Consider the following 111653-nt stretch of genomic DNA (forward strand, 5'->3'; position numbering starts at 1 on the left):
GGGCCGCCGGATCGCGGGCGATCATCGGCGCCAGATCGGCCAGCTCGATGAAGCTGTCGGCCTGACGGCGCAGTTCGTCGGCGACCATGGCCGGCTGGGTCTGCAGCGTGCTGACGACGGACACGCGCTTGCCGCGGCGCTGCACGGCTTCGATGAGACGGCGGAAATCGCCATCACCCGAGAAGAGAACCACATGGTCGAGGTGATCGGACAGGCTCATGATGTCCACCGCGATCTCGATGTCCATGTTGCCCTTGATCTTACGGCGGCCGGTGGAATCGATGTATTCCTTGGCCGGCTTGGTGACCACGGTGAAACCGTTGTAGTCGAGCCAGTCGACCAGCGGGCGGAGCGGCGAGAAATCCTGGTCTTCCAGAATCGCCGTGTAGTAGAGAGCGCGGACGAGGTGTCCCTTGCTCGAGAACGTGTTCAGCAATGCCCGGTAATCGATGTCGAAGCCGAGCGTGCGTGCGGCTGCGAACAGATTGGAACCGTCGATGAAAAGGGCAATGCGTTCACTTGGGTAGAAGATCATGTTAAATGGCACTCCTAGAAAAAACGTCTTGGCTGATGCGTCTTCGTGGGCTGATGCGTCTTAGTGGCGGTCTGAAAGCCATATTCAGGCTTTCGGTCGAAAAATAGGCGGCGGCACGGCCGTTTGGAAGAGCAATTTTGACATCGGGATCAAAGGATCGCGTGATTGTGACACCGGGAGACAAGTCTATCTACATTGCCTTGGGCGCCAACCTTCCCACGCCGCGGTATGGATCGCCAAGATCTAGTCTGGAAGCGGCTTTGATAATGCTGGAGAATTCCGGCATTCTTGTGGCGGAATCCTCATCCTGGTACGCGACAGCTCCCGTTCCAAAGTCCGAACAGCCGGATTTTGTTAATGGTGTTGTCCGCGTGGTAACAACACTCGACCCCACGTCGCTGCTTCTTCTATTGCACCGGATCGAAGACGACTTTGGCCGCGTCCGGATGAACCGGAACGAGGCGCGGGTGCTCGACCTCGATCTCATCGATTACGACGGACGGGTTGAATCCGCCGAGGGCGGCCCGATTCTGCCGCACCCGCGCGTCCATGAACGGGCCTTCGTGCTGGTGCCGCTGCACGAGATCGCGCCGGGGTGGCGGCATCCGGTGACAGGGGTCGGGATCGATGCTCTCATACGAGACCTGCCCGATGCGAATGACGTAAAACGGCTGTAAATGTTGCTTTCGGGACAGTATGTCCCTATGTAACGTTCCTTCGTCCGAGACCCGCGTTGCAGGAGTGGCTGAATGGCCCGCGTTACCGTTGAAGATTGCGTCCAGAAAGTCCCCAGCCGTTTCGAGCTCGTGTTGCTCGCGGCCCAGCGCGCCCGTGAGATTTCCTCCGGCGCGCCGTTGACCATCGACCGCGACAACGACAAGGATCCGGTCGTCGCCCTGCGCGAAATCGCGGACGGTACGATCACGCCCGATGAACTGCGCGAGGCGCGCATCCGTACGATGCAGCGTTATGTCGAACGGGACGAGCCGGAAGAAGACGAACTGAGCCTGGAATTCGCCGGCCGCCAGATGTCCGCCGTCCACGAGGAATTGTCCGACAAAATGTTTGCCGACATTGGCGGCGACGAGGTCGAGCAGGAAATGAACATCGATGGCGCTGACGACCTGGATGTCGACGGAGAAGAAGACCTCTGACACCCGGCATAGCCATGGCCGGATATCGCGGGAGGTCGCGGCGTGATCCGGCAGTATGAGCTTGTCGAGCGCGTCCGCGCCTACGATCCTAATGTAGACGAGTCCCTGCTGGACCGCGCCTATGTGTTTTCCATGAAAGCACACGGGTCGCAAAAGCGTGCCTCGGGCGACCCGTATTTCCTGCATCCCCTTGAAGTCGCCGCGATCCTCACGGACATGCGTCTGGACGACGCGACCATCGTCACCGGCCTGCTGCACGACACGCTCGAGGACACGGTCGCGACCTATGAAGAGGTCGAGGCACTGTTCGGCAACGAGGTGGCCCAGCTCGTCGATGGCGTCACCAAGCTGTCGCAGCTGGAGCTGTCCTCCGAAGACGCCAAGCAGGCCGAGAACTTCCGCAAGTTCGTGCTGGCCATGTCCAACGATATCCGCGTGCTTCTGGTCAAGCTGGCGGACCGGCTGCACAACATGCGGACGCTGCACTTCATCAAAAATCCCGACAAGCGCCGGCGCATCGCCCTGGAGACCGTCGAGATCTACGCGCCGCTGGCCGAGCGGATCGGCATGCAGGCGATGAAGACCGAACTGGAGGACCTCTCGTTCCTCTATCTCAATCCCGACGCCCGCGAATCCATCGTGACCCGGCTGAACTTTCTCACCGAAAAGGCGGGCAATGTTCAGGAACGGGTCACGCGCGAGCTGGAGGAGACGCTGAAGCGCGCCGGGATCATCGCCGAGGTGTTCGGCCGGCAGAAGCAGCCCTATTCCATCTGGCGCAAGATGCAGCGGGACAATGTCAGCTTCGAGCAGCTCAGCGACGTGATGGCGTTCCGGGTCATCGTCGATGACGAAGATGCCTGCTACCGCGCCATCGGGGTCGTGCATGGCGCCTGGCGCGCGGTGCCTGGCCGGTTCAAGGACTACATCTCGAACCCGAAGCCGAACAATTACAGCTCGCTGCACACGACCGTGCTGGGACCGGAGCGGCAGCGCATCGAGATCCAGATCCGTACCCGCGACATGCATGCCATCGCTACCTTCGGCGTCGCGGCGCACTGGCGCTACAAGCAGGACGCGCACAAGATCGACGGCCTGCAATATGGCTGGCTGCGGCACATGGTCGAGATGCTGGAGAACGCGGAAAGCCCCGAGGAATTTCTCGAGCACACCAAGATCGACCTCTACAGCGACCAGGTTTTCTGCTTCACGCCCAAGGGCGACCTGATCACGCTGCCGCGCGGCGCGACGCCCATCGATTTCGCCTACATGGTGCATACCGACGTTGGCCATACCTGCGTCGGCGCCAAGGTCAACGGCACCATGGTGCCGCTGTCGACGCCGCTGAACAATGGCGATCAGGTCGAGATCGTCCGTTCGCGGGCGCAGACGCCGTCGCCCATGTGGGAGAACATCGTGGTGTCGGGCAGGGCCCGTGCCGCGATCCGCCGGTTCCTGCGCATGCAGGGCAGGGGCGAGTACCACGAACTGGGTCTGAAGCTGGTCGAGCGCGCCTTCATCCGCGCCGGCTACAATCTCAGCGACCAGACGCTGGAGCCTGCCTGCAAGGTGCTCTCCATGAAGACGGTCGACGACCTGCTGGTCGAGGTCGGGCGCGGCAACATCACCGTGCGCCAGGTGCTCGAGGCCGAGTTCCCTGGCGAAAAGAACCGCAAGGACCGGCGGTCCAACATCATGCCGGTTGATGGCACCTATGCCATTCCGGTCAGCGGCGCCAATCCGGGCGTGGCCATGACCCTGGGATCATGCTGCCATCCGGTGCCAGGCGACAGGATCGTCGGCGTGGTGACACCCGGCAAGGGCGTGATTGTCCACACCATCGATTGCGAAGCCCTCGGCACCGTGACCGAGGATCCGGATGCCTGGTTGAACCTGTCCTGGGAGGCGGACGCGGCCCAGCACGGTTTCCACCTCGCCTCCATCGAGATCCGTTCCCACAACGAGCCGGGCGCGCTCGGCAAGATCTCGACGCTGATCGGCAAGAACCATGGCAACATCACCAATCTGAAGCTGACCGAACGCAGCCTCCGGCTTTTCACCATATTGATCGAACTGGAAGTTCAGGACGTGAAGCATCTGACGGAGATCATCGCCGCGCTCAGGACGCTTACGGTGGTCGAGTCCGTCGACCGCGTGCGGAGCTGACCGTGCCCCACCATCTGCGTCTTGGCGTCAATGTCGATCACGTCGCCACCCTGCGCAACGCGCGCGGCGGTCTCCATCCCGATCCGGTGAAGGCGGCCGAACTCGCGGCCGCGGCGGGCGCCGACGGCATCACGGCGCATTTGCGCGAGGACCGGCGCCATATTCGCGACGCCGACATGTATGCCCTCAAGGATGTCGGGCTGCCGCTCAATTTCGAGATGGCGGCCACGACCGAAATGCTGGCCATCGCCTCGGATGTGCTGCCGCACGCCTGCTGTCTCGTGCCCGAAAAGCGCCAGGAACTGACCACGGAAGGTGGCCTCGCGGTCCATGCCGGTCAGAACCATCTGAAACCGTTCATCGCCCGGCTTCAGGATCAGGGTATTCGCGTCTCGCTGTTCATCGATCCGGAGACGGTCGAACTGGAAGCGGCCCGCCATCTGGGCGCTGATATCGTCGAACTCCATACCGGTCCCTATACCAAGGCGACCGGCGCCGAGAGAGCGACCGAGTTGCGCCGGCTCCGCGATGCCGCCGCGCTGGCGCAGCGCCTGGGGCTGGAGTGCCATGCCGGCCATGGACTGACCTTCGACACGGTCGAGGCCGTGGCGGCCATTCCCAACATGGTCGAGCTGAACATCGGCCATTTCATCGTCGGCGAAGCCGTCTTCATCGGGCTGGACGCGGTCATTCGGCGGATGCGGGCGCTGATGGATGCCGGCCGGCGGAGCATTCCATGATCGTTTTGGGCCTCGGTAACGACCTCATCGACATCCGCCGCGTGGAAAAGTCGCTGGAACGCTTCGGCCAGCGTTTCGTCGACCGCGTCTTCACCGAGGTCGAACAGCGCAAGTCCGATGGCCGCATGAACCGCGCCGCCAGCTACGCCAAGCGCTTCGCCGCCAAGGAGGCGTGCTCCAAGGCGCTCGGTACCGGCATCAGGCGGGGCGTTCACTGGCGCACCATGGGTGTGGTAAACCTGCCCTCGGGCCGTCCGACCATGGAATTGATCGACGGCGCCCGGATTAGGCTGGAACAGATGACGCCGCCGGGTATGGTGGCGCAGGTTCATTTGACCATTACCGACGATTTTCCGCTGGCCCAGGCCATCGTCCTGATCACCGCGGTGCCGGCCGAGATGGCCGCGCTGCTGAAATAATCGTCCCGCAGACGACACGAGAGTAAAAGCCACATGTCCGAACCGTTGAGCCCGAGCGCGGCGACGCCCAAGCCGGCCAAGGAAGAAAAGAAGCAGGGGGCGTTCTCCGAGTTCATCTCGACGATCGTCGTCGCGGTGCTGATCGCGCTGACCTTCCGGACCGTGGCTTATGAGCCGTTCAACATCCCGTCCGGGTCCATGTATCCGACTCTCTGGGTGGGCGACTACTTGCTGGTTTCGAAGTTTTCCTATGGCTACAGCCAGCATTCTTTGCCCATGAGCATCATCCCGTTCAAGGGTCGCGTGCTTGAGCAGCCCGTGGAGCGGGGCGATGTGGCCGTGTTCAAATGGCCTGCCGACAACAAGACCGATTACATCAAGCGCATCATCGGCCTGCCGGGCGATACGCTGCAGACCATCGACGGCGCGCTGTACATCAACGGCAAGGCCGTCGAGCGCCGCCAGATCGAGGATTTCGTCATGGAAGGCACCGGCCAGCGCTTCCGTCAGATGCGCGAGACCCTGCCGAACGGCGTCAGCTACAACACCCTGGACTGCGAATATTATGAGGGCAGCAGCGACTGCATTCCCTCGCAGGGCGACAATCGCGGTCCGTTCACCGTTCCGGCCGAACACTATTTCGCCATGGGCGACAATCGCGACAACTCCACGGACAGCCGCTTTCCCGTGACCTCCGGCTTCGGCGGCATGCAGACCGGCGTCGGCTTCGTGCCCGCCGAAAACCTGGTGGGCCGCGCGGATATCCTGTTCTTCTCGACCTGTGGCAGCATGTGCGACGCGCCATTGTTCAAGCCGTGGAACTGGTTCAGCGCGATGCGCTACAGCCGCTTCTTCAATATCATCGAGTAAGGCCCGGTGCCGGCCGATTCCGACATCCTGCGCGACCTTCTGGGCTACTCGTTCGCCGATCCGGACCTGCTGCAGCAGGCGCTGACCCATCCCTCCTGTACGGGCCAGCCCAACTATCAGCGACTGGAGTTCGTGGGCGACCGGGTCCTGGGCGCGATCATTTCGCAGCGTCTTTACCGCGATTATCCAACCTTCAAGGAAGGTGAGCTCGCCATCCGTTTCAACGAGCTGGTGCGCAAGGAAACGCTGGCGCGCATCGTGCTTCAGACCGGTCTCGACAGGTTCATCCGACTGTCGCCGGGCGAGGAGGATAATGGTGGCCGCCAGAAGCCGGCGATCCTGGCCGATTGCTGCGAGGCGGTGATCGGCGCCATGTTCATGGACAGCGGCTTCGACGCGGCGCACGCTTTCGTCGAGAAGCACTGGCACGATCTGGTCGCGAGCGTTGCCCGCAAGGAGAAGGACGCCAAGACCTTGCTGCAGGAATGGGCGCAGGGCAGGGGCCTTGCCGCGCCAACATATCGGGAGACGGGCCGCGAAGGCCCGCCCCATGAACCGGAATTCACCGTGAGCGTCGCCATCGGCAAGCACGAGGCGGCGGGCAAGGGAAACTCGAAACGGATTGCCGAGCAGGCGGCGGCACGCGTCCTGCTGAACAAATTGACTGGAGCGGAATGACCGAAACAACCACACGTTGCGGCTTCGTCGCGTTGCTGGGGGCGCCCAACGCGGGCAAGTCCACCTTGCTCAACGCCTTGGTCGGACAGAAGATTTCCATCGTCACCCAGAAAGTGCAGACGACCCGTACGCGAATTCGCGGCATCGCGATCGAGGGCGATGCCCAGCTGGTCTACGTCGATACGCCCGGCATCTTCACGCCGAAGCGGCGCCTCGACCGGGCCATGGTCGCGGCCGCCTGGGGCGGCGCGTCCGATGCCGATGTGGTCTGCCTGCTGATCGACGCCAAGAAGCGGGTCGACGCGGAAGCCCAGCATGTCATCGACGGACTGAAGGAAGGCGGCCGCAAGGCGGTGCTGATCCTGACCAAGGTCGATCTGGTGCGCCGCGAGTCGCTGCTGTCGCTGGCGGACGAGCTGAACCAGACGGGCCTCTTCAGCGACATCTTCATGATCTCGGCGGTCAATGGCGACGGCATCGAACAGCTGAAGACCCACTTCGCGCAGAAGGCGCCGCTCGGCCCGTGGCTCTATCCGGAAGACCAGCTCTCGGATATTCCCATGCGGCTGATGGGCGCCGAGATCACCCGCGAGAAGCTATTCCTGCGCGTGCACCAGGAACTGCCCTACGCGGCGACGGTCGAAACCGAGCAATGGGACGAACGCAAGGATGGCTCGGTGGCGATTCACCAGGTGATCTTCGTCGAGCGGGACAGCCAGAAGCCCATTGTCATCGGCAAGGGCGGCCGCACCATCAAGGAGATCGGCGAGGCGGCGCGGCGGGAACTGGAAGAGATCATGAGCCGCAAGGTTCACCTCTTCCTCAACGTCAAGGTCCGCAAGGGCTGGGGCGACGAGCGCGAGCGGTACCGCGAAATGGGGCTCGACTTCAGCGATTGAGGCCCCATGGAATGGACGGATGAAGCCTTGGTGCTCGGCGCCGCCAAACACGGCGAATCCTCCGTCATCGTCGATCTTCTGACCCGCGATCGCGGCCGCCATCGCGGCCTTGTCCGGGGCGGCGCCTCTTCGCGCATGCGCGGCGTCATGCAGGCCGGGAACCGGGTCGCCGTCGTCTGGCGCGGCCGGCTGGCGGAGCATCTCGGCACGGTGACCGTCGAGTTGCTGGATGCCAACGCGGCGTCGGCCATGGCCGATCCCGAAAGGCTGCTGGCGCTTGCCGCGCTGTGTGCCGTCGCCGCTGGCGCCTTGCCCGAGCGCGAGGCGCATCCGGAAGTCTTCCTCGCGTCCCTGCCGGTGATCGCGCTGCTGCGCGACGACAGCGCCAGCCTCGCCGATGTCGCCGCCGCGCTGGTTCACTGGGAACTGGGCGTGCTGGGGGCGCTGGGCTATGGCCTCGACCTTTCCGCCTGCGCCGTCACCGGACAGACCGATGCGCTGGCGTTCGTCTCGCCGCGCACCGGCCGCGCCGTGAGCCGCGAGGGCGCGGGCGCCTATGCCGAGCGTCTCCTGGTCCTGCCCGGCTTCGTGACGGGGCGCGGCCCGATCGACCGGGACGACGTGATCGCGGGCTTCGATCTCAGCGGGTATTTCCTCGAACGCAGTGTGTTCGTCCCAAACCGCCAGCGCCTGCCGCCGGCGCGGATGCGCTTCGTCGATATGCTCGCCCGCATGGCACCCGTTCACCGGCCAGGGTGAAAATTACACATCATCTGGTGGCGGCCCGGCGCCCGCCTGCTATATTCGCCCCATGAACGAAATTACCCCGCCCAGCGGCGACAACGTCCGCGACATCCCCTTTGGCGACGCCCTCAGCGAGCGCTACCTGTCCTACGCCCTGTCCACCATCATGGCGCGCTCGCTGCCGGATGTGCGCGACGGCATGAAGCCGGTGCACCGGCGGCTGCTATATGCCATGCAGCAGCTCCGGCTCGACCCCAATGGCGGCTACAAGAAATGCGCCCGCGTCGTCGGCGACGTCATGGGCAAGTTTCACCCGCATGGCGACCAGTCCATCTACGACGCGCTGGTGCGCCTGGCGCAGGACTTCGCCGTCCGCTATCCGCTGATCGACGGGCAGGGCAATTTCGGCAATATCGACGGTGATAACGCCGCCGCCATGCGATACACCGAATCGCGGCTGACCCATGTGGGCGAGGCGCTGCTCGAGGGCCTCGATCAGGACGCCATCGATTTCCGGCCGACCTATGACGGCCTCGACGAGGAGCCGCTCGTCCTGCCCGCCGGATTCCCGAATCTGCTGGCCAATGGTTCGCAGGGAATCGCCGTCGGCATGGCGACCAGCATCCCGCCGCACAATGTGGACGAACTCAGCCTCGCCATGCAGCACCTGCTGGCCCATCCGGACGCGAGCGTCACCGAACTGCTGGTCCATGTGAAGGGACCGGATTTCCCGACCGGCGGCATCTGCGTCGAGCCCGCCGACAGCATCGCCCGCGCCTATGAGACCGGCCGCGGCGGCTTCCGCCTGCGCGCCCGGTGGGAGATCGAGGATCAGGGACGCGGCACCTACGTGCTGGTGGTCACCGAGATTCCCTATCAGGTGCAGAAGTCCAAGCTGATCGAGAAGATCGCGGACCTGATCAATAACCGGAAGCTGGCCGCGCTGCTGGCCGATGTGCGGGACGAGTCGACGGACAAGGTGCGCATCGTGCTGGAGCCGCGCTCGCGCACCGTCGATCCCGACGTGCTGATGGAGAGCCTGTTCAAGCTGACCGACCTGGAAACCCGCGTCTCGCTCAACCTCAATGTGCTCGACAAGGACCAGACGCCAAGGGTGATGTCCCTCAAGGAAGCGCTGCAGGCCTATATCGACCACCGGATCGAGGTTCTGGTCCGCCGGTCGCGGTTCCGCTTGGGGAACATCGAACGGCGCATGGAAATCCTGCGCGGCTATCTGATCGTCTTCCTGAACCTCGACGAGGTGATCGCCATTATCCGGCGCGAGGACGAGCCGAAGCCGGTGCTGATGAGCCAGTTCGAGCTGTCCGACCTGCAGGCCGAGGCGATCCTCAACATGCGGCTGCGTTCGCTGCGCCGGCTCGAGGAAGAGGGGATCATCAAGGAGTATTCCGGTCTCGAGGGCGAGCAGGCCGATCTGACCGCGCTGATCGACAGCCCGGTCCTGCAGCGCAAGGCGATCGGCAAGGAACTGGACAGCCTGCGCCAGCGCTTCGGCAAGACGACCGAACTGGGCGCGCGGCGCACCACCTTCGCCGAAGCCGGCGAGGCGGTCGTGGTATCGGCCGAGGCGCTGATCGAGAAGGAGCCGGTCACCGTGATCCTGTCCCGCATGGGCTGGATTCGCGCCATGAAGGGCCACATCGACCGCGGCGCCGAGATCAAGTTCAAGGATGGCGACGGCCCGGCCTTCGCGGTCCACGCGCAGACCACCGACAAGCTGCTGCTGTTCGCCAGCAATGGGCGCTTCTACACGCTGGGCTGCGACAAGCTGCCGGGCGGGCGCGGCATGGGCGAGCCCGTACGCCTGATGATCGACCTGCCGGCGACCGATGACATCGTCGTGGCCATGACCTATGTACCGGACATGAAGCTGCTGGTGGCGAGCTCCGACGGACGCGGCTTCATCGTCGATGCCGCCAGCGTCCTGGCCCAGACCAAGAACGGCAAGCAGGTGCTGAACGTCGATGCGCCGACGCGGGCCAGGATCTGCATCCCGGCCGCCGGCGACTCCGTGGCCGTGGTCGGCGAGAACCGGAAAATCCTGATCTTCGCCCGCGACGAGTTGCCGGAAATGACCCGCGGCAAAGGCGTCGCCCTGCAGAAATATCGCGGCGGCGGGTTGAGCGACGTGAAGGTGTTTAACCTCTCGGAAGGTCTCACCTGGGCCTCAGGCGAGCGGACCCGCACGGAAACCGACGTCACCGAATGGATCGGCCGGCGCGGCCAGAGCGGCCGGATGGCGCCGCGCGGTTTCGCGGCGAACAACCGGTTCTCCTGACCGACTAAGGCGTCGGGGCTTTCGGAACGGCCTTCAGGCTGGTGGCGCTCTCGAGGCAGACCGTCGTCAGCCGGTTTGGCCGGGCTGCATCGAGCGGGCAGACCTCGAACTTGCCGTTGATCTCGGCCGGATCAGTTGCCAGTAGCGCCTGAAGATCCTCGGGCACGGCGACCGTCTCCGGCGAGTTGTCCGTGTCGGCGACGCCGAGCAGGCGCTTCGTGCCGGTCGGCCAGATTCGCAGCGCCGGCGCGCCGCTGTGGACGGTCATGCGGCCATAGAAGGTGAAGCACTCTCCGACCACTTTGGGGCTACCCTTGCACAGGGGCGCCGATGATTGGGCAGCGGCCGGAAGCGCGACGAGCGACATCAGGGCCGCGCACACCATGGGTCTGATCATGAAACAGGCCTTCCGTTAGATCTTCATCTTGCGCCAGGCGTCGTCCGCGTACATCTCGAGCGGCTGGAACTTGGCCTTGTAGGCCATCTTCTCCGACCCGGCGATCCAGTATCCCAGATAGACATAGGGCAGCCCGAGCTTCCTTGCCCAATCGATATGGGACAGGATCATGTGCGTGCCCAGGCTGCGATCGGTCTGGGACGGATCGTAAAAGCTGTAGATCATCGAGACGCCGTCATCGAGCACGTCGCTCAGGCACGTCGCGATCAGCGGATCGCCGGCATTGAGCGGCTCCAGATCCCGGCGGCGATACTCGACCAGATAGGTGGTGACCGGCGTTTCCTCGACCATGGTGGCATAGTCGATGGCGGTCATGCCGGCCATGCCGCCATTGGAGTGGCGCGAGTTCAGGTACCGTGTCAGCAGCTCGTATTGCTCCAGTGTCGCATGCGGCGGCACCGCCGTCCGGATCAGGTCGCCATTGCGCCGCGCCACCCGGCGCATGGTCCGGTTCGGTTCGAAATCCTTCACCGGGATGCGCACCGAGATGCAGGCGTGGCAGCCATCGCAGGCCGGTTTGTAGGCGACCTTCTGCGACCGGCGGAAGCCGACCTTGGACAGGCTGTCGTTCAGGTCCTGCGCGTGCGGTTCCTTCAGTTCGGTGAAGATTTTCTGTTCCAGCCGCCCCGGCAGGTACGGGCACGCGGAGGGCACCGTCAGGTAGAAGCGGGGAAAGCGGATGAACTGGTCGGTCACGAGCACGCAACGTTACAAGGAGAAGTCACCAAGCATGGCACGAACAGGGGGAACGTCAATACGGGTTGTGTGACGCTGGCCTCGCTTCAACTTCTTGTAGTCTGGGTCCCGGCGCTCAGACCAGTTTCTCGGCCACTTCCTCGGCGAAGTAGGTCAGGATGCCATCCGCGCCGGCGCGCTTGAACGCCAGCAGGCTCTCCAGGATGACCCGGTCGCGGTCCAGCCAGCCGTTCTGGATGGCGCCGGCGATCATCGCGTATTCGCCCGATACCTGATAGGCGAAGGTCGGCACGCCGAACTCCCGCTTCACCCGGTGCACGATGTCCAGATAGGGCATGCCCGGCTTCACCATCACCATGTCGGCGCCTTCCGCGATATCGAGCGCGACCTCGCGCAGCGCTTCATCGCCATTGGCCGGGTCCATCTGATAGGTCTTCTTCGACGCCTTGCCGAGCGACGACGAGGAGCCGATGGCGTCGCGGAACGGACCGTAAAAGGCCGAGGCGTATTTCGCCGCATAGGCCATGATCTGCACGTGCTGGAAGCCGGCGGCATCGAGCGCCTGACGGATAGCGCCGATGCGGCCGTCCATCATGTCGCTGGGCGCGATGATGTCGCAGCCGGCGCGCGCCTGCACCAGGGCCTGCTGCACCAGCACCTCCACCGAGGCGTCGTTGGCGATCTCGTCATTGATCAGCAGGCCGTCATGGCCGTGGTCGGTGTAGGGGTCGAGCGCCACGTCGCACAGGATGCCGATGTCGGGCACTTCGGCCCTGATCGCCCGGACCGCGCGGCACACCAGATTGTCAGGGTTGATTCCTTCGCGTCCGTCGGCGGTTTTCAGGGCGATGGAAGTCTGCGGGAACAGCGCGATCACCGGGATGCCCAGATTGGCGGCCCGCGCCGCCGCGTCGACGGCCATGTCGATGCTCAGCCGGTTCACGCCCGGCATGGACGCCACCGGATCGCGCAGGCCTTCGCCTTCCTGCACGAACAGCGGCCAGATCAGATCGTCGACCGTCAGCACGTTCTCGGCCACCAGCCGCCGGGACCACTCGGTCCTGCGGTTGCGGCGCATGCGGGTCGTGGGAAAGCTTGGCGAGGCAGTTCGGCCGGTCATTGATGTCCGTCAGGTGCGGCCCATCAGCAGGGCCTGGTTCTGGTGCAGCAGTTGGGTGAGAAAGTCGCATACCGCTTCCACGCGTGCAACATGGCGCAGGTCCTCATGCACCACCAGCCAAAATTCACGTCTGACTTCAACTTCTTCCGGTAGAATTCGGACAAAATTGGGATCGGGTTCCGCCGCGAAGCAGTGCAGGAACGCCATGCCGAGCCCGGACAGGGCCGCGTTGAAATGCGCGACGACGCTGGTGGATTCGAAGACGATGTTCGGGTCCTTGATGAAGTCGTCGAGGAAGCGAAGCTGGGGCAGGGTGACGAGGTCATCCACGTACCAGATCAGGTCGTGCCTGTTGAGGTCCCGCTTGTTCCTGATCGGCGGCATCCGATCCAGATAGGCGCGCGTCGCATAAAGCCCGAGCGCGTAGTTCGCCACCTTCCAGGCGATCAGCCGGCCGGACTGGGGGCGTGACAGGGTCAGCGCCAGGTCCGCCTCGCGCCGGGACAGGTCGAGCAGAGGCGTGCTGGCCACCAGTTCGATGACGATGCCCGGGTGCCGTTCGCGAAATTTCACCATCTCCTTGGCCAGGAATTCGATGGCGAGCCCCTCCGTGGCGGCCATGCGCACGGTGCCATGCAGCGTTGCGTCCTGCCCGGAGACTTCTTCGTAGAGTTTGATCGACTGAGCCTCGATCCGCTCCGCATGGGACAGCAGAGCCTGGCCGGCCTTGGTGACCACATAGCCGCGCGGCGTACGGTCGAACAGGCGGGTATTCAGGGATTCTTCGAGCGCGGCGACGCGCCGGGCCACCGTGGTGTGATCTACCTGCAAGGCCCGTGCCGCCGCGGCAAGCCGGCCTCGCCGAGACAATTCGAGGACGTAACGAAGATCATCCCAATTATACATTTTCTCGCCATATCTGTGGATTTTCGCAGAGTAACGGCGAGTAATTTCGCATGGCAACGCAAATATGTCTTGTGTAGAGTCCACTGCGTAATTTCGGGTGAGGTTCACCCATGGTCCCGCGTCCGGTCTGGAGAGAGTCGGGCGCTCAAACGGGGAGAAGACAGTTGCAGAAGCAGATGACGCAGTTGGTGTCGGACGAAGAACTGACGCCCGCCCTCGAGATCAAGGCCCTTGTCGAACGCTCGCGCGCCGCGCAGGCCCAGATCGAAAACTATACCCAGGAACAGGTCGATGCCCTGATCCGCGCCATGGTCTGGGCCGTTGCCAAGCCGGGCGTCGCCGAGAAGATCGCCCAGTTCACCGTCGACGAGACCCAGTTGGGCAATTATGACGGCAAGTTCCTGAAGATTTCGCGCAAGACCCGCGCCACCCTCATGGACATCATCGACGACAAGTCGGTCGGTATCCTGGAAGAGGACAAGGAACGGAACATCATCAAGATCGCCAAGCCGGTCGGTGTCATCGGCGCGCTCGCGCCGTCGACCAACCCGGAAGCGACGCCGGTCATCAAGGCGATCCACGCCGTGAAGGGCCGCAACTCCATCATCGTGGCGCCGCACCCGCGCGCCAAGCTGACCAACAAGATGATCTGCGACCTGATGCGCGAGGCCATCGTCGCCATGGGCGCGCCGGCCGATCTGGTGATCGGTATCGATACGCCGTCGCTGGAAAAGACCAACGAGCTGATGAAGCAGTGCGACCGCATTCTGGCCACCGGCGGCGGCGCCATGGTCACCGCGGCCTATTCCTCGGGCACGCCGGCTCTGGGCGTGGGCGTGGGCAACGCGGTCATCACCGTCGACGAAACCGCCGACCTGGATGACGCGGCCGAGAAGATCCGCATTTCCAAGACCCTCGATCTGGCCGCCTCGTGCTCGTCCGACAACTCGGTCGTGCTGGTCGACAAGATCTACGACCAGATGGTTTCCAAGCTCGAAGGCAAGGGCGGCTACGTCGTCAATGCCGCCGAGAAGGACAAGCTGCAGCACACCATCTGGCATGACGGCCACCTCAACACGGCCATCGTCGCCCAGCCCGCCACCAAGATCGCCGAAATGGCCGGTATCGACCTGCCGGAAGGCAAGACCTTCTTCATCGTGCCGGAAACCGGCTATGGCCCCGATCACCCGTTCTCGGGCGAGAAGCTGTCGGTCGTCATGGCGCTGTACCGCGTGAAGGACATCGACGAGGCGATCCTGAAGACCAACCAGATCCAGTCCTACCAGGGTCAGGGCCACTCGTGCGGCATCTACTCGAACAGCGACGAGAACATCCTGAAGCTGGCCAACGCGACCAAGACCTCGCGCGTCATGGTCAACCAGCCGCAGGCCGCGTCGAACTCGGGCAATCTGTGGAACGGCATGCGTCAGACCTTCTCGCTGGGCTGCGGCTCGTGGGGCGGCAACGGCACGAACAACAACATCTCGTGGCGTGACCTGATCAACGAAACCTGGGTTTCCAAGCCGCTGGCCGTGACCAAGGTGATCCCGTCGGACGAAGATCTGTTCGGCAAGGACATCATCGAGAAGTTCGCCAAGGCTGGCTGATCCGTTCTCCGGACGCCCTCGCGGCGTCCGGCACGTCGGAATACGTTCACGCCCCGGATTTCAGGCCCAAGGTCCGAAGTCCGGGGCGTTTTCGTTTTCCGTCAGCGGCACTCGCGCGGGACCAGCCACTCGGCCTGGAAGGCGAGGGTCGCCCGGAATACCGGTTTTCCGCAGTGGTCCTTGACCGTGATCACGAAGTCGCGCCGATCCCCGTCGGGCAAAATATCGCGCGCGATGTTGGGTAACACGTCGATTGCCCGATCGCGCGCTTCCTGCAGGTCGCTGAATTCCACGCCTTCATCGTCTTCGGTCGAGGTGTCGCCATCGTCGATGTCGAAGAAATATCGAGGCATTCGTCTCTCCAGATCCGATATGCATAAATGAATAGGGATCATCCTTGTTCCGCCTGGCGTTGTTAAAACACCAAGGCGTTGATCGGTGCCGAAACGGAAAGGCGATCCTCATGGCCATTAAGTCGGCCGCACTCGTTGCGAAGCTCGACCATCTCTATCCATTACCACAGACGGAGCTCGAGACTCTCCTCGGCGCCTTCAGCGCGACCATCGATTTCGGGGAAGACCGGGATATCGTCACCGAGGGGGACAGGCCAACCCAATGCAGCCTGCTGCTTGAAGGCTTCGTGCACCGGTACAAGATCCTCGCCGATGGCAGGCGGCAGATTCTGTCCTTCCATCTTCCGGGCGATATTTTCGATACGCAAAGCTTCCTGCTCGATGTCATGGACCACAGCGTGGCGGCGCTGACCCCGGCGCGGATCGCGATCATCACCCACGCGACCATGCGCGAGATTACCGAGAGCCATCCCCGTATCGCCCGCGCGCTCTGGAAGGAAACCCTGGCGGATGCCGCGATCTTCCGGCAATGGCTGACCAGTGCGGGACGGCGGACCGCCTATCAGCGGATTTCGCACCTCATCTGCGAAGTCTATGTGCGCCAGCTCGCCATCAACATGGCCGGTGGCCTCTCCATGCAGTGGCCGATCACCCAGGTCGAGATCGCGGATGCGCTGGGTCTGTCCCATGTGCACATCAACCGTACGCTGCAGGAGATGCGCCGGGATGGGCTGATCCGTCTGCACGGCGCGAGCCTGGACATCCTGGACTGGAGCGCGCTGCGGGATGCGGGCGAATTCGATCCGACTTATCTGCAACTCGGACAGCTCGCCGTGCCGTGAGCGCGGCGGCTTTTGTCGCCCAAGGCTTTTTCAGACTTTTGCCGGCCCGACCGCATAGGGTATGAATTGCGGCGCAATCCGGCCGGTGTACGCCGCGTACAACCGGTAGCGGCCCAGAAACATCTCGCGGAGACCATGATGGACTTTCAGCTCAACGAAGATCAGCGCCTGTTCCAGGATACGGCGCGCGCGTTCGCCAAGGACGTCATGGAGCCGAAAGCCGCCCACTGGGACGAAGAGTCCATTTTCCCCATCGACGAATTGCGCCAGGCGGCCGAACTGGGTTTCGCCGGGATTTATGTGCGCGACGATGTCGGCGGCGTCGGTCTGGGCCGACTGGAATCCACCATCATTTTCGAGGAATTGTCCTCGGCATGCCCGTCTACCGCGGCGTTCATCTCGATCCACAACATGGCCTCGTGGATGATCGACAATTGGGGCGGCGAGGAACAGCGCCAGAAATGGCTGCCCCGCCTGACCACCATGGAATTGATCGCATCCTATTGCCTGACCGAGCCGGGTGCTGGCTCGGACGCGTCCAGCCTGCGCACGCGCGCGGTGCGCGATGGCGATCACTACGTGCTGAACGGATCGAAGGCGTTCATTTCCGGCGGCGGTCATTCGGACATCTACGTGGTGATGGTACGGACGGGCGAAGACGGACCGAAAGGCATCTCCTGCGTCGTCGTCGAAAAGGGGACGCCCGGCCTGTCGTTCGGCGCCCAGGAAAAGAAGATGGGCTGGAAGTCGCAGCCGACCTCGGCGGTCATCTTCGACAATTGCCGCATTCCTGTCTCCAATCTGCTCGGCAAGGAAGGCGAGGGTTTCAAGATCGCCATGATGGGCCTTGATGGCGGCCGCCTGAACATCGCCGCCTGCTCGCTGGGCGGCGCGCGTGCGTGCCTGGAGCGCGCCATCGCCTACACCAAGGAGCGCAAGCAGTTCGGTCAGGCCATCGCCGATTTCCAGGCGACCCAGTTCAAGCTGGCCGACATGGCGACCGACCTCGAAGCTGCTCGCCTGATGGTGCATTCCGCCGCGGTCGCGGTGAACGAGAAGCTGCCGGGCGCGACCACCAAGGCCGCCATGGCCAAGCGCTTCGCGACCGACGTATGCTTTGACATCGTCAATCACGCCCTGCAGCTGCATGGCGGGTACGGCTACATCAAGGAATACCCGATCGAGCGTTTCCTGCGCGATCTGCGCGTTCACCAGATCCTCGAGGGCACCAACGAGATCATGCGGGTGATCATTTCGCGCCAGATTCTCAAGGATGCCTGATCCATTCCAGCAAAGGGGGAACCATGACCGACGAAGCTGAAGTCCTTTTCGAAAAGCGGGGAGGGCTCGGAGTCATCACCCTCAATCGTCCCAAGGCGCTCAACGCGCTCAACCAGCCCATGGTGCTGGCGATCCACCCGAAGATGATCGAGTGGGCCAGCGACGACGAGGTGCAGGCGGTGCTGATCGTCGGCGCGGGCGAGAAGGCGTTCTGCGCCGGCGGCGACATCCTGTGGCTGCGCAACAACGGGCTGGAGAACCGGCCGAAGGCGCTCAGCTTCTACTGGGACGAGTATCGGCTGAACCAGTACATCAAACACTATCCCAAGCCCTACATCGCCTTCATCGACGGCATTACCATGGGCGGCGGCTGCGGCCTGTCGGTGCATGGCGACTTCCGCGTCGCCACCGAGCGCACCATGTACGCCATGCCCGAAACCGGCATCGGCCTGTTCCCCGACGTGGGCGGCAGCTATTTCATGCCGCGGTGCCCGGGCGAGACCGGCATGTATTCGGCGCTGACCGGCGACCGGCTCAAATCCGCCGACAGCCTGCATCTTGGCATCGCCACCAGCTACACGCCGGCGGCGCGTCTTCCTGACCTTCAGAGGGTGCTGGAAGAGGCGGATCTGAAGGACAAGGACACCATCGCCGGAATCCTCCAGAGCTTCCATGAAGACCCGGGCACCTCGGACATCAAGCTGCTCGAAGGGCAGATCGACGTGGTGTTCCGCGAGGACTCCGTCGAGGCCATCCTGGAGACGCTGAAGCTCAACGGCTCCAACTGGGCGCTGAAGACACTCGATACGCTGGGCAAGAAGTCGCCGACCAGCCTCAAGCTGACATTCCAGCAAATGCGCCGGGGCGCCCAGCTGAATTTCGATGACTGCATGCGGATGGAATACCGTATGGTCACCCGCACCATGGACGGGCACGACTTCTATGAGGGCGTGCGTGCCGTGATCGTCGACAAGGACAATGCGCCGAAATGGGTGCCGGACTCGCTGTCCGCCGTTTCCGACGCGGAAATCGACGCCTATTTCGAGACGCTCGGGAACAGCGACCTCCATTTCGAAGGCGCGCCCGGCGACCGCGCGAACTAGGATTTCATTCAGGGCGGATCTCTCCCGGCAGAGGAGGGGCCGCCGCGCTGGCATAGCGAGGGACGCGGTCCCTCAAACGGGAGAGATACATGGCTAAGATTGGATTCATCGGCCTCGGCAACATGGGCGGCCACATGGCCAACAACCTGTTGAAGGCCGGACACAGCCTCAAGGCGTTCGACCTGTCGAAGGAAGCGCTCGACCGTGCGGTGGCCAATGGCGCCGTCGCCGTCGGCACCGCCCAGGAAGCCGGGACCGACGTGGACGTGATCGTCAGCATGCTGCCCGCGGGCAAGCACGTGCGCAGCGTTTACGCGGACGCCGGCGGTGTCATCGACGTGGCGGCGCCCGGCACCCTGATCATCGACAGCTCGACCATCGACGTCCAGTCGGCCCGCGACGTGATCGCCGTGGCCGCAAAAAAGGGCATCGAGATGGTCGACGCGCCAGTCTCCGGCGGCGTTGGCGGCGCCCAGGCCGGCACGCTGACCTTCATGGTGGGCGGCTCGCAGGAAGGCTTCAACCGGGCCAAGCCGATCCTCGACCTGATGGGCAAGAAAATCTTCTACGCCGGCGGTCCCGGCAATGGCCAGGCCGCCAAGATCGCCAACAACATGCTGCTCGGCATCGGCATGATCGGCACCTCCGAAGCCTTCAATCTCGCCGAGAAGCTGGGCCTCGATGCAAAGACTTTCTATGACATCTCGTCGGTGTCGTCGGGTCAGTGCTGGGCCATGACCTCCTATTGCCCGGCGCCGGGCCCGCTGCCCACGTCGCCGGCCAACAACGACTACAAGCCGGGCTTCGCCGTCGACATGATGCTGAAGGATCTGCGCCTCGCCAAGGAAGCCGCCGAAAGCGTCGGCGCCGAAACACCGCTCGGCCACCAGTCGGAAGAGCTGTATTCCAAGCTCTCGGCCGATGGTCATGGCGGCCTCGACTTCTCCGGCATCATCAAGATGCTGGCCGGCCGCCTGTAAGCCTTTCTCGAAGCCGCCATTCCGCGAGGCCGGAATGGCGGCTTTGTCATGTCTGGAGCACGCGTCTTTCCATTGATCGCCGACATGGTAAGAATGTGGGCATGAGGTGCGGCCAATGACCTTGTCCTACGATCAGGCGATCGAAGAACTGCTCCATGCGGGCGTCCGTCTTCACGCGCGCGGCTGGGTGGCGGCGACAGGCGGCAACCTGTCGCATCGCCTCGATGATGGCAGTGTCGCCATCACGGTCTCCGGCCGTCACAAGGGCGAACTGGTCGCTGACGACATCATGCGGGTCGGCATGGATGGCGCGCCGCTGGACGGCAAGAAGCCGTCGGCGGAGACGCCGCTGCACACCGGGCTCTATCGATTGAGGCCCGAGGTCAACGCGGTACTGCACACTCATCCCCGCGCCAGCGTGGTCTTGAGCTTCGTGCGGGCCGATGCGGCGTCGGTGACGCTGACCGGATATGAATTTCTCAAGGTATTTCCGGGCATCGAAAGCCATGACGCGCGGGTCACTTTCGCTATTTTTCCGAACACCCAGGACATGGCGGCGCTGCAGCGGCAGGTGAATTCCTGGTACGCGGCCAATCCCGCGTCGCCGCCCGTCTATCTGGTGCGCGGGCACGGCCTGACCGTGGGTGCCGCGACGGTTGACGCCGCGCGTTACACCACGGAAGCTGTCGAGGAATTGCTGGCCTACGAATTGGAACGCGGGAGGTTTTAGGTGGGCATCCTGACTGTCTACAACGATAGCGATCCGGCGACGCCGCTTTTCCATTCGGCGGACGCGGCCGTGATCGCGGCGAGGCTGGGCGAGGCGGGCATCCGCTTCGAACGCTGGCAGGCCCTGCGCGACATTCCCTCAGGCGCGGATGATGCCGCGGTGTTCGACGTCTACAAGGCGGATATCGACCGCCTTGTCGCCGAGGAGGGCTACCGATCCTTCGACATCGTCCGCATGCTTCCCGACAACGAGCGGCGCGCGGAGATGCGCGGCAAGTTTCTCGACGAACACACCCATGCCGAGGATGAAGTCAGGTTCTTCGTCGAAGGCTCCGGCATGTTCTACCTGCACCTTGGCGACCAAGTCTGCATGGTCCGCTGCGAGGCCGGCGACTTCATCGGTGTCCCGGCCGGCACCCCGCACTGGTTCGACATGGGACCGGCGCCCCGGTTCACCGCGATCCGTCTGTTCATGTCGCCGGATGGCTGGGCGGCCAGGTTCACCGGGCGTCCCTACAGCGAGCGGTTTCCCCGATACGAGACGGCCGCCGGGTGAACGGCGACATTCGCGTCATCCTGACCGATATCGAGGGCACCACGACGCCGGTGTCCTTCGTCTACGATGTCCTGTTTCCCTATGCGCGCGCCCGGATCTCGGCCTATGTCCGCGATCACCGGAAGGATCTAACGGTCCTGCTCGCCGAGGTCCGCCAGGCAGGGCAGGGCGCCGATCTCACGGTCGATGAGTGTATCGACTTGCTGCTCCGCTGGATGGACGAGGACCGCAAGATCGCGCCGCTCAAGACCGTTCAAGGCATGATCTGGCGCGAAGGCTACGAGACCGGCCGCTACGCGGGACAGATGTTTCCGGATGTCGCGCCCGCGCTGCGGTCGTGGACGCAGCGCGGCTGCCGCGTCTGCATCTATTCTTCCGGCTCGGTCGACGCGCAGGAGTTGCTGTTCCGGCATTCGGACGCCGGAGATCTGACGCCGTTCATCTCGGGCTACTTCGATACCCGGATCGGCGACAAGAAGGAGGCCGTCTCATATAGCCGCATCGCCCGGGAAATCGGTGTCGCCCCATCGTCGGTGTTGTTTCTGTCGGATCATCCGGACGAACTGGACGCGGCGGCGCGCGCGGGCATGACGGCATTGGGGCTGTGCCGGCCCGGGAATCTCTTTCCGCTGGAGGACCGCGCCGCCGTCAACGGATTTGACGAGATCGATCTTACGGTCCTCCCCAGCGCCATTCGTTAGACCCGGACCATAAGGTTCCTATATCCTTAGGCATGTGAAGTCCGGGGGCGGTTTCGTGCGTGTGTTGTTCGTGACATTCCTGCTGATGCTGGTGGCCGTGCCTTCGGTGCGCGCCGACGAGACCGATTGCTTCGGTCCCGAGCAGCTCTGGTGCGCATGGACGATCGAGCAGACCGGCCCGGACGCCGGCTGGCGGGTCGTCCACACCTCGCGTCTCGAGACTACGACGATCGAGACCGTCATCGACTCTCCGGGCAATCGTCCGCGCCTCGGCATCCGGGTGCTTCCGGCGACCGAGAGCCATACCGGGCAGGCCATCATCTCGCTGCGCCCGGATGATCGGCCCCAAGGCTGGTCGCAATATGTCGGGCGCAATCGCGAGTTCGCCGACGGCGCCATGCGTTTTTCGCTGGGCCGCCGGGCGCTGGAAGCCGTCCTGCAGGCGCCGGCATCGGCGATGCTGTTCATCTTCGTCGAGGTGCGTACTCCCGGATCTTCCGAGAAAATCAGCCACAAGATCCCGCTCCGCGGCCTCAGCGACGCATTGCGCTACGCCCGATTGGGGCGCTAACGGGACCGACTGGCGGCGGTCCGAGGGCGGCGCGCGTAGCCCGGGGGTTCCCCCGGCCCCGGTTTCGTCCTAGATTGATCTTGATCAGGGACTTGGCGGGGAGCCTTCCATAGAGTAAGCATCCCGCAGGTCGAGGAAGGCTCAGGAGCGTCATCGTGGACTATGAGGCCAGATTCCGTCAGGCCATCGATTCATTGAGAACCGAAGGCCGCTACCGTGTGTTCATGGATATTGCACGCTCGCGTGGCAATTTCCCGCGCGCGCGTCACTATGGAGAGACTGGCGAGCGCGATATCACGGTCTGGTGCTCCAACGATTATCTCGGCATGGGACAGCACCCGGACGTCATCGCGACGATGGAGAAGGCGCTGCATGAGTGCGGCGCCGGCGCCGGCGGCACCCGGAACATCAGCGGCACGAACCATTACCATGTGCTGCTGGAGGAAGAACTGGCCGACCTGCACGGCAAGGAAGCCGCGCTGCTGTTCACCTCGGGCTACATCTCCAACGAGGCGACGCTCAGCACCATCGGCCGCATTCTACCGGGCTGCATCCTGTTCTCCGACGAACTCAATCACGCCTCGATGATCGAGGGCGTGCGCCATTCGGGCCAGACGAAACGCGTGTTCCGCCACAATGACGTCGCGCATCTGGAAAGTCTGCTGAAGCAGTCGGATCCCGACGCGCCCAAGGTCATCGCTTTTGAATCCGTCTATTCCATGGATGGCGACATCTCGCCCATCCATGCGATCTGCGATCTCGCCGACAGGTACAACGCCATCACCTATCTGGACGAGGTTCACGCGGTCGGCCTCTATGGCGAGCGGGGTGGCGGCGTCGCCGAACGTGATGGCGCCATGGACCGTCTGACCATTATCGAAGGCACCCTTGCCAAGGCATTCGGCGTGATGGGTGGCTATATCGCCGGCTCGGCGACCATGGTCGATGTGGTGCGCTCCTATGCGGCCGGTTTCATTTTCACCACGTCGCTCGCGCCCGTGCTCGCGGCGGGTGCCTGGGCCAGCATCCGGTATCTGAAGCAGGCGAACGATTTGCGCGTCCGCCATCAGGAGCGTGCGGCGCGCCTGAAGCAGTTGTTCCGCGACGCCGGGCTGCCGGTCATGGAGTCCGCCAGCCATATCGTCCCGCTCTGGGTCGGCGAGGCATCGCTGTGCAAGCAGGTGTCGGACGAGCTGATGGAAGAGTTCGGCATTTACGTCCAGCCGATCAACTATCCGACGGTGCCGCGCGGCACCGAGCGTCTTCGCTTCACGCCCAGCCCGTTCCACACGGACGAGATGATGGACGATCTGGTCAAGGCGCTGAACATCGTGTGGGAACGACGCAAGATCAGCCGCGCTGCCTGAAGACCGTCGAGGTCGTCAGTTAATTTTACGCGCTGACTTAGTACCCGTTTTGTGCAATCGGCCCGACATGCCTTGTGGCGCCGGTTGTCGCGCGGGTGTAACTTCATGTCTTGAGACGTTGGGTCAGGCGTGATGAGGGGCTCTGGGGGGCTTATTCTCGCCGCGGCGCAGTCGTTCGCTTAAGAGAAAAACGGATTTACTGTACTGAAGCCACGTCTATTTGCCTTTGCAAGGATGTGGTGATTGAGGGCCACCAAATGTCTCCGAAACTATTTGGCCCCGGGGCGCCTGGTTGGCTGCTGGCCGGTCTCGTCACGGTGTGCTTGGTAGGAACCCTTGACTTTCTTACGCCTATAGACACTGGCGGGACGCTTTACTTATTGGCGGTCTTGATTGCGGCGGTGGGCCGTCGTCCTCGGCATGTCGCACTGGTCGCAAGCCTCGGACTAGTCCTGTTGTGGCTTGGCTTTTGGGGCATCGGCCCGCCTGACGCCAACGTACTGATCCCGGCCGGAGTGACGGCAGCTACCTTGGCGTTGGTAGTGCTCCAGTTCATGACCCGCAACGAGCGAACCAGCCTCGAGTTCGGTTCCCCGACGAGGGTCTTCGACGCGATGGGCGAAGTCATCGTCGCGGTCGACCGCGACTGGCGCGTTCGTTACGTCAACCCGGCGGTCGAGACCATTTCGGGCCTTCGTATCGCCGATGTCCAGAACCAGTCGTTGTGGCAAGCCTTTCCCGCTCTCCTTGGCGGAGAGTTTCACCGCCGCTACGTCGAGTCCATGGATAGCGGCCGGGAACTGGATTTCGAAGCATACTATGACCGGGCTGATCGCTGGCTGCGCGTTCGCACATTCCCAAGCGCCGATGGATTGACCGTCATGCTGGCTGATCACACCAGCGAGCATGAGAGAGTGACAAGGATTGCCGTCGGAGAGGCGGCTCTGCGCCGCCAGACGGATCTCTTGGGTCGCGTCATAGAAGGCATGCGGGACGGGCTGGTGGTCCGGGATGCCACCGGCCATGTCATGTTCGCGAACTCCATCACGCGCCAGTTTCTGGGGCAGGCTGTTGCCGGCGACGGCAGCGACTTTTCGGCCGAAGGCGTCGTCTTCCATGATCCCCTGACGGGCGAGGTGGTGCCTGCCGATGCGCTTCCCTCATCGAAGGCCTTGCGCGGGCAGAGCGTGGATGACGCGGAAATGCTCCTGACCTCGCCCGGGCGGCCGAAGCCGCTTCTGGTTCAGGTGAGCGCTCAGCCATTGCTCAATGAAACCGGCGAAGTCGATGGATGCATGACGTGGTTTCGGGACATCACGGACATACGCGAAGCCGAACTTGCGCGCAGCGAGACCGAGGCCCGGCTGCGCCAGGCGCAGAAAATGGAGGCCGTAGGCCAACTGGCTGGCGGAATTGCGCACGATTTCAATAATTTGCTCACGGTGATCGTGGGCAGCGGCGAGATGTTGTTGGAAGAGCTCGCCACAGCGGAGGCGGACGTCAAGCGGCTCGCCGAACAGATATCGGCCGCGGCGAACCGGGGCGCGGAATTGACCCAGCGCCTTCTGGCCTTTTCACGCCGACAGCCTCTCAAGCCAACCGTCGTGAACGTCAATGCATTGGCCTCGGGAATGTTACCCCTGATCCGGCGGGCGTTGGGCGAAGCCATCGCCATCGTCGAGCTTTTCGATGCTCAGGAGTGCACGACGCTGGCCGATGCGAGCAACCTGGAAAATGCGCTGCTGAACCTGGCGGTGAATGCACGAGATGCCATGCCGGCTGGCGGCACGCTCACCATCGAAACGCGCAACATCCTGCTGGCCGATGGCCGTCATGACGTACCGGCCGGCGAGTACGTGATCCTCAGCGTAACCGACACGGGGAGCGGAATGAGCCCCGAAGTCCAGGCCAAGGCATTCGAGCCGTTCTTCACGACCAAGGACGCGGGCAGGGGCAGCGGACTTGGTCTCGCGACAATCTATGGATTTGTGCGACAGTCGGGTGGTTTCGTCGATATTGAAAGTAAGCTTGGCGTAGGCACGACGGTGGTGATCGGCCTGCCCCGGGTATTCGTGAGCGGGGTTTCGGAAGCCGAGGTCGTCCAGCCACCAGCTAAGCGTGGGCACGGAGAACTCATTCTGGTCGTCGAAGACGATGAATTCGTGCGGGCCACCGTCGTTCGTCTTCTGGGCGACATGGGATATCGGGCGCTCGCGGCTTCCGATGCCAGAGAGGGGCTCTCCGTGTTGATCGATCATGAAGACATCGCCTTGGTGTTCACCGATGTGGTGATGCCGGGGATGAGCGGATGGGATCTGGCCGCGGCGGTCAATGAGGTGCGTCCGCAGACACCCATACTGTTTGCCACCGGATATACGGATAACGTGCTTTTGCAGCGCCCTGGCCTCGACAGCCGGATTCTTGTTCTGTCGAAACCGTTCAAGGCCAATGATCTAGCCGATGCTCTGGAAACCTTGTTACATTCGCATCCGGAAGAGTCGCGGCGGAAGACCCTCGACGTAATGCCTTAACTTCAGGAATACCTGTGACCGAGACCGGCGCTATCCCGACAATTCCCAAGGTCCTGACGCGGATCGAAGGCTTCGACAACATGCTGCGAGGGGGGCTCCCGCAGGGCCGCGCGACAGTGGTTGTGGGCGCGACGGGCAGCGGCAAGACCATGCTGGGATTGCAGTTTCTGGCCGATGGCGTGCACTCGGATGGCGAGACGGGCATTTTTGTCAGCTTCGAGGAATCCCGGGCCGATGTCCTGGCGTGTCTCGGAGCGCTCGGCTGGCCGGCACAGGCACCCGATGCCGAACTGCACATCATGGACGCCGACTTTCTGCCGAACGTGGTGCAGAGCGGTGCGTTCGATCTGAATGGGCTGCTTGCGGCTCTTTCCGCGCTGATCCGGGAGTCTGGCGCGAAACGCATCGTGTTCGACGCCGTCGACGTCCTTCTCGACCTTCTGGATGATCCCGCCGGTCAACGACGCGAGTTGCACCGGCTGTTCCACTGGGTCAGCACCGAGGGCATTACCGCGATACTGACCGCCAAGGCGGATGGCTTCGACCTCGGCAATCCCATGCCGCGCCAGCCGCTGCTGGTGTATCTCAGCCACTGCGTGGTCATTCTTCGGTACAATCTCCAGGACGGCATCTGTGGCAGGAGCGTACGGCTTCTCAAATATCGCGGCACCAACCATTCCCTCAACGAATACCCCATGATGATCGGCGCGCGCGGTATCGCGGTCTACGGGATCCGGTCGTCGGATATGTCCTATCCGGTCTCCACGCGCCGCGTGTCGTCCGGTGTGGAACGGCTGGATACCATGCTGGGCGGCGGCTATTACGAGGGCTCCAGCATTCTGATCTCCGGCTCGCCGGGTACCGCCAAGACCACCTTCGGCGGCGCGTTCATCGAGGCTGCCTGCGCGCGCGGCGACAACGCCCTGCTGATTTCGTTCGACGAAGCGCCGGAGCAGATCATTCGCAATCTGGCATCCGTGGGGATCGATCTCGCCAGCCATGCCGCCGCAGGTCGCCTGCGCATCCATGGCTACCGAGCCGCCGCCATCGAGACCGAGGCATTTCTCATGAAGGTCCTGGCCGAGCTGGATGAACACAACATCAGGGCGTTGGTGCTTGATCCCGTGTCGGCGCTGGCCAACCGGACCCAGTTCCGTGGCAAGAACGAGGCTGCGGCGCGCCTGCTCGACGAGGCGAAAGCACGAGGCATCACCGTTGTGGTTACGTCGCTCCTCGACAAGGCCACCCACGAGGCCGAAACGACGCAGGCGGCCGTGTCGACCATCGCGGATACCTGGATGGAACTGACGTTCCGGGCCGCGGGCGGAGAACGCAATCGGGCGATCACGATCATCAAGTCTCGCGGCATGAGTCACTCAAATCAGGTGCGTGAAGTCAGCCTGAGCCATGAAGGGGTGACGCTGTCGGATGTCTATTTCTCCGGTGGCGACGTGTTGATGGGCACGGCGAGGATCGAGCGTGAACTTGCGGAACAGGCTTCCGAGAGCGCGCGCCGCGAGGAATTCGAGCGACGTCGGGTCGAACTCGAGCTGACTGAACAGCGTTTGTCCATGCAGCGGATGGAGCTTGAAGCCGAGATTGCAGCGAGAAGAAGCGAGCTGAAGAGCCTTCAGGACTCCGAAGATCGGCGCTTGGGGCGCAAGCAGAAGAGTCTGGATGCGGTGCTGAACAACAGGCGTGCGGATGATGGTGTCCGCGACGGGGATTAGGACGGGCAGGGTGGTGACGGAACAGGACAAGCAGGGCACGAGCACCGGATTGCCGGTAGCGCTCTCGCTTTATATCGCGGGAGGCGCGAACCCGTCCGAGGCGGCACGGGAGAACCTCGCGGCTGCGCTCCGAGAGTTGATGATCGATGATTCCTCGCTGGAGATCGTCGATGTGCTGCTCCGTCCCGATCGTGCGCTGAGCGACCACATCTATGTGACGCCCACCCTGATCCGCGTCGAGGCCGGTGCGCGCAAGATTCTCATCGGCGATCTTCGTGATGTCGCGGTGCTCAAGCGTTTCATCAGCGGCCCCTGATCACCGTTTTCCCAACCGATTCCGCATGGCAGGGTCCAGTTCCACGACACCTAGGGCGTGCTTGGCGGGGATATTCGATATATGGTAGGAACGCCGCGCGCGGAGCCCCGCTTCGGGTGACGCTCCGGCTCTAACCAACGGCGGTGCGGATGACGGATTCCTCGTCGAACCGGCTGGTCGCGCTAGGCGCGGATCATGCGGGATTCGAGTTAAAAAATGTCTTGAAGGCCGACCTGATCGATCAGGGCTACGAGGTCCTCGACCTTGGTACATCTGGTCCTGCGTCAGTCGATTACCCCGACTTCGGCGCGGCCGTCGCCGAGGCGGTCGCCTCCGGACGGGCAGGTCTGGGTGTGGTGGTGTGCGGCACCGGGATCGGTATATCGATCGCGGCCAACCGCAATCCCGGCGCCCGCGCCGCATTGGTTCACTCAGGTCTCGAAGCCCGTCTGGCCCGCGAGCACAACGATGCGAACATCCTGGCGCTCGGTGCCCGGGTGATCGGCGTCGAGGTCGCGCGCGACGCCCTCAAGGCCTTTCTGACCACGGATTTCGCCGGCGGCCGCCATGCGGGCCGTGTCGCCAAGCTTTCGCAGTTATAAGGGGTTCGGCCATGTCGACCGATACGCTAACCAAATCAGTACGTTCCAGTGGATTCTTCAGCGCCGGCCTGGCCGAGAGCGATCCCGAGGTTCTTTCGTCCATCCGCGGTGAACTGAAGCGCGAACAGGACCAGATCGAACTGATCGCCAGCGAGAATATCGTCTCGCGCGCCGTACTCGAGGCCCAGGGGTCGGTCCTGACCAACAAGTACGCCGAGGGCTATCCGGGCAAGCGCTACTATGGCGGCTGCGAATATGTGGATATCGCGGAACAGCTGGCCATCGACCGCGCCAAGCGCCTGTTCGACTGCAAGTACGTCAACGTCCAGCCCCATTCCGGCGCCCAGGCCAATGGCGCGGTCATGATGGCGCTCGTCAAGCCGGGCGAGACGATCATGGGCATGTCGCTGGCCGCGGGCGGTCATCTGACCCACGGTGCGCCGCCGGCCCAGTCGGGCAAGTGGTTCAACGCGGTCCAGTACGGCGTGCGCCAGCAGGATCATCTGATCGACATGGATGAGGTCGAGGCGCTGGCCAAGGCGAACAAGCCGAAGCTGATCATCGCGGGCGGTTCGGCCTATCCGCGTATCATCGATTTTGCCCGTTTCCGCGCCATTGCCGACAGCGTCGGCGCCTATTTCATGGTGGATATGGCGCATTTCGCCGGTCTGGTCGCCGGCGGTGTCCATCCGAGCCCGCTGCCTCATGCGCACATCGTCACGACGACGACTCACAAGACCCTGCGCGGTCCGCGCGGCGGCATGGTGCTGTCCAATGACGAGGACCTGGGCAAGAAGATCAATTCGGCGGTGTTCCCCGGTCTCCAGGGCGGCCCGCTGATGCATGTCATCGCGGCCAAGGCGGTGGCCTTCGGCGAGGATTTGCGTCCGGAGTTCAAGCTCTACGCGCAGCAGGTGGTGACCAACGCCAAGGCGCTGGCCGACAAGCTGTTGTCGCGCGGCTTCGACATCGTCTCCGGCGGCACGGATACCCATCTGATGCTGGTCGACCTGCGCCCGAAAGGCGTGAAGGGCAACACGGCCGAGCATGCGCTGGAGCGGGCCAACATCACCTGCAACAAGAACGGCATTCCTTTCGATCCGGAAAAGCCCACCGTCACCTCGGGCATCCGCCTCGGGACGCCGGCCGGTACCACGCGCGGCTTCGGCGTCGCCGAGTTCCAGAAGATCGGCGACCTGATCGGCGACGTGCTGGAAGGGCTCGCCGCCAATCCGGATGATAACAGCGCGGCGGAAGCCGAAGCCCGCGCGCAGGTCGCCAAGCTGTGCGAGGCGTTCCCGATCTACAATTCCTGAGCGGCTCTCGAAGGGAGGGGGACCCATGCGCTGTCCGTTCTGCGGAAATGAAGAAACCCAGGTGAAGGACTCGCGGCCGAGCGAAGATGGCTCGGCCATTCGCCGCCGGCGGCATTGCCCGGCCTGCGGCGCCCGCTTCACCACGTTCGAGCGGGTACAGCTGCGCGAGTTGACGGTGGTGAAGAAGACCGGACGGCGGGTGCCCTTCGATCGTGACAAGCTGGCACGGTCGATCAATATCGCGCTGCGCAAGCGGCCGGTGGAACCGGAGCGGGTCGAGCGTCTGATCAACGGTCTGGTGCGCCGCCTCGAGAGCATGGGCGAGAGCGACGTTTCGTCCGATCTGGTCGGCGAACTGGTGATGGAAGGTCTCGCCGGCCTGGATCAGGTCGCCTATGTGCGCTTCGCCTCGGTCTACAAGAACTTCCGCGAAGCCAAGGATTTCGAGGAGTTCATCGGTAATCTGGATGGCGATCCCGAAGACTGACGCGTCCACCGACATGCGGCACATGCGGGCCGCGCTGGGCCTGGCCTCGCGCGTGCTCGGACAGGTGGCACCCAATCCGGCCGTGGGCTGCGTCATCGTCGGCGAGGGTCGGGTCGTCGGACGCGGCCATACCATGCCGGGTGGCCGCCCCCATGCGGAAACCGAAGCGTTGCGGCAGGCGGGCGAGGCGGCCCGCGGCGCGACGGCCTATGTGACGCTCGAGCCCTGTTCCCATCATGGACGGACCGCGCCTTGCGCCGATGCACTGATCGAAGCGGGTATCAGCCGGGTGGTCGTGGCGCTGACCGACCCTGACCCGCGCGTGTCGGGCCGCGGCATCGCGCGGTTGCGGAACGCCGGCGTTTCCGTCACCGAAAACGTGCTCGAAGCCGCCGCCCGCGAGATCAACGAAGGCTTCCTGCGCCGCGTCACCGAGGGTCGGCCCATGGTGACCCTCAAACTGGCGACCACGCTCGACGGCATGATCGCCGCGTTCGGCGGCGACAGCCAATGGATCACCGGCGAGGAGGCCCGGCGTTATGGCCATCTTCTGAGGGCGCGGCATGACGCCGTCCTGACCGGCATCGGCACCGTGCTGGCGGATGACCCGGTGCTGAACTGCCGGATCGACGGACTGGATCATGCCAGCCCGGTACGGATCGTGCTGGACAGCAACCTTCGCACGCCGCTGGACAGCAAGCTGGTACGAGGCGCCGCGCAGCTTCCCCTTTGGCTCGTCACCACGGAGGCGGCGGCACGCGCCCATGGTCGGCGCTTCGAAGCGGCGGGTGTCGATGTTCTGGCCTTGGAGGCGAACGAGGGCGGCGGCATCGACGTCCAGGCTGTCCTTGCGGCGCTCGCCTCGCGCGGGATCACCCGCGTCCTCGCGGAATCGGGGCGCGCCGTCGCCGGCAGCCTGTTGCGGGCCGATCTCGTGGACCGCGTCGCCTGGTTCAGGGCGCCGGCCGTCATGGGCGGCGACGGGCTGACGGCCCTCGAATCCCTCGGCGTGGTGAAGGTCAGCGCGCTCCGGCGCTTTCACTGTGTCGAGACAGTGCGGCTGGGCCAAGATGTGCTGGAAACCTACCGTCGCACGACCTATTAATGGCGCCATGTTTACTGGCATCATCACCGACATCGGCCATGTCCGTCTCATCAAGCCGCGCGGCGACACGCGGTTCGAGATCGGCACCTCCTATGACACCGCGACCATCGAGATGGGCGCTTCCATCGCCTGTTCCGGCGCCTGTCTGACCGTCGTCGACAAGGGCGAGGGATGGTTTGCCGTGGATGTCTCCGCGGAAACCCTGGCCAAGACCAATCTGGGTGACTGGCGTGAAGGCACGTCGATCAATCTCGAGCGCTCGCTTCGCCTTGGCGACGAATTGGGCGGTCACATCGTGCTGGGGCATGTCGACGGTGTCGGCACCATTCGCAGCATTACGCCGGAGGGCGATTCCCTGCGTTTCCTGTTCGAGGTGCCGCAGTCACTGAAGTCCTTCATCGCGCCGAAAGGCTCGGTCTCGGTCAATGGCGTGTCCCTGACCGTCAACGAGGTCGAAGGAAATGTTTTTGGCGTGAATATCATTCCGCATACGCAACAGATGACGACTTTCGGCAAAAACAGCGCCGGCGACCGGATCAATCTGGAAGTCGATGTGCTGGCGCGCTATGTAGCGCGCCTCAATGATCGGGAGTAGGCGATTGGACCGTCATCCGGGGCTATCGGGTATCGAAGAGGTCATCGACGACGCGCGCAACGGCAGGATGTTCATCCTGGTGGATGACGAGGATCGTGAGAACGAAGGCGATCTCGTGATCCCGGCGCAGATGGCCACGCCGGATGCCGTGAATTTCATGGCCACCCACGGACGAGGCCTGATCTGCCTGTCGCTGACCCGCGAGCGTATCGAAACGCTCGGCCTGCCCATGATGACGACCGAGAATCTGTCGCGCCATGAAACCGCGTTCACGGTTTCCATCGAGGCGCGCCAGGGCGTGACCACCGGCATCTCGGCGCGGGACCGGGCGCGGACCATTTCCGTCGCCATCGATCCGACCAAGGGACAGGCCGATATCGCCGTTCCGGGTCACGTCTTTCCCCTGATGGCCCGCGACGGTGGCGTGCTCGTGCGCGCCGGTCATACGGAAGCCGCGGTGGACGTGGCCCGTCTCGCCGGACTGATTCCGGCCGGCGTCATCTGCGAGATCATGAACGACGATGGCAGCATGGCCCGCCTGCCGGATCTGATCGCCTTCGCCCAGCGGCACAATCTCAAGGTCGGCACCATCGCCGACCTGATCGCCTACCGCCGCAAGCATGACAGTCTGGTCAAGTGCATCTCCGAGACGCATATCGACAGCGTGCACGGCGGCGACTGGCAGATGAAGATCTACGCCAATACGGCGGAATATGCCGAGCATGTGGTGCTGATCAAGGGTGACATTCGCGGCGATGAACCGGTCCCGGTCCGCATGCACCTGCTGGACATGTTCTCCGACATCGTCGGCGACGTATCGGCTCGCCCTGGTCAGTTGCATGACGCCATGCGCAAGATCGGCCAGATCGGCCGGGGTGTCGTGGTGATCCTGACCAATATCCAGCCGACCGTCCTTTCCCGGGCGGTCGCCGCGCGGTCCATGCGGCAGGGCTCGCAATCAGGCCGGCTGCTGGATTACGGGATCGGCGCCCAGATCCTGCTCGACGTGGGCGTCAAGGACATGATCCTGCTCTCGAATACCCATCATACGATCGTTGGCCTGGAAGGCTATGGCTTGACCGTCGTCGACCAGCTGCCTCTGGAGATCGAAACCGCTCATGTCTGACAAGCCGCATCTGCTCGTGATCCGGGCGCCGTTTTACGAGGACATCATCGCCGAACTGACGCGCGGCGCGACCTTGGCGCTCGACGAGGCGGGCGCGACCTATGATGTACTGGATGTGCCGGGCGCCTTCGAAATTCCCGCGGCGGTCGCCATGGCGGCGGCATCCCGCAAGCGCTATGACGGCTACGTCGCGCTCGGTTGTGTCATCCGCGGTGAAACCACCCATTATGATTACGTGTGCGCCGAAAGCGCCCGCGGCCTGCAGGAACTGGCGTATCGTGACCGCCTCGCCATCGGCTTTGGCGTGCTGACGGTCGAGAACGACGAGCAGGCCTGGGCCCGGGCGTCCGTCGACCGGAAGAACAAGGGTGGCGAGGTGGCGCACGCGGCGCTGCGCATGATCGCCGTGAAACGGGAGTTCGGTCTCGCATGATGACCGAAAGCAAGGCTCAACCGAAGGACAAGGCTGGCTCGCGCAGCGCCTCCCGTCTCGCGGCCGTTCAGGCTCTCTATCAGCTGGCCTCCAGCGAGGAAGCGGTGCCCGCCCTGGTCATCTCGGAGTTTCGCGCCTGGCGTCTCGGCAAGGAAGTGGACGGCGATGTCTACACCCCGGCCGATGAGGAACTGTTTTCGGACATCGTCATGGGAGCCTGGGACCGTCGCGGCGAGATCGACGCCCATATCGGCGCGGCGCTGACCGGCAGCCGCACGATCGACCGCCTGGAGCGTCTCGTTCTCGCCGTTCTCAGGGCGGGGGCCTACGAAGCCATGGCGCGCCCCGATGTTCCCACGCCAGTCATCATCAACGAGTATATGGACGTAGCGCACGCCTTCTTCACCGGGAAGGAGCCTGCCTTCGTCAACGGTGTTCTCGACAATGTCTCGCGCCAGGTCCGTTCCGGATCGGGTCGCTGACGGGCCGGCGTCATGCCGGGCCAGACGGGGCTGGGCGAATTCGAGCTCATCGCTGAGCTGTTCGCGCCCCTGAGCGCCGAAGCGCCTGGCGCGTTCGGTCTGACCGACGACGCCGCCACGATCCCGGTACCGCCGGGCCATCAGCTGGTGATGACCAAGGACATGATGGTCGCCGGGGTACATTTCCGTCCCCAGGATCCACCCGCGCTCGTCGCCCGCAAGCTTCTGCGCGTCAACCTGTCCGATCTCGCGGGAATGGGCGCGTCGCCCTACGGCTATGCGCTCGGTCTGAGCCTGTCTCCGGATCAGGACGATGACTGGCTACGCGCGTTCGCGGCCGGTCTTGCCGAGGATCAGCGAACATATGGCGTGGTCCTCCTGGGCGGCGACACCACGTCGACGCCGGGGCCGCTGACCCTGTCGCTGACGGCGTTCGGTCTTACGCCCACCGGCCGGATTCTGCGCCGGAATGGCGCCCGCCCGGGCGAGGCGGTATGCGTCTCCGGGACCATCGGCGACGCGGCGCTGGGGCTGCTGGCCCTGAACGGCGAACTCGATGATCCCACCGGGTTTCTCGCTGACCGCTATCTGCTGCCCCGGCCGCGCGTTGCGCTCGGCCCCCTGTTGCCCGGATGCGCCAGCGCGGGCCTCGACATCTCCGATGGACTTGCCGCCGATATCGGTCACCTGTCGCGGGCCTCGGCGGTCGGCGTGGTGCTGGAGATGGACGCGATCCCGCTGTCGGACGCGGCGCGCGCCCAGCTCGAGCGACGCCCCGATCTGGGCGAGCTGGTTCTGTCCGGGGGCGACGACTACGAAATTGCCTTCACCATCCCGCCAGAGAGGCTTGCGCCCTTGCTCGAACAGGCGGCGCAACTCGGTATTCCCGTGACCCGGATCGGCACTGTGACGGAGGGGCAGGGGGTGCGGGTGCTCGACGCCGCCGGCACGCCGGTGGTCCTGCACCAGACCGGTTATCGTCACCGGTAGAATATTTCAAATTTCTATTATCGAGTCGAGATGATCGCCGGATTTTTGAAGTTTCCAGGTGGTATTTCCGGCCTGAATAGGGGCGCTTCGCTCGGCGAAAACCGGAAACCCGTTCCGTTGACCGGATTTGTGCCGGAATTTGCTGTCCCGGTGCATTCATTTCGGTCATGAGACATTGTGCGGCTGCGAATTCATCCCTATTATCCACCGCGTGTGGGACCGGGTTCATAAAGAACAGGTAATGACAGAGTACGAGCAGGTAGGCGAACTGGAAGGGATCAAGCGCAAGTTCGGGGCGTTCGTGCGTACCCGTGGCTTCGCGCATTTTGGCTTCCACCTCTACACCGTCTGGAATGACGGTGAGTGCCCTGATATCACCCTCACGAGCATGTCCATCGTGGATCAGCCGGGTTATCTGGCCCGCATGGCGACCGTCCTGGCGCCCCTGTCCATCGGCGAGTCGATGGGACGGGGTGCGTTCTGGTGGTCGGACCCCGCCGGAAGCCAGTCGCCGGTCCTCGTGCTGCCCTATCGCGGCGCCGATGATGAGAAGGCGCTGCTGACCTTGATGCCGCACGCCTTGGGCGAGGTCGCCACCGGCGATCTGCTGGATCGTGGCCGCGAATTCTATTCTCAGGCCTCCCAGGCGCTGAAGGCCTACGGATTTATTCCGCCGGTGCCGCAGCTCTCCGAGGAAGAGAAGTGCTGCCTCCGGCTTCAGGCGGAAGGGGCCGTTACCCAGGCGCGTCTGAGCGCCTACGGCATGTCGCCGGATGATTTCCGCCGGCACATGCGCACCTCGACCAAGAGTCTTCGCGCGCAGAACGAAGTCCACGCGGTCGTGATCGCGCTTCGTCTGCACCTGATTTCTCCAGAGATCGGGTAGGCCCATGGAAATTCTCGATTACATCGAACGGTCGAATGCCGCCGGATCGCGTGACGAGGCGCTGGTTCTGTTCCGTCAGGCCGTGGGCCAGTACGGCTTCGACCGGGTGATGTACCACAGCACCCGCGCCGTCGGCGAGGGCGAGGAAGAGGGCTCCTCGGTGGTCCTGACCAATTATCCCAATGAGTGGCTGGGCCAGTACGCGGCCAAGCGCTGGGACAAGTTCGATCCGGTCGTGCGGTATGGCATCGTGGCGCCGCGCCCCTTCTGCTGGGACGCGCTGCCCAAGCACATGCACCTGACCAAGCAGCAGCAGAACCTCATGGGTGGCGCGGTGGATGCCGGCCTCAATGATGGTGTCGGCATTCCGCTGCATGGTCCGCGCGGTGAGAGCTCGGGTGTCGGCCTGGCGAGCAGCATCGGTCAGACCGACGCCGCACGTCATCTCGGCGTCCTCAACGCGCTGGTTCACCAATTCCACCTCAACTACTGGTCCTTCGAGGAGCCAGGCAGCCGCGATCAGATCGTCGTGTCGCTGACCGCCCGCGAACGGGAAGTTCTGCACTGGTGCGCCCAAGGCAAGAGCAACTGGACCATCGGCGAGATCATCGGCATCTCCGAGCACGGCGTCGAGTTCCATGTCCGCAACATTCTCAAGAAGCTGGACGTGGATTCCCGCATCACCGCGGTCGTCAAAGCGCTGCATCTCGGCCTTATTCTTCCCTAATTCCGTCTTTACCCGTGTTCGGGCGAGGGCCGCGACAGGCACTGTCGCGGCCCTTCTTATTGGCCTGCGCGGAACCATCTGTGAATTCAATGAGCTAGTCACATTTCGCAAAACCCTACGGAGTACCGTAGGTGTGGGAGGTGCGTCAGCGGGGTAACGTCATCAGGCTTCAACCAGCAAACTGATGACAGAGCCATGATCGATTGTATTACCTGCGAGACCGCTCACATGTTCGGCGACGCGATCGCGTCGCAGCATCGCCTTCGTTATAAGGTTTTCATCCAGCAGCAGAGCTACGATGTCCCGAGCTACCGGGGCATGGAGTTCGACCAGTTCGATACGCCTGCGGCGACCTACCTGACCTACAGGGACAAGCACAACGTCGTCCGGGCCGTGACGCGCGTCAGCCCCACCACCATGCCTTACATGCTCGAGGAAGTATTCCCCGACATGGTCACCTTCGCGCCGCTGGTCAAGTCCGAGCGCGTGTGGGAAGGCACCCGCCTCGCGGTCGATCCCGACCTTCCGGAGCACGAGCGCCTGCGCGCCGTCGGCGAGATGATGTGCGCCTACCTGGAGTTTGGCATCCGCGAGGGGATCGACGAGTTCTACATCCTGATGCCGGTCGCGCTGCAGACCATCCTGATGGAGCGCACGGGCTGGCCGGTCACGGTTCTGGGCGAAACCCGCATGATCGGCGGCGAGGCCGTCCGCGCGGTCGCCCCGAAGGTTTCCGCCGAAATCCTGGCGCGCGTCCGCGGCAAGCTCGGCATCACGTACTCCGTACTTCAGACTGCGGACGACCTGGTCGCTCGCGAAACTCAAGAGAAGGTGGCTTAACATGACCCCGGAAATGCGTATCAGTGGTTTGGTGGCCGAAACCGCTCAGGAGAATGCCCAGTCGCTTCTTCCCGGCCTCCAGTATCTGGCCCGTGAAGCGCGTTGGGCCGAGCTGAGCGAAGTGGCTCAGATCCTCGACGAAGCGATCAACGATATCTCGAAGTGGATTCGCGGCAGCGCGAACTGAACAAAGGCCGTAACCGCTTCATTTACCGGGCGGATTACGCAGAAGGTTTTTGCCGGATATACTTGGGCCGGCATCAGCGCCGGGCTTTCGACAGGCATTTTCCCTGTCGAGGCCCGGCGCTTGCGTTTGGGGATACGATAGGTCACAGTTTTTTTCGAACCAAACGTCCGAAAAAGGACGGCACCATAGAGCCTTCCAAGGTTTTTCAACTGAAACGAGGGCCAATCAGAACAAAACGAAACGAGGGAAGTCACTAATGTCATTTGAACTATGGCTATGGTTAGTCATCGGCTGCGGTCTGCTCGCCGTTCTCTACGGCGTCGTGACAGGACGCAGTATTCTCGCGTCAAGTCCCGGTAACGCGAGAATGCAGGAAATCGCCGCCGCCATCCAGGAAGGGGCCAAGGCGTATCTGAACCGGCAATACACCACCATCGGTATCGTCGGCATCGTCATTGCCATTGCGCTGTTCATCGTGCTGGGCAAGTTCGCCGCGCTCGGCTTCGTCATTGGCGCGGTTCTTTCCGGCGCCGCCGGATACATCGGCATGATCGTCTCCGTGCGTGCCAACGTCCGTACGGCCGAGGCCTCGCGCATCGGTCTGGCCGCCGGCCTCAGCCTGGCGTTCCGCTCTGGCGCGGTCACCGGCATGCTGGTCGCCGGTCTCGCCTTGCTGGGCGTCGCGGGCTATTACGCGCTGCTGCAGAAACTGGGCTACGGCCTCAGCGACCGGACCCTGATCGACGGTCTCGTATCGCTCGGTTTCGGGGCGTCCCTGATCTCCATCTTCGCCCGGCTGGGCGGCGGCATCTTCACCAAGGGTGCGGACGTCGGCGCCGATCTCGTCGGCAAGGTCGAGGCGGGCATTCCCGAGGACGACCCGCGCAACCCGGCCGTGATCGCCGATAATGTGGGCGACAATGTGGGCGATTGCGCCGGCATGGCCGCCGACCTGTTCGAGACCTATGCGGTGACCATCGTCGCCACCATGGTGCTCGCCAGCATCTTTTTCGTCGGTCCGCAGCAGGAGAGCCTGATGCTCTACCCGCTCGCCATCGGCGGCGTCTGCATCATCACCTCCATCATCGGCACGTTCTTCGTGCGCCTCGGTAAGTCGAACAACATCATGGGCGCGCTCTACAAGGGCTTCATCGCCACGGCCGTCCTGTCGCTCGCTGCGCTCTATCCTTTGACCCAGGCGCTCCTGGGCGGGATGGGTGCCGAATTCTCGGCGGGTGAAAAGATCTTCACGGCCATGGACCTGTTCCTGTGCGGCGTGACGGGCCTCGTGATCACCGGTCTGCTGATCTGGATCACCGAATATTACACGGGCACCAACTTCCGTCCGGTCAAGAGCATCGCCCAGGCCTCCACCACCGGCCATGGCACCAACGTCATCCAGGGCCTCGCGGTCTCGATGGAAGCCACCGCCCTGCCGGCGATCGTCATTTGCGCGGGCATCGTGGTCACCTACATGCTGGCCGGCCTCTTCGGTATCGCCATCGCGGTCAGCACCATGCTGGCGCTGGCGGGCATGGTCGTGGCGCTCGATGCCTATGGTCCCGTGACCGACAATGCGGGCGGCATCGCCGAAATGGCCGAGCTCGATCCGGAAGTGCGCAAGGTCACCGACGCGCTCGACGCGGTCGGCAACACCACCAAGGCGGTCACCAAGGGTTACGCCATCGGTTCCGCCGGCCTCGGCGCGCTGGTGCTCTTCGCGGCCTATACGGAAGATCTCAGCCACTTCTTCACCGACATCGTCGTCGATTTCAGCCTGTCCAATCCCTACGTGGTCGTCGGCCTGCTGATCGGCGGTCTGCTGCCCTACCTGTTCGGCTCCATGGGCATGATGGCCGTCGGCCGTGCCGCCGGCGCCATCGTCGAGGAGGTCCGGGCCCAGTTCCGCGACAATCCCGGCATCATGCAGGGCACGTCCAAGCCCAACTACGCCCGCTCGGTCGATCTGCTGACCAAGGCGGCGATTCGGGAAATGATCGTGCCGTCGCTGTTGCCGGTCCTGTCGCCGATCGTCGTGTACTTCCTGTTCAACGCCATCGCCGGCCAGGCCAACGCCTTCGCCGCGCTCGGCGCCATGCTGCTCGGCGTCATCGTGACCGGCGTCTTCGTCGCGATCTCCATGACCGCCGGCGGCGGCGCATGGGACAACGCCAAGAAGTACATCGAGGATGGCCATCATGGCGGCAAGGGCTCGGAAGCCCACAAGGCCGCGGTGACCGGCGATACGGTCGGCGATCCCTACAAGGATACGGCCGGTCCGGCGGTCAACCCGATGATCAAGATCACCAACATCGTCGCGCTTCTGCTGCTCGCCATCCTGGCGCAGGGCTGATCCACGGCGGCGATAAACGTCAAAGGCCCCGGCGGGTGACCGCCGGGGCCTTTTTCATTCCATCAGGCGTCAGAGCCGATCAGTTGCCGGGCGAAGCCGGGCCGGGACCGCTGAAACGGCCGATATTACTGAAGATCTGCTCGAAGAAGCCCAGTTCCTTGCCGCGTGTCGGCGTCTTGGCGCCGACCGGATTGACTTCGCGGGCGGCTTCCATGCCCGCTCTCGTGATTTCCTTCACGTTGCCGCTCGGGTCGAACGAAACCTGCAGCACCTGGTTGTCCACCGTGTCGGGCCGGAAGAACGCCCAGCTCTCATGGGTGCGCGAGACGTAGTACCAGTTCTCGTCGTCGAACGTGCCCGGAACGGTCGGCGTGCCCAGCGCGGCGAGGACCGAGGCCCGGTTGTCGACGCCGGGGCGGATTTCCTTGATCAGCTCCTCATCCATCAGATAGCCGCGCTGATCCACGGTCTTGGCGCAGCCCGGCAGTCCGACCGTAACGGTCACCGCCAGACCCAACGCAACGAAAAGAGTCTGTTTCTTCACCGTGTCTCTCTAACTGGATATGACGCCCGCCGGTTGACGGCGCGCGACCAAGGGCCTATCTCGCTGGGCTAGAAAATGGCATCGCACCCCGGCACTGTCAACGTCGCGCGCCGGTCGGCGATGGACCAAGCGGAACAAGTGATGCTGCAGTTCATCAGAAGCCTACGCAGGATGTTCGTCCCAACCCCGGACCAGCTGGTCGCGAACGCGCTGTATAACACGCTCGTGGGCCAGTCGCGCCAGCCTGCCTTCTATCTGGACGGCGGCGTGCCCGATACGCTGGACGGACGCTTCGACATGATCGTGTTGCACGCGTTTCTCGTCATGCGCCGTCTCCGGGACGGCGGCGAGCGGGGCGAGACCTTGTCCCAGGTGCTGTTCGATGAGATGTTTTCCGACATGGACCGCTCGCTGCGCGAGATGGGCGTGGGCGACATGGGGATCGGCAAGAGGGTGAGGGCCATGGGCAAGGCTTTCATGGGCCGGGTCAAAGCCTATGATGAGGGCCTCGATACCGGCGGCGACGCCCTGGAACAGGCTTTGCTGCGCAATCTTTACCGCTCGGCGCCGCCGTCGGATGAAAGCCTGGCGTCCATGGTGGCCTATGCCAGACGGGAAGCGGCGCATCTGGGCGAGCAGCCTCTTGATCGATTGATGGCGGGCGAGGTGACCTTCGGACCCGCGCTGGGAGAACCAAAGCCATGAGCGAGATGCATCGTCCCATCGATATCGGCGCGCTGACCGACAGCGGCCGCGCCATCGATTTCGTCGCCAGTCCCGAGGAATGCGCCGCCATCGCCACGAGGCTCGAAATCGTGGCCGTCCGCGATCTGCGCGTTCTCGGCCGGCTCGATCCCGTTCGCAAGGGTGCCACCGCGCGGTTCGAGGCTCGGATGACCGCGGCCGTGACCCAGCGCTGCGTCGTCAGCCTCGATCCGGTGGAGGCCGATATCGATGAGATGCTTCATATCCGGCTGGTGACCGAAGAGCAGGAGCAGACCTCCGCCGAACTCGATCTTCAACCGGACGAGGAGGATGTGGAGGTCGTCGGTGCCGGACTGGTTGATCTGGGCGACATCTGCGTCCAGTATTTGGCGCTGGCTCTCGATCCCTATCCGCGCCGCGCCGATCTGGCCGATACGGAAGTCGCGCTGCCCGAAGAGATCGCGGAAGATGTTTCCAACCCGTTCGCTGTTTTAAAGAAACTGAAAGACAAAGCTTGAAGCGCGTAGAATTCTGAGTATGTTCTGGCGCCTAAACGCGGCCCCGGTGGTCGGGGCGCTTTTCTAGAATAAGAGATCGACAGATGGCGGTACCGAAAAGAAAAACGACGCCCTCGCGGCGGAACATGCGCCGCTCGCACCACGCGCTGCCGGTGACCGGTTCGATCGAGTGCTCGAACTGCGGCGAAGTGAAGCTGCCGCATCACGTCTGCTCGGCGTGCGGCCATTATGATGGCCGTGAGGTTGTCGAGGCCACTGAGACCTTTTAAGGATCGGGTGCTGGGGATGTCGCATTGGCAGGCGCCCTAACGATCGCCCTCGACGCCATGGGTGGCGATAACGCCCCCGGCGTCATTCTCGATGGCACAGAGCTCGCGCGGGAGCGGTATCCCCACGTCAAGTACCTGTTGTTCGGCGACGGGGAACAGCTGGAAGCCGCTCTTGCCAGCCGTCCCAAGCTGAAGGATTGCTGTACGGTCATTCACGCGGAAAGCGTGGTCGACGGTGGCATGAAACCCAGCCAGGCGCTCCGCAAGGGGCGGGCGTCGAGTATGGGACTGGCGATCCAGGCAGTGAGCGACGGCAAGGCCCATGTGGCCCTGTCGGCCGGCAATACGGGCGCGCTGATGGCGCTCTCCAAATTCATCCTGCGGACACTGCCCGGCATCGACCGGCCTGCCTTGGTGACCCTGCTGCCCAGCAAGCGTGGCGAGAGCGCCATGCTCGATCTCGGCGCCAATGTGGAATGCTCTGCCGATAATCTGGTCGAGTTCGCCGTCATGGGCGCCGCCTATGCGCGTCTGGTGCTCGGCGTCGAGCGTCCCAAGGTGGCGTTGCTGAACATCGGCACGGAAGAACTCAAAGGCAATGAAGAGGTCAAGGACGCGGCGGAGATTCTCCGCAAGCTCGACCTGCATTTCGAGTTCACGGGCTTTGCCGAGGGCAACGATATCGGGCAGGGCAAAGCCGATGTCTTCGTGACCGATGGCTTTACCGGCAACGTGGCGCTCAAGACCATCGAAGGCACCGCCACGCTGATTGCGGACCTGTTTCGCCGCGCGTTCCGGAACTCGCCGCTCTCCATGCTGGGATACATCATGGCGCGCGGCGGCCTCAGGACCTTGCGCGCGCATCTCGATCCCAATACGCACAATGGCGGCATGTTCGTCGGCCTGAACGGTCTCGTCGTGAAAAGTCACGGCGGCGCCAACGCGGCCGGCATCGCCAGCGCCATCGGCGTCGCGAAGGATCTGGCGGAAGGCGATCTGAACGCCCGCATCGCCGAAGACATGGCCAGGTTCGGCAGCCAGAGGCCGGCTGCACCAGCAGAGGTGATGATACCGTGAGTGGCACCAGGACAGTGGTCAAGGGAGTCGGCGCCTATCTGCCGGCCCGTATCGTCACCAATGCCGAGATGGCGAAGATCGTCGATACCACCGACGACTGGATTGTCGAGCGTACCGGCATCATGCAGCGCCATATCGCCGCCGAGGGAGAGTATACCTCGGACCTGGCGACCGCGGCGGGGCGCGCCGCGCTCGAGAACGCCGGCATGGATGCATCGAGCATCGACATGGTGCTGGTCGCCACCGCGACTCCCGACGAGACCTTTCCCGCCACGGCGGTGACGGTGCAGGCCAAGCTGGGCATTACCGGCGGCGCGGCATTCGATCTTCAGGCGGTGTGCTCCGGCTTCGTCTACGGCTTTGCCGTCGCTGACAATCTCATCCGCGGCGGGCTGGCAAAAAACATCCTGCTCATCGGCGCCGAAACCTTTTCCCGAATCCTCGACTGGGAAGACCGCACGACCTGCGTGCTGTTTGGCGACGGTGCCGGAGCGGTTGTCCTGAGTGGCGAAACGGACGCGGGCGACCGTGGCATCATCGCCAACAAGTTGCGTAGCGACGGCACCAAGCACGACCTGCTCTATGTGGATGGCGGACCATCCACGACCCAAACCGTCGGCAAGCTTCGGATGCGCGGCAAGGATGTCTTCAAGCACGCCGTGACGAATTTGGCCGACATTGTTGAAGCCGTGCTTCAGGATACTGGTCTAAGCCCTTCTGATATAGACTGGATTGTCCCTCATCAGGCCAACCGGCGCATTCTCGACGCCACGGCGAAGAAGCTCGGCGTGGATCCTGACAGGGTCGTCGTCACGGTTCACGACCATGGCAACACATCCGCCGCTTCTGTGCCGCTGGCGCTCGAGCGGGCCGTCCGGGATGGTCGCATCAAGCGCGGGGATCTGGTTCTGCTCGAAGCGATGGGCGGCGGCTTTACCTGGGGTGCCAGCCTCGTCCGCTGGTAGCGCGCTCCGCCATCCGGCATAGCGGCGGAATTTCCTTTTATATTGACTGGTTTAACGCACGTGTCTAACCTTTTCCCTTCCACTAGGGGAACAGGGGCGTGCGATGAGCGGCAAAACCGTGACGCGAGCGGATCTCAGCGAGGCCGTGTACCAGGAGGTAGGTCTCTCGCGCAACGAGTCCGCCGAACTGGTCGAGAAGGTACTCGACATCATTTCTGATAAATTGGTTGAAGGCGAAAGCGTAAAGATTTCGTCCTTTGGCAGTTTCGTCGTGCGCAGCAAAGGCGGCCGCACGGGCCGCAATCCGAAGACCGGAGAAGAGGTGCCGATCGGTCCAAGGCGCGTGCTGGTCTTCCGTCCCAGTCAGGTACTGAAGTCCATCGTCGCCAGCGCGACACGGGCGCCCAGTTGAGCAGAGCGTGAATGACGACGTCCACCGACAATGACGAGGGCCGTGCCCCCATTCGTAAATCGCCTGACGCCTTTCGTACTATCAGTGAGGTATCGGACGATCTTAACGTGCCGCAGCATGTCTTGCGGTTCTGGGAAAGCAAGTTCACTCAGATCAGGCCGCTGAAGCGGGGCGGACGCCGCCGGTATTATCGTCCCGAGGATGTGCTGCTGCTGCGCGGTATTCGCCGGCTGCTCTATGATGATGGCTATACCATCAAGGGCGTGCAGAAGGTCCTCAAGGAACGTGGTGTCCGGTCGGTCGCCGATGGCGGCCGGGAGCCCTCCGACGAGGCCGTCACGCCATCATACACCGACGAGAGGCCAGCCGAGGAGGCCATTGTCGCCGTCGCGGCGGCCGGGACCGAGCCGCTCGCGGATGACGGCCCCGACCGTGCCGAGCTCGAGCGCCTGCTGGATGAACTCGGCACCATCAGGTCGCTCCTGGTACAGTGAGCGGCCGCCCGCCGGTACTCGCTCACGAACGCTTCGTTCAGCACGCCGCGACGCTGCGCAAGCTCGGCCTCCGCGATCGGTTCGACTACATCTTCGACCGGAACATGTGGGGCGCCAGCGAGTCGCGTTCGGGTCTGGGATCATCAGCGGAAGAGACGGAAATCCTGCGCCGCGAAGTGCCAGCCTTGCTGCGCGCGCTGTGCGTCGGCACGCTCCTCGACATCCCCTGCGGCGACTTTTCCTGGCTTCGTCAAACCGATCTCGCCGGCATCGAGTACATCGGCGCCGACATCGTCGATGGAATTGTCGAAAACAACATAAATGAATGGGGGCAGCGCCCCGGCATTCGATCCTTCCTGACGCTTGACCTCACGCAGGATCCGTTGCCCAAGGCGGATCTGATCCTGTGCCGGGATTGCCTGGTTCATTTTTCCTTCGCGCGTATTGGCGAGGCGCTGGACAATCTCGGCAAGAGCGGCAGCGTGTATCTGCTCGCGACGACCTTTCCAGAGCACCAGGTGAACGAGGATATCGAGGACGGCGACTGGCGTTTGCTCAATCTGACCAGGCCGCCGTTCAACTTCCCGCCACCCTTGCGTCTTGTCGTCGAGGGATGCCGCGAAGGCGAGGGTGCCTACGCGGACAAATCCCTGGGCCTCTGGCGGATCGCGGACATTCCCTTGCCTGCATGGCACGCAGGGAACATTCCCGAATAATAGGGCTGGCATCCCGTCGCGCGCTCGCATTATAGTGCGCCCGCTTTCGACGGGGTAACCGGTCGAGACGCTTTATCGGAGTGTAGCGCAGTCTGGTAGCGCACCACACTGGGGGTGTGGGGGTCGTCGGTTCAAATCCGGCCACTCCGACCAGTTCCGGGGCCGGCTTTCGAGCCGGCCCCGTTTCCTTGAGGAGCACCTTCGCATCATGGCGATAGGCACGTCCTTCGGCCTGATATCCCAAGACCGCAACCGCATCGTTCGCTGGCTTTTCACGGTCGCCGCTCTCATCTTCTTCATGGTCCTGCTCGGCGGCGTCACCCGACTCACCGAATCCGGCCTGTCCATCGTCGACTGGCGTCCCGTCACGGGAACCCTGCCGCCACTCACCGACGAGGCTTGGCAGGTGGAGTTCGACAAGTACCGCACCTCGCCGGAGTTCGAGAAGAAGAACAGCGATTTCTCCGTCGCCGACTTCAAGACCATCTTCTGGTTCGAATATCTCCACCGGTTGCTCGGCCGCCTGATCGGCCTGGCCTTCGCCGTGCCGTTCTTCTGGATGCTGTGGCGCGGCCAGATACCAGCGCCTTTGAAGCCACGTCTCTGGCTGTTGCTCGGGCTGGGTGGCCTGCAGGGCTTCATGGGCTGGTACATGGTCGCCAGCGGCCTCGTCGATCAGCCCTATGTCAGCCAGTACAGGCTGGCCGCCCATCTGGGCCTCGCCTTCGCCATCTACGGCTACATCGTCTGGCTGCTTCTGGCCTTGACGCGGCCAGCGCAAGGGCGCCTCGAGCCCTTCACGGCGGGGCTCGCGCTCGTGATCTTCGCCCAGATCCTGCTTGGCGCCTTCGTCGCGGGCCTGGATGCCGGCTTCATCTACAACACGTGGCCGGCGATGTCGGACGGCTACATCGTGCCGCCGGATATCTACAGCAATCCGCCGCTGTGGCCCGGCATGTTCGAGGATCACCGGATCGTCCAGTTCAACCACCGCATGCTGGCCTACCTGATCACCGTGCTCGTCGCGGTCTGGTGGTGGCTGCACCGCCGGGCGGGCAAGCCTGCCCATCTGCTTGCGGCGGCAACATTGTTCCAGGTCGTGGCGGGCATCGTCACGCTGGTGCTGTTGCCCTACATCCCCGCATGGCTGGCGGTATTCCACCAGGCCGGCGGACTGATCCTGTTCACGGCCGCGCTCTATGCGCTCCACATGGTGCGCCGGCCCTGAGCCGGTTCATCTCGGTCTGCGTCACGGTGGCGTCCGCGGGCGGGAAATGCCGCTTACCTCGTGGGGATCGGTACCGAAGCGGGGAGTGATCGTGAAAAATCGGTCAAACAGTGTGGTATATAAATACCGTATTTTTAAGCCATTGTTTTATATAGGGTATTTTTAACGTCCTCCTGTTGACTTGCATTTGGAAATCGCCATACTCCGCCGCCGAAGCTCCAGAGGCGCGTCGTGCCTCGCATTCAGGAACCGACCGATGAAAACCTATTCCGCCAAACCCTCCGAGGTTGAGGCAAAGTGGCTGGTGATCGACGCTGAAGGCGTCGTTCTCGGCCGTCTGGCCTCCGAAGTCGCGAAGATCATTAGAGGCAAGCACAAGCCGACCTACACCCCGCACATCGATTGCGGCGACCATGTCGTCATCATCAATGCCGACAAGGTGGCCCTGACCGGCCGCAAGCGCGAGCAGAAGGTGTACTACTGGCACACCGGTCATCCGGGCGGCATCAAGGGCCGTACCGCGGCCAAGATCCTGGACGGCGCCCATCCGGAGCGCGTCATCGAAAAGGCCGTCGAGCGCATGGTGCCCCGCGGTCCGCTCGGCCGCGACCAGATGCGCAAGCTGCGCGTCTATGCCGGCCCCGAGCATCCGCACGAGGCGCAGCAGCCGGCGGTCTTCGATTTCGCCAGCCGTAACCCGAAGAACAAGAGGGACGCGTAATCATGTCCGAGACCATCACCGACCTGAAGGGTCTGGGCGCCGCGACCTCGCAGGACACCGCGCCCAAGTATGAGCCCGAAATCGACGCGCAGGGCCGTTCCTACGCCACCGGCAAGCGCAAGAACGCCATCGCCCGCGTCTGGATCAAGCCGGGTTCCGGCAAGGTCATCGTCAATGGCCGCGACCAGGACGAGTATTTCGCCCGTCCGGTGCTGCGCATGATCCTGCGCCAGCCGTTCGAAGTCGCCAACCGCAAGAACCAGTACGACGTGGTCGCCACGGTCGTCGGCGGCGGTCTGTCCGGCCAGGCCGGCGCGGTGCGGCACGGCATCTCCAAGGCGCTGACGCTCTATGAGCCCTCGCTGCGCAAGCCGCTGAAGGAAGTGGGCTTCCTGACCCGCGATCCGCGCGTCGTCGAGCGCAAGAAGTACGGCAAGGCCAAGGCCCGCCGCAGCTTCCAGTTCTCGAAGCGCTAAGCGCAAGGCCAGACTGTTTGGATTGGGGGCCTTCCGCGCTGGCGGGAGGCCCTTTTTCTTTGTGTCACGGCGTTGCGCTTGATTACCCGGGCCGACGCTCCTAGGTTTCGCGCAACCCTAAACAGGATAATTCCATGACCACGCAGACCATCAGGGCGGCCATCCTCGGCGCGAGCGGCTATACGGGCGCGGAACTCGTCCGCCTGCTGAGCCGCCATCCCAATGTGGAGATCGTCGTTCTGACCGCCGACCGGCGCGCCGGCGAACGGCTTGAAACCGTGTTTCCCCAGTTCGGCGCGCTGGACCTGCCGGTGCTGATGAGCATCGAGGAAGTCGAGTGGGCGGGCGTCGAGGTTGACGTGGTCTTCTGCTGCCTGCCGCATGGCACCACCCAGGACATCATCCGCGGGCTGATGCACAAGAGCGGCCACACCCTGATCGACGAACTGATCGTCGAGCAGCGCGAGGATTACGTCGCCGAAATCTCCAAGCCCGTGAAGATCATCGACCTGTCCGCCGATTTCCGGCTGGAAGACGTCGGCACCTACGCCGAATGGTACGGGCACGATCATCTGGCGCCGGCGCTGCAGGAGGTCGCGGTCTATGGCCTGACCGAGCTGGCGCGCGACGCCATCCGCCAGGCCGATCTGGTGGCATGCCCCGGTTGCTATCCGACCAGCGCGATCCTGCCGCTGGCGCCGCTGCTGCGCGCCGGCCTGATCGATCCCGATGAAATCGTCATCGACTCCAAGTCGGGGGTGACCGGCGCGGGCCGGGCGGCCAAGGAAGCCAATCTGTTCACCGAGGTCTCGACCGGTCTTCACGCCTATGGCGTCGGCAGCCACCGGCACAGCCCGGAGATCGAACAGGAACTGGGCAAGGCCGCCGGCCGGCCGCTGACCGTGTCGTTCACGCCGCATCTCATTCCGATCAACCGCGGCATTCTGTCGACCATCTATGTCAAGCTGACCGGCGACGCGAGCGCCGAAACCCTGCACGATGCCCTGGTGTCGGCCTATGGCGGCGAGCCCTTCGTGCGCGTTCTGCCGTTCGGTCAGGTTCCGGCGTCACGCCATGTCCTCGGCTCCAATCACGCGCTGATCGGCGTCGCGGCGGACCGGCGCAGCGGCCGCGCCATCATCGTGTCCACGATCGACAACATCGTGAAGGGCGCCTCGGGACAGGCGGTGCAGAACATGAACCTGGTGTTCGGCCTGCCGGAGACGACGGGTCTCGACCAGCAGCCCATGTTCCCCTGATGGCCGGCCAGCTCATTCCGTACAAGGGCATCATGCCCAGAGTGGACGCATCGGCCTACATCGCCGACGGCGCCCGCATCGTCGGCGACATCGAGATCGGCGCCGATTGCAGCATCTGGTTCAACTGCGTCATGCGCGCCGACGTCAATTTCATCCGCATGGGTCACTCGTCCAACCTGCAGGACGGATCGGTGGTGCACGTGACCGATGGCAAGTATCCGACCATCATCGGCAATTACGTGCTGATCGGCCACATGGTGCTGCTGCACGGCTGCACCATCGAGGATGGCGTGCTGATCGGCATGGGCAGCACCATCATGGACAACGCCGTGGTGGAAGAGGGCGCCATGGTCGGCGGCGGCTCGCTGGTGACGCCGGGCAAGCGGATTCCCGCGGGCCAGCTCTGGGCCGGACGCCCCGCCGTCTACAAGCGCGATCTGTCGGCGGACGAAATCGCCCACCACCGCAAGCTGACCCTCGGCTACGTGCAGCGCGGCAAAGAATACATGGGCGGCTGACCCGGCATGATCGGTGTCTTTGATTCCGGATCGGGCGGCCTGACCGTGCTGAACGCGCTGGTCGAGGCGCTGCCGGAGGAATCATTCCTCTATCTGGGCGATCACGCGCGGGCGCCGTATGGCGACCTCGACAACCGCCACATCCTGTCGCACACCACCGAGGCGGTCGATTTCCTGATGCGCTCGGGCTGCCGCCTCGTGGTGATCGCCTGCAACACGGCCGCGTCGGTGGCGCTGCGCACCATCCAGCAGGACTGGCTGCCAAGACACTATCCGCACAACCGGGTTCTTGGCGTGCTCGTGCCCATGGTCGAGGCGCTGGCCGGCGTGCCCTGGCACCGCGATCATCCGCACGAGGACGATATCCTGCGCTATCGCCGGGTCGTCCTGTTCGCCACCAGCAAGACCGTCGAAAGCCGCGCCTATCTGGAAGAGGTCAACAAGCGGGCGCCCGGCTGCAGCATCATCCAGCAGGCCTGCCCGGGTCTCGCGGGCATGATCGAGGAGGGTGCCTCTGAATCGGCGTTGCAGGAGGCCATAGCGGGTTGGACCGCCCAGGCGCTTGGCGGGCACGCGGGTGAGGTTCCCGACGCGGCCGTGCTGGGCTGTACGCACTATCCCCTGGTCCGGCACCTGTTCGGCGCGGCGCTGCATCCGGAGACGCAAATCCTGTCACAGCCGGATCTGGTGGCCGAGGCTCTTCGCGACTATCTCCGCCGGCGACCGGATTTCTCCGGTGCGGGGCAGGGCGCCCGGTCGATCCGATACCTGACGACGGGCGAGCCGGGCCGGCTGCATGGCCTCGCGCGGTTCATGCAGCATCTGCCCGGACAGTTCAGCAGGACATCGCTCTAGGCCGAGGGCTTCGAGCTGGTCACATAGCTGCCCGGCGCATCCTCGATCACTTTCAGGCCAGCATCGCCGGGAATGCGGGCAGGGACCTTCTTGCCGGATTTCTTCGACAGCCAGGCATGCCAGTCCGGCCACCACGAACCCTGATGCTCGACCGCGCCTTCCATCCACTTGTCCAGCGTCTTGGGATTCTTGTCGTTGACCCAGTAATTGTACTTGTTCGCCGCCGGAGGATTGATGACGCCGGCGATGTGGCCGGACCCGGCGAGCATGAACTTGGTGGGCCCGGAGAAATGGTTGACGCCCTTGAACACCGATTTGTAGGGCGCGATGTGATCTTCCTTGCCGGCCTGCATGTAGATTGGCGTCTTGATCTTGCGCAGGTCGATGGGCTCGCCGCCGAGGACGATCCCGCCCGGCTCGACCAGCTTGTTCTCGTGATACATCTTGTGCAGGTAGTAGCTGTGCAGCGCCTGCGGCATGCGGGTGGAATCCGAATTCCAGTACAGCAGGTCGAAGGGCATCGGGTCCTTGCCCATCAGGTAGTTGTTCACCACGAACGACCAGATCAGATCGTTCGAGCGCAGCATGTTGAACGTCGTGGCCATGGAACTGGCATCCAGATAGCCCTTTTCGGCCATCTGCTTGTCCAGGATTTCCAGCTGGTCGTCATCGATGAAGACCGTCAGGTCGCCGGCCTCGGTGAAATCAACCTGCGCGGTGAAGAACGTCGCCGAATTGATCCGGTCATCGCCCTTGGCCGCCATGTAGGCCAGGGTGCAGGCCAGCAGGGTGCCGCCGATGCAGTAGCCGATCGTGTTGACCGATTTCTGCCCCGTGGCCAGCTCGATCGCGTCGAGCGCGGCCAGCGGACCCTCGAACATGTAGTCCTCGAAGGTTTTCTTGGCGAGGTGCTCGTCCGGGTTGACCCAGGAAATGACGAAGACCGTGTAGCCCTGCTCGAGCGCCCAGCGGATGAACGAGTTCTTGGGCTGCAAGTCGAGGATGTAGAACTTGTTGATCCAGGGCGGCATGATCAGCAGCGGCTTGGCGTACACGGTCTCGGTGGTCGGCGTGTACTGGATCAGCTGGATGACGTCGTTCTGGAAGACCACCTTGCCGGGCGTCGCCGCCACGTTGCGGCCAACCTCGAATGCGTCGAAATCGGTCATGGAGATGGCGAGCTGGCCCTTGCCCCGATCAAGGTCCTTCAGGACGTTCTTCAGGCCGCGGATCAGATTCTCGCCGCCCGTCTCGAACGTCTCGTGCAGCACTTCCGGATTGGTAAGCACGAAATTTGTCGGCGACATGGCATCGACGAACTGCTTGGAAAAGAACTCCAGCTTTTTCTGGGTCTTCTCGTCCAGCCCTTCGGTGTTCTTGATCGTGTTCGTGAACCAGCGCGAGGTGACCAGATAGGACTGCTTGATGAAGTCGAAGATCTGGTTCTGCGTCCAGTCGTCGCCGGCGAAGCGCCGGTCGCCCGGGGCGGGCGCGGCGACCGGTTCGGGGTTCTGGCCGATCGCCCGCAGGGCCATGTTCTGCCAGAGCACCATGAGGTCGCGCCACAGCTCGAGCTGCGCCTCGATGACCTTCGACGGATTGTTCATCCAGCTGGACGCCAACTCGACCCAGGCGTCGGTCATCTTGCTGGGGTCGAACCCCGGAACGTCCTGCGCCGTCTGGGGCTTCTGCAGGAACTCGGTCAGGAGCTTTTGATACTCCATCGCGATATGGCCCAGATTCTCCGCCAGTTCGGGGCTGTAGCCCAGGTGAGCGGATCCGTCGTCGCGCGATGTCATCAAAATCCTCCTGTCGATGGCCTCATAGCTTATAGAAAGGCCGACCGTGTGAAAAGTAACGGCGAAATCATGGCGCGCACCCGCTTTTCCGGCGCATCTGTCATGCCTTTGGCATGGCGTCATGATGCGCTTTGACTTGCCCGGAACCCCTGCTATTAGAGTGCATCCCAAAGGAAAGAACGGAACCATGTCCGCCGAGTTTCATCGCATCAAACGCCTGCCGCCTTATGTGTTCGCCGAAGTGAACGCGATGAAGGCAGCGGCGCGAGCGCGCGGCGAGGACGTGATCGATTTCGGCATGGGCAACCCCGACCTGCCGACGCCGCAGCACATCATCGACAAGCTGGTGGAGACGGTGAAAAATCCGCGCACCCATCGCTATTCCATGTCGCGCGGCGTGCCAGGGCTGCGGAAGGCCTTCGTCAACTATTATGGCCGCCGTTTCGGTGTCGAACTCAACCAGGAAACCGAGGTCATCGTGACCCTCGGTTCCAAGGAAGGCCTGGCCAATCTGGCGTCGGCCATCAGCGCGCCGGGCGACGTGGTGCTCGTGCCGAATCCGTCCTATCCGATTCACGCGTTCGGCTTCATCATCGCCGATGCGACGATTCGTCACCTGCCGCTGTCGGTCGAGGGCGACTTTACCGCCAATTTCATGCGCGCGCTGGCGCACGCGGTGAAGCATTCCGTGCCCAAGCCCGTCGCGGTCGTCGTGAACTTCCCCGCCAATCCGACGGCCAAGGTGGTCGATCTCGACTTCTATGCCGAGGTGGTCGATTTCTGCCGGAAGAACGGTCTCTACGTCTTGTCCGATCTGGCCTACGCCGAGATCTATTTCAACGATGTGCCGCCGCCGTCCATCCTGCAGGTGCCCGGCGCGAGGGACGTGGCCGTGGAGTTCACCTCCATGTCCAAGACCTATTCCATGCCGGGCTGGCGCATCGGTTTCGCCGCGGGCAACGCCACGCTGATTTCGGCCCTGTCGCGGATCAAGTCGTATCTGGACTATGGCGCCTTCACGCCGATCCAGGTGGCGGCCACCGCCGCGCTGAACGGGCCGCAGGACTGCGTCGAGGAAGCCCGTCAGATCTACAAGCATCGCCGCGACGTCCTCATCTCCAGCTTCGCGCAGGCCGGCTGGGAGATTCCCAGTCCCGACGCGACCATGTTCGCCTGGGTGCCGGTGCCCGAGCAGTATGCGCATCTGGGTTCCAACGAATTCGCCAAGCTGCTGCTGCAGGAGGCCTCGGTCGCCGTGGCGCCGGGCATTGGCTTCGGCGAGTATGGCGACAGCCACGTGCGTATCGCCATCGTCGAGAACGAGCAGCGCATTCGTCAGGCGGCCCGGGCCGTCCGCAAGTTTTTCGGCAGCGGCGTGCAGGAACTCAAGGCGGTGGGCGCGTGAGCCAGCCTCTTCGCATCGGAGTCGCGGGCCTGGGAACGGTCGGCGCCGGCGTCCTTCAGATTCTGGATCGTCACGCCGCGCTCATTGCCCATCGCTGTGGCCGCCCCATTCAGGTCACCGCCGTGTCGGCGCGGCATGCGTCGCGTGACAGGGGCGTGTCGCTCGACGGCATGAAATGGTACGACGATCCGGTCGGCCTGGCCTCGGACCCTAATGTCGACGTGGTTGCGGAACTCATCGGTGGCTCCGACGGTCCCGCGGCGGACCTGGTGAAGGCCGCCCTCGCGGCCGGCAAGTCCGTGGTCACCGCCAACAAGGCGCTGATCGCCCGTCAAGGCCCTGGTCTCGCGGAAATGGCCGCCGCCAACGGCGCGGCGCTGCGTTTCGAGGCGGCGGTGGCCGGCGGCATTCCGATCATCAAGTCGCTGAGCGAGGGCCTTGCGGGCAACCGGCTGTCGCGCATCTACGGCATTCTCAACGGCACCTGTAACTACATCCTCACCGAGATGGAGGAGACAGGCCGCGCCTTCGAGGACGTGCTCGCGGAAGCCCAGCAGCTCGGCTACGCGGAGGCGGACCCCAGCTTCGATGTGGACGGCATCGACGCCGCGCACAAGCTGGCGATCCTGACCAGCGTCGCGTTCGGTACCGAACTGGATTTCGCCTCGGTCTTCGTCGAGGGCATTCGCCGGATCACGCCGCACGACATCGAGTTCGCCGCGGAACTGGGATACCGCATCAAGCTGATCGGCATCGCGACCTGCACCGACACGGGCGTGCTCCAGCGCGTGCATCCGTGCCTCGTCAGCCTGGACACCGCGATCGCCCATGTGAACGGTGTCTTCAACGCCGTCGTGGCCGAGGGCGATTTCGTCGGGCAGACCGTGTATCAGGGCAGGGGCGCCGGCGCCGGTCCCACCGCGTCGGCCGTCGTCGCCGACCTGGTCGATATCGCGCGCGGCAATACCCATCCCGTGCTGTCACCGCCGGTCGCCGCCATGCGCGATACGCGGCGTCTGGACATGGACAGCAATGAAGGCCGCTTCTATGTGCGCCTCACCGTGCTGGACCGGCCCGGCGTCATCGCCGAAGTCGCGTCGGCGCTGCGCGACGAGTCCGTCTCCATGGAAGAGCTGCTGCAGCGTCCGAAGGGTTCGGGTCAGCCCGTGAGCGTCGTCATGACGACTCACGAAGTCGCCGAGGACAAGATGATGCGCGCGCTGGCGCGGATCGCCAAACTGCCCTTCACGGCGGAAAAGCCGGAAGCCATCCGGATCGAAACCTTCTAAGCGCCCTCAGTCGGCGCGGTTCAACAGGACCTGAGTGGAGAAAGCCATGGGTATCAAATCAGCGCTGGACCGGATGCTGGTTCTCGAGGTGGTGCGGGTCACCGAAGCAGCCGCGATCTCCGCCGCGCGTCTGGTCGGCCGGGGCGACGAGAAGCAGGCCGACCAGGCCGCCGTCGACGCCATGCGCACCCAGCTGAACAACCTCGACATCGACGGTGTCATCGTCATCGGCGAAGGCGAGCGGGACGAGGCGCCCATGCTCTACATCGGCGAAAAGGTCGGCCGCGGCGGCCCCAAGGTCGACATCGCGCTCGATCCGCTGGAAGGCACCACCATCGCCGCCAAGGCCATGCAGAATTCACTGGCCGTGATCGCCATCGGCGACGACGGCACCATGCTGCGCGCGCCGGACGTCTACATGGACAAGATCGCCATCGGCGGCGGCTATGAAGCTGGCCTCGTGGATCTGGACCGCAAGCCGGCCGAGAATCTCAAGGCGCTGGCCAAGGCCAAGGGCGTCCCCGTCGAGGAACTGACCGCCTGCATCCTCGACCGGCCGCGTCACGCCGAGTTGATCCGCGAGGTCCGCGAGGCGGGTGCGCGCATTCATCTGATCGGCGACGGCGATATCGCCGGCGTGATCGCGACCACCGATCCGAACACCGGCATCGACATCTACATGGGCTCGGGCGGCGCGCCGGAGGGCGTGCTCGCGGCCGCCGCCCTGCGCAGCATCGGCGGGCAGATCCAGGGACGCCTGCTGTTCAAGAGCGACGACGAAAAGGCCCGCGCCGCCAAGTGGGGCGTGACCGATCTGAACCGCAAGTACAATCTGGAAGACATGGTCTCGGGCGACGTCATCTTCGCGGCGACCGGCGTGACGGATGGCTCCATGCTCGAGGGCGTCCGCCTGGTTCCGGGCGGCTGCACCACCGAGACCATCGTGATGCGCTCGTGGTCACAGACCATCCGCACCATCAAGACGCATCATCGCGGCAAACGATAGGACGGGCATGGCGGCGACGGATAACGACCAGCCGCCGCTTCTTGGGGTCGCGCAGTCGCTGAGCGGCCAGTCCTGGCACATTGCCGATACCGACGACCGCGTCGTCCAGGCCATGGCCCAGCGTCACGGCCTGCCGGATATCGTCGCGCGGGTCCTGACGGGCCGGGGCGTCGGTATCGACGACGCGCCGGCGTTTCTCAGTCCCACCATCCGCGACATGCTGCCCAGCCTGCCGGCGCTCCGGGACATGGATGTCGCCTGCGACCGGCTTGTCCGCGCGATCATGTCCCGCGAGAAGATCGCGGTCTTCGGCGACTACGATGTGGACGGCGCGACCTCGACGGCGTTGCTGCTCCGCTTCTTCCGCGCCGTCGGCGGCGAGGCGATCTATTACATCCCGGACCGTATCCGCGAGGGCTATGGACCCAACGAGGCGGCCATGCGGGCGCTGCACGGCGAGAATGTCCGCGTCGTCGTCACCGTCGATTGCGGCACCACGGCGAACGCGCCGCTGGCCGCCGCCAGGCTGCTGGGCCTCGACGTGATCGTCGTCGATCATCACCAGGCCGATGCCGTGCTTCCCGCCTGTATCGCGCTGGTCAACCCCAACCGTCAGGACGAGGATGACGTCCTGCGGGCGCAATATGGCCAGTTGGCGGCTGTCGGCGTGGCGTTCCTGCTGGTGGCCGGCGTCAATGCGGCCTTGGCGGCCGCCGGCTGGTTCGCCGGCCGTCAGCGGCCCAATCCGCTCGACTGGCTGGATCTCGTCGCGCTCGGCACGGTGTGCGACGTGGTGCCGCTGCGAGGCCTCAATCGCGCCTTCGTCGCCCAGGGTTTGAAGGTCATGCGCAAACGCGGCAATGCGGGCATCGCCGCCCTCGCGGACGTCGGCGGCATGAGCGAGCCGCCGGGCACCTATCACGCCGGCTTCGTGCTCGGGCCCCGGGTCAATGCGGGCGGGCGCGTCGGCCGGGCCGATCTCGGCACGCGGCTGTTGAGCACCGAGGATCCGGTCGAAGCCGCTCGCATCGCCGCCGAACTGGATGGCTTCAACGAGGAACGCAAGGCCATCGAACAGGCCGTGCAGACGGATGCCCTGGCCTGTGTGGGCGAGGGTTGCGAGGACCGGATCGTCGTCGCCGCCGCGGCGGGCTGGCATCCGGGCGTGATCGGCATCGTCGCCGGGCGCCTCAAGGACCGCTACCGCCGCCCGACGTTCGTCATCGCCGTCCATGATGGCATCGGCAAGGGCTCCGGCCGCTCGGTCCCGGGCATCGATCTCGGCGCCGCCGTGCGCGCGGCCGCCGCCGCTGGCCTGCTCGAGAATGGCGGCGGCCACAGCATGGCGGCGGGCCTCACCGTTCGGGAGGAACGCATCCCGGATCTGAAGGCGTTCTTCAACGCGCATTTCTCCTCCCGCGTCGATGCCGACGTCGAATCCAGGGGTCTGCGAATCGACGCCCTGCTGAGCGTCACGGGCGCCACGCCCGAGCTCATCGACATGCTCGAGCGGGCAGGGCCCTTCGGCTCGGGTCACCGCGAGCCCCGCTTCGTGCTGCCCCGGGCGAAGCTGGTGAAGGCCGACGTGGTCGGCGAGGATCATGTGCGATGCATCCTGTCGAGCAATGATGGTGGACGCCTCAAGGCCATCGCATTCCGCGCGATGCAGGGGCCTTTGGGGCCAGGACTTCTGGACGCGGCCCACAAGGGTCAGCCTCTGCACATCGCCGGGCACCTCCGCGTCGACCGCTGGATGGGGCGTCTCGAGGCGCAGTTGATGATCGATGACGCCGCCGCGATTTTCTGATGCCTGAACATGCCTAAAACCCTTGACCGGCAAAACCCCGTTCTGTAGAAACCGGGCTCCGCGATGATCCCTTCGTCTAGCGGTTAGGACGACGCCCTTTCACGGCGTAAACACGGGTTCGATTCCCGTAGGGATCGCCACTTTCCCCATATTACAAAGAGTTAGCCCTGCCAGTCGGCGGGCTCTCCTTGTTTGGGGCCGGGCGACTTTTCCCAGAAACAATAGGCCAAGGTGCTTTGCCGGCGCCCACACTCCTGTCGTCATCGCGCTTCGGCGCCGCCATGCTGGTCGTGCTTCTCTTGTCGCTGCTGTCGGGCGGGAGCGATGCCTTGGCCCAGGCGGTCAAGGGCAGGCCCAAGGTCACCGACGGCGACACGCTGCAATTCTCGTTTCGCCTCCATGGCATCGACGCGCCCGAGAGAACCCAGTACTGCTCCGATGGCGCCGGCCAGTGCTTCCCGTGCGGCGAACGGGCGATGTCGTTCATGAAAGGCCTGCTGTCGAAGCGGACCGTGGTCTGTACCACCAGCGGCGACATGACTTATGGGCGGCCGGTCGCGCGTTGCCGAGTGGGAGAACAGGACGTGGCCGAGGCCATGCTGCGCGCCGGCTGGGCCGTGCCCTATCGCAAGTTCCTCACCGAACCCGCGCAGCGCTCGGCCTATATCGCCGCCGGGAACGAGGCCCGCAAGGCGCGGCGCGGCATGTTCGCCGGCGCTTGGGTGGAACCCGCCGAATGGCGCAAGGGCACGCGGCTCGACTGTCGCCGGTAGCGCTGTGTTCCGTTGGCGGTCCAAGCTTGAAGATCGTGCTCATGTTCAGACGGCGTTGGTTGTTGCTGGATCACGACCCCCGCCGTGCCCGGATGTTCCGGCGCGCCTTGATGCCGTTACACGATCCCGGCGATAAACGGCCTGACCTCGTTGAAGCCGCGGTAGATCATCTCCAGCGCCACGTAGAGGATGACCAGAAGACCGATATAGGCGATCCAGCGATGCTTCTGGAGAATGCGGGCGATAAAGGACGCGGCAATGCCCATCAGCGCGATCGACAGCGCCAGACCGAAGACGAGCACCCAGGGATGCTCACGCGAGGCGCCGGCCACGGCCAGGACGTTGTCCAGCGACATGGATACGTCGGCGATCACGATCTGCCAGGCTGCCTGAGCGAACGTCTTGCGCGGCGCGCCCTTGGCCACGGCCCCGTCATGGTTCAGGTCCTCATCGGCCAGCGCTTCCGCCGCGTCCTGCTCTTCCTTGGCGGACATGCGCAACTCGCGCCACATCTTCCAAGACACCCATAGCAGGAGCACGCCGCCGGCGAGGAGCAGGCCGATGATCTGCAGCAACTGCGTCGTCAGCAGGGCGAAGATGATGCGCAGCACCGTCGCCGCGATGATGCCGATCAGGATGGCCTTGGTGCGCTGGTCCTTCGGAAGGCCGGCCGCCGCCAGACCGATGACGATGGCATTGTCACCGGCGAGCACCAGGTCGATCATGATCACCTGGAGCAGGGCGGTCAGCACTTCGGGAGCAAGAAAATCAGGCAAGATCAGCCTCCTGGCGGGGGCGAGTTGATCGTCCAGGCCATCGACGACGGCATGCGCGGACCACTCGTTGCGGGTTCCGGTCCGACGCTGCAGCGACGCGCTGCCAGAGAGGCCCGTTATTGAGAGGGCACGTTATCTAACGCTTTTGAAAGTTTCAAGCGCGCTGCACCGCAGCGCAGCAAACGGTCGCCGGGCTTCCGGGCACCGGTGACGGCGCCCGGAAGCAATGCCATTGCCTTACTGATTCCTGGTGGCGAGTAGGTCGCGAATTTCCGTCAGCAGCACTTCTTCCTTGGTCGGCGGCGGCGGTGCGGCCGGCGCCGCGGGCGCGGCTTCTTCCTTGCGGCGCATCCGGTTGATGCCCTTGACCAGCAGGAAGATCGCCCATGCGACGATCAGGAAGTTGACGACGGCGTTCCCGAAGGTGCCGATGTTGATGGTGGCGGCGCCGGCTTCGGTCGCCGCGGCCAGCGACTCATACTCGCCGCCGGACAGATTGATATAGTATTCGGAAAAATCGATGCCGCCGGTAAGGTACCCGATCGGCGGCATGATGATGTCTTTGACCAGCGAGTTCACGATCTGGCTGAACGCGGCCCCGACCACCACGCCGACGGCGAGATCGATCGCGTTCCCCTTGACCGCGAACTCGCGGAATTCCTGGATCATTCCCATGCGGCTCTCCCTTGGCTTCGAGCGTCTCCGCGCTTCTCACGCGGTTGGCGGAGTGTTGCCTATTCGCGCGCTGGCTGCAATGGAGGTTTCGTCATCCTCACCGCATCCCATTGATACGACGAGCATTTTCTACCGAGACCGCGTCTCTTGCCGACCTCACGGAGACGTCGGAAGCGCCTTGGCCAGCGCCTCGCGCAGATCCGGCGACTCCGGCGTGACGTCGGAGCGGAAAGTCTGGACGAAGTTGCCCTTGGCGTCGATCAGCACCTTGTTGAAGTTCCAGCTCGGTACCGCGTCCCGTCCGCCGCGCTCTTTCACCCACTGATAGAAGGGATGGGCCTTGCCGCCCTTCACATTGTTGCTCTCGGTGAGCGGGAAGGTGATGTTGTACTTGGTGTCGCAGAACTTCTTGATCTTGGCGTTGTCGGAATATTCCTGGTTGAAGCTGTCGGACGGCACGCCGACCACCACCAGGCCCTTGTCCTTGTAGGCGAGCCAGGTCGCCTCGAGGCTCTTGTACTGCGGCGTGTAGCCGCAGAACGACGCGGTGTTGACCACCAGCAGCGCCTTGCCCTCATAGGCCTTCAGCGGCATGGGATCACCTTCGATCGAGACGAAATTGAAGTCGTAGGCGGTCATGGCGCGGGCTCCGGATGAGACGGCGACGGCGAAGATCGCCACGGTCAGGATCGCGAGAACGGCGCGTAGCGAATTACCCATGGAACATCCTCCTCAAGGGTTGGCTTCAGCTTATTCCCTTTCGCGGCGGATTTGGATGTTTTCGTCTGTCGTACAGTCACGCGAGATTGTAGGCTCGGCGGCCTGTGAAAAGGGGAGAGCCATGACCGATACCGTACCGACGACCATGTCCGCCGTCACCGCCGAGGGATCTGGCGGACCGGACGTGCTGAAGATCACATCGCATCCGACGCCGGAACCGGGCGAGGGCGAAGTGCTGATCAAGGTCGAGGCGGCCGCGCTCAACTGGGGTGATATTCTGGAGCGTCGCGGCGACTATCCCGGCTGGGCGCCGCGTCCCAGTTCCATCATGGGTCTCGAGGTCGCCGGCACGGTGGCGAAGGTCGGGCCCGGCACGCAGCGCTACGCCGTGGGCGATCGCGTCTGCGCGCTGCTCGCGGGCGGTGGTTATGCCCAATACGTGGTCGCGCCGTCGCCGCAGGTCCTGCCGCTGCCGCGCGGTCTCTCCATGGCCGAGGGCGCGGCGGTGCCGGAAGCCTTCTGCACCGTCTGGACCAACATGATCGAGCGCGGCAAGCTGCGCCCCAGCGACAGCGTGCTGATCCACGGCGGCGCGTCCGGAATCGGCACCACGGCGATCATCGTCGCCAAGGGCCTCGGCTCGAAAGTCTTCGTCACCGCCGGCAGCGACGAGAAGTGTGCCCGCTGCGAGGCGATCGGCGCGGACAAGGCGATCAATTACAAGACCCATGATTTCGTCGACGAAATCCGCGCCCTGACCGGCGGCGAAGGCGTCGACGTGGTGCTCGACATGGTCGGTGGCGACTATATCCGGCGCGATCTGGATCTGTTGAAGATGGATGGCCGTCTCATCAGTGTCGGCATGCTCGGCGGCAACGAGGTGACGTTCAACCTGTCGAGCGTGCTGCTCAAGCGCCTCACCATCGCCGGTTCGACACTGCGCTCGCGCAGCGTCGCCGAGAAGGGCGCGCTGATGGCCGAACTGAAACGTTGTGTCTGGCCGATGTTCGAATATGGCGGCGTGCGCCCGGTTGTCGATTCCACCTTTCCTTACGAGAACGCTGCCGCAGCGCACGCTCGCATGGAATCGAAGGAGCACACCGGCAAGATCATTCTGACCATGTCGCATTAAACTACCGCCTGGTAACACCATCGTTGCTGGCTCCCCGCGAAACGGCTTACGCTGTCGCGGGGAGGCGGCGGACGGCGCGGGATGGCAATCGCCCGGTATCCGGTCCTTCGTCCGCCAACCGAACAGGTGTCAGACAGGAGTGAGCGATGAGCGACTTTCCCTCGGCCCGCATGATCAGGACCAATGGCATAGAGGTCGCGGTCCACGAAGCCGGACCGGATGACGGTGTGCCCATCGTCCTGTGCCACGGCTTTCCCGAACTGGCCTATTCCTGGCGCCACCAGATCCCGGCGCTCGCGGCGGCCGGCTTCAGGGTTATCGCGCCGGATCAGCGCGGTTACGGCGACAGCGGCAAGCCCGAGGGCGTCGTTGAATACGACATCCACAACCTGACCGCCGATCTCATCGGAATTCTCGATGCTCTCGGCATCGATAAAGCCATCTTCTGCGGCCACGACTGGGGCGGGCTCGTCGTCTGGCAGGTGCCGCTGCTGCACCCGTCGCGCGTCCTGGGCATCATCGGCGTCGGCGTGCCCTTTCTCCCGAGGACACCGGTCGACCCCATCGTGATGTTCCGGAAGATGTGGGGCGACCGGATGTACATCGTCAATTTCCAGGACTCCCGCGAGGCCGACGAGGTCTTCGACGCCGAACCCTACCGGGTGTTCGACGTGCTGATGCGCAAGTCACCCATTTCCCTCGCCGACTACCAGAAGCTGCCGCGGGAGGAACGGGTCGCCGATCTGGTGAAACGGGTGAGGATGGGGCCGCCGCCCGGTGACCGCATCGTGTCTGAGGAAGAGCTGCGGGTCTTTGCTGACACGTTCGGCCGGAGCGGCTTCACCGGCCCGATCAACTGGTACCGCAACTGGAGCCGGAACTGGGCGACCACGGTGCACTGCCCGCAGCGGATCGACGTGCCGGCCCTGTTCGTGCGGGCCGGAAACGATCTGGCGACAGCCGCCATACCGGATCTGGAAAAGGGCATGGCCGCCTGCGTGGCCGATCTGGAATGCCACGAGATCAGGGACAGCGGCCACTGGATCCAGCAGGAATATCCCGATGACCTCAATGCCATCCTGCTCGACTGGCTCAAGCGCCGGTTCGGCTAGGGCTTGTCACCCGGAAGTCCGGTATCCGCCAGCGCGTCGTCCAGCGTCACCTTCGGTCCGCGCGACCGGCGGAAATTGATCGTGTCGCGGGAGACCGCGCCGCCCGAAATGATGAAGCTCATGGCCTCGTCCATGGTCCAGTCGGTCGAGATCACCTGATCGAGCGGGACGAGTTCCAGATAGCCCGAGGTGGGATTGGGCGTCGTCGGCACATAGACGGCCGCGATGGTCTCGCCCGTGTCGCTGTCCACCAAAGTCCGCGTGACGACGCCGACGGCCTTCATGTTCTCGTGCGGAAACGAGACCAGTACCACGCGCTGCACGCCGTCCGGCTTCTGTTGCATGGCGGCGAGAAGCTTCTTGGTCGCGCCGTAGATTTTTTCGACCAGCGGAATCCGCTGGATGATCATGTCGAACAGCGAGATCAGCCGCCGGCCGATGAACTGGGTCGTCGCCCATCCGATCAGCAGGATCACCGAGACCGTCAGCACCACGGCGAGCACGGTCTGGATGGCGTCGCTGGCCAGCAAACCGGCGTAGGGTCCAGCCAGTTCGGCGACCTTGCGCGCCGCCGGCATGCCCAGGGCGGACAGCTGTTCCAGCACGAATTTGAAGATGATCCACGTGATCCAGAGTGGGATCAATGTCAGCACGCCGGTCAGGAACCAGCCCTGCAGCCGCGCGCCGACGGATTTGAACGGATTGTATTTGAGCATGCCGCGCATTTGGATTTTTCCGGAAACTCCCCAGCACCCTATATAGTCGTCGCGGCGCCGCAAATCGAACGTGTTGCGGCGGTGTTTCACCCGGCAGTTCGAGGAGTGTGTCCGTGGCGCAGTTTTATCCCGCACTTGACGAGGCGCTGAAGAAGTTCATCGCCGCCCAGGACATGTTCTTCGTCGCCACCGCCCCGGGCGAGGGCCGAGTCAATCTTTCGCCCAAGGGAATGGACACGTTCCGGGTAATCGACGACAGCACCGTCGCGTATCTCGACCTGACCGGAAGCGGCAATGAAACGGCGGCGCATCTCAGGGACAATGGACGCATCACCATCATGTGGTGCAGCTTCACCGGAACCGCGAAGATCGTGCGCATATTCGGCACCGGCAGGAGTGTCCGGCCGGGCGCGGCCGAGTTCGACGGGCTGCTGGCATTGTTCCCCGACATCCCTGGCACCCGGCAGATCATGCTGATCGACGTGGACCAGGCCCAGACCTCCTGCGGCTATTCGGTGCCGCAGTATGAACTGGTTCGTGAACGTCCCACCCTGGTGAAGTGGGCGGAGACCAAGACCGAGGAGGAACTTCGCGCATACTGGGCACGCAAGAACACGCGCAGCATCGACGGACTGCCAACGGGAATTTTCGATGAGTGACGCCCGCCAGCACGCGCCGGCGACCGAGCGCAACCGCGAACCGATCCTGGACGTGCTCCGCCGCGTCCTCCCGCCTGACGGCACGGTGCTGGAAGTTTCCAGCGGTACCGGACAGCACGCTGTGTTCTTCGCGCCCGCGTTGGCGCCGCGTCTCTGGCAGCCGAGCGAACCTGATGCGGGCTCGCGCGAGAGTATCGCCGCGTGGTCGGCGGCGTTCCCCGCGGCAAATCTGCTGGCGCCGCTCGCGCTCGATGTCCGCGACGCGCCATGGCCGGACGTTCCGGGGACGCTGTCCGCCATCGTCAACATCAACATGATCCACATCGCGCCCTGGGCGGCCTGCGAGGCGCTGATACGCGGCGCCGGCGACCGGCTGCCTCCGGGCGGTGTGCTGTTCCTCTATGGTCCCTATCGCGAGAACGGCGCGTGGCGCAGCCCGAACGACCCGGCGTTCGACGAATGGCTGAAGGCCCGCGATCCGTCCTTCGGGGTAAGGGATGTGGAAGCGGTGGTGGCCGAGGCGGACCGGGCCGGCTTCGATCTCGCCCACCGCATCGACATGCCGGCGGGCAACCTGTCGCTCGTTTTCCGCAAGCGCGGCGTGGCCGATTGACTTGTCGGCCCACGCCTTTAGAAATGAGGCGGGGACCGCATCAGGGAGGAAGAGATGGCCGTCATCCGAGTCGAATCCGAGATTCCGGGCAAGGTCGTGTCTATCGAGGCCAATCCGGGCGACACTGTCGCCGAGGACGACGCGATCCTCATTCTGGAGTCCATGAAGATGGAAATCCCCGTATCCAGTCCCGCCGGCGGCACGATCGTCGAGATCCTGGTGCAGGTCGGAGATACGATTTCCGAAGGTGACGAGGTCGCCGTCATCGACGGTTGAGGTCTCTCAGAAACCCGGCTCATCCAGGTCTCGGGCGACCCGGAAGCCCTGATCGGCGCGTCTTTCGCCCGCGTCAGCGCGCAGGCGCCGCGTCGTGCGCAGATTGACCGGCGGATCGAACCAGCCGCCCCCTCGGCTGACCGCCGCCCCGCAATCACCGGTCATGCGCGCCGCGCCATCCTGCGCGACATCCCGGTACCCATTGTTCCAGCAGTCGGCGGTGAGCTCCCGCACATTGCCATACATGTCGTAAAGGCCGAAGGCGTTGACCTTGTACTGGGCCACGGGCGAGGTCTCGGCATGCCGCGCGTCGCAGGCGAAGATCATCGAGGTGGGCCGCCCCTTGTATCGCGACATGAAGGTGCTCCCGGCCACATTGGCGTGGGTGCACGCGGCCGTCATGTCATTTCCCCAGACATAGGCGCCCGTCACGCGCGCCCGCGCGGCATATTCCCATTCGCTTTCCGAGGGGAGTCTGTAGGCCACGCCAGCCTTCTCCGACAGCCAGTCGACATAGGCTTGCGCGTCCGTGCGGCTGACGCAAACCACCGGATGGTCTTCGTCCTGATAGAAGCCGGGATCGCGCCAGCTCTTGCCCAGGTCGAAGACCCAGTCCGTGCCATTGAAGACGGTGCAGCCGGCAGCCTGGTGGCCACTGTCCTTGACGAAGGCCTCGAACTGACGCCGGGTGACTTCCGTCTGCTGAAGAGCGAACGGCTTCTGGAATGTAACGCCGTGGGCCGGTGATTCCGACGCGATCATGGAGGGCGAGACGCCGCTGCCGCCGGCCTCGTCAGCGCGGACGCCCATCGAGAAGCTGCCGGCGGGAACGACCACCAGAGGCGGACAATCGGCGCAGTCGCGCCGCATGGCCGGACCGCCTCCCGGTGGTGGAGGCTCCAGGCGCTCGACTGGCGCCTCAGGTAGCGCGAGGACCGGTGGCGCGTCTTGGGGCAACTCGGCGGGAGGCGCGCTGACGACAGGCACATCCTCGGGCTGTGCGCCGAAGAAAAAGGCTAGTGCGAACGCGGCGATCAGACCGACGACGACAGCCACGGCGACCATGGCCGCGATCTTGACGTTGGCCTCGAGACGTTTCTCGGGCGTTCGCATCCGGTAGTAGTAGACGCGACCCTTTTTCTTTTCGGCCATGATTACTGGCCAGTGCCGGCCAGCGGCACATCCCTGGCGATCCGAAAGCCCTGATCGGCGCGGCGTTGTCCCAGGTCCTCCCTGAACCGGCGCGCGGGACGTACGTTCGGCGGCGCGTCGAACCAGCCGCCGCCCCGAGCGACCATGGTCTCGCAGGCGTCCACCGTGCGTGCCGCCGACCCCAGCTCCTTGCCCCAGTAGCTGGGAGTCCAGCAATCGGCCACGATCTCCCGGACATTGCCGTAAAGGTCGAATACGCCCATCGGGTTGGCCTGATAATGGGCGACCGGCGCGGTGTAGACGTATCCCGTCTGGCAAGGAAAGAACATGAGGGCAGTCTTGCTGGAGAAGCGGGCGGCATGGCTGCGGTCGGCGACGTTGCCGTGCGCGCAGGCGAGGGCGGGCTTGTCACCCCAAGGGTGGGCGCCGTCCAGTCCGGCGCGGGCCACGTACTCCCACTCGGTCTCCGAAGGAAGCCTGTAGCGCTTGCCGGTCCGCCGCGACATCCACTCCGCGAATGCCGTCGCATCGGCGTGGTTGACGCACACCACGGGGTGGTCTTCCTCCTGCTCGAAACCGGGATCCCGCCAGCTCTTCGACCGGTCCGAGACCCAGGAGTTCCCATCGTGCACCACACAGCCCAGCGCCTGATGTCCGGTCTCGTTGACGAAAGCCTCGAACTGCGCCCGGGTTACCTCGGTCTGTCCGAGGGCGAAGGCATGCTTGATGGTGACGCCGTGAACGGGGGCCTCGCTCTGCTGCTGCATCAACGGCACGTTGTCGGCGAGAATTTCCTCCTGCCGCAATCCCATGGTGAAGGCACCGGCGGGAATGGTGACCAGCATGGGACAGTTGGGGCAATCCTTGAAGGCGGTCACCGCTTCGCTGCCAGTGGCCGCATCCGCCGTCGGTTGGGCGGGGAGCGTCTGGACCTTTTGGGGCTCTGGAGGGGCCTCGGGCGTGTCGCGCGAAAAGATGAACAAGGTGATCAGGACGCCGATCACGACGACGACCGCTAGCACGCCGCTGATCACGGCGGCCAGCTTGCCTTCTTTTCCGACCGCCTCGTAGCGGCCTCGCGGTGTAATGGGTTCTCTCACGGTGCCGAGCTTAGCTCAAATTGGTCCGAAAGGAACGCGCGCGGGGGTCAACGCGCGCGATACAATTTGAAAACGCCGCTCATGGTCGCGACCAGCGCGCCATCCGCCGTGATGGTGCCATGGGTAAAAGCCAGGCCGCCGCCCATGCGGTCGATGATGCCGGCTCCCTCCAGCCAGGTGCCCAGCTTGGCGGCGCCGATGAAGTCCGTCGTCAGACTGACGGTCGAAACGGCCTCCAGTGTCTCGTCCGAGACCACCAGGCCGAAGCTGAGGGCCACATCCGCCATGGTTGAGATGATCCCGCCATGGGCCATGGCGCGCAGATTCATGTGCTTTTCCTCGAGTGGCAGGCCGATGATCGCACGACCGTCGCGCACGGACTCGTAGAAGGGGCCGACATGGTTCAGATGGGTGCTGCGGAAACGAAGTGGGGAAAAGCCTGCGGGAATGCTCATCGGGAACGCTCGACATGGTGGGCGGAAGCCCGTTCATAAAGAGGTTCGCGGCCTCACGAAACGGGAATCCGTACACGCGAATCGAAACGGCCGGCGGGATCCCGCCGGCCGTGACATACGCCCATGGGACGTGATCAGTAGTCGTAGGCCTCGTCGACCGGGTGCTGGCTGCCCTGCACGATGTACGCGGTTCCCATGGAGTCGTAGCACATGGTGGCAGCCATCTTCACGGTATAGCCCTCCACGTCCTCAAGCCGGTGAACCACGTGGCACGGACGGGTGGCATAGTTGGCGGGCTGCGGAGGCGGAGCATAATAGGTGCGGTCGTAACGGTCGCGGCTGTTCGCCGACGACGCGATCAGCGCCCCTGCGGCCAGACCACCAACCAGGGCGAAGGGAACCCAAGAACCGCCGCCGCGATGATGATAGTGATGATGATGCCCGCGCCACCCGGCCTGAGCATAGGTGGGAACACTCGCCGCCGTGACGGCTGCAGCAACGGCCAGCAAGGCCAACTTCCGGAACTTCGTCATGGCAATCTCCACGCCAATCTCATCAGTGACCCCAGACTAGGGACAGGTGAATGAACGAATACTGAACACCAGAATTAAACTTTGCCGGGCTCGGGGCAAGTCTCTCGGTGAAAAAGCAGCCCCGCGGCAGGATCGCCGGTATCTTTCGGCGATCCTGGTCACGCTGATCAGTAATAGTTCAGCAGGAAGTAGCTGTCCGAGACGACGAAGCCGACGCCGCGCGGATTGTAGCACTGGACGCCGCCGACCAGCGCGGGCCGGCCGTCCCAGGTCCAGTAGCGCGTCACCGGGTGACAGCCGCGGTCACGCCAATAGGCATGGCGGTATCCGCCCCAAACCGGTCCATAGTACGGCCGCCAGCTGCGATAGTGATGCCGGTTGGCGTGATAGTAATGCCGGTCGCGGTAGTGGCGGTGATAGTCGTACCGGTGTCCGGCATGACGGCCGTGATAGCCCCGATGATGGCTGTACCGATGGCGGTCCCAGTCGCGCCGGTGGTGATTGTAGGCCGACCGGTTGCCATGATAGCGCCGGTCGTGATCATAGCCGCGATGCGGCGTCGCATAGTGCTTGCGGTCGCCCCTGTAGTCGCGATGGGCGCGGTGGTTCTGACGGTGATGATCGTGACGTTCAATGCCGCGGCGATGATACTGGCCGTGGCCCTGATGCCGGCCATTATCCGATCGGTAATGGCGGCCCCGGTCATCCCCGCGGTCGGCGAAGGCCTCTGTTGAAACCCCGAAAGCAGCGATGACGGCGGAAAACACCGCGATCATCGGAATTTTCGTGAGCCTGGTCATCTGCTCTACTCCCAAGATCCGATTCGACAATTTGGCCATCGTCGGGAGCGAATGTGCCGCGCCGATACTGTACGCGAGATGAACAGATTTTGTGTGTAGTATCCTGGTGTGCGCCTAACCCTGCCATTGCAGGCGGCGCTCGAAGGCGACCGACTTGACCAGGGCGAACACCGTCATCCCGGGCCGCAGGTTCAGCGTCTGCCCGGCATGCCGGGTGATCCGGGCGCGGATGAGTTGATCCCCCGCGAGAGCGAGCCGGAGGTCCAGGTGGGACTCGCCGCGCGGCTCCAGACTGACGAGGATTGCCTCGAGCACGTTCTGGACGCTCAGACCTTCCGGGCGGCGCAGCGCGATGGTGACGTCGTAGGCGTCGATGAACAGCCTGACCCGCGTGGCCGGTTGCGAAGGCGGCTGCGGCACGAACAACGGGCCGGCGGGCGTGTCGATCCGATTGAGGCCATCGACGGCATGACGCGCCGGCACGCCGTCGATCACCGAGCCTTCCGGCACCAGCGCGGCGACGTCTGGATCCGTCGAGGTCAGCATCGATTGAAGCGGTCCGCTGGTCGCGACGTGGCCGTTCCGCATGATCACGAGCGTGTCGGCGAGGCGGATGATTTCGGACCAGTTGTGGGTGACATAGACGATCGGCAGCCTCAGCCGTTCCCGAAGCGTCTCGATGAAGGGCAGGAGTTCGGCCCTGCGGCCCGCGTCCAGGCTGGCGAGGGGTTCGTCCATCAGCAACATGGATGGCGACGACAGCAGCGCCCTGCCGATCGCGACCCGCTGCCGCTCGCCGCCGGAGAGGCTTGCCGGCCTGCGCTCGAACAGGTGGCCGATGCCGAGGATGTCGGCGACCTCCTCGAGCGTCAGCGCGCCGCGGCGGCGCGAATAGGTCAGATTGCGCCGGACGCTGAGGTGGGGAAAGAGCAGCGGATCCTGCAGGACATAGCCGATCCGCCGCGCCGAGGGTGGCAGGTCGATTCCGGTGGCGGAGTCGAACAGCACGGCGCCATCCACCTCGATCCTGCCGGAGGTCGGCCTCAGCAGGCCGGCGAGGGCGGAGACGACCGAGGTCTTTCCCGCGCCGGACGGCCCGGCGATGACCGTGATCCCCGACTCCGCGCGGAAGGCCGCCCCGATGCCGACGTCGCCGCGCCGAAGCTTCACATCGACGACCAGCGCCATCTAGACGCCCGTGACGAGCTTGGTGACACGGCGCGCCATCAGCTCGGAAATGCCCAGCGCGACGAAGGCGAGGACGATTGAAATGACGACGAGGCGCATGGCGCCGTCCTCGCCGCCCGGCGTATTGATCGCAGTATAGAGCGCCAGCGGCAAGGTCTGGGTGATGCCCGGAATGTTGGACGCGAAGGTGATCGTCGCGCCGAACTCGCCCAGGCACCGGGCGAAGGCGAGCGCGGCCCCGGCGACGATGCCCGGCAGGGTCAGCGGCAGCGTGATGGTGAGGAGGACCCGGAGCCACGACGCCCCCAGTGTCCGCGCCACCGACTCCAGTCGGGTGTCGACCGCCTCGATGGACAGGCGAATGGCCCGCACCATCAGCGGAAAGGCCATCACGGCCGACGCGACGGCGGCCGCCACCCAGGTGAAGGCGATGACGATTCCCAGTGTTTCGTCGAGCCAGGAGCCGATGACGCCGCGCCGGCCCAGCGTGACCAGCAGCAGGTATCCGATCACCACGGGCGGGACCACCAGCGGCAGGTGGACGAGGGCGTTGACGACCGACTTGCCCGGAAATTCCTTCCTGGCCAGCAGCCAGGCGAGGGCGATGGCGAAGGGGAGCGAGCAGGAGACGGCGGCTGCCGCCACCTTCAGCGACAGCAATAGGGCTTCCGTCTCGAACGGGCTCAGCTGGACCATGGACCGAACTTATCCGGTCCCGCGCGGCGCGTCATCCGCCGTAGAGCGACTCGGGTGACACGAGCACCGGTTCGGTGACGGTGATCCCGTCCGGACGGACCGCGCGGTAGAAGCAGCTCCGGCGACCGGTATGGCAGGCGACGCCGGTCTGCTCCACCAGCACGAGGACGGTGTCGCCATCGCAGTCCACACGGAAATCGATCAGACGCTGGATCTGGCCGGACGTGCCGCCCTTGTGCCAGAGCGAGCGGCGCGAGCGCGACCAGTAATGGACTTCGCCTCGCTCCAGCGTCGCGCGCACCGCGTCGGCGTTCATCCATGCCATCATCAGCACTTCTCCGGTGTCGTGCTGTTGGGCGATGGCGGGCACCAGGCCATTGTCGTCGAACTTCACCAGGGCGAGCGCATCGGCGGCCAGCGCGGTCATCGAGGATCCTTTCACGCCCGTGCGGGCTTCTCTGCGTTGTTCGCGGGATTATCTAGTATGATACTATGTATCAAACCAGAGCGTATCGAGGAGGCCCATGAACGGACCGGTCGCTGCTCCGCAGGTCACGCATCACAACCATTCCGTCTGCGTCGACGAGGCGCTGGAAACGGCCGAAACGCTGTGCGACGAGCGCGGCGCGCGTCTGACCCCGTTGCGCCGACGCGTGCTCGAACTGGTGTGGTCCTCGCACCGTCCGATCGGTGCCTATGATATTCTGGGACAGATGGACGACGGCAAACGCAAGGCGGCGCCACCGACCGTCTACAGGGCGCTCGATTTCCTTCTGGAACACGGTCTTGTCCACCGGATCGAGAGCATGAACGCCTATCTGGGGTGCAATCATCCGGAGCAGTCTCATTCCGGCCAGTTCCTGATCTGTCGCGATTGCGGCGACGTGACCGAACTGGACGATGGAGACATCCGCGAGGCGTTGCGGCGGAAAGGCGGAGCGCTGGGGTTCGATGTGCGCAGCCAGACCGTTGAACTCGTGGGGTACTGTGCTAATTGTAGAGGCAGCTAGGAGGCTACCATGTACAAGTTCGCTGTTGCCGCCGTCCTCGCGTTGCTCCCCCTCGGAGCCGCGCAGGCGTTTCAGGTGATCACGCCCAGCCAGATGCAGGATGCCGGCATGGGGTTCACCCAGAGCCAGGCGTTCAATCAGCAGGCCAACCCGCAGCCCGAGGGCGGCCTCCAGTTCAGCGCCTCCGGGGGCAACCAGCGTTATGGTGATGACCGGTTGAGCTACAACCGGTTCGGCCGGATGGACAATGGCGGCCGCTATCTCGGCGACAACATGGACTCCAGGTTCCGTAGCTGCAGCGCCGATTACGCCGACAGCAACATGGGACAGCTCAATGCGCTGGCGCGTGGGGGCAACTCGTATCCCTGCCAGCGTTTCCGGTAAGCGCCGGTGCGTCGCGCCGGTATCCGGCTTGCGTTTTCGTGGCTGGGTGCCGCCCTTTTTTTCCTGACGGTCGCGGCAACTCCGCATGCCCAGCAGCCCGAGAGCCCCTTGGCGCCGGGCATGGCGTTGCTCGAAGAGGAACAGTTCGAACAGGCCGGCAAAGCGTTCGAGGCCGCGCTCGCCGGTGAACTCAGCACCGAACAGCGCGGCGCGGCACTGCTTTATCTGGCGCGAATCCAGTTGATGAGCGGCAAGACCAAGGAAGCCGCCGACAATGCCGCGGCCGCCTTCGACAACATCCAGAAGAGCGGCGGCCCCTGGCAGGCCCAGATGGCCGCGCTGGCGCTGCGCTTCGAGGCCGCGACGGTGCTCGGCGACAACGACCAGGCGCAGGAGGTCAACCGACAGATGGGCGCGATGGCCCAGCAGCGGGAACGACTCGCCTGGGCTCGCGGACTCGCGCCGAACGCCATCGTGCACAAGGCGTCCGGCGCCGTGCTGCCCGGCGCGGTGGCCGGATTGGTCGAATCTCAGTTGCAAAGCTATGATGATGACGGCGAGGAAGCGTCGATCACCTATGCGTCGGAAGATGACGACAGCGAAGGCACGGAGCACCAGGCCTCGGCCGTGACGGTCTATTTCACCGTCAATCCTGGGCGGACGCTCGAGGATCACTTCGCCTGGGCGCGCCAGCAGATCTCGGACCACCATCCGGACGCTCGCGAGATCACCTCGGCGCCGATCACCGTGGTGGAGAAGGATCGCCGGCTCGAAGGCCGCATGGGAGTCTTCTCGGTGCGCGAGAATGGCGAGCAGATGTTCACCACCGTGCACGTGTTCCGCCTGTCGCCGGACACCCATGTGCGGTTCAATGCCAGCTACCCAACCACCAATGCCGAGAGCATGCGCAACAGCGTCGCCGCGCTGATGCAGTCGATGGTATGGCCCGAAGGTCAGACGATCCAGTAAGGCGAGGCGCTCAGAGGCGCTTTTCCATGAACAGGCTGATCTCATCCGCCGAATGGTCGCCGAACGGACCACGTGGCTGATAGCCGCGCGAGCGGTACAGGCTGACCGCCGCCGCCTGCTTGTGCGCCGTATCGAGACGCAGCACCGCCACCCCCTGAGCTTTCGCATAATCCTCGATCGTCTCGAGAATGAGCGCGCCGACGTTCTTTCCGCGTGATGACGCGGCCACGTACATCTGCTTGATTTCCGCCCAGTCGCCATGCGACGTCAGCGCGCCGCAGCCGATCGCCGCGCCGTCCTGCCGTACCACCCAGAAGACCGTGCCCGGCGCCGACAGATCGGCCACGGTCGAGAGCGAACTTGGTTCGTCCGGATACAGTTCGGCGTACAGCGCCGCCGCCGCATCGAACATCTCGTGAATTTCAGGCTGGTCGGGATCTTCGATGGTGATGGTCTGCATTGTCCTCACGCTGCGTTAAATCGCTCGAACCCTTTTTCGAGATCCTCGACCAGATCGGCCGCCGCCTCAAGGCCGGCGTGGAACCGGATCAGCGGTCCGCTCCATGATGTCGCCGTCCGCACGCCCGAGGGATTGGACGGCAGGACCAGGCTCTCATATCCACCATAGGAGAAGCCGATGGCGAAATGCTCGTACCCATCAAGCATGGCTGCCATGGCCGCGTCACTGTCGTTTTTGAGGACGATGCTGAACAGGCTGGTCGATCCGGTGAAATCCCGCTTCCAGATGTCGTGGCCGGGACAATCGGGCAGGGCCGGATGCAGTACCCGGTCCACTTCCTCCCGCTGCTTGAACCAGTGCGCCAGCGTCAGCGCTGTCTCGGCCTGACGCTCCAGCCGCGTCGCCAGCGTGCGAAGGCCCCGCAAGGCAAGATAGGCATCGTCGGGCGACACGGAGTGACCATAAAGATAACCGGCGCGGCGCAGGCGCTCCAGGGTCGCTTCGTTGGCGATGGCGGCGCCCATCATCGCGTCGGAATGGCCGACCACATACTTCGTCAGCGAATAGATGACTACATCCGCGCCGTGATCCAGCGGCCGGTAGGTGAGGGGCGAGGCGCAGGTGTTGTCGTTCAGCACCAGGGCCCCGCGCGCATGCGCCGCCGCCGCGATGGCGGGCAAGTCCTGTATCTCGAAGGTCAGCGACCCGGGCGATTCCGTGAACACCAGCCGGGTGTTCGCGCGCAGCAGGTCGGCGATCCCGGCGCCTGCCATGGGATCGTAATAGGTCGTCTCGACACCGAGCCTGCGCAGCACCATGTCGCAGAACGACCGCGTCGGTTCGTACACGCTGTCCGGCATCAGGATATGGTCGCCGGTCTCGATGAAGGCGAGGATCGCGCCGGTGATGGCGGAGAGGCCGGAATCGTAAAGCACCGTCCCCGCGCCGCCTTCCAGTTCGGTGAGCGCGTCTGCCAGCGACCACTGGGTCGGCGTGCCGCGACGGCCATAATACAACACCTGCTCGTTCCGCTTGGCGACGGCCTGGCGGAATTCGGCGACCGTGTCGAAGACGATGGTCGAGGCGTGGTAGACCGGGACGTTGATCATGCCGGGGGCATGCTTGCCGCCCCGGCCGCTATGGACGATCCGAGTGTCCCGCTTCATTCAGGCGTCGACGGGCAGGTCGGCGCGGCTGCCCCATTCCGCCCAGGAGCCGTCATAGACCGACACCTGGCGATGTCCGAGAACATGAAGGCCGAGCGCCAGGATCGCCGCCGTGATGCCCGAGCCGCACGAGGTGACGACCGGCTTGTTCAGGTCGACACCAGCGGCGAGGAACGTCTGGCGCAGGGCGTCTGGCGAAAGCAGCGTGCCATCCTCGTTCAGCAGCGTCCGGTAATGCACGTTCCTGCTGCCCGGAATATGCCCGCCGCGCACGCCTGGACGCGGCTCCGGCTCCTGCGCGTTGAAGCGCGAGGGACTGCGGGCATCCAGAATCTGCTCTTTGCCGTTACCGAGATGGGCGCGGATCTGGTCCGCTTCACGGATCAGCGTGCCGTTGACGCGGGCGGTGAAGTGGCGCTCACGGGACATTTCCGGCAGATCGGCCAGCGGCTTGCCCTCGGCTTTCCATTTCGGCAGGCCGCCATCCAGCACGGACACGTCCTCATGGCCGAAGACGCGGAACATCCACCAGACACGGGCGGCGCTGAACAGGCCCGAGCCGTCATAGATGACGATCCGGTTGCCGTCGCCCAGACCCAGCTTGCGCATGCGGCTGGCGAATTTCTCCGGCGGCGGCAGCATGTGCGGCAGCGGATTGTCGAGATCGCACACTTCGTCGATGTCGAAGAAGACGGCGCCCGGAATGTGCTCGTTGGCATAGTCCGCGCGAGGGTTGCGGCCCTGGTCGGGCATGTACCAGCTGGCATCGACCACGCGCAGATCGGGCTGTTCGATGTGCTGGAGGAGCCAGTCGGTGGATACGATTGCTTCGCTTTTGTCGATCATGCTTATGCCTCCAGCCAATGGGGCACCGGAAGGCCCTTTTCATGCAGGAATGTCGGGTTGAACAGTTTGCTTTGATAGCGCGTGCCGTAGTCGCACAGGATGGTCACGATGGTGTGCCCAGGCCCAAGTTCGCGCGCCAGGCGGACGGCGCCGGCGACATTGATTCCGCTCGATCCGCCCAGGCAAAGCCCCTCGAACTCGAGCAGATCGAAAATGATCGGCAGGGCTTCCTCGTCGGGGATCTGGAACGGGAAATCGACCGGCGCGCCGTCCAGATTGGCGGTGATGCGGCCCTGGCCGATGCCTTCGGTGATGGAGCTGCCTTCGGCCTTCAGCTCGCCATGAGCGTAGTATTCGAAGAGGGCGGCGCCCATCGGATCGGCGAGGCCGATCTTGATGTCGGCGTTGCGCTCCTTCAGGAACATGCCGATGCCCGCCAACGTGCCGCCGGTGCCGACGGCGCAGATGAAGCCGTCGACCGTGCCGTCGGTCTGGGCCCAGATTTCCGGACCGGTGGTTTCATAATGGGCGCGGCGATTGGCCTGGTTGTCGAACTGGTTGGCCCAGATCGCGCCATTGGGATTCTCGGCGGCGATTTCCTCGGCCAGCCGCCCCGACACCTTCACGTAATTGTTCGGGTCCTTGTAGGGCACCGCCGGGACAAGCCGCAGATCCGCGCCGCACAGGCGCAGCATGTCCATCTTCTCCTGGCTCTGTGTCTCCGGGATCACGATCACGGACTTGTAGCCGCGCGCGTTGCCGACCAGCGCCAGCCCGATGCCCGTATTGCCCGCGGTGCCCTCGACGATGACCCCGCCCGGCCGCAGCAATCCCTTTTCCTCCGCATCCTTGATGATGCCCCAGGCCGCGCGGTCCTTCACCGAGCCGCCCGGATTGAGGAACTCGGCCTTGCCGAGAATCTCGCAGCCCGTCGCGTCGGAAACGCGGTTCAGGCGGATGAGCGGTGTATTGCCGATGGTTTCGACGAAGTCGCGGCGGACATTCATGCTTGCGGTCGGTTCAGTTTCCAGGAAACAGACAACTTAGAGACACGCCGATGACCGTTCAAGCGTCCGCATGCGCCAGCATGGATTCACCCGCGCCCGGCCCGAGCGGCTGGTCGAAGCTGAACTCCACCGCATGCCCTTCGGGCGAGCGGACACCGCAATAATAGCCGACCGGATACGCTTCTTCCCGTGTCGGCCAGATCAGGATGCCGTCGGCCTCGGCGCGGGCCGCGATCGCATCCACCTGCGCGCGGCTCTCGAGGGCAAACCCCAGATGACTGAAATCGCCGTCCGGCTGCGGACGCGTCTTGCCGCCCGAAATCATCACGAGGACGAACACATGCTCCTTGCCGGGTTCGGCCATCCAGACCACGCGGCCATGGCCATCGGCGCGGTCGTGACTGATATGCAGGCCGCAATAGTCCCGGTAGAAGGCGATGGACGCGTCCAGGTCTTCGCAATGCAGGGCGATATGGGTTAATGAAGGGCGCATCGAAAGGTCTCCCCATGTCTGAAGAAACATATACGTCGCTCGGCCAGCTTGGCCACCAGTCGGCCCTGCCGGCCTCGCCGGACGAGGCGGTCCTCGAAGTCGTGCCGAACCCGCACGCGGGTACCGACTATCTGATCCGTTTCACCGCGCCCGAGTTCACCTCGCTGTGCCCGGTCACGGGCCAGCCGGACTTCGCCCATCTGGTCATCGATTACGTGCCGGCCGATACCATCGTCGAATCCAAGTCGCTGAAGCTGTTTCTCGCCAGCTTCCGCAATCACGGCGCGTTCCACGAAGCCTGCACGGTGTCGATCGCCCGGCGCATCGTCGAGGCGACCGAACCGGTCTGGCTGCGCATCGGCGGCTATTGGTACCCGCGCGGCGGCATCCCCATCGACGTCTTCTACCAGACCGGCGCGCCGCCCGCCGGCCTCTGGCTGCCCGACCAGGGCGTGCCGACCTATCGCGGGCGCGGCTAGGGGACGCTCGCCTTCGTTCAGGGAATGCCGATCAGCTTGTGCGTCTGCAGCGACAGATGCCAGCGCGGATGGCGCAGGCAATAGTCGGTCGCCGCCACGATGTTGGCCGACTGATCCGGCCCGTCCATCGGCTGCAGGAAGAAGTGCTCGAAATCGAGCCCCTCGAACCGCTCCGGTCTCGCCCTGTCCTGCGGAAAGACCAGCTTCAGTTCCTGGCCTCTCGTCTGGACCAGCGGCGCGTCGGCCTTCGGGCTGACGCAGATCCAGTCCAGTCCCGGCGGCGCCGCGATGGTGCCGTTCGTTTCCACCGCGATCTCAAAACCCGCGGCATGGAACGCGTCGATCAGCGGCCCGTCCAGCTGCAGTAGCGGCTCACCGCCGGTGCAGACCACCAGCATCCCGCGCGGCGACACGCCCGGCGGCAGCTTGTCCAGCGCCGCCTCGACCAGCATCTCCGGCGCCGCGAACTTGCCGCCGCCTGGACCGTCGGTGCCCACGAAATCCGTGTCGCAGAAGCTGCAGGTCGCCGTGCTCCGGTCCTGTTCGCGGCCCGACCAGAGATTGCAGCCGGCGAAGCGGCAGAACACGGCCGGACGGCCCGCGTTCGCGCCTTCACCCTGCAGCGTGTAGAACAGCTCCTTGACGGCGTAGCTCACGGCGCATACCACGTCGGGTCCGGCACGCCGGCTTCGGCGAAGCCCTTCTTGCGCAGCAGGCAGGAGTCGCAGCCGCCGCAGGAGGCGCCATCGGGCAGGGGATCGTAGCAGCTGATCGTCAGCCCGTAATCCACCCCCAGCGCCGTGCCGGCGCGGATGATGGCGGCCTTGTTCATGTCCATCAGCGGCGTGTGGATGCGCAGCGGCCGCGTGCTTTCCACGCCCGCCCGCGTCGCCAGATTGGCCATGTGCTCGAAGGCCGCGATGAAGTCGGGACGGCAATCCGGATAGCCGCTGTAATCCAGCGCGTTGACGCCGATGAAGATGTCCTTCACGCCGCGCACTTCCGCCAGCGCCAGCGCATAGGACAGGAAGATGGTGTTGCGCGCCGGGACATAGGTGATGGGAATGCCATGCGCCATGTCGTCGGTGCTGCGGCCCTTGGGCACCTCGATATCGGCCGTCAGCGCCGATCCGCCGAACTGGCGCAGATCGATGGTGACGACGGCATGCTCGGCCACTTTCTCCCGCGCGGCGATCCGCGCGGCGGCCTCAAGTTCGACGGCATGGCGCTGGCCGTACCGGAACGAGATGGCATGGCAGATGAAACCATCCGCCTTCGCCATGGCGAGAACGGTGGCGGAATCCAGTCCGCCGCTCAGCAATATGACTGCGTGTGGGCTGTCGCTCATGGTCCCTAGATAGCGCCAACCGGCGCGCCGGGACAGTCCCCAAAGATGAACCACACCTAAATATCGGGTTAATGCCGGGTTCAGTCGCCCGAGCCTATAACCGCGTCATGTTCCCCACGCGATACCCGTCCAAGCAAGGACGCCGACCGTCGGGGATGGGAGACTGAAAATGCAACAGAGGCCAAGTGTAGCCACCCGTGTCATCGCCGCGGTCATGGCGGTCGCGGTGGTCGCCGGCATCGGCGCCGCCATGAACCAGGTTCACGCTGCGCCGGCCGACAGCATCAGCTTCGCCAATTTCGGCGCGATCCGCGATTGGAAGGCTGAAGGGTCGGGCGCCATGATCATCGAGACCACGTCCGGTGACAAATACCGCGCCACCTTCATGAACCGCTGCTCTTCGCTGCCGTACAGCGAGACCGTCGGTTTCGTGACCTCGCCCAGCGGATCGCTGGACAAGTTCGGCGCCGTGCTGGTGCGCGACCAGAAATGCCAGATCAGGAGTCTCGAGCGGCTCGGCTAAGTTCCCCCCGGCCAACCCGTTCGAGACCTGAGCGAGGGCCGCTTCACGGTGAAGCGGCCCTTCGTGTGCCAGGATCAGGCCAGGCCGAGCTCGGCCATGTACCTGTCGAGTGTCTGGTGAAAATGCCGGATGCGCACTTCCTGATAGGAAGCGAGGGTGACACCCGGCTTGAACGATGCCTTCAGCCCGTCATGGACGGCGGCCATGTTGGTCGTGTCCTGATCCAGAACGAAACCAAGCCCACCCAGCGCCTCGACGCTGTCCCACTTGGTGTTGATGTCCAGCATGATCATCGGCATGGGCGCCGGCTTCGGCTGATCCTTCGGGTGGCGCATGATGTAGCCCACCTCCATCAGCGTTTCCTCATGGCTGTCGTTCCACGGGCGGAACCGGTACCACATGTTCGGGCCATAGCCGCCCCACAGCATGAAGTTCGGGAACACGACGTAATACCAGCCATCCACCAGCTCGGCGTCCGACAGCTCCGGCACGGCATAGCCCAGCTGTTGCTCGGTCTGCTGGCGCTTCAGATCGGCGGTCACCTGGCGCGCCGTCTGGCCGGGCTGCAGCACGATGCGGTCCGCGTCGTCCCATTTGCGGCCCATCCATTCATCGAGCACGTCCTGCTCGTTGACCTGGTCGACCACGTAGGAACTGGGAACCGCGAACGCCGCCATCATCCGGTTGACGTGCGGCTTGCCTTCCCAGACATCGTATTGGCAACCGAAATCATCGACGCTGCCCAGAATCTGCGGGTGCGTGTCCAGCGAATGGAAGGCCTCCATGAAGGCCTCCTGGATGATCTTCCAGTTCCCTCTCAGCACCTTGCCCGCGTGGACGCCCAGATAGGACTGGTCCCAGGCGTAAGGCTGATAGTGGCGCCAGATCGGATCGAGAAACTGCTCCAGCGGCATGGGATCCGGATCGGGATTGATGAACACCCAGCCGGCGAATGTGCCCACATGCACCTCGGGCAGGTGAAACTCGTCCTTATTGACCTGCGGGAAATCCCACTCGCAGGGCACATGCGCGATCGCGCCGTCCAGATTCCAGGTGAACCCATGGAACGGGCAGCGGAACTTCTCCACATGCCCCGATTCGAGGCGCAGCTTGCGGCCCCGGTGCAGGCAGGCGTTCGGATAGGCCTTGATCTCGTTCTCGGCGACGCGGACGATCAGATAGGAACGGTCGCAGATGTCGTAGACATGGAAGTCGCCGACTTCGGGAATGTGTTCCTCACGGCACGCGACCTGCCAGACATGCTCCCAGACCTGCTTTTCCTTCTCGTAGAAGGCGCGATCGATATAGCGCCGCTTGTCCACGTCGGCGGTGCCCAGATCGGCATTGCCCACCTCGCGCAGGCTGCGCGCGGGCTCGTGCCGGTCCGCATCGAGATATTCCTGATAGGTGGTGTGCGGCAGGGCTTGTGCCGGCACCTTCTGTAGATCGTAACCCATCCGCGGTCTCCCCATCGTTCAGACTGCCGACTCTCCGGCGTGAGCGGCGAAAATGCAAGCTGTGGGAAAAGAGAGGCTTTGTCACGCCCCGGAACGTCAGCCCAGCCCGAGATCCAGCTGACGCACGGCATGGGGTGCTTCGACATCCAGGTTGGACAGCGTGACGCCCAGCAGCCTGATTTTCTTGCCGAGCGGAAAGATTCCGCCGATGAGATCGAGCGCGACCGGTTCAAGCTGCCGCCGGTTCCGGATCGCGCCGGTGACGGTGCGGCTGCGGGTGATCTGCTGGAAGTCGGCATATTTCACCTTCACCGTCACCGTTCGCCCGCTGATGCACGCCTTCTCGCAGTGCGCGGCGACCTCGTCCGCGATGGCCGAGATACTCGCCTCGATGTCGCTGCGCGCCTCGAGATCGTCGAAGAAGGTGGTTTCCGACCCGATGGATTTCCGTTGCCGGTTCGAGACGACCCGGCGTTCGTCCTCGCCTCTCGCGATGGCGTGATACCACCCCCCCGACTTGCCGAAATGCGCGTTGAGGAACGAGGGGGATCGCTCTTTCAGATCGGCCCCTGTGAAGATCCCCAGCCGGTTCATCTTTGCGGCGGTCGCCGGGCCGACGCCGTGGAACTTGCCGACGGGCAGGGCGGCGATGAACTCCTCTCCCTTTCCCGGCGCGATGACGAACTGACCGTTTGGCTTGTTCTGGTCCGAGGCGAGTTTGGCGAGGAACTTGTTGTATGAGATCCCGGCCGAGGCGGTCAGGCCCGTCTCCTTGAGGATTCTCGCCCTGATTTCCAGCGCGATGGTTGTCGCGGAAGGCATCTGCCGGATGTTGTCCGTGACATCGAGATAGGCCTCGTCCAGCGAGAGCGGCTCCACCAGCGGCGTGTAGTCGTGAAAGATGGCGCGGATTTGCCGCGACACCTGCTTGTAGACATCGAAACGAGGCTTAACGAAAACCAGTTCGGCGCATTTGCGGGCCGCGGTGACGGACGGCATGGCGGAATGGATTCCGAATCGCCGTGCCTCGTAACTGGCGGCGGCCACCACGCCGCGGCGGCTCGATCCACCGACAGCGACAGGCTTTCCGCGCAGCGCGGGGTCGTCGCGCTGTTCCACCGACGCGTAGAAGGCGTCCATGTCGATATGGATGATCTTGCGGGTCATCTATCGCCCAGCCGGTCCACCTTCACAAATCCCCGAGAGGAACATTTTAGGAACTTTTGCCTGTATGGCAAGGGGGCCTTCGCGGTGTTCTCGGATCCGCCTGCAACCGCTTCGCACTTGCGCTTTTCTCGGCATATGCATATCAATCGCAACCGCAAGAAGGCGACCCGGTCAAAAGAAGGAAACTCACCGAATGGAATTGAATCTGCGCAAGAGCATGCTCATGACCGCTGGGGCGCTTGGCTCGATCTGTCTGCTTGATGGCGTCGAGGCCCGCGCTGAGCAGGAGCCGTCGAGGGAATATGAGCTCGCTTCCGCGGACGATACCGTGTTCGTGTTCGAGGATTACCAGTCAAAGACCCTCTCATCGCCCAAGTTTGTGCAGCCGCTCGTCGATACGCCCATCTCGGTCACAATCATGCCAGAACTGTTGCTGGAAGAGCAGGGCGTCAACACCCTGCGTGATGCCCTGCGCAACGTCACGGGCATCAGCATTCAGGCCGGCGAGGGCAATCCGCCCTCGGGTGATGCGCTCAAGATTCGCGGCTTCACCGCCCGCGACGACATTCTTCGCGACGGCATGCGGGACGTGGGCAACTACTTCCGCGACCAGTTCAACATCGAGACCATCGAAGTCACGAAAGGTCCGTCGTCGGCCATCTCCGGCCGGGGCAATACCGGTGGCACGATCAACATGATCAGCAAGACACCGAAACTCTCCGACAGGCACTATGGCGAGATCAGCGCCGGCACCAGCGACCAGTATCGCGGATCGGTGGATTCGAACTTCGTGCTGTCCGAAGAGGGCGGCATCGCGCTCCGGCTGAACGCCGTCTACCACAACGCCGACGAACCGGGTCGCCGCTATGTGAACAGCGAGCGCTGGGGCTTCGCGCCGTCTCTCGCCTTCGGTCTCGGCACGGATACCCGCGTGACCCTGAGCTACCTGCACATGGAGCAGGACGAGCAGCCCGATTACGGCCTGCCGAACGCCCGTAACTTCTCGCTGCTCGGATCGGGTTTTGAAGGCAGGGTCGCCCCGGTCGATTTCCGCAACTACTACGGCTACTCGACCGACTATCGCGATGTCTCGGTGGATGTGGGCACGATCAAGGTCGAGCATGACTTCAACGATGATATCCGCATCCAGAGCCAGCTGCGTTACGGGCGCACCCATAACGATGCCATCCTGTCAGCGCCCCGTTTCGTCGGCAACGTGACCACCCTGGGCCCCAACACGCAGGTCGTGGGCAACCAGAAGCCGCGCGATCAGGTCGATCAGATCCTGGTCAGCCAGACCGATCTCAAAATGAGCTTCGATACCGGCGCGATCCGCCACAATTTCGTGGCCGGCGTCGAGCTGTCGACCCAGCAGGCCGAAAACAAGCGCCGGCTGGACGTCAATGGCCCCGCGACCAACCTGTTCAACCCCGTGTTTCAGGCCGCCCCGCCTATCGCCTACAATGGCACCCGCGCGAAGGTAACGAGCGACGTGGCCTCGGTTTACGTCTTCGACAACATCGAGCTGGCACCCCAATGGCAGATCAACGGCGGCGTCCGCTGGGACCATGTGAAGACTCGTGCGCAGGGCTTCGACGATAACGGCATCGCGCCCGGCTTCGTCACCGATCTGACCGAGAAGGACAACGAGTGGAGCGGTAACGCGTCGCTGGTCTTCAAGCCGGCGGACAACGGCAGCATCTACCTCGGCTGGGGCACCTCGTTCGAAACCTCCGGACGGTTCGAGATCGTCCAGCTGGCCGGCGGAAACAACAATCCGCCCACCACGCCCGCGACCTTCAACGTCGATCCCGAGCGGAGCCAGAGTTTCGAAATCGGCACCAAATGGGATGTGATGGACGGCAAGCTGCAATTGACCGGCGCCATCTTCCGGATCGAGAAGACCAACGCCCGCACGCCGGGCGCCAATCCGGGCGACCCGCCCGTGGTGCTGGACGGCGAACAGCGCGTCGAGGGCGTCGAACTCGGCGCCGCAGGGTCGCTGACGGCGAACTGGAAAATCTTCGCCGGCTACACCTATCTGGACGGCAAGGTCACCAGGTCCAACAATCCGATCGAACAGGGTGCGCGGCTCGATAACACGCCGAAGCATTCCTTCAACGCCTGGAGCACGGTGCAGGTGACTCCGGAACTCGTGCTGGGCGGCGGCGTCCAGTATGTCGGCTCCCGCCTCAGCGATATCCGCCAGAGCGCGACCGGCAACATCGTGATCGAGGCTGAAGACTACTGGCTGTTCGACGCGGTCGCGTCCTATCAGCTGACCGAGAATGTCGCACTGCGCCTCAACGTCTACAATATCGGCGACAAGAAGTACGTTCAGTCGTTCTCCAGCGCCCAGAGCATTCCCGGCGCGCGGCGTTCGGCGGTTCTGTCGCTCGGCCTTTCGTTGTAGGAACTGGTTGTCCGGCGCCTGGTCCGCTCCGCGCCGGCGGAGGAGGGACGATGCTGCTGGAAATCGAAAAGCTCCTGACCCCGGACGAGGTCGCCCACTGCATGACGGTGCTGGCGGCCGCGCCCTGGGGCGATGGCCGGGTGACGGCCGGTTATCAGTCGGCCCGCGCCAAGCATAATCTGCAGGTGCCGGAAGACAGCGAGGCAGCGCGCGACCTTGGCGTGCTGATCCTCGATGCCCTGCGCCGCAACCTGCTGTTCCAGTCGGCGGCGTTGCCCGCCGAGATTTTTCCGCCCCTGTTCAACCGCTACGAACCGGGACACACCTTCGGCACCCATGTGGACAACGCGATTCGCCCCGTGACGGGCACGGGAAGACGAATCCGCACGGACATGTCGGCGACTGTTTTCCTCTCCGATCCCGACAGCTACGATGGTGGCGAACTGGTGATCGAGGACGCTTATGGCGTCCAGAGCGTGAAGCTGCCCGCCGGGCACATGATTCTTTATCCCGCGACCAGCCTGCACAGCGTACGTCCTGTCACCAGAGGCGCGCGAATCGCGTCATTCTTCTGGATACAGAGTCTTGTTGCCGATGATGGTGAACGTAGCGTCCTGTTCGATATGGACATGAGCATCCAGCGGTTACGAGGCGAGGTGGGCGACGATCATCCCGCGTTGATCGCGCTTACCGGCTGCTACCACAACCTGCTGCGCCGCTGGGCAATCCTCTGAACCGACCGGAGAGGTCTCCGGTGAACGGCCCGCTTATGTCCAGACGGCATCAAGCCGGTTGAGTGGAGTGCGTGGGGCGAAGCGCCTGTTGCAAGCCGGATCGATCTATCTCGGCCAACAGGTATCGCCCTGCGATGACGCTGATCATGGGTTGGGCGGTTTCTCCGCCATCCAGCAGGCGCTGGATATGTGCGAGTATGTCCGTTGAGACGGCAAAGTCGGCGTCGTCCCATCCCAGGTTTCCGACTTGCGGTATAAGGCAATGGAAACCCCTCTGGGTTTTATCGGTCGAGGTAGCCAGCACGATGTAGCGCCACGCCATTTCTCCCTGCTGGGGAATGTATGAGACAGCAGTGATATCGAAGAGCTGGCCGTCCGCGCAGCGATAGATCCCTAGATCCAGGCGGTCATAGGCTTCTAGAATCGTCATGGGATAAGTCCTCTCCGCTGTCACTCCGATTCTGTCATTCGCGCAGCGCGTCGGGTTTAACCCAGGTTGCTACGCAACGCGTCCCAACGACTTTTTGTGAAAAAAATCGGCACCTGGGCACCATCGCCTCGGCTGCGTTCCATGCCACCATCCCAACGCTCGGGATCACCTCTCGGACCAGCATGATTCCGTGTGTGCCGAGTCGCCTGCGGGACGCGTGACCACTGCGACGTCGCCTACGTAATCGTGCGGGACTGGCAATCTCATGGACCGAATATTCGGAACATTGTTCTTTAAAACAAAGAAAAAGGGCCAGCCTTGCGGCTGACCCTTCTCGAATTGGCTCCCCGGGTCGGACTCGAACCAACGACCTAGCGATTAACAGTCGCGTGCTCTACCAGCTGAGCTACCGGGGACCAGTGTTCCGCTTCAGGATGGTGCCTGAGGCGGCGTGTGTATTAGCAAAGCCGTTACGCCTTGCAAAGCCCGTTTTCATCTTTCGAGGATTTTTAAATCCCTTGGGATGATTTGGAGGCGACGGCCGGAATCGAACCGGCGTACACGGATTTGCAGTCCGCTGCGTCACCACTCCGCCACGTCGCCGCCTGTGGTGCCGGCGCGGTATAGCAGAGCAGATCAGACCCGACAATCGTATGATTGTCAGCCTGAGCCACCGAATATATAAATCGCCTCGCAATCCCAGCCTGCGGCGGCTCACGTCTCCGCGGCACGCCTAGAACCAGGATACACCGATGACCGACTTCGCAGCCGCGCGTAAGCAGATGGTCGATTCCCAGCTTCTGCCCAACAGGGTCACGGACGCCCGCTTGATCGAGACGATGGGCGCGGTGGCGCGCGAAACGTTCGTGCCCGCGGCGCTGCGCGGTGTCGCCTATGTGGACGACGATCTGCAGGTGGCGCCCGGCCGCTATGTCATGGAGCCGATGGTGTTTGCCCGCCTGCTGCAGGAGGCCGGCGTGAAGAAGACCGATGCCGTGCTCGATGTGGGCTGCGCCACCGGCTATTCCGCCGCCATTCTGGCCCGCCTGGCCAATGTGGTGGTCGCCCTCGAGGAGGACGAAGCGTTGTCCGAACAGGCCAGCGCGACCCTCGCGTCCGCCGACGTGGTCAATGCGGTGGCGGTCACCGGGCGGCTGAGCGAGGGGTATGCACACCAGGCGCCTTACGACGTCATCGTGTTGGAAGGCGCGGTCGAGCATGTCCCCCAGCGGATTCTCGATCAGCTGGCCGAAGGCGGCAGGCTCGTCGCCGTGATCGCGGGACGCGGTATCGGCAAGGCGGTGCTGTTCACGCGCAGCGGTGGTGTGATAGGCCGACGCGAGCTGTTCGACGCCAGCACTCCGATGCTGCCCGGTTTCGCGCTCGAAGCGGGTTTTGTGTTTTAGACCGCATCAAGGCCTCGTATGGTACCGCCGGAAGCGCGTGTGAACCGGCGCGAACCCGTGGGGAGTGACTTTTTGTGTCCATAGGAAATTTCAGGAAAAGTCTGGTGCTCGGCGCCGCCGTCACGGCACTGGGGATCATGCCGGCATACGGCGAAACCCTTCAGGAAGCACTGGCCGCGGCCTATCAGAACAATCCGGTGCTCGAGGCGCAGCGCGCCGGTGTCCGCGCCGAGGATGAGAATGTCTCCCAGGCCCTGTCGGGATATCGCCCGACCGTGTCGGCGAACGCGACCGCCGCCAAGGAACGCACCGACAATTTCTTCGAAGGTGGCGGCAAGCAGACCCTCAATCCCAAGACCGCCGCCGTCACCATCGAACAGCCGCTGTTCCGCAGCTTCAGGACCTATAACGCCGCCAAGGAGGCCAAGACGCGCGTGCAGGCCGCCCGCAGCGGCCTCGTCGCGACGGAGCAGGATGTCCTGTTGGCGGCTGTCGCGGCCTATATGGACGTGCTGCGCGATCAGGCGGTGCTCGACCTGCGGCGCAACAACGTGCAGGTGCTCGACCGCCAGTTCGGCGCCTCGCGCGACCGCTTCGAAGTGGGCGAGATCACCCGTACCGATGTCGCCCAGTCGGAGGCACGCATGTCGGGCGCGGTTTCCGCCCGGATCGCCGCCGAAGCCGATCTGGCCGCGAGCAGGGCCGCGTACGAGCGCATAATCGGCAACGCGCCTGGTACCCTCACGGAACCCGGTCCGCTCGGGGCGATCCCCGAGTCGGAGGACCGCGCGCTGGAGATCGCCCTGGCCGATAATCCGGTGCTGCAGGAAGCCCGTCTCGAGGAAGAGGCGGCCCGGCGCTCCATCAACACCGCGAAATCGGAACTGGGCCCGGAGTTCAGCCTGGTCGCCGAATACCAGTATGCCGAGGATCAGTTCGTCAGCGGCTTCGCCAGCGACACCACCAGCATCATGGCGCGGGCGCGCGTCCCGATCTATCAGGCGGGCGTGACGAGTTCGCGGATCAGGCAGGCCAAGCAGGTCAGTGCCCAGCGACGCATGCAGGCGATCCAGGCTGAACGCGAGACGCGCGAATCCGTCAATGTCGCCTGGGAACAGCTGCGCGCCGCGCAGGCGATCATCGAATCGAGCGAATCCCAGGTGCGCGCCAACGGCATCGCCCTGGAAGGCGTGCGGCAGGAACTGGAAGTGGGCTCGCGCACCACGCTTGACGTGTTGGATGCCGAGCAGGAGGCGCTAGACGCACAGGTCCAACTGGTGCGCGCGAACCGCGACGAATATGTCGCGTCGTTCCGGCTGCTGGCCGCCATGGGACGAGGCACGGCGCAGGCCCTGAACCTCCCGGTGCAGCAGTATGATCCGGAAGCCTATTACGAGCGTGCGACCAACACCTGGTTCGGCTGGGGAACGGAAGACTGACAGGCGGTATTCCGTTCATCGTAATCCTTCGCTTTTGCCGTTAAATGGTCGTAATCGCGGCCGTTTGAATGTTTTTCCTGTCAGCAGGGCCTAACCGGCGTATAGTGTGCGCCAGCATCCTGACGCTTGGACCGGGTCCACGAGAGCACCGATGAGCAAACCTGACAGCAAGGCCGGCGAGGAAATGTCCATGGAGGACATTCTGGCGTCGATCCGAAAGATGATCGCCCAGGACGAGGACAACGCCGAGAATGCCCGGCCCACGGCGGACGAGGAAACACTCGCGCTGTCGACCGAGGCCGACGCGCTGCCGCCCAGGACCATCGTGGAGGAGGACGAGGAAGTCCTCGAACTCACCGAGGTTCTGCCCGAGGAGATCGCCGACGGGGCGTCGGACTGGACCGATCCCTACGGAGAAAGCGCCCCGCTGCTGCCCGAGGAGGAGCCGCTCGATCTCGAGGCCGAGTTTTCCGCCGACGAGTTCAACGAGGCCGTCACCGTCGAGGACGAGATGGAGGACAGGCCCGCGCCGCAGCCGGTGTGGAGCATCGAGCCGTCACCGCCGCCGCTCTATCGCCCCGTCGTCACCGTCGGTCTGACGGACATGATGGAGCCGCTGCCGCCGCGCATGCCCGAGCAGTACCAGGACACCGCGGCCCAGACGCCGAATATCCCAAGCTATCTGGAGGGTCTTCAGGACCTCGCCGACGAAGCCGATTCCGTTTACGAGGCGGACGACAGTGTTGCGGCGCCCCTGTCGGGCGACAGCCGCGACTTTGCCCTTGAACCGCAAGAAGAGGTTGTATCGATGGACGCCCCGAAGGAACGCATCCTGTCCCCGGAAACCGCCGTCAAGACCAGCTCGGCGTTCGACCAGCTCGCGCAGACCCTGGTGACCGGCTATGCCGGCGAGGAAAAGACCCTGGAAGGCGTCGTGCGCGCCATGCTGAAGCCGCTGATGAAGGAATGGCTCGACGCCAACCTGCCGCGCATCGTCGAGGACATGATCCAGGCCGAGATTCGCCGCCTCAGCCGCTAGGCTTTTCCGGCTTTACTGGTATCGCGCGCCGTTTCCCGGTACAACCCCGGGCCGAATCCGAGTTTACCGAGAAGCGTGTCCGCGATGCTGGATAAAGTCTTTCGGCCCGCCGAGGTCGAACCCGAAATCTACGCCGAATGGGAAAAAGCCGACGCCTTCGCGTGCGGCAAGCGTCCCGATGCCGATCCCTACACCATCGTCATTCCGCCGCCGAACGTCACCGGCAGCCTGCACATGGGCCACGCGCTCAACAACACGCTGCAGGACGTGCTGGTGCGCTTCGAGCGCATGCGCGGCCGCGACGTGCTGTGGCAGCCGGGCACCGACCATGCGGGCATCGCGACTCAGATGGTCGTCGAGCGCCAGTTGGCCGAACAGGGCAACATCCGCCGCCAGGATCTGGGGCGCGACGAGTTCCTGAAGCGGGTCTGGACCTGGAAGGAAGAATCGGGCGGTACCATCATCAACCAGCTGCGCCGCCTCGGCGCCAGTTGCGACTGGTCGCGCGAGCGCTTCACCATGGACGAGGGCCTGAGCAAGGCCGTGCTCAAGGTGTTCGTCGAATGGTACCGCGCCGGCCTGATCTACAAGGACAAGCGGCTGGTCAACTGGGACCCCAAATTCGCCACGGCCATTTCCGACCTGGAAGTGGAGCCGCGCGAGATCAAGGGCCATCTCTGGCATTTCCGCTATCCCATCGCCGGCGAGCCCGGCCGCTTCATCGTCGTCGCCACCACGCGGCCCGAGACCATGCTGGGCGACACCGCCGTCGCCGTGCATCCCGATGACGAGCGTTACCGCGACTTGATCGGCAAGATGGTCGATCTGCCGCTGACCGGGCGCCAGATTCCCATCATCGCCGATCTGTACGCGGACCCCGAGACCGGCTCCGGCGCGGTGAAGATCACGCCGGCCCACGACTTCAACGATTTCGAGGTCGGCCGCCGCAACAGTCTGCCCATGATCAACATCCTCGACGCCGCGGCGCACCTGAACGAGAACGTGCCCGAGGCCTATCGCGGCATGGAACGCTTCAAGGCGCGCGCCAAGGTCGTCGAGGACCTGGACGCGCTGGGCCTGCTGGAGAAGATCGAGGATCACGTCCACATGGTGCCGCATGGCGACCGCAGCGGCGTCGTCATCGAGCCGTGGCTGACCGACCAGTGGTATGTGGACGCGGCGACGCTCGCCAAGCCGGCGCTCGCCGCCGTCGAGACCGGCCAGACCGTCTTCGTGCCCCGCAACTGGGAAAAAACCTATTTCGAATGGCTGCGCAACATCCAGCCCTGGTGCATCTCGCGCCAGCTGTGGTGGGGCCACCAGATTCCGGCCTGGTACGGCCCGGACGGCAAGGTCTTCGTCGCCGAAACCGAAGACGACGCCGCCGCCGAGGCGCGCGCCCATTACGGCACAAACGAGACGCTGACCCGCGACGAGGACGTGCTCGACACCTGGTTCTCGTCCCAGCTCTGGCCGTTCTCCACCCTGGGCTGGCCAAAGCAGACGCCCGAGGTGAAGCGCCACTACAAGACCGACGTGCTGGTCACCGGCTTCGACATCATCTTCTTCTGGGTCGCCCGCATGATGATGTCGGGCATCTACTTCATGCAGGACGTGCCGTTCCACACGGTCTACATCCATGCGCTGGTCCGCGACGAGAAGGGCCAGAAGATGTCGAAGTCCAAGGGCAACGTCATCGATCCGCTCCAGCTCATCGACGAATACGGCGCCGACGCGCTGCGCTTCACCCTGACCGCCATGGCGGCGCAGGGCAGGGACATCAAGCTGTCCAAGCAGCGCGTCGAGGGCTATCGCAATTTCGGCACCAAGCTGTGGAACGCCTACCGCTATTGCGGCATGAACGACGCGCTCGCTGTCGGCGGGTTCGAGCCGTCGGGCGCGACCCAGCCGGTGAATCGCTGGCTCGCCGCCAAGGTCGCCGCGACCACCGCCGCCGTCACCGAAGCCTTGGAGGCGTACCGCTTCAACGAGGCGGCGGGCGCGCTCTACCAGTTCGTCTGGGGCGATTTCTGCGACTGGTATCTGGAGTTCACCAAGCCGCTGCTGGGCGGCGCGGACGAGGCGGTGAAGGCCGAGACGCGCGGCATGACCGCGTGGGCCATGGAGCAGATCCTGCGCCTGCTGCATCCGTTCATGCCATTCATCACCGAATATCTGTGGCGTCAGACCCATGACGACCTGCTGATCCTGGCCGACTGGCCGGCGCCGCGCACCGATCTGGTCGATGCTGCCTCGAGCCGCGAGATCGAAGGCGTGATCGACCTCATCACCCGCGTCCGCGTGGTCCGCACGGAAATGAACGTGCCGCCGGGCGCGCGCATCGCAGTCGCGGTCCAGCAATCGGAAACCGCCGCCTTCGCGACCCTGCTCGACGAAACCGCCGTCCTCCAGCCGGTCATCGCCCGGCTGGCGCGCATCGAGCGCGTCGATACGGTGGCCGAGTTCCCGCAGGGCACGGTCCAGATCGCCATCGGCGACTCCACGCTCGGCCTGCTGCTGGCCGGCGTCATCGACGTGGCCGCCGAGAAGGCGCGTCTGCTCAAGGAAATCGACAAGGCGAGCAAGGAAGTGGCCAGCCTCGACGGCCGCCTGAACAATCCGGGCTTCGTCGCCAAGGCGCCGGAAGCGGTCGTGATCGAGCAGCGCGAGCGGCGCGAGGAAATGACCCAGCTCGTCGCCACGCTGAAGGACGCCATCGCCCGTCTGGACGCGCTGGCCTGACGCCAATCCATACGCGTTCCAAAGGCCATCCAGCCGGAAGCTGGGTGGCCTTTTCTCTGTCGGGACACCGCCGCGGCGTGCCGCATCCATGCTTGGCCCGCGCGCGCGCCGCGTTTATAACCCTGCCCACAACTCGGGAGATCAGGCCATGGACGCGCACCGCTTCGACAAATCCAAACTGCCCAGCCGCTATGTGACGGAAGGTCCGTCGCGGGCGCCGCACCGTTCGTACTATTACGCCATGGGGCTGAACGACGAACAGATCCACCAGCCGCTCGTCGGCGTGGTCAGCACCTGGAATGAGTCCGCGCCCTGCAACTCGGCGCTGATGCGCCAGGCCAAGGTCGCCAAGGACGGCGTCTGGGCCGCCGGCGGCACGCCGCGTGAGTTCACCACCATCACCGTCACCGACGGCATCGCCATGGGCCATGCCGGCATGTACTCCTCGCTCCCCAGCCGCGACCTGATCGCGGATTCGGTGGAACTCTCCATGCGCGGCCATTGCTATGACGCGCTCGTCGGCTTCGCCGGCTGCGACAAGTCGCTGCCCGGCCTGATGATGGCCATGGTGCGTCTCAACGTGCCGTCCGTGTTCATGTATGGCGGCTCGATCCTGCCCGGCAAGTTCCACGGCAAGGACGTCACCGTCGTCGACGTGTTCGAGGCCGTCGGCCAGTTCTCCGCCGGCAATCTGGCCGAGGAAGAGCTGTTCAAGCTGGAATGCGTCGCCTGTCCGTCGGAAGGCTCCTGTGGCGGCCAGTTCACCGCCAACACCATGGCCTGCGTGTCCGAGGCCATCGGCCTTGCGCTGCCCGGCTCGGCCGGCGCGCCCGCGCCTTACGAATCCCGCGACCAGTTCGCCTATGACAGCGGCGTCGCCGTGATGGAACTGCTGGCCCGCAACATCCGCCCGCGCGACATCGTCACCCGCAAGTCGCTGGAGAACGCCGCCGTCGTCGTCGCGGCCACGGGCGGTTCCACCAATGGCGCGCTGCATCTGCCCGCCATCGCCCATGAATGCGGCATCGACTTCACGCTGCAGGACGTGGCCGAAATCTTCAAGCGCACGCCCTATCTGGCCGACATGAAGCCGGGCGGCAAGTACGTGGCCAAGGACATGTGGGAAGCCGGCGGCATCCAGATGCTGCTGAAGACCCTGCTGGAAGGCGGCTACATCCACGGCGACTGCATCACCGTGACCGGCAAGACCATCGCCGAGAATCTGAAGGACGTGGTCTGGAACACCGATCAGGACGTGATGCGTCCCTATAACGACCCTATCACGCCGACCGGCGGCGTTGTCGGCCTCGAGGGCAATCTCGCCCCCGAAGGCGCGATCGTGAAGGTCGCCGGCATGAAGAACCTGAAGTTCACCGGCCGCGCCCGCTGCTTCGATGGCGAGGAAGCCTGCTTCGCCGCGGTCGAGAACCGCCAGTACGGCGAGGGCGACGTGCTGGTCATCCGCTATGAAGGCCCGCAGGGCGGCCCCGGCATGCGCGAGATGCTCGCCACCACGGCCGCCATCGTCGGTCAGGACATGGGCTCCAAGGTCGCGCTGATCACCGACGGCCGCTTCTCCGGCGGCACGCGCGGCCTGTGCATCGGCCATGTGGGACCGGAAGCGGCGCTGGGCGGTCCCATCGGCCTCCTGAAGGATGGCGACATCATCCATATCGACGCCGACGCCGGCACCCTGAGCGTCGAGCTCACGGACGAGGAACTGGAGGCGCGCCGCAAGGAATGGACGCCGCGCAAGAACCAGTACCAGTCCGGCGCGCTGTGGAAATATTCCCAGCTCGTCGGCCCGGCCTACAAGGGCGCCGTCACCCATCCGGGCGGCGCGGCCGAGACTCACGTCTACGCCGACATCTGATCTGATCCGCGAAAAGTCGAAAGCCATCGCTCCACGCAGGGGCGGCGGCTTTTTGCTGTCTCAGCGACCCCGCAGCCGCCGCAGGATGGCCTGTTCGCCATAGCGCAGCACGGCGTGCAGCAGCGCCCCCATGATCGCCAGCACGATCACGGCGGCGAACGTCCGGGCGGTTTGCAGCCGGTTGCTGGACTCCAGGATGCGCCAGGCCAGCCCCTGCGCCGCGCCCGACCCGGCGACGAACTCGGCCACCACCGCGCCGATCACCGCGAGCCCGCCCGCCACCTTGTGGCCTTCCAGCACGAACGGCATGGCCGACGGAATACGCAGGCGCCACAGCCGCTGGCGCCGGTTCGCGCCGTACAGGTCGAACAGCCGCTCAAGGTCTGGATCGGCGGATTTCAACCCGGTGAGGGCGCCCGAGAAGATGGGAAAGAACGCGACGATGGCGGCCAGCGCGACGATGGCCCGGTTCGGATGGTCGAGCCCGGCCCAGATCACCACCTGCGGTGCGATGGCCACGACGGGCGTGACCTGAAGCGCCACGGCAAGCGGCTGCACCGCCTTTTCGAGGGTGCGGTTCAGCGCCACCAGCAGGGCGACGCCGCAGGCGAGAACGCTGGCGAGCACCAGCGCCTGCAGCGCCATGACCAGAGTGTTCCAGGCCGAGGCGAGCAGCACCGGCGCGCCGGCCGCTGCTTCCAGCGCGACCTGTGAAGGCGGCGGCAGAAAATAGCTCGGAACGGCCAGGGCGCGGCACGCGATCTCCCAGACCGCCAGCAATATGGCGATCAGGATGACCGGCGCGGCCATGTCCAGCGCATGCCTCACGCCGCGCGCTCCATGCCCGCCGCCAGATCGTGGGAAATGCTCTCGGCGGCGGCGCGGAATGCCAGCGTGGTGCGGAAATCGGCCGGGCGCGGGAAGGCGGGGTCGATGGGTGTCTCGCTGAACACGCGGCCGGGCGCGGCGCTGATCACCACGACCCTGTTGGCCATATAGACCGCTTCCTCCACATTGTGCGTCACGAACACGATGGCCGGATGACTCTGCGACCACAGCCGGTGCACGTCCTCGGCCAGCGCGCGCCGTGTGATCTCGTCCAGCGCGGCGAAGGGCTCGTCGAGCAGCAGCAACTCGGGCTCGGTCACCAGCGCCCTGGCCAGCGACACGCGCATGGCCATCCCGCCGGACAATTGCGCCGGCTTGGCCTGGGCCGCCGAGGCCAGCCCGACCCGCTCCAGCGCCGCGAGCGCCTTGGCCCGCGATCCGGCCTTGTCCTCGCCCGCCAGCTCCAGCGGCAGCGCCACATTGGCCAGCGCCGTCGCCCACGGCATCAGGGTAGGGGACTGGAACACCACCGAGGTCTTGCCGCGCCCGGGCGTGCGCTCCACCTGTCCGCGTGTCGGCGCTTCCAGGCCAGCGAGCAGACGCAGCGCCGTGCTCTTGCCGCAGCCGGACGGGCCGACCAGCGCCACGATTTCGCCCGGCGCGACGGACAGGTCGAACGGACCGAGGGCCTTGCCTCGGGTCGGATACTCGACCTCGACCGACGAGAGCCGGGCGATGCTCATCACGGCGCTGCGGGCTTCAGGAAGTCCAGGCTGTAGGCCTTGCGGAAATCCAGGTCCTTCGCGTACACGCCCTGTTGCGACGCCATGCGAAAGAACTCTTCCCAGCGGGCATCGGTCATGGCGCCGATTTCGGCGCCGCCGGATTCGACGATGCCGTACGCCTTCATCTTCTCGCGCGCCTGGGCGAGCAGCGCCGGCGTCATTTCCGGATTGTCCTTCAGGATCAGCGCGTCGCCCGGCTCGGGATCGCCGTTCAGATAGGACCGCCAGCCGGCGGCGCTGCCCTCGACGAAGGCCCGCACCGCGTCGGGATCGGACGCGATCAGGCTGTCCGGCGCGAGCACCATGGCCGCGTAGCCCGGATAACCTTCATCGGCGAGCAGGAACACCTCCGGCTTGAAGCCGCCCTGCTGCTCGATCGTGTACGGCTCGCTGGTCACATAACCCTGCTGGATCGCCTTGGGGTCGGCGAGGAACGGGCCCGGATTGAAGGTGTATTTGCGCACCTGATCGTCGGTGAAGCCGTATTTTGCCTTCAGCCAGACCCAGAACGCCGTGATCGACGCGTCACCCAGCAGGATCGGCCGTCCTTTCATGTCGGCCAGCGAATTAATGCCCTGGCCGGGATGCGCCATCAGCACCTGCGGGTCCTTCTGCATGAAGGCGGCGACCGCCGTCACCGGCACCTTTTCCGACGCCAGGTTGAGGATGATGAAACTGTTGGAGCCCATGCCCATCTGCACCGCGCCCGAGGCGAGAAGCTGCGGCACGTTGACCGAGGGACCGCCCTGGAGGATCGTCACATCCAGTCCGCGCTTCGCGTACTCGCCGGTGGCCAGCGCCTGATAGAACCCGCCCTGTTCGGCCTGCGCGCGCCAGTCGGTGGCGAAGACGATGGGTGTCGGGCGTTTGGAAACCGGCGTCTCCGCGGGCTTTTCCTCCGAACACGCGGCCGCAAGCAGGCCGGCGGCGGCCACCAACAACAGTCGTAATCCGTTCAAGTGAAATCTCCCTCTTGCACCGGCCAGAATTGCGTCTGGCGCCTTGGCGCGCAAGGCAGTTTTACCAACAAATCCTCCTCCCATTGCCATCCCGAACTTGTTCCGGGGCCTGTCTCTGGCCGGGAACGGATCAGTGGGAAAGCGGCACGAGGGCCATGGCATAAACGGTTGCTTTGGCGCCTTGCTCGTTCGCGACCCCGGAACAGGTCCGGAGTGACAATGAAGGGGCAATAATGAGGCGGTGGACCAGGAACACTTAGATCTCCACCTCACACCACACGGGCGTATGGTCGGACGGCCTTTCGCGGCCACGCGGGCCGCGGTCGACGCCGGCATCCCTGAGCCGGTCGGCGGCCTGCGGTGACAGCAGCAGATGATCGATCCGCAGACCGTGATCCTTCTCCCACGCACCGGCCTGATAGTCCCAGTACGAGTAGAGCGGGCCGGTATGATAGGCGCGAATGGCGTCGGTCAGGCCCAGATTGAGCAATTGCCGGAAGCGGTTGCGGCTTTGCGGCAGGCACAGCGCATCGGTGGCGAACCCGGCCGGGTTCCAGACATCCTCGTCCTGCGGGCAGATGTTGTAGTCGCCGCCCAGGACAAGAGGTTCCTCCCAGGTCAGCAACTCGCGGGCATGGGCGACCAGGCGGTCCATCCAGGCCAGCTTGTAGTCATATTTGTCGCCGGGCGCCGGATTGCCGTTGGGCAGATAGATGCACCCGACACGGACGCCGCCCGTAAAGGCCTCAATGTACCGAGCCTGCACGTCCGACCCGTCGCCGCCGGGCAGGCCCATGCTGATGTCCTCCAGCCGATGTTTCGACAGGATCGCGACGCCATTGTAGGTCTTCTGGCCGTGGGTGGCGATATTGTAGCCAAGATCCTGGATTTCCATGGCCGGAAACCCATCGTCGACCACCTTGATCTCCTGGAGCAGGGCGACATCGGGACTGGCTTCCTTCAGCCATTCCAGCACGCGGGGCAGGCGTGCCTTCACCGAGTTCACGTTCCAGGTCGCTATCTTCATCATGGCCCCAACTGGTCACAGGAAATGCTCAACGCGCGCGGATCGCGCGCGGCGCGCATGTTAGCAGATGTGTCCGCGACGGGAACCGCTCTCGGCGCCGTGTCAGCCGGTACGGCGATGACAGAACAGCAGATTCATGAATCCGACGCCGCTCTGTGCCCTCAGGCGGGACGGAGACGACTTCTATGTCTGTTGTGAAGGGTCAGATCGAGAAGGACGTGCCGCAGCCGCAGGAAGACGACGCGTTCGGGTTCTGAATCTGGAAGCTGGAGCCGATCACATCCTCGACGAAATCGATCTGGGCCCCGGCAAGATAGAGCTGGGACATGGAATCGATCAGCACTACGGCGCCGTCCTTCTCGATGACGAGGTCATCGGGCTGGCGCGCGTCGTCGAAGGTGAAATCATAGCGGAAGCCCGAACAGCCGCCGCCATTGACGGCCACGCGAAGCGCGGCGTCGCCGCCGCCATCCTGCTGCATGAGGAAGGCGATGCGCCGGGCGGCGCTGTCGGTGACGGATACCAGTTGCGACACGGTCATGTTATCCCTAGAACGCCTCTAACTCGCTGACTCGTAATGTAGGCGGGTTGCGCGGGTTGTCAATCGGAGCCGGACACGGTGGATCGGATCGAAAAACCTTACGGCGACGTGGCGCCCTTCGCTTCGAAACCCGAGGAGTCGCGCGGCCGTCTTTATCCCGAACCGGAAAGCGCGTTCCGCACGCCGTTTCAGCGCGACCGCGACCGCATCATTCATTCCAAGGCGTTCCGGCGCCTCAAACACAAGACCCAGGTCTTCGTCTACCATGAAGGCGACTATTACCGCACCCGGCTGACCCACAGCCTGGAAGTGTCGCAGATCGCCCGGTCGATCACGCGTTTCCTCGGCCTCAACGAGGATCTGGCTGAGGCGCTGTCCCTGGCGCACGATTTCGGCCATCCGCCTTTCGGTCATTCCGGCGAGGACGGATTGGCGGCGGTGATGGCGCCCTATGGCGGCTTCAACCACAACATCCACTCCCTGCGCCTGCTGACCAGCATCGAGCAGCGCTATGCCGAGTTCGACGGACTCAACCTGACCTGGGAAACGCTCGAAGGCATCGCCAAGCACAACGGACCGCTGTGCCGCAAGGGCGAGGAAGAGTTTCTCGATCCGCTGTTGCTCGACTATCTCGCCCGGCAGGATTTGGAGATCCACACCTTCGCGAGCGCCGAAGCACAGGTCGCCGCGCTGTCGGATGATATCGCCTACAACAATCATGATATCGACGATGGACTGCGCGCGGGTCTCTTCAGCATGGAGGATCTCGCCGAGCTGCCGCTCGTCGGGCCGGTGCTCGCCGGACTGAAGGCGCGCTATCCTTCGCTGGAAGGCTCACGCCTCAAGCACGAAGCCGTCCGCCGCATGATCGACCTGATGGTCAGCGATTTGATCCGCGAATCCTGCCGGCGTCTTGACGCGGCTGGCATCCGGTCGGCGCAGGAGGTGAGGGAACTGGACCATCCGGTGATCGCCTTTTCCGAGGAAATGCAGGCGCACGAAAGGGTGTTACGAGACTTTCTGATGACCCACATGTACCGGCATCCTCACGTTGCCGCCGAAGCGAAACGGGCGAAGCATGTTGTGGGTGACCTGTTTCACCGCTATATGGCGGAACCCGGCACGTTGCCGGCGGAGCACGAGGCCGCGGTGATGGGGCAGTCCGCGGACGGTGCGGCGCGCACCATCGCCGACTTCATCGCCGGCATGACCGACCGCTTCGCCCTGATGGAACACGAACGCCTCTTCGGATCGACCCAATCATGAACATTTTCAATACTTTCCGCGACCGCATTGCCGCACGTCTCGAGACGCTCGCGGCCGAAGGCAAGCTTCTCGCAGGGCTGGACCTGTCGCGCATCGCCACGGAACCGCCGCGCGAGGCCGCCCATGGCGATATGGCGACGAACGCGGCCATGGTGCTGGCGCGGGATGCCGGCATGAAGCCGCGCGACTTGGCCGAGATGATCGTCGCGGGTTTCGCCGATGATCCGGATGTGGAGCAGGCCGAGATCGCCGGACCTGGCTTCATCAATCTGCGCCTCAGGAACGGTGTCTATCACGCAGTCGTCGATCATGTTCTTGCCGCCGGGACCAGCTTTGGCGACAGCACCGCGGGCGGCGGCGTCGCCGTCAACGTGGAATATGTGTCCGCAAATCCCACCGGCCCCATGCATGTCGGTCATTGCCGGGGCGCCGTGTTCGGCGACGCGTTGTGTTCTCTTCTCGAAAAAGCCGGTTACGCGGTCACGCGCGAGTACTACGTCAACGATGCCGGCGCGCAGGTCGACGTGCTCGCCCGTTCCGCCTATCTGCGGTACTGCGAAGCGCTGGGTCACGACATCGGCGAGATTCCGGAGGGCCTGTACCCGGGCGACTACCTCGTCCCGGTCGGTCAGGCGCTCGCCGCCCAATATGGCGATCGCTGGCTCACGGCGGACGAGTCCGAGTGGCTGCCGGTGATCCGCGATACCGCCATCGACGCCATGATGGTGATGATCCGCGAGGATCTTCAGGCACTTGGAATCAGTTTCGACGTTTTCACTTCAGAACGGTCGCTGGTCGAGAAAGGGCAGGTGGAAAGCGTTCTGGCAGAGCTGACCGGCCGCGACCTGATCTATACCGGCGTGCTGGAGCCGCCGAAGGGCAAGCTGCCCGACGACTGGGAAGCCCGTCCGCAAACGCTCTTCCGCTCCACCCGGTTTGGCGACGACGTCGATCGGCCGCTGAAGAAATCGGACGGCGGCTTCACCTACTTCGCCAGCGACATCGCCAACCACAAGGACAAGTTCGATCGCGGCTTCGGCCAGATGATCGACGTCTGGGGCGCGGATCATGGCGGCTATGTCAAGCGCATGAAGGCGGCGGTGACGGCCATCACCAACGGCAAGGGCGAACTGGACGTCAGGCTTTGCCAGCTGGTCCGCCTGTTCCGCGAGGGCGAACCGGTCAAGATGTCCAAGCGCTCCGGCAGCTTCGTCACCCTGCGCGAGGTTGTCGACGAGGTGGGCAAGGACGTGGTCCGCTTCATCATGCTGACGCGCAAGAACGACGCGCCGCTGGATTTCGATTTCGCCAGGGCGGTCGAGCAGTCCCGCGAGAATCCGGTTTTCTACGTGCAGTACGCCCATGCCCGGATTTCCTCGGTCTTCCGCAACGCCGGCGAGGAAGCGCAAGGCGCCGACCTCTCGGAGGCGGCGCTGCGGAGCGCGGATCTGGCATTGCTGTCCGACGACTCCGAACTGGCCCTGATGCGAGCGCTGGCCGATTGGCCGCGCGCCGTCGAAGCCGCCGCGCTGGCCCATGAACCGCACCGGATCGCGTTTTATCTTTATGACCTTGCCGCTTCCTTCCATAGTTACTGGAACAAGGGCAAGGAGGACACGACCCTGCGCTTCATCCGGGCCGACAATCCCGAACTGACCAAAGCCCGCCTTGCACTGTTGCGCGCGGCCGCTTTGACCATTGCCTCGGGTCTCGCCGTTCTGGGAGTCGAACCCGTCGAGGAGATGCGTTAGTGCCTTATCGTCCCGATGGCGACTTCCTTCAGGATGATCAGCTGTCGTCGCGTTGGGACGACGAGCCTGAAGAGCGTGAAAGCAGCGGCTGGTGGAAATGGGCGGTGGCCGTCGCCAGTCTCGCCATCTTCGGCGGCGTCGTCTGGTATGCCTATTCAACGGGGGCGAGCGGACCGACAGGTCCCGTGAAGACCTTCGAGGCGGACGCGTCGCCTTACAAGGTGCGCCCCGAAAATCCAGGCGGCGAAGTTATTCCCGACAAGGACAAGCTGGTCTTCAACGAGGCGGTCGGCCGTCCGGAGGAATCCGAAGACGTGCTCGGCGAGATGCCCGAGACGCCCCAGGCCAAGCCCGAGCCCATCGTCGTGCGCAAGTTCACTCCGTCCGCGCCGCCGAAGCCGCCCGCACCGCAGGTCGCGGCGGCCGAACCGGCGCCCGCAGAGGCAGTCATACCCGAGACCGCGCCAGCGCAGAGCGGCGAAGCAACGCCGCAACAGCCCGCGGCGCCCGCTGCTCCCGTTGCCGAGGCTCCGGCCGCCGAGGCGCCTGTGGCGCCAGCGCCGCTCGAGGACCGGCCAGGCCAGGAAAGCGCGCCCGGCGCGGCGGCACAGCCTGGCGCCCAGAGCGATCTCGCCAACATGACCATCGGCGAGACGCCGCCCTGGAAAGAAGGGGATCCGGTCCCCCCGGCGACCGCGACCCCGGCACCGCCCAAGCCGGCGTCCGGGGGCAAATCGCCCGTAGTCCAGCTGGGCGCGTACGCCAGCAACGATGCCGCCATGCAGGCCTGGTCCGATGTCAGCCGGAAATTCGGCGATGCAGTCGGCGGCGCGTCGCCGCAGGTCGTCAAGATCTCGGTCCCCGGCAAGGGCGACCTCTACCGCCTCGTCATCGGTCCCTATGGTTCGCGGGACCAGGCGACGCAGGTGTGCGTACAACTGAAATCACGTGGACGGGATTGCATCGTCAATGCGAATTGATCCGGCTCTTTGCCCGGCGATCTTCGGCGTCGCGGGACTGACCCTCGCGCCGGAGGAGATCGACTTCTTCCGTGCGGTGAAGCCCTTCGGCTTCATCCTGTTCGCCCGCAACATCGACACCCCCGATCAGGTGCGGGCGCTCACCGCCGAACTTGAGCCGCTCGCCGCCTGTTCGCCATGTCCGATCCTGATCGATCAGGAAGGCGGGCGCGTTGCCCGGCTCAGGCCACCCCATTGGCCGGCCTATCCGAAGGGCGAGGCCTTCGGCCGCTTGTACGGTCAGGATCCGGCCCTGGCGAAGCAGGCGATCTACCTGAACTCCCGCCTGATCGCCGACGATCTCCACCAGCTCGGCATCACGGTCGACTGCCTGCCGGTGCTCGACGTTCCAGCGCGCGGCAGCCACGACATCATCGGCGACCGGGCTTATGCACGGCAGGCCGACATCGTCGCCGCTCTGGGAAGCCAGGCGATCGCCGGCCTGATGGATGGCGGCGTGCTGCCGGTCATCAAGCACATTCCCGGCCACGGCCGCGCCGGCGCCGACAGCCATCTCGAGCTGCCCCACGTCACGACCCGCGCCGCCACCTTGCGGAAAACCGATTTCGTGCCCTTCCGGGCCATGCGCGACGCGCCCTTCGCCATGACGGCCCATGTGGTCTACGAGGATCTCGACGCCGACAGGCCCGCGACCACCAGCCCCCGGATCATCGAGGACGTGATCCGCCGCGACATCGGTTTCGACGGCGTCCTGATGTCCGACGATCTCATTATGCAGGCCCTGACCGGCACGCTGGAAGAGCGCGCGCGGGCCAGCCAGGCCGCCGGCTGCGATCTGGCCCTGCACTGCAATGGCGTGTTCGACGACATGGTGGCCGTGGCGAAGGGCCTCGATCCTGCATCCCCGGGCACGCTCAAGCGCCTGACGCGCGCCATGCACTGGCTGACGCCGCCCAAGCCGTTCGATCGCGAGGCCGCGACCTGGGAAAGGGACGGGCTGCTCGCCAAAGCGCCGGAATGATGGACGTTCTCTACCAGATCTCGGTCGCGGCCATTCCGATCCTGCTGGCCATAACGTTTCACGAGGTCGCGCACGGTTTCGTCGCCCGGCAATATGGCGATCCCACCGCGGCCGAAGCTGGCCGTCTCTCGCTCAATCCGCTGCGTCACATCGATCCGTTCGGCACGGTCATCCTGCCCGGCATGCTCCTGTTCGCCGGCTTGCCGCCCTTCGGCTACGCCAAGCCGGTCCCGGTCGATTTCCGGCGGCTCCAGAATCCCAAGCGGGACATGATCTGGGTGGCCGCCGCCGGACCGTCGGTCAATCTGTTCATGGCGATCGGCGCGGCGCTGCTGCTCAACGCGACCGCCGTGCTGAGCGGCGGCGCGCAGGCCTGGTTCCAGACCATGCTGCAGACGGCGATCGCGGTGAACATCGTCCTGTTCGTCTTCAACATGATCCCGCTGCCGCCGCTGGATGGCGGTCGCGTCGCGGTCGGCATTCTTCCCCTTGGCCTCGCGCGGCCGCTCGCCCGGCTCGAGCGCTATGGGATGTTCATCATTTTTGGCGCGTTGCTGATCCCGGCGCTCGTCAACCAGTTCTTCGGCACCAACTTCCATCCGGTATGGGCGATCATACAACCGGCGGTGAAATTCCTGTATAAGGGCATCACAGGGCTGTTCATCCTCATCCCGGGCATCAGTTGAGCGATCCGACCTCCACGATCCTGTCCTTCGAAGAGCCGGCGCGCCCGGCGGTCGATCAGTTCGTGCTCAACATCGACGGCTGGGAAGGTCCGCTCGACGTGCTGCTGATGCTGGCGCGGAACCAGAAGGTGGATCTGGCCGCCATCTCCATCCTGCAGCTGGCCGAGCAGTATCTGGAATTCGTCGCCGCCGCCCGCCGTGTCAGGCTCGAGTTGGCGGCCGATTATCTAGTGATGGCCGCCTGGCTCGCCTACCTCAAATCCCGCCTGCTGCTGCCCGAGGAGAAGAACGAGGACGAGCCGAGCGGCGAGGAACTGGCCGCGCACCTGGCGTTCCGGCTCCAGCGGCTCGAAGCCATGCGCGAGCGCGCCGCCGAGCTGATGTCCCGCCACCGCGTCGGCCGCGACATCTTCCTGCGCGGCATGCCCGAAGGTATCCGGGTCATCCGCAAATCCCAGTACGTCGCCGATCTCTATGGCCTGCTGCGCGCCTACGCCACCCAGCGCGCCCGCAACGAGGTCAGCGACTACCGGATCCGTCGGCGCCCCATCTTCACCATGGAGGACGCGCTGCGGCGGCTGGAGATGCTGGTCGGCCACGTGCCGGACTGGACCAGCCTGCGCCAGTTCCTGCCGCCCGAGCTGGCCGACCGGTCATTGTCCAAATCGGCGCTGGCGGCTACCTTCGCCGCCGCCCTGGAATATACGCGGCAGGGCAAGCTGGAGCTTCACCAGACCGAAACCTTTGGTCCGCTGATGATCCGGTCCAGGATTCGCGCGGCGGGACAGGACGAATGACGGCGGAACGGCTCGAACATCTGCGCATGGTGGAAGCACTGCTGTTCGCCGCGTCCGAACCCCTGGACGAGGCGAGCATCGCCCACCGGCTGCCGGGCCATCCCGACGTGGCGCCGCTGCTGGCCGAACTGGCCGAGGAATATGCGCGCCGCGGCGTCAATCTGGTGCGCCGGGCCGACAAGTGGATGTTCCAGACCGCGCCCGATCTGGCATTCCTGCTCCAGCAGGAAGTGCAGGAGGAGCGCCGCCTTTCCCGCGCCGGCCAGGAAACGCTGGCCATCATCGCCTATCACCAGCCCGTAACCCGCGCCGAGATCGAGGAGATTCGCGGCGTCTCGGTCAGCAAGGGCACCATCGACGTGCTGATGGAGATCGGCTGGGTGCGGATCATGGGCCGCCGGCAGACCCCGGGAAAGCCCGTCACCTATGGCATCACCGAGCAGTTCCTGGTCCAGTTCGGCCTGGAGACCATCAAGGACTTGCCCGGGCTCGACGAGTTGAAGGCGGCGGGCCTCCTCGATTCCGAACTGCCCGAGCATTTCCGGGCCATTCCGGACGAACTGATCGAGGACGATACCGAGGACGACGCCGAACTTCCGCTCGCTGATCCGCTCCGCGCGCCGCCGCGCTGAGAGGGTTCGTCTTGTGCTCGGCAACGTTCGAGCCTATGTGTGTGGCGTCGGCGCACCCCGGTGCGTCACCCCGCTTCCGAAGCAACATGAGGGTATACCGTGTTCAATTTGGGCTGGCCGGAAATCCTGATCATCGTGCTGGTGATCGTGCTGCTCTTTGGACGCGGCAAGATTTCGGGCATGATGGGCGATGTCGCCAAAGGCATCAAAAGCTTCCGCAAGGGCTTGTCCGAGCCGGATGACGACGTTGCGGACGCCAAACACGAGGACAAGCGGATGATCGACCGCGAAACGCCGCTTGCCGACGTCACGCCGCGCAAGGACGACGCGGCGAAGAGCTGACGCCTTGCAAAGCGTCCGCTAAGCCATGTTCGACGTCGGTCTTCCCGAACTGCTGGTCATCGTGCTCGTCGCCCTCGTGGTCGTCGGCCCGAAGGACCTGCCCAAGGTCGTGCGCGGCATCGCGCGCGCCATCGCCAAGATGCGGCGCATGGCCGACGAGTTCATGGGCACGGTGAACGACTATGTGCGTGAATCCGAACTGCAGGAATTGCGCGAGGCGGTCGAGAAGACCAAGCGGGCCATGAACGGGCAGGGCGATTTCGACGACCTGTTGGACCCGACCGGCCCGGCGAAGAAGTCCAGGCCGGACGATCCGGAGAAACTGGCCGATGCCCAGCTGGCGGGTGAGGGCGCCGTTCCCGCCAACACCATCCATGCGCCGGCCCTGGCCGATCCTGCTCCGCCAACCGAACTCCCGGCAGCCGAGCCCGCGCCGGTCTCCGTGCCGGCCAAGAGCGATGATCGAGGCACCTCGTGAGCGATATCCCCGCCGAGGACGAGCTTGAATCCAGCCGGGCACCACTGATCGAGCACCTGATCGAATTGCGGCGCCGTCTGCTCTATTCGGTCGTTGGTTTCGTGATCATGTTCGGCATCTGCCTGTTCTGGGCCGACGAGATCTATGCCTTCCTCGTGCATCCCCTTGCCGAGGCCATGGCCGGTCATCCGGGCCGGCGCCTGATCTTCACCGGCCTGACCGAGGCCCTGTTCACCCAGATCAAGGTGGCGTTCTTCGCGGCGTCCATGCTGTCTTTCCCGATCGTGGCCGGACAGCTGTGGCTGTTCGTCGCGCCGGGCCTCTACAAGAACGAGCGGCACGCCTTCCTGCCGTTCCTGGTTGCCACGCCGATCCTGTTCATGCTCGGCGCTGCGATGGCCTATTACATTGTTTTTCCAGTTGCTTGGCCATTTTTCCTCGGCTTCGAGATGAATGCCGAACAGACCGGTGGCCTGCCGATCCAGTTCGAAGGCAAGGTCAACGAATATCTCGCCATCGTGATGAAGCTGATCTTCGCCTTCGGCCTCAGCTTCCTCGTGCCGGTCGGGCTGACATTGCTCGGCCGCGTCGGCATCATCAGTTCCGACTGGCTGCGCGACAAACGCAAATACGCGATCGTCTTCATTTTCATCGTCGCCGCGGTGCTGACCCCGCCCGATCCGATCACCCAGAGCATCCTCGCGATCCCCATTTGCCTGCTCTATGAAGCATCGATCTGGCTGATCCGTATCTGGGAAAAAAAGCGCGACCGGGATGCGGAGATTTAACCGGGGCGATGCTGGACGGAGACGGATCGCCCGGCTATACAGGCTGACCACCGCCAACCGAAACGCGCCTGCATGCTCGATATCAAATGGATCCGGGAAAACCCTGAAACCTTCGACAACGGCCTCGCCCGGCGTCGCCGGCAGCCCCTGTCGACAAGGATTCTCGAGCTGGATTCATCGCTCCGCGCGCTGAAGACCCGTCTTCAGGAAGCCCAGGCGGAGCGCAATGCCAAGTCCAAGGAAATCGGCATCGCCAAGTCGAAGGGACAGGACGTCCAGGCGATCATGGATGCCGTCGCGGCGCTGAAAAGCGAGATCCAGAATGGCGAGGAAAGCGAACGCACGCTTCAGGCCGAACTCGACGATTTGATCGCCGGCCTGCCCAATCATCTGGATGAGTCCGTGCCGGACGGCGCCGACGAGGATGCCAATGTTGAACTGCGCCGGGTCGGCACGCCGCCCGTGTTCGGTTTCGCGCCCAAGGATCACGTCGCGCTGGGCGAAGGCCTCGGTCTGATGGATTTCGACGCCGCGTCTCGCATGTCCGGCTCGCGCTTCGTCGTGCTGAAGGGCGCGCTGGCGCGGCTCGACCGGGCGATCAGTTCGCTGATGCTGGATTTGCACACCACGGAAGGCGGCTATACCGAGACCGACACGCCGTTGCTGGTGCGCGACGATGCCGTGTTCGGCACCGGCCAGCTACCCAAGGCCGCCGAGGACATGTTCCGGACAACCAATGATTTCTGGCTGATTCCCACGTCCGAAGTCACCATGACCAATCTGGTGCGCGACCAGATCCTCGACGCGGGTGAGTTGCCCCTGCGCTTCACCGCGCTCTCGCCCTGTTTCCGCTCCGAAGCGGGCGCGGCGGGCAAGGACACGCGCGGCATGATCCGCCAGCACCAGTTCAAGAAGGTCGAACTGGTCAGCATCACCCGGCCCGAGGACTCCGAGGCCGAGCACGAGCGTCTGCTGGGCTGCGCCGAAGAGGTGCTGAAGCGTCTCGGACTGGCGTACCGGGTCGTCATCCTGTGCTCGGGCGATACCGGCGCCACCGCGCGCAAGACCTTCGACATCGAGGTCTGGCTGCCGGGCCAGGACCGCTACCGCGAAATATCGTCCTGTTCCAACACGGGCGATTTTCAGGCCCGCCGGATGCGGGCCCGCTATCGCGAGGAGGGTGAAAAGCAGACCCGCTTCGTTCACACCCTGAACGGCTCGGGCCTCGCCGTCGGCCGCACCCTGATCGCGGTGCTGGAAAATTATCAGCAGGAGGACGGCAGCATCGTCGTTCCCCAGGCCCTGCGGCCCTATATGGGCGGCCTCGAGATCATCGGAGCGGGACGCGGCTGAGATGTCTGTTTTTGCGCTGCCCGACGTCCCGTTCGACCTGTCCCACCACCGGATTCTGGTCACTAATGACGACGGGTTCGGTGCTGCGGGCATCGAGCGCCTCGAGGCCATCGCCCGCCGCCTGAGCGATGATGTCTGGGTCGCGGCGCCCGAATATGAACAGAGCGGCACCGGTCACTCGCTGACCCTGACCCAGCCGCTGCGCTTCCGCGAAATGGGCGAACGGCGCTTCGCGGTGCGCGGCACCCCCACCGATTGCGTCCTGCTCGCGGTCAACAAGATCATCCCGGGCAAGCGGCCGACGCTGGTGCTCTCTGGTTTCAATCGCGGCGCCAACATGGGCGAGGACGTGACCTATTCGGGCACCGTCGCCGCCGCCATGGAAGGCACGCTGCTGGGTATTCCGTCCATCGCGCTCAGCCAGTCGGTCTATCCCGGCGCGACCGATATCGACTGGGCAGGCGCCGAAGGCGCCGGCGAGCAGGTCATTCGGTGGCTTGCGTCCGCCGGCTGGCCGCCCGAAGTCCTGATGAACGTTAACTTCCCCGATGCCCGTCGCGGGCCGGTATCCCAGATGGAAATCGTCGTGCAGGGCCAGCGCGATCCGGCGGACATCCAGTTCGAGCAGCGCATCGACACCCGAGGCGAAACCTATTTCTGGATCGGTTACCGCCGGTCGCGCGAGCATCTGGTCGAGGGCACGGACATCAAGGCCGTGCGCGAGGGCAGGGTATCGGTCACCCCGCTGCATCTCGACCTGACCCACACGGCGACCATGACCGCCCTTGAACAGGCGGCGAGGGCGGCCGGCAATGACTGACGAGGCGCGGAAGATCCGCCTGCTGATGGAGCTTCGCCGCGCCGGCATCAACGATACGGACGTGCTGTCGGCCATCGAGCGGGTGCCGCGCGATCTTTTCGTCCCCGATGCCTTCCGCGACCGCGCCTATGAGGACACGGCGCTGCCGATCGCCTGCGGCCAGACCATTTCACAGCCTTACGTGGTGGCGTTCATGACGGCGGCGCTGCAACTGACCCGCCGGATGCTGGTGCTCGAGATCGGCACCGGTTCGGGCTACCAGACGGCGGTCCTTTCTCCGCTGGTGCGCCGCGTCTACACCATCGAGCGGCAACGCGACCTGATGATCGAATCGAGCGCCAAGTTCAAGCAGCTCCGCCTGACCAATGTGGTGACCCGCTTCGGCGATGGCTTCAAGGGCTGGCCGGAAGTCGCGCCCTTCGACCGGATCATCGTCACGGCCGCGGCCCGAGACATGCCGCAAAATCTGGTCAATCAGCTCTCCGATGGCGGCATGATGATCATTCCGGTTGGACCCTCGGGCAATCAGACGATCATGAAAGTGACACGGCGCGGCGACGCCATCGACACCGCGCCCCTGATGCCGACGCGGTTTGTCCCCATGCTCGGCGGGACCGAGGGGTAGCGTTTTCCGCGACGGTTTCATTGAAGCGGCGCGGCAATGTTCTTAGGATCATGGGCATGCAAGTAAACAGCGGCACCTTCGGCAAACTCGCGGCGGCTCTCGTCATTCTGGTTTTGGCAGCCTGCGAAACCCGCGAACCGCCCACGGCGCGTTATGTGCCGCCGGAGCCTCCGGCACGCGGTCCCAACTCTCCCTTTCCCGTTCCCGAGCCGGTCGACAAGCCGGAACCGGAATTCCCGATCGTGGCCGCGCCGCTCGGCAAGAAAGCCATCGCCACGGCCACGCTGGACGACGTCCCGGGCGGTGGCACCGCAGCGCCGCCGCCGAAGCGGCCCTCCTATGGCGGCAAGGCGTCGGCGCCGTCCGTGCCGCAAGGCACGCCGAAACCTGCCGTTGCCGGCGAGCGGACCATTACCGTCGAATCCGGTGATACGGTCTACGCCCTGGCGCGGCGTCACGGCGTCAATGCGCGCGAGATCATCGAACTGAACGGCCTTGAGCCGCCGTACGGCCTCAGGGTAGGGCAGAAGTTGCGTATTCCCGGCGGCGAGCGCCACTCGGTCGTTCCGGGCGACACCCTTTACAGTATTTCGCGGCGCTATGGGGTCGATATCGATTCCCTGACCCGGGCCAACGGCGTGGGCGAGAACAACGGCATCGTCATCGGTCAG

The 111653-nt window shown here is 64.3% G+C and carries 122 protein-coding genes and 4 tRNA genes (2 of these 126 cut by a window edge); 89 read left to right on the top strand and 37 right to left on the bottom strand.

Annotated elements, in window-relative coordinates:
• Window positions 1-535, bottom strand: partial view of an NYN domain-containing protein gene (locus WJU17_RS02160; RefSeq protein ID WP_346325705.1) — the 5' portion only. It extends 80 nt beyond the left edge of the window; 535 of the gene's 615 nt are visible here — the first part of the coding sequence; the start codon lies at window positions 533-535; its stop codon lies off the left edge, out of view.
• A gap of 167 nt (window positions 536-702) precedes the next feature.
• Here WJU17_RS02160 and folK point away from each other — a divergent pair, with 167 nt between their 5' ends.
• The 10 genes from folK to parC all read left to right on the top strand — a co-directional run bounded on the left by folK (window position 703) and on the right by parC (window position 10504).
• Window positions 703-1212: a 2-amino-4-hydroxy-6-hydroxymethyldihydropteridine diphosphokinase gene (gene folK / locus WJU17_RS02165; protein WP_346327373.1), complete on the top strand. Its 510-nt coding sequence runs from the start codon at window positions 703-705 to the stop codon at window positions 1210-1212.
• 72 nt (window positions 1213-1284) lie between these two features.
• Window positions 1285-1689, top strand: coding sequence for a DNA-directed RNA polymerase subunit omega (gene rpoZ, locus WJU17_RS02170; protein WP_346325706.1), 405 nt, complete (start codon window positions 1285-1287; stop codon window positions 1687-1689).
• A gap of 42 nt (window positions 1690-1731) precedes the next feature.
• Window positions 1732-3855 (top strand): bifunctional (p)ppGpp synthetase/guanosine-3',5'-bis(diphosphate) 3'-pyrophosphohydrolase, encoded by a 2124-nt coding sequence (locus WJU17_RS02175; RefSeq protein ID WP_346325707.1) that lies wholly within the window; start codon window positions 1732-1734, stop codon window positions 3853-3855.
• 2 nt (window positions 3856-3857) lie between these two features.
• Entirely contained in the window at window positions 3858-4595 is a 738-nt protein-coding gene (locus WJU17_RS02180) for a pyridoxine 5'-phosphate synthase (protein WP_346325708.1), read from the top strand.
• Window positions 4595-5014: a holo-ACP synthase gene (gene acpS / locus WJU17_RS02185; RefSeq protein WP_346327374.1), complete on the top strand. Its 420-nt coding sequence runs from the start codon at window positions 4595-4597 to the stop codon at window positions 5012-5014. The genes WJU17_RS02180 and acpS overlap by 1 nt, the downstream gene beginning before the upstream one ends.
• Window positions 5015-5047: 33 nt before the next feature.
• Window positions 5048-5884 (top strand): signal peptidase I, encoded by an 837-nt coding sequence (lepB, locus tag WJU17_RS02190; protein ID WP_346325709.1) that lies wholly within the window; start codon window positions 5048-5050, stop codon window positions 5882-5884.
• Between the two features lie 6 nt (window positions 5885-5890).
• The gene (rnc, locus tag WJU17_RS02195) at window positions 5891-6562 is read left to right on the top strand and encodes a ribonuclease III (RefSeq protein ID WP_346325710.1); all 672 of its coding nucleotides are present in this window, start codon (window positions 5891-5893) and stop codon (window positions 6560-6562) included.
• Complete coding sequence (gene era, locus WJU17_RS02200) at window positions 6559-7461, top strand: GTPase Era (RefSeq protein ID WP_346325711.1); 903 nt, start codon at window positions 6559-6561, stop codon at window positions 7459-7461. Before rnc ends, era begins: the two co-directional genes overlap by 4 nt.
• A 6-nt stretch (window positions 7462-7467) precedes the next feature.
• Complete coding sequence (gene recO / locus WJU17_RS02205) at window positions 7468-8220, top strand: DNA repair protein RecO (RefSeq protein WP_346325712.1); 753 nt, start codon at window positions 7468-7470, stop codon at window positions 8218-8220.
• A gap of 52 nt (window positions 8221-8272) precedes the next feature.
• Entirely contained in the window at window positions 8273-10504 is a 2232-nt protein-coding gene (parC, locus tag WJU17_RS02210) for a DNA topoisomerase IV subunit A (RefSeq protein WP_346325713.1), read from the top strand.
• Window positions 10505-10508: 4 nt separating this feature from the next.
• Here the strand turns inward: parC and WJU17_RS02215 are convergent, their stop codons facing one another.
• The 4 genes from WJU17_RS02215 to WJU17_RS02230 all read right to left on the bottom strand — a co-directional run bounded on the left by WJU17_RS02215 (window position 10509) and on the right by WJU17_RS02230 (window position 13683).
• Window positions 10509-10901, bottom strand: a complete 393-nt coding sequence (locus WJU17_RS02215; RefSeq protein ID WP_346325714.1) for a hypothetical protein — start codon at window positions 10899-10901, stop codon at window positions 10509-10511.
• Between the two features lie 15 nt (window positions 10902-10916).
• Window positions 10917-11657, bottom strand: coding sequence for an arginyltransferase (locus WJU17_RS02220; protein WP_346327375.1), 741 nt, complete (start codon window positions 11655-11657; stop codon window positions 10917-10919).
• Window positions 11658-11772: 115 nt separating this feature from the next.
• Entirely contained in the window at window positions 11773-12777 is a 1005-nt protein-coding gene (hemB, locus tag WJU17_RS02225) for a porphobilinogen synthase (protein WP_346325715.1), read from the bottom strand.
• 9 nt (window positions 12778-12786) lie between these two features.
• Window positions 12787-13683, bottom strand: coding sequence for a LysR family transcriptional regulator (locus WJU17_RS02230; protein WP_346325716.1), 897 nt, complete (start codon window positions 13681-13683; stop codon window positions 12787-12789).
• Between the two features lie 176 nt (window positions 13684-13859).
• Here WJU17_RS02230 and WJU17_RS02235 point away from each other — a divergent pair, with 176 nt between their 5' ends.
• A complete protein-coding gene (locus tag WJU17_RS02235; RefSeq protein ID WP_346327376.1) occupies window positions 13860-15290 on the top strand; it encodes an aldehyde dehydrogenase family protein in 1431 nt (476 codons plus the stop codon).
• Between the two features lie 101 nt (window positions 15291-15391).
• Here WJU17_RS02235 and WJU17_RS02240 read toward each other — a convergent pair whose 3' ends face one another.
• Window positions 15392-15643: a hypothetical protein gene (locus WJU17_RS02240; RefSeq protein WP_346325717.1), complete on the bottom strand. Its 252-nt coding sequence runs from the start codon at window positions 15641-15643 to the stop codon at window positions 15392-15394.
• Window positions 15644-15753: 110 nt separating this feature from the next.
• Here WJU17_RS02240 and WJU17_RS02245 point away from each other — a divergent pair, with 110 nt between their 5' ends.
• The 26 genes from WJU17_RS02245 to WJU17_RS02370 all read left to right on the top strand — a co-directional run bounded on the left by WJU17_RS02245 (window position 15754) and on the right by WJU17_RS02370 (window position 40479).
• Window positions 15754-16485: a Crp/Fnr family transcriptional regulator gene (locus WJU17_RS02245; RefSeq protein WP_346325718.1), complete on the top strand. Its 732-nt coding sequence runs from the start codon at window positions 15754-15756 to the stop codon at window positions 16483-16485.
• Window positions 16486-16623: 138 nt separating this feature from the next.
• Window positions 16624-17766 carry an isobutyryl-CoA dehydrogenase gene (locus tag WJU17_RS02250; protein WP_346327377.1) on the top strand — a complete coding sequence of 381 codons (1143 nt, stop codon included), beginning with the start codon at window positions 16624-16626 and terminating at the stop codon, window positions 17764-17766.
• 23 nt (window positions 17767-17789) lie between these two features.
• A complete protein-coding gene (locus tag WJU17_RS02255) occupies window positions 17790-18869 on the top strand; it encodes an enoyl-CoA hydratase/isomerase family protein (RefSeq protein ID WP_346325719.1) in 1080 nt (359 codons plus the stop codon).
• Between the two features lie 89 nt (window positions 18870-18958).
• Window positions 18959-19849, top strand: coding sequence for a 3-hydroxyisobutyrate dehydrogenase (gene mmsB, locus WJU17_RS02260; RefSeq protein ID WP_346325720.1), 891 nt, complete (start codon window positions 18959-18961; stop codon window positions 19847-19849).
• 115 nt (window positions 19850-19964) lie between these two features.
• The gene (gene mtnB / locus WJU17_RS02265; protein ID WP_346325721.1) at window positions 19965-20579 is read left to right on the top strand and encodes a methylthioribulose 1-phosphate dehydratase; all 615 of its coding nucleotides are present in this window, start codon (window positions 19965-19967) and stop codon (window positions 20577-20579) included.
• Entirely contained in the window at window positions 20580-21134 is a 555-nt protein-coding gene (locus WJU17_RS02270) for a cupin domain-containing protein (protein ID WP_346325722.1), read from the top strand.
• The gene (mtnC, locus tag WJU17_RS02275) at window positions 21131-21835 is read left to right on the top strand and encodes an acireductone synthase (protein ID WP_346325723.1); all 705 of its coding nucleotides are present in this window, start codon (window positions 21131-21133) and stop codon (window positions 21833-21835) included. Before WJU17_RS02270 ends, mtnC begins: the two co-directional genes overlap by 4 nt.
• Before the next feature lie 55 nt (window positions 21836-21890).
• Complete coding sequence (locus WJU17_RS02280) at window positions 21891-22406, top strand: hypothetical protein (RefSeq protein WP_346325724.1); 516 nt, start codon at window positions 21891-21893, stop codon at window positions 22404-22406.
• Between the two features lie 155 nt (window positions 22407-22561).
• Entirely contained in the window at window positions 22562-23773 is a 1212-nt protein-coding gene (gene hemA / locus WJU17_RS02285; protein WP_346325725.1) for a 5-aminolevulinate synthase, read from the top strand.
• Between the two features lie 554 nt (window positions 23774-24327).
• Entirely contained in the window at window positions 24328-26304 is a 1977-nt protein-coding gene (locus tag WJU17_RS02290) for a PAS domain-containing protein (RefSeq protein WP_346325726.1), read from the top strand.
• A gap of 14 nt (window positions 26305-26318) precedes the next feature.
• Complete coding sequence (kaiC, locus tag WJU17_RS02295; RefSeq protein WP_346325727.1) at window positions 26319-28034, top strand: circadian clock protein KaiC; 1716 nt, start codon at window positions 26319-26321, stop codon at window positions 28032-28034.
• 10 nt (window positions 28035-28044) lie between these two features.
• Window positions 28045-28350: a circadian clock KaiB family protein gene (locus WJU17_RS02300; protein ID WP_346325728.1), complete on the top strand. Its 306-nt coding sequence runs from the start codon at window positions 28045-28047 to the stop codon at window positions 28348-28350.
• A 149-nt stretch (window positions 28351-28499) separates the two neighbouring features.
• Window positions 28500-28952 carry a ribose 5-phosphate isomerase B gene (rpiB, locus tag WJU17_RS02305; RefSeq protein WP_346325729.1) on the top strand — a complete coding sequence of 151 codons (453 nt, stop codon included), beginning with the start codon at window positions 28500-28502 and terminating at the stop codon, window positions 28950-28952.
• 11 nt (window positions 28953-28963) lie between these two features.
• Complete coding sequence (gene glyA / locus WJU17_RS02310; RefSeq protein WP_346325730.1) at window positions 28964-30268, top strand: serine hydroxymethyltransferase; 1305 nt, start codon at window positions 28964-28966, stop codon at window positions 30266-30268.
• Between the two features lie 25 nt (window positions 30269-30293).
• Window positions 30294-30755 (top strand): transcriptional regulator NrdR, encoded by a 462-nt coding sequence (gene nrdR / locus WJU17_RS02315; protein WP_346325731.1) that lies wholly within the window; start codon window positions 30294-30296, stop codon window positions 30753-30755.
• Window positions 30736-31860 carry a bifunctional diaminohydroxyphosphoribosylaminopyrimidine deaminase/5-amino-6-(5-phosphoribosylamino)uracil reductase RibD gene (gene ribD, locus WJU17_RS02320; RefSeq protein WP_346325732.1) on the top strand — a complete coding sequence of 375 codons (1125 nt, stop codon included), beginning with the start codon at window positions 30736-30738 and terminating at the stop codon, window positions 31858-31860. Before nrdR ends, ribD begins: the two co-directional genes overlap by 20 nt.
• Window positions 31861-31867: 7 nt before the next feature.
• Window positions 31868-32455: a riboflavin synthase gene (locus tag WJU17_RS02325; RefSeq protein ID WP_346325733.1), complete on the top strand. Its 588-nt coding sequence runs from the start codon at window positions 31868-31870 to the stop codon at window positions 32453-32455.
• 4 nt (window positions 32456-32459) lie between these two features.
• A complete protein-coding gene (gene ribB / locus WJU17_RS02330) occupies window positions 32460-33581 on the top strand; it encodes a 3,4-dihydroxy-2-butanone-4-phosphate synthase (RefSeq protein ID WP_346325734.1) in 1122 nt (373 codons plus the stop codon).
• A complete protein-coding gene (locus tag WJU17_RS02335) occupies window positions 33574-34014 on the top strand; it encodes a 6,7-dimethyl-8-ribityllumazine synthase (RefSeq protein ID WP_346325735.1) in 441 nt (146 codons plus the stop codon). The genes ribB and WJU17_RS02335 overlap by 8 nt, the downstream gene beginning before the upstream one ends.
• Window positions 34011-34496, top strand: a complete 486-nt coding sequence (gene nusB, locus WJU17_RS02340; RefSeq protein WP_346325736.1) for a transcription antitermination factor NusB — start codon at window positions 34011-34013, stop codon at window positions 34494-34496. The genes WJU17_RS02335 and nusB overlap by 4 nt, the downstream gene beginning before the upstream one ends.
• Window positions 34497-34508: 12 nt before the next feature.
• Complete coding sequence (gene thiL / locus WJU17_RS02345; RefSeq protein WP_346325737.1) at window positions 34509-35486, top strand: thiamine-phosphate kinase; 978 nt, start codon at window positions 34509-34511, stop codon at window positions 35484-35486.
• Window positions 35487-35727: 241 nt separating this feature from the next.
• Window positions 35728-36372 (top strand): hypothetical protein, encoded by a 645-nt coding sequence (locus WJU17_RS02350; protein WP_346325738.1) that lies wholly within the window; start codon window positions 35728-35730, stop codon window positions 36370-36372.
• Window positions 36373-36376: 4 nt separating this feature from the next.
• Window positions 36377-37099 carry a LuxR family transcriptional regulator gene (locus WJU17_RS02355; RefSeq protein ID WP_346325739.1) on the top strand — a complete coding sequence of 241 codons (723 nt, stop codon included), beginning with the start codon at window positions 36377-36379 and terminating at the stop codon, window positions 37097-37099.
• 195 nt (window positions 37100-37294) lie between these two features.
• Window positions 37295-37939, top strand: coding sequence for an acyl-homoserine-lactone synthase (locus WJU17_RS02360; protein WP_346325740.1), 645 nt, complete (start codon window positions 37295-37297; stop codon window positions 37937-37939).
• A 1-nt stretch (window position 37940) separates the two neighbouring features.
• Complete coding sequence (locus WJU17_RS02365) at window positions 37941-38126, top strand: hypothetical protein (RefSeq protein ID WP_346325741.1); 186 nt, start codon at window positions 37941-37943, stop codon at window positions 38124-38126.
• A 256-nt stretch (window positions 38127-38382) separates the two neighbouring features.
• Window positions 38383-40479 carry a sodium-translocating pyrophosphatase gene (locus tag WJU17_RS02370; RefSeq protein ID WP_346325742.1) on the top strand — a complete coding sequence of 699 codons (2097 nt, stop codon included), beginning with the start codon at window positions 38383-38385 and terminating at the stop codon, window positions 40477-40479.
• Window positions 40480-40558: 79 nt separating this feature from the next.
• Here WJU17_RS02370 and bamE read toward each other — a convergent pair whose 3' ends face one another.
• On the bottom strand, window positions 40559-41023 hold the full coding sequence (gene bamE / locus WJU17_RS02375; protein ID WP_346325743.1) for an outer membrane protein assembly factor BamE: 465 nt from the start codon (window positions 41021-41023) through the stop codon (window positions 40559-40561).
• 171 nt (window positions 41024-41194) lie between these two features.
• Here bamE and WJU17_RS02380 point away from each other — a divergent pair, with 171 nt between their 5' ends.
• The 15 genes from WJU17_RS02380 (at window position 41195) to WJU17_RS02450 (ending at window position 51236) form a co-directional block, all read left to right on the top strand.
• A complete protein-coding gene (locus WJU17_RS02380) occupies window positions 41195-41728 on the top strand; it encodes a ubiquinol-cytochrome C chaperone family protein (protein WP_346325744.1) in 534 nt (177 codons plus the stop codon).
• The gene (locus tag WJU17_RS02385; protein ID WP_346325745.1) at window positions 41725-42246 is read left to right on the top strand and encodes a DUF177 domain-containing protein; all 522 of its coding nucleotides are present in this window, start codon (window positions 41725-41727) and stop codon (window positions 42244-42246) included. Before WJU17_RS02380 ends, WJU17_RS02385 begins: the two co-directional genes overlap by 4 nt.
• 83 nt (window positions 42247-42329) lie before the next feature.
• Complete coding sequence (gene rpmF, locus WJU17_RS02390) at window positions 42330-42515, top strand: 50S ribosomal protein L32 (protein ID WP_346325746.1); 186 nt, start codon at window positions 42330-42332, stop codon at window positions 42513-42515.
• Window positions 42516-42539: 24 nt separating this feature from the next.
• Window positions 42540-43592: a phosphate acyltransferase PlsX gene (plsX, locus tag WJU17_RS02395; protein WP_346325747.1), complete on the top strand. Its 1053-nt coding sequence runs from the start codon at window positions 42540-42542 to the stop codon at window positions 43590-43592.
• Window positions 43589-44557, top strand: a complete 969-nt coding sequence (locus WJU17_RS02400; protein WP_346325748.1) for a beta-ketoacyl-ACP synthase III — start codon at window positions 43589-43591, stop codon at window positions 44555-44557. The genes plsX and WJU17_RS02400 overlap by 4 nt, the downstream gene beginning before the upstream one ends.
• Window positions 44558-44660: 103 nt before the next feature.
• Window positions 44661-44969 (top strand): integration host factor subunit alpha, encoded by a 309-nt coding sequence (locus WJU17_RS02405; RefSeq protein ID WP_346325749.1) that lies wholly within the window; start codon window positions 44661-44663, stop codon window positions 44967-44969.
• A gap of 11 nt (window positions 44970-44980) precedes the next feature.
• Window positions 44981-45463, top strand: a complete 483-nt coding sequence (locus WJU17_RS02410; protein WP_346325750.1) for a MerR family transcriptional regulator — start codon at window positions 44981-44983, stop codon at window positions 45461-45463.
• The gene (locus tag WJU17_RS02415) at window positions 45460-46179 is read left to right on the top strand and encodes a class I SAM-dependent methyltransferase (protein WP_346325751.1); all 720 of its coding nucleotides are present in this window, start codon (window positions 45460-45462) and stop codon (window positions 46177-46179) included. Before WJU17_RS02410 ends, WJU17_RS02415 begins: the two co-directional genes overlap by 4 nt.
• 76 nt (window positions 46180-46255) lie before the next feature.
• Window positions 46256-46332 (top strand) — tRNA-Pro (locus WJU17_RS02420).
• Window positions 46333-46387: 55 nt separating this feature from the next.
• The gene (locus tag WJU17_RS02425) at window positions 46388-47407 is read left to right on the top strand and encodes a COX15/CtaA family protein (RefSeq protein WP_346325752.1); all 1020 of its coding nucleotides are present in this window, start codon (window positions 46388-46390) and stop codon (window positions 47405-47407) included.
• Between the two features lie 256 nt (window positions 47408-47663).
• Entirely contained in the window at window positions 47664-48128 is a 465-nt protein-coding gene (gene rplM / locus WJU17_RS02430) for a 50S ribosomal protein L13 (protein ID WP_346325753.1), read from the top strand.
• Between the two features lie 2 nt (window positions 48129-48130).
• Entirely contained in the window at window positions 48131-48604 is a 474-nt protein-coding gene (rpsI, locus tag WJU17_RS02435) for a 30S ribosomal protein S9 (RefSeq protein ID WP_346325754.1), read from the top strand.
• Window positions 48605-48738: 134 nt separating this feature from the next.
• Window positions 48739-49863, top strand: a complete 1125-nt coding sequence (argC, locus tag WJU17_RS02440; RefSeq protein ID WP_346325755.1) for an N-acetyl-gamma-glutamyl-phosphate reductase — start codon at window positions 48739-48741, stop codon at window positions 49861-49863.
• The gene (locus WJU17_RS02445) at window positions 49863-50381 is read left to right on the top strand and encodes a gamma carbonic anhydrase family protein (protein WP_346325756.1); all 519 of its coding nucleotides are present in this window, start codon (window positions 49863-49865) and stop codon (window positions 50379-50381) included. The genes argC and WJU17_RS02445 overlap by 1 nt, the downstream gene beginning before the upstream one ends.
• 6 nt (window positions 50382-50387) lie before the next feature.
• Window positions 50388-51236 (top strand): aspartate/glutamate racemase family protein, encoded by an 849-nt coding sequence (locus WJU17_RS02450; RefSeq protein WP_346325757.1) that lies wholly within the window; start codon window positions 50388-50390, stop codon window positions 51234-51236.
• On the opposite strand, the gene phaC is transcribed toward WJU17_RS02450, so the two are convergent.
• Window positions 51233-53035, bottom strand: a complete 1803-nt coding sequence (gene phaC / locus WJU17_RS02455) for a class I poly(R)-hydroxyalkanoic acid synthase (RefSeq protein ID WP_346325758.1) — start codon at window positions 53033-53035, stop codon at window positions 51233-51235. The genes WJU17_RS02450 and phaC overlap by 4 nt on opposite strands.
• Window positions 53036-53222: 187 nt before the next feature.
• Here phaC and WJU17_RS02460 point away from each other — a divergent pair, with 187 nt between their 5' ends.
• The 6 genes from WJU17_RS02460 to WJU17_RS02485 all read left to right on the top strand — a co-directional run bounded on the left by WJU17_RS02460 (window position 53223) and on the right by WJU17_RS02485 (window position 59315).
• Complete coding sequence (locus tag WJU17_RS02460; protein ID WP_346325759.1) at window positions 53223-54440, top strand: LL-diaminopimelate aminotransferase; 1218 nt, start codon at window positions 53223-53225, stop codon at window positions 54438-54440.
• Window positions 54437-55729 carry a homoserine dehydrogenase gene (locus WJU17_RS02465; RefSeq protein WP_346325760.1) on the top strand — a complete coding sequence of 431 codons (1293 nt, stop codon included), beginning with the start codon at window positions 54437-54439 and terminating at the stop codon, window positions 55727-55729. The genes WJU17_RS02460 and WJU17_RS02465 overlap by 4 nt, the downstream gene beginning before the upstream one ends.
• A gap of 46 nt (window positions 55730-55775) precedes the next feature.
• Entirely contained in the window at window positions 55776-56735 is a 960-nt protein-coding gene (gene glpX, locus WJU17_RS02470; RefSeq protein ID WP_346325761.1) for a class II fructose-bisphosphatase, read from the top strand.
• A gap of 7 nt (window positions 56736-56742) precedes the next feature.
• Window positions 56743-58542 (top strand): single-stranded-DNA-specific exonuclease RecJ, encoded by a 1800-nt coding sequence (gene recJ / locus WJU17_RS02475; protein ID WP_346325762.1) that lies wholly within the window; start codon window positions 56743-56745, stop codon window positions 58540-58542.
• Between the two features lie 65 nt (window positions 58543-58607).
• Window positions 58608-58682: transfer RNA gene (locus tag WJU17_RS02480), tRNA-Glu, on the top strand.
• Window positions 58683-58823: 141 nt separating this feature from the next.
• Window positions 58824-59315, top strand: a complete 492-nt coding sequence (locus WJU17_RS02485) for a thermonuclease family protein (protein ID WP_346325763.1) — start codon at window positions 58824-58826, stop codon at window positions 59313-59315.
• A gap of 116 nt (window positions 59316-59431) precedes the next feature.
• Here WJU17_RS02485 and WJU17_RS02490 read toward each other — a convergent pair whose 3' ends face one another.
• From WJU17_RS02490 to WJU17_RS02500, 3 genes are all read right to left on the bottom strand, one after another.
• Complete coding sequence (locus tag WJU17_RS02490; RefSeq protein ID WP_346325764.1) at window positions 59432-60091, bottom strand: TerC family protein; 660 nt, start codon at window positions 60089-60091, stop codon at window positions 59432-59434.
• 237 nt (window positions 60092-60328) lie between these two features.
• On the bottom strand, window positions 60329-60766 hold the full coding sequence (gene mscL, locus WJU17_RS02495; RefSeq protein WP_346325765.1) for a large conductance mechanosensitive channel protein MscL: 438 nt from the start codon (window positions 60764-60766) through the stop codon (window positions 60329-60331).
• A gap of 156 nt (window positions 60767-60922) precedes the next feature.
• On the bottom strand, window positions 60923-61486 hold the full coding sequence (locus WJU17_RS02500) for a glutathione peroxidase (protein WP_346325766.1): 564 nt from the start codon (window positions 61484-61486) through the stop codon (window positions 60923-60925).
• Window positions 61487-61607: 121 nt separating this feature from the next.
• On the opposite strand from WJU17_RS02500, the gene WJU17_RS02505 reads away from it, so the two are divergent.
• A complete protein-coding gene (locus tag WJU17_RS02505) occupies window positions 61608-62618 on the top strand; it encodes an NAD(P)H-quinone oxidoreductase (protein WP_346325767.1) in 1011 nt (336 codons plus the stop codon).
• 146 nt (window positions 62619-62764) lie between these two features.
• Window positions 62765-63730: an alpha/beta hydrolase gene (locus WJU17_RS02510; protein WP_346325768.1), complete on the top strand. Its 966-nt coding sequence runs from the start codon at window positions 62765-62767 to the stop codon at window positions 63728-63730.
• Here WJU17_RS02510 and WJU17_RS02515 read toward each other — a convergent pair.
• The gene (locus WJU17_RS02515; RefSeq protein ID WP_346325769.1) at window positions 63727-64455 is read right to left on the bottom strand and encodes a DUF502 domain-containing protein; all 729 of its coding nucleotides are present in this window, start codon (window positions 64453-64455) and stop codon (window positions 63727-63729) included. The two genes, WJU17_RS02510 and WJU17_RS02515, sit on opposite strands and share 4 nt — an antisense overlap.
• Before the next feature lie 104 nt (window positions 64456-64559).
• Here WJU17_RS02515 and WJU17_RS02520 point away from each other — a divergent pair, with 104 nt between their 5' ends.
• From WJU17_RS02520 to WJU17_RS02530, 3 genes are read left to right on the top strand one after another with little or no spacing between them, the layout of a single operon-like run.
• Window positions 64560-65105: a pyridoxamine 5'-phosphate oxidase family protein gene (locus WJU17_RS02520; protein ID WP_346325770.1), complete on the top strand. Its 546-nt coding sequence runs from the start codon at window positions 64560-64562 to the stop codon at window positions 65103-65105.
• Window positions 65098-65718 (top strand): DUF938 domain-containing protein, encoded by a 621-nt coding sequence (locus WJU17_RS02525; protein ID WP_346325771.1) that lies wholly within the window; start codon window positions 65098-65100, stop codon window positions 65716-65718. Before WJU17_RS02520 ends, WJU17_RS02525 begins: the two co-directional genes overlap by 8 nt.
• 54 nt (window positions 65719-65772) lie before the next feature.
• The gene (locus WJU17_RS02530; RefSeq protein WP_346325772.1) at window positions 65773-65994 is read left to right on the top strand and encodes an acetyl-CoA carboxylase biotin carboxyl carrier protein subunit; all 222 of its coding nucleotides are present in this window, start codon (window positions 65773-65775) and stop codon (window positions 65992-65994) included.
• A gap of 6 nt (window positions 65995-66000) precedes the next feature.
• Here the strand turns inward: WJU17_RS02530 and WJU17_RS02535 are convergent, their stop codons facing one another.
• The 8 genes from WJU17_RS02535 to hisI all read right to left on the bottom strand — a co-directional run bounded on the left by WJU17_RS02535 (window position 66001) and on the right by hisI (window position 72345).
• On the bottom strand, window positions 66001-67146 hold the full coding sequence (locus tag WJU17_RS02535) for a formylglycine-generating enzyme family protein (RefSeq protein ID WP_346325773.1): 1146 nt from the start codon (window positions 67144-67146) through the stop codon (window positions 66001-66003).
• A 2-nt stretch (window positions 67147-67148) separates the two neighbouring features.
• The gene (locus tag WJU17_RS02540) at window positions 67149-68246 is read right to left on the bottom strand and encodes an SUMF1/EgtB/PvdO family nonheme iron enzyme (protein WP_346325774.1); all 1098 of its coding nucleotides are present in this window, start codon (window positions 68244-68246) and stop codon (window positions 67149-67151) included.
• A 47-nt stretch (window positions 68247-68293) separates the two neighbouring features.
• Entirely contained in the window at window positions 68294-68701 is a 408-nt protein-coding gene (locus WJU17_RS02545) for a PaaI family thioesterase (RefSeq protein WP_346325775.1), read from the bottom strand.
• 134 nt (window positions 68702-68835) lie between these two features.
• A complete protein-coding gene (locus WJU17_RS02550) occupies window positions 68836-69234 on the bottom strand; it encodes a hypothetical protein (RefSeq protein WP_346325776.1) in 399 nt (132 codons plus the stop codon).
• A gap of 167 nt (window positions 69235-69401) precedes the next feature.
• Window positions 69402-70034 (bottom strand): hypothetical protein, encoded by a 633-nt coding sequence (locus WJU17_RS02555; protein WP_346325777.1) that lies wholly within the window; start codon window positions 70032-70034, stop codon window positions 69402-69404.
• Window positions 70035-70148: 114 nt separating this feature from the next.
• A complete protein-coding gene (modC, locus tag WJU17_RS02560) occupies window positions 70149-71222 on the bottom strand; it encodes a molybdenum ABC transporter ATP-binding protein (RefSeq protein ID WP_346325778.1) in 1074 nt (357 codons plus the stop codon).
• Window positions 71223-71918, bottom strand: coding sequence for a molybdate ABC transporter permease subunit (gene modB, locus WJU17_RS02565; RefSeq protein WP_346325779.1), 696 nt, complete (start codon window positions 71916-71918; stop codon window positions 71223-71225).
• A gap of 31 nt (window positions 71919-71949) precedes the next feature.
• Window positions 71950-72345, bottom strand: coding sequence for a phosphoribosyl-AMP cyclohydrolase (gene hisI, locus WJU17_RS02570; RefSeq protein WP_346325780.1), 396 nt, complete (start codon window positions 72343-72345; stop codon window positions 71950-71952).
• 97 nt (window positions 72346-72442) lie between these two features.
• Between hisI and WJU17_RS02575 the strand changes: the two genes are divergently transcribed.
• From WJU17_RS02575 to WJU17_RS02585, 3 genes are all read left to right on the top strand, one after another.
• Entirely contained in the window at window positions 72443-72928 is a 486-nt protein-coding gene (locus WJU17_RS02575; RefSeq protein WP_346325781.1) for a transcriptional repressor, read from the top strand.
• A gap of 9 nt (window positions 72929-72937) precedes the next feature.
• Window positions 72938-73312, top strand: coding sequence for a hypothetical protein (locus WJU17_RS02580; RefSeq protein ID WP_346325782.1), 375 nt, complete (start codon window positions 72938-72940; stop codon window positions 73310-73312).
• Window positions 73313-73432: 120 nt separating this feature from the next.
• Window positions 73433-74281: a hypothetical protein gene (locus WJU17_RS02585; protein WP_346325783.1), complete on the top strand. Its 849-nt coding sequence runs from the start codon at window positions 73433-73435 to the stop codon at window positions 74279-74281.
• A 10-nt stretch (window positions 74282-74291) separates the two neighbouring features.
• Here the strand turns inward: WJU17_RS02585 and WJU17_RS02590 are convergent, their stop codons facing one another.
• Genes WJU17_RS02590 through WJU17_RS02610 form a run of 5 tightly spaced genes read right to left on the bottom strand, consistent with a single transcriptional unit; the run spans window position 74292 to window position 78253 of the window.
• Window positions 74292-74741, bottom strand: coding sequence for a GNAT family N-acetyltransferase (locus WJU17_RS02590; RefSeq protein WP_346325784.1), 450 nt, complete (start codon window positions 74739-74741; stop codon window positions 74292-74294).
• Between the two features lie 5 nt (window positions 74742-74746).
• Window positions 74747-75907: a cystathionine beta-lyase gene (gene metC, locus WJU17_RS02595; RefSeq protein WP_346325785.1), complete on the bottom strand. Its 1161-nt coding sequence runs from the start codon at window positions 75905-75907 to the stop codon at window positions 74747-74749.
• Complete coding sequence (gene sseA, locus WJU17_RS02600; RefSeq protein WP_346325786.1) at window positions 75908-76753, bottom strand: 3-mercaptopyruvate sulfurtransferase; 846 nt, start codon at window positions 76751-76753, stop codon at window positions 75908-75910.
• A 2-nt stretch (window positions 76754-76755) separates the two neighbouring features.
• A complete protein-coding gene (locus WJU17_RS02605) occupies window positions 76756-77760 on the bottom strand; it encodes a cysteine synthase A (protein WP_346325787.1) in 1005 nt (334 codons plus the stop codon).
• Window positions 77761-77818: 58 nt separating this feature from the next.
• Entirely contained in the window at window positions 77819-78253 is a 435-nt protein-coding gene (locus WJU17_RS02610; RefSeq protein ID WP_346325788.1) for a VOC family protein, read from the bottom strand.
• A gap of 14 nt (window positions 78254-78267) precedes the next feature.
• On the opposite strand from WJU17_RS02610, the gene queF reads away from it, so the two are divergent.
• Window positions 78268-78732 (top strand): preQ(1) synthase, encoded by a 465-nt coding sequence (gene queF, locus WJU17_RS02615; protein WP_346325789.1) that lies wholly within the window; start codon window positions 78268-78270, stop codon window positions 78730-78732.
• A 17-nt stretch (window positions 78733-78749) separates the two neighbouring features.
• Here queF and queE read toward each other — a convergent pair whose 3' ends face one another.
• Window positions 78750-79388, bottom strand: a complete 639-nt coding sequence (gene queE, locus WJU17_RS02620; protein ID WP_346325790.1) for a 7-carboxy-7-deazaguanine synthase — start codon at window positions 79386-79388, stop codon at window positions 78750-78752.
• The gene (gene queC / locus WJU17_RS02625; protein WP_346325791.1) at window positions 79385-80080 is read right to left on the bottom strand and encodes a 7-cyano-7-deazaguanine synthase QueC; all 696 of its coding nucleotides are present in this window, start codon (window positions 80078-80080) and stop codon (window positions 79385-79387) included. Before queC ends, queE begins: the two co-directional genes overlap by 4 nt.
• 169 nt (window positions 80081-80249) lie before the next feature.
• On the opposite strand from queC, the gene WJU17_RS02630 reads away from it, so the two are divergent.
• Window positions 80250-80603 carry a DUF6491 family protein gene (locus WJU17_RS02630; protein ID WP_346325792.1) on the top strand — a complete coding sequence of 118 codons (354 nt, stop codon included), beginning with the start codon at window positions 80250-80252 and terminating at the stop codon, window positions 80601-80603.
• A 74-nt stretch (window positions 80604-80677) separates the two neighbouring features.
• Here the strand turns inward: WJU17_RS02630 and WJU17_RS02635 are convergent, their stop codons facing one another.
• Window positions 80678-82060: an aromatic ring-hydroxylating dioxygenase subunit alpha gene (locus tag WJU17_RS02635; protein ID WP_346325793.1), complete on the bottom strand. Its 1383-nt coding sequence runs from the start codon at window positions 82058-82060 to the stop codon at window positions 80678-80680.
• Between the two features lie 96 nt (window positions 82061-82156).
• Window positions 82157-83227, bottom strand: a complete 1071-nt coding sequence (dinB, locus tag WJU17_RS02640; RefSeq protein WP_346325794.1) for a DNA polymerase IV — start codon at window positions 83225-83227, stop codon at window positions 82157-82159.
• Window positions 83228-83420: 193 nt separating this feature from the next.
• Here dinB and WJU17_RS02645 point away from each other — a divergent pair, with 193 nt between their 5' ends.
• Both WJU17_RS02645 and WJU17_RS02650 read left to right on the top strand, forming a co-directional pair.
• Window positions 83421-85640 carry a TonB-dependent siderophore receptor gene (locus tag WJU17_RS02645; protein ID WP_346325795.1) on the top strand — a complete coding sequence of 740 codons (2220 nt, stop codon included), beginning with the start codon at window positions 83421-83423 and terminating at the stop codon, window positions 85638-85640.
• A gap of 50 nt (window positions 85641-85690) precedes the next feature.
• Complete coding sequence (locus tag WJU17_RS02650; protein WP_346325796.1) at window positions 85691-86374, top strand: Fe2+-dependent dioxygenase; 684 nt, start codon at window positions 85691-85693, stop codon at window positions 86372-86374.
• A 49-nt stretch (window positions 86375-86423) separates the two neighbouring features.
• Here the strand turns inward: WJU17_RS02650 and WJU17_RS02655 are convergent, their stop codons facing one another.
• From WJU17_RS02655 to WJU17_RS02665, 3 genes are all read right to left on the bottom strand, one after another.
• Window positions 86424-86804, bottom strand: coding sequence for a hypothetical protein (locus WJU17_RS02655; protein ID WP_346325797.1), 381 nt, complete (start codon window positions 86802-86804; stop codon window positions 86424-86426).
• Window positions 86805-87144: 340 nt separating this feature from the next.
• Window positions 87145-87220: transfer RNA gene (locus tag WJU17_RS02660), tRNA-Asn, on the bottom strand.
• A 113-nt stretch (window positions 87221-87333) separates the two neighbouring features.
• Window positions 87334-87407, bottom strand: a tRNA-Cys gene (locus WJU17_RS02665).
• A 149-nt stretch (window positions 87408-87556) separates the two neighbouring features.
• Here WJU17_RS02665 and WJU17_RS02670 point away from each other — a divergent pair.
• The 5 genes from WJU17_RS02670 to ilvD all read left to right on the top strand — a co-directional run bounded on the left by WJU17_RS02670 (window position 87557) and on the right by ilvD (window position 95303).
• Entirely contained in the window at window positions 87557-88210 is a 654-nt protein-coding gene (locus WJU17_RS02670) for a protein-L-isoaspartate O-methyltransferase (protein WP_346325798.1), read from the top strand.
• Window positions 88211-88314: 104 nt separating this feature from the next.
• Window positions 88315-89649 (top strand): TolC family outer membrane protein, encoded by a 1335-nt coding sequence (locus WJU17_RS02675; RefSeq protein ID WP_346325799.1) that lies wholly within the window; start codon window positions 88315-88317, stop codon window positions 89647-89649.
• Between the two features lie 151 nt (window positions 89650-89800).
• Window positions 89801-90688, top strand: coding sequence for a DUF2497 domain-containing protein (locus WJU17_RS02680; protein WP_346325800.1), 888 nt, complete (start codon window positions 89801-89803; stop codon window positions 90686-90688).
• An 84-nt stretch (window positions 90689-90772) separates the two neighbouring features.
• On the top strand, window positions 90773-93430 hold the full coding sequence (locus WJU17_RS02685; protein WP_346325801.1) for a valine--tRNA ligase: 2658 nt from the start codon (window positions 90773-90775) through the stop codon (window positions 93428-93430).
• Between the two features lie 148 nt (window positions 93431-93578).
• Complete coding sequence (gene ilvD / locus WJU17_RS02690) at window positions 93579-95303, top strand: dihydroxy-acid dehydratase (protein WP_346325802.1); 1725 nt, start codon at window positions 93579-93581, stop codon at window positions 95301-95303.
• Between the two features lie 60 nt (window positions 95304-95363).
• Here ilvD and WJU17_RS02695 read toward each other — a convergent pair whose 3' ends face one another.
• The 5 genes from WJU17_RS02695 to erpA form a co-directional block, all read right to left on the bottom strand.
• A complete protein-coding gene (locus WJU17_RS02695) occupies window positions 95364-96113 on the bottom strand; it encodes an ABC transporter permease (protein WP_346327378.1) in 750 nt (249 codons plus the stop codon).
• A gap of 14 nt (window positions 96114-96127) precedes the next feature.
• Window positions 96128-96874, bottom strand: a complete 747-nt coding sequence (locus WJU17_RS02700) for an ABC transporter ATP-binding protein (RefSeq protein ID WP_346325803.1) — start codon at window positions 96872-96874, stop codon at window positions 96128-96130.
• On the bottom strand, window positions 96874-97875 hold the full coding sequence (locus WJU17_RS02705) for an ABC transporter substrate-binding protein (RefSeq protein WP_346325804.1): 1002 nt from the start codon (window positions 97873-97875) through the stop codon (window positions 96874-96876). Before WJU17_RS02705 ends, WJU17_RS02700 begins: the two co-directional genes overlap by 1 nt.
• A 256-nt stretch (window positions 97876-98131) precedes the next feature.
• Window positions 98132-98902 carry an exodeoxyribonuclease III gene (locus WJU17_RS02710; RefSeq protein WP_346327379.1) on the bottom strand — a complete coding sequence of 257 codons (771 nt, stop codon included), beginning with the start codon at window positions 98900-98902 and terminating at the stop codon, window positions 98132-98134.
• 202 nt (window positions 98903-99104) lie between these two features.
• Window positions 99105-99443 (bottom strand): iron-sulfur cluster insertion protein ErpA, encoded by a 339-nt coding sequence (erpA, locus tag WJU17_RS02715; RefSeq protein WP_346325805.1) that lies wholly within the window; start codon window positions 99441-99443, stop codon window positions 99105-99107.
• 78 nt (window positions 99444-99521) lie between these two features.
• On the opposite strand from erpA, the gene WJU17_RS02720 reads away from it, so the two are divergent.
• The 14 genes from WJU17_RS02720 to WJU17_RS02785 form a co-directional block, all read left to right on the top strand.
• Window positions 99522-100709: a deoxyguanosinetriphosphate triphosphohydrolase gene (locus WJU17_RS02720; protein WP_346325806.1), complete on the top strand. Its 1188-nt coding sequence runs from the start codon at window positions 99522-99524 to the stop codon at window positions 100707-100709.
• Complete coding sequence (gene argS / locus WJU17_RS02725; RefSeq protein ID WP_346325807.1) at window positions 100706-102460, top strand: arginine--tRNA ligase; 1755 nt, start codon at window positions 100706-100708, stop codon at window positions 102458-102460. The genes WJU17_RS02720 and argS overlap by 4 nt, the downstream gene beginning before the upstream one ends.
• A complete protein-coding gene (locus WJU17_RS02730) occupies window positions 102460-103440 on the top strand; it encodes an SPOR domain-containing protein (RefSeq protein WP_346325808.1) in 981 nt (326 codons plus the stop codon). The genes argS and WJU17_RS02730 overlap by 1 nt, the downstream gene beginning before the upstream one ends.
• Window positions 103430-104461 carry a beta-N-acetylhexosaminidase gene (gene nagZ / locus WJU17_RS02735; RefSeq protein WP_346325809.1) on the top strand — a complete coding sequence of 344 codons (1032 nt, stop codon included), beginning with the start codon at window positions 103430-103432 and terminating at the stop codon, window positions 104459-104461. The genes WJU17_RS02730 and nagZ overlap by 11 nt, the downstream gene beginning before the upstream one ends.
• Entirely contained in the window at window positions 104458-105147 is a 690-nt protein-coding gene (locus tag WJU17_RS02740; protein ID WP_346325810.1) for a site-2 protease family protein, read from the top strand. The genes nagZ and WJU17_RS02740 overlap by 4 nt, the downstream gene beginning before the upstream one ends.
• The gene (locus WJU17_RS02745; RefSeq protein WP_346325811.1) at window positions 105144-105944 is read left to right on the top strand and encodes a ScpA family protein; all 801 of its coding nucleotides are present in this window, start codon (window positions 105144-105146) and stop codon (window positions 105942-105944) included. The genes WJU17_RS02740 and WJU17_RS02745 overlap by 4 nt, the downstream gene beginning before the upstream one ends.
• A complete protein-coding gene (gene scpB, locus WJU17_RS02750; RefSeq protein WP_346325812.1) occupies window positions 105941-106576 on the top strand; it encodes an SMC-Scp complex subunit ScpB in 636 nt (211 codons plus the stop codon). Before WJU17_RS02745 ends, scpB begins: the two co-directional genes overlap by 4 nt.
• 99 nt (window positions 106577-106675) lie before the next feature.
• Window positions 106676-106918 (top strand): twin-arginine translocase TatA/TatE family subunit, encoded by a 243-nt coding sequence (tatA, locus tag WJU17_RS02755; RefSeq protein ID WP_346325813.1) that lies wholly within the window; start codon window positions 106676-106678, stop codon window positions 106916-106918.
• Between the two features lie 25 nt (window positions 106919-106943).
• Window positions 106944-107396 carry a Sec-independent protein translocase protein TatB gene (gene tatB, locus WJU17_RS02760; protein WP_346325814.1) on the top strand — a complete coding sequence of 151 codons (453 nt, stop codon included), beginning with the start codon at window positions 106944-106946 and terminating at the stop codon, window positions 107394-107396.
• Window positions 107393-108184 (top strand): twin-arginine translocase subunit TatC, encoded by a 792-nt coding sequence (tatC, locus tag WJU17_RS02765; protein WP_346325815.1) that lies wholly within the window; start codon window positions 107393-107395, stop codon window positions 108182-108184. Before tatB ends, tatC begins: the two co-directional genes overlap by 4 nt.
• Window positions 108185-108256: 72 nt before the next feature.
• Window positions 108257-109537: a serine--tRNA ligase gene (gene serS, locus WJU17_RS02770; RefSeq protein ID WP_346325816.1), complete on the top strand. Its 1281-nt coding sequence runs from the start codon at window positions 108257-108259 to the stop codon at window positions 109535-109537.
• 1 nt (window position 109538) lies between these two features.
• Complete coding sequence (gene surE, locus WJU17_RS02775; protein WP_346325817.1) at window positions 109539-110357, top strand: 5'/3'-nucleotidase SurE; 819 nt, start codon at window positions 109539-109541, stop codon at window positions 110355-110357.
• Window positions 110350-110982 (top strand): protein-L-isoaspartate(D-aspartate) O-methyltransferase, encoded by a 633-nt coding sequence (locus WJU17_RS02780; RefSeq protein WP_346325818.1) that lies wholly within the window; start codon window positions 110350-110352, stop codon window positions 110980-110982. The genes surE and WJU17_RS02780 overlap by 8 nt, the downstream gene beginning before the upstream one ends.
• A 56-nt stretch (window positions 110983-111038) precedes the next feature.
• Window positions 111039-111653: the 5' portion of a LysM peptidoglycan-binding domain-containing protein gene (locus tag WJU17_RS02785; RefSeq protein WP_346325819.1), read on the top strand. Its footprint extends 489 nt past the window's final position; 615 of the gene's 1104 nt are visible here — the first part of the coding sequence; it begins with the start codon at window positions 111039-111041; its stop codon lies off the right edge, out of view.

The organism is Iodidimonas sp. SYSU 1G8, assembly GCF_039655775.1.
Lineage (GTDB): Bacteria > Pseudomonadota > Alphaproteobacteria > SMXS01 > SMXS01 > RI-34.

What these genes read in the sequence shown, in the direction of transcription:
- WJU17_RS02405 (WP_346325749.1), top strand. Translation starts at nt 44,661, where the DNA reads ATGAGCGGCAAAACCGTGACGCGAGCGGATCTCAGCGAGGCCGTGTAC.
- WJU17_RS02740 (WP_346325810.1), top strand. Translation starts at nt 104,458, where the DNA reads ATGATGGACGTTCTCTACCAGATCTCGGTCGCGGCCATTCCGATCCTG.
- WJU17_RS02635 (WP_346325793.1), bottom strand. Translation starts at nt 82,060, where the DNA reads ATGGGTTACGATCTACAGAAGGTGCCGGCACAAGCCCTGCCGCACACC.
- lepB (WP_346325709.1), top strand. Translation starts at nt 5,048, where the DNA reads ATGTCCGAACCGTTGAGCCCGAGCGCGGCGACGCCCAAGCCGGCCAAG.
- WJU17_RS02240 (WP_346325717.1), bottom strand. Translation starts at nt 15,643, where the DNA reads ATGCCTCGATATTTCTTCGACATCGACGATGGCGACACCTCGACCGAA.
- nagZ (WP_346325809.1), top strand. Translation starts at nt 103,430, where the DNA reads ATGCGAATTGATCCGGCTCTTTGCCCGGCGATCTTCGGCGTCGCGGGA.
- ilvD (WP_346325802.1), top strand. Translation starts at nt 93,579, where the DNA reads ATGGACGCGCACCGCTTCGACAAATCCAAACTGCCCAGCCGCTATGTG.
- mmsB (WP_346325720.1), top strand. Translation starts at nt 18,959, where the DNA reads ATGGCTAAGATTGGATTCATCGGCCTCGGCAACATGGGCGGCCACATG.
- WJU17_RS02450 (WP_346325757.1), top strand. Translation starts at nt 50,388, where the DNA reads ATGATCGGTGTCTTTGATTCCGGATCGGGCGGCCTGACCGTGCTGAAC.
- WJU17_RS02235 (WP_346327376.1), top strand. Translation starts at nt 13,860, where the DNA reads ATGACGCAGTTGGTGTCGGACGAAGAACTGACGCCCGCCCTCGAGATC.
- WJU17_RS02655 (WP_346325797.1), bottom strand. Translation starts at nt 86,804, where the DNA reads ATGACGATTCTAGAAGCCTATGACCGCCTGGATCTAGGGATCTATCGC.
- modB (WP_346325779.1), bottom strand. Translation starts at nt 71,918, where the DNA reads ATGGTCCAGCTGAGCCCGTTCGAGACGGAAGCCCTATTGCTGTCGCTG.
- mtnB (WP_346325721.1), top strand. Translation starts at nt 19,965, where the DNA reads ATGACCTTGTCCTACGATCAGGCGATCGAAGAACTGCTCCATGCGGGC.
- modC (WP_346325778.1), bottom strand. Translation starts at nt 71,222, where the DNA reads ATGGCGCTGGTCGTCGATGTGAAGCTTCGGCGCGGCGACGTCGGCATC.
- WJU17_RS02680 (WP_346325800.1), top strand. Translation starts at nt 89,801, where the DNA reads ATGAGCAAACCTGACAGCAAGGCCGGCGAGGAAATGTCCATGGAGGAC.
- rpmF (WP_346325746.1), top strand. Translation starts at nt 42,330, where the DNA reads ATGGCGGTACCGAAAAGAAAAACGACGCCCTCGCGGCGGAACATGCGC.
- WJU17_RS02355 (WP_346325739.1), top strand. Translation starts at nt 36,377, where the DNA reads ATGGAAATTCTCGATTACATCGAACGGTCGAATGCCGCCGGATCGCGT.
- WJU17_RS02650 (WP_346325796.1), top strand. Translation starts at nt 85,691, where the DNA reads ATGCTGCTGGAAATCGAAAAGCTCCTGACCCCGGACGAGGTCGCCCAC.
- WJU17_RS02485 (WP_346325763.1), top strand. Translation starts at nt 58,824, where the DNA reads ATGCTGGTCGTGCTTCTCTTGTCGCTGCTGTCGGGCGGGAGCGATGCC.
- surE (WP_346325817.1), top strand. Translation starts at nt 109,539, where the DNA reads ATGTCTGTTTTTGCGCTGCCCGACGTCCCGTTCGACCTGTCCCACCAC.
- WJU17_RS02585 (WP_346325783.1), top strand. Translation starts at nt 73,433, where the DNA reads ATGGCGTTGCTCGAAGAGGAACAGTTCGAACAGGCCGGCAAAGCGTTC.
- WJU17_RS02445 (WP_346325756.1), top strand. Translation starts at nt 49,863, where the DNA reads ATGGCCGGCCAGCTCATTCCGTACAAGGGCATCATGCCCAGAGTGGAC.
- WJU17_RS02685 (WP_346325801.1), top strand. Translation starts at nt 90,773, where the DNA reads ATGCTGGATAAAGTCTTTCGGCCCGCCGAGGTCGAACCCGAAATCTAC.
- hemB (WP_346325715.1), bottom strand. Translation starts at nt 12,777, where the DNA reads ATGACCGGCCGAACTGCCTCGCCAAGCTTTCCCACGACCCGCATGCGC.
- nusB (WP_346325736.1), top strand. Translation starts at nt 34,011, where the DNA reads ATGATGACCGAAAGCAAGGCTCAACCGAAGGACAAGGCTGGCTCGCGC.
- tatB (WP_346325814.1), top strand. Translation starts at nt 106,944, where the DNA reads ATGTTCGACGTCGGTCTTCCCGAACTGCTGGTCATCGTGCTCGTCGCC.
- WJU17_RS02350 (WP_346325738.1), top strand. Translation starts at nt 35,728, where the DNA reads ATGACAGAGTACGAGCAGGTAGGCGAACTGGAAGGGATCAAGCGCAAG.
- WJU17_RS02525 (WP_346325771.1), top strand. Translation starts at nt 65,098, where the DNA reads ATGAGTGACGCCCGCCAGCACGCGCCGGCGACCGAGCGCAACCGCGAA.
- dinB (WP_346325794.1), bottom strand. Translation starts at nt 83,227, where the DNA reads ATGACCCGCAAGATCATCCATATCGACATGGACGCCTTCTACGCGTCG.
- WJU17_RS02335 (WP_346325735.1), top strand. Translation starts at nt 33,574, where the DNA reads ATGTCTGACAAGCCGCATCTGCTCGTGATCCGGGCGCCGTTTTACGAG.
- argS (WP_346325807.1), top strand. Translation starts at nt 100,706, where the DNA reads ATGAACATTTTCAATACTTTCCGCGACCGCATTGCCGCACGTCTCGAG.
- argC (WP_346325755.1), top strand. Translation starts at nt 48,739, where the DNA reads ATGACCACGCAGACCATCAGGGCGGCCATCCTCGGCGCGAGCGGCTAT.
- WJU17_RS02215 (WP_346325714.1), bottom strand. Translation starts at nt 10,901, where the DNA reads ATGATCAGACCCATGGTGTGCGCGGCCCTGATGTCGCTCGTCGCGCTT.
- recJ (WP_346325762.1), top strand. Translation starts at nt 56,743, where the DNA reads ATGGCGGCGACGGATAACGACCAGCCGCCGCTTCTTGGGGTCGCGCAG.
- WJU17_RS02505 (WP_346325767.1), top strand. Translation starts at nt 61,608, where the DNA reads ATGACCGATACCGTACCGACGACCATGTCCGCCGTCACCGCCGAGGGA.
- ribD (WP_346325732.1), top strand. Translation starts at nt 30,736, where the DNA reads ATGGCGATCCCGAAGACTGACGCGTCCACCGACATGCGGCACATGCGG.
- phaC (WP_346325758.1), bottom strand. Translation starts at nt 53,035, where the DNA reads ATGACATCGCGCGACGACGGATCCGCTCACCTGGGCTACAGCCCCGAA.
- WJU17_RS02550 (WP_346325776.1), bottom strand. Translation starts at nt 69,234, where the DNA reads ATGACGAAGTTCCGGAAGTTGGCCTTGCTGGCCGTTGCTGCAGCCGTC.
- recO (WP_346325712.1), top strand. Translation starts at nt 7,468, where the DNA reads ATGGAATGGACGGATGAAGCCTTGGTGCTCGGCGCCGCCAAACACGGC.
- queF (WP_346325789.1), top strand. Translation starts at nt 78,268, where the DNA reads ATGTCTGAAGAAACATATACGTCGCTCGGCCAGCTTGGCCACCAGTCG.
- queC (WP_346325791.1), bottom strand. Translation starts at nt 80,080, where the DNA reads ATGAGCGACAGCCCACACGCAGTCATATTGCTGAGCGGCGGACTGGAT.
- WJU17_RS02385 (WP_346325745.1), top strand. Translation starts at nt 41,725, where the DNA reads ATGAGCGAGATGCATCGTCCCATCGATATCGGCGCGCTGACCGACAGC.
- scpB (WP_346325812.1), top strand. Translation starts at nt 105,941, where the DNA reads ATGACGGCGGAACGGCTCGAACATCTGCGCATGGTGGAAGCACTGCTG.
- WJU17_RS02670 (WP_346325798.1), top strand. Translation starts at nt 87,557, where the DNA reads ATGACCGACTTCGCAGCCGCGCGTAAGCAGATGGTCGATTCCCAGCTT.
- WJU17_RS02530 (WP_346325772.1), top strand. Translation starts at nt 65,773, where the DNA reads ATGGCCGTCATCCGAGTCGAATCCGAGATTCCGGGCAAGGTCGTGTCT.
- glyA (WP_346325730.1), top strand. Translation starts at nt 28,964, where the DNA reads ATGTCGACCGATACGCTAACCAAATCAGTACGTTCCAGTGGATTCTTC.
- WJU17_RS02695 (WP_346327378.1), bottom strand. Translation starts at nt 96,113, where the DNA reads ATGGCCGCGCCGGTCATCCTGATCGCCATATTGCTGGCGGTCTGGGAG.
- WJU17_RS02425 (WP_346325752.1), top strand. Translation starts at nt 46,388, where the DNA reads ATGGCGATAGGCACGTCCTTCGGCCTGATATCCCAAGACCGCAACCGC.
- WJU17_RS02510 (WP_346325768.1), top strand. Translation starts at nt 62,765, where the DNA reads ATGAGCGACTTTCCCTCGGCCCGCATGATCAGGACCAATGGCATAGAG.
- WJU17_RS02255 (WP_346325719.1), top strand. Translation starts at nt 17,790, where the DNA reads ATGACCGACGAAGCTGAAGTCCTTTTCGAAAAGCGGGGAGGGCTCGGA.
- WJU17_RS02460 (WP_346325759.1), top strand. Translation starts at nt 53,223, where the DNA reads ATGTCCGCCGAGTTTCATCGCATCAAACGCCTGCCGCCTTATGTGTTC.
- metC (WP_346325785.1), bottom strand. Translation starts at nt 75,907, where the DNA reads ATGAAGCGGGACACTCGGATCGTCCATAGCGGCCGGGGCGGCAAGCAT.
- WJU17_RS02250 (WP_346327377.1), top strand. Translation starts at nt 16,624, where the DNA reads ATGGACTTTCAGCTCAACGAAGATCAGCGCCTGTTCCAGGATACGGCG.
- WJU17_RS02515 (WP_346325769.1), bottom strand. Translation starts at nt 64,455, where the DNA reads ATGCGCGGCATGCTCAAATACAATCCGTTCAAATCCGTCGGCGCGCGG.
- WJU17_RS02605 (WP_346325787.1), bottom strand. Translation starts at nt 77,760, where the DNA reads ATGAATGTCCGCCGCGACTTCGTCGAAACCATCGGCAATACACCGCTC.
- WJU17_RS02245 (WP_346325718.1), top strand. Translation starts at nt 15,754, where the DNA reads ATGGCCATTAAGTCGGCCGCACTCGTTGCGAAGCTCGACCATCTCTAT.
- erpA (WP_346325805.1), bottom strand. Translation starts at nt 99,443, where the DNA reads ATGACCGTGTCGCAACTGGTATCCGTCACCGACAGCGCCGCCCGGCGC.
- hisI (WP_346325780.1), bottom strand. Translation starts at nt 72,345, where the DNA reads ATGACCGCGCTGGCCGCCGATGCGCTCGCCCTGGTGAAGTTCGACGAC.
- WJU17_RS02580 (WP_346325782.1), top strand. Translation starts at nt 72,938, where the DNA reads ATGTACAAGTTCGCTGTTGCCGCCGTCCTCGCGTTGCTCCCCCTCGGA.
- WJU17_RS02365 (WP_346325741.1), top strand. Translation starts at nt 37,941, where the DNA reads ATGACCCCGGAAATGCGTATCAGTGGTTTGGTGGCCGAAACCGCTCAG.
- WJU17_RS02325 (WP_346325733.1), top strand. Translation starts at nt 31,868, where the DNA reads ATGTTTACTGGCATCATCACCGACATCGGCCATGTCCGTCTCATCAAG.
- rplM (WP_346325753.1), top strand. Translation starts at nt 47,664, where the DNA reads ATGAAAACCTATTCCGCCAAACCCTCCGAGGTTGAGGCAAAGTGGCTG.
- WJU17_RS02535 (WP_346325773.1), bottom strand. Translation starts at nt 67,146, where the DNA reads ATGGCCGAAAAGAAAAAGGGTCGCGTCTACTACTACCGGATGCGAACG.
- WJU17_RS02780 (WP_346325818.1), top strand. Translation starts at nt 110,350, where the DNA reads ATGACTGACGAGGCGCGGAAGATCCGCCTGCTGATGGAGCTTCGCCGC.
- era (WP_346325711.1), top strand. Translation starts at nt 6,559, where the DNA reads ATGACCGAAACAACCACACGTTGCGGCTTCGTCGCGTTGCTGGGGGCG.
- mscL (WP_346325765.1), bottom strand. Translation starts at nt 60,766, where the DNA reads ATGGGAATGATCCAGGAATTCCGCGAGTTCGCGGTCAAGGGGAACGCG.
- WJU17_RS02370 (WP_346325742.1), top strand. Translation starts at nt 38,383, where the DNA reads ATGTCATTTGAACTATGGCTATGGTTAGTCATCGGCTGCGGTCTGCTC.
- WJU17_RS02575 (WP_346325781.1), top strand. Translation starts at nt 72,443, where the DNA reads ATGAACGGACCGGTCGCTGCTCCGCAGGTCACGCATCACAACCATTCC.
- glpX (WP_346325761.1), top strand. Translation starts at nt 55,776, where the DNA reads ATGGGTATCAAATCAGCGCTGGACCGGATGCTGGTTCTCGAGGTGGTG.
- WJU17_RS02555 (WP_346325777.1), bottom strand. Translation starts at nt 70,034, where the DNA reads ATGACCAGGCTCACGAAAATTCCGATGATCGCGGTGTTTTCCGCCGTC.
- WJU17_RS02590 (WP_346325784.1), bottom strand. Translation starts at nt 74,741, where the DNA reads ATGCAGACCATCACCATCGAAGATCCCGACCAGCCTGAAATTCACGAG.
- WJU17_RS02410 (WP_346325750.1), top strand. Translation starts at nt 44,981, where the DNA reads ATGACGACGTCCACCGACAATGACGAGGGCCGTGCCCCCATTCGTAAA.
- nrdR (WP_346325731.1), top strand. Translation starts at nt 30,294, where the DNA reads ATGCGCTGTCCGTTCTGCGGAAATGAAGAAACCCAGGTGAAGGACTCG.
- serS (WP_346325816.1), top strand. Translation starts at nt 108,257, where the DNA reads ATGCTCGATATCAAATGGATCCGGGAAAACCCTGAAACCTTCGACAAC.
- WJU17_RS02545 (WP_346325775.1), bottom strand. Translation starts at nt 68,701, where the DNA reads ATGAGCATTCCCGCAGGCTTTTCCCCACTTCGTTTCCGCAGCACCCAT.
- WJU17_RS02630 (WP_346325792.1), top strand. Translation starts at nt 80,250, where the DNA reads ATGCAACAGAGGCCAAGTGTAGCCACCCGTGTCATCGCCGCGGTCATG.
- rpiB (WP_346325729.1), top strand. Translation starts at nt 28,500, where the DNA reads ATGACGGATTCCTCGTCGAACCGGCTGGTCGCGCTAGGCGCGGATCAT.
- WJU17_RS02360 (WP_346325740.1), top strand. Translation starts at nt 37,295, where the DNA reads ATGATCGATTGTATTACCTGCGAGACCGCTCACATGTTCGGCGACGCG.
- thiL (WP_346325737.1), top strand. Translation starts at nt 34,509, where the DNA reads ATGCCGGGCCAGACGGGGCTGGGCGAATTCGAGCTCATCGCTGAGCTG.
- rpoZ (WP_346325706.1), top strand. Translation starts at nt 1,285, where the DNA reads ATGGCCCGCGTTACCGTTGAAGATTGCGTCCAGAAAGTCCCCAGCCGT.
- WJU17_RS02710 (WP_346327379.1), bottom strand. Translation starts at nt 98,902, where the DNA reads ATGAAGATAGCGACCTGGAACGTGAACTCGGTGAAGGCACGCCTGCCC.
- WJU17_RS02380 (WP_346325744.1), top strand. Translation starts at nt 41,195, where the DNA reads ATGTTCGTCCCAACCCCGGACCAGCTGGTCGCGAACGCGCTGTATAAC.
- WJU17_RS02500 (WP_346325766.1), bottom strand. Translation starts at nt 61,486, where the DNA reads ATGGGTAATTCGCTACGCGCCGTTCTCGCGATCCTGACCGTGGCGATC.
- WJU17_RS02230 (WP_346325716.1), bottom strand. Translation starts at nt 13,683, where the DNA reads ATGTATAATTGGGATGATCTTCGTTACGTCCTCGAATTGTCTCGGCGA.
- WJU17_RS02610 (WP_346325788.1), bottom strand. Translation starts at nt 78,253, where the DNA reads ATGCGCCCTTCATTAACCCATATCGCCCTGCATTGCGAAGACCTGGAC.
- rpsI (WP_346325754.1), top strand. Translation starts at nt 48,131, where the DNA reads ATGTCCGAGACCATCACCGACCTGAAGGGTCTGGGCGCCGCGACCTCG.
- WJU17_RS02645 (WP_346325795.1), top strand. Translation starts at nt 83,421, where the DNA reads ATGGAATTGAATCTGCGCAAGAGCATGCTCATGACCGCTGGGGCGCTT.
- parC (WP_346325713.1), top strand. Translation starts at nt 8,273, where the DNA reads ATGAACGAAATTACCCCGCCCAGCGGCGACAACGTCCGCGACATCCCC.
- WJU17_RS02290 (WP_346325726.1), top strand. Translation starts at nt 24,328, where the DNA reads ATGACCCGCAACGAGCGAACCAGCCTCGAGTTCGGTTCCCCGACGAGG.
- sseA (WP_346325786.1), bottom strand. Translation starts at nt 76,753, where the DNA reads ATGATCGACAAAAGCGAAGCAATCGTATCCACCGACTGGCTCCTCCAG.
- WJU17_RS02700 (WP_346325803.1), bottom strand. Translation starts at nt 96,874, where the DNA reads ATGAGCATCGCCCGGCTCTCGTCGGTCGAGGTCGAGTATCCGACCCGA.